Genomic DNA, 113,656 nt, shown 5'->3' with positions numbered 1-113,656 from the left:
TGGACCGGCACCCACGAGGCGCCGCAGCACACCAAGGACGACGACTTCTTCCAGGCCGGTGAGCTCTACCGCCTGATGTCCGAGGACGAGAAGGGCCGCCTGATCGCCAACATCGCCGGTGGCCTCTCCCAGGTCTCCCGCGAGGACATCATCGAGAAGAACCTCGCCCACTTCGCCGCCGCCGACGCCGACTACGGCAAGCGCGTCGAGGAGGCCGTCCGCGCCCTGCGCGAGGACTGATCCTCCGAACACCCAGACAGCGTACGGTGCCTGACGGGAGGTCAGCACTGTACGCGGTCCGGGACACCGGCCCGGATGAGGGGTGGTCGGTGAACCGGACAGCGTGAGGACCGCGGCGGCTCCGAGCCAGTGCGGTGGTAAGGACGCCCGGCCCCCTTCCTGACCTGAAGGAAGGGGAACCGCCGGTGCGCCCGTCGGTGCCGCCGCGGTCCCAACGCCCCCCTCCCCCACAACGCTTCGGCACTCGGGGAGGCTCACGGACTCCGCCCGGCGGCGCGAACGTCCTGTCGCGCCAGCCTCGCACCGTCGGGCGGGCATCACGTGCGCTGTGCGGTTTACGGTCCCGCACCGCGCGCACCAAGGCCGAGGCCTGACCCACGCACAGGGGTCAGGCCTCGGCCCTTTTCCGTTCCCGGGCCGCGGCCGCGGGCCGCCCGGCGAACAGGAGGGCCAGGGTGACCGCCAGCGAGGCCACCGCCAGCAGGCTCATCGCCGTGGCGGGCGAGGTGAGTTGGGCGAGGCCGCCGGCGAGCGCCGCGCTCAGCCCCTGGAAGGCCAGCATCCCGGAGGTGTGCAGCCCCAGCGCGTGGCCGCTCAGCTCCTCGGGGACCAGCTCCATGAGCCGCTCCTGGTAGAGCAGGCTCGCCCCGTAGCCGACGGCCGACAGCGTGATCGCGGCGATCGCGTACGGCGGCGCCGGGTCGAGCGCGAACAACAGGTACGGGACGGCCAGCAGCGCCTGGAGCGGTGCCGCCGCCCGGCCCCGGAGCCCCGCCGGCAGGAACCGGCCCACCGCGACGTCCCCGGCCAGCATCCCGAGCCCGGCACAGGCGAACAGCAGGCCCGCGCGCTCGGGGGCGTACGGCACGAAGAGCGACTCGCAGCCGACGATCAGGCCGTTGGGCACCCAGAGGGCCAGGTAGACGCGCCGCCGGGGCCCCGAGGCCCAGAGCCGGGCGTTCGTCCGCCAGGTCTCCGCGACCGAGACCCGCCCGCTCGCACGCGGCGCCCGCCGGGACAGGCCCCGCCCGGCGACCAGCGCCGCCACGAGATAGAGGACCGCCCCGGTCGCCAGGGTGCCGCGCGGCGCGAGCAGCGCCAGCAGCAGGCCGCCCGTGGCGAACCCGGCGATCTGACAGACACCGGTCGACATGTTGAAGACGGACCGCCCCAGCAGGAAGGCGTCCGGCGCCAGCACCTCGCGCAGCAGCCCGTAGCGCACACCCCCGCCCAGGGAGCCGACGAGCCCCTGGAGGAAGAGGATCGCGAAGACCGCCCCGACGGGCAGCCCGGGGACCGTCTGGGCCGCGGTGCCGGCCGCGAAGGCGAGCGAGACACCGGTGAGGGCCGCGCGGGGCGGCAGCCGGTCGGCGGCCGACAGCAGCATGGTCGCGCCGACCAGCTGGGCGAGCGCGGGACCGAACATGGCGAGCGCGGAGAGCAGCGGGGAGCCCGTCGCCCGGTAGACGAGCGTGGCGAGGCCCAGGCCCGACACGGTCTGGGCGGCGATCTGGGCGGCGCCGCTGAGGAAGAGCGGGGTGAATTCGGGGGTACGGAACAGATCCCGGTAGCCCGGCTGTCGCGGGGAGCGGAGGTCTGGGGGGCTCGGGGGGTTCGGGGGGTTAAGGGGGTTCAGGGGGTCGGGAAGGTTGAGGGGCTTCGAGGGGTTCGGAGACTTCGAAGAGCTCGGGGGCTTCGAAGAGCTCGGGGGCTTCGGCGGCTTCGGGGGCATGTCGGGAGTCTCGGGGTGGTGCCGGGCGGCCCGATAGTGTTTCGCGCGGCGGCGAAACGAGAGGGGGTGGGCCCATGGGCTGGTGGCAGCTCGGCACGGATTCCCTGGCCGGAGGACGGTTCGTCATCTCCCCGCTGGCCGAGACCGTCGCCTCGCTGAAGACCCTGCACGCCGCGGCCGGTGCCCACCCGGGCGAGCGCGCCTGGCTGGCCGGCCACCTCCCGGCGTACCGGGCCCGCCTCGCGGCGGAGCCGGTCGACGCCCTGCTCGTACGGTCCGCCCTGGGGCGCACGTGGAACGCCGACTTCCTGACGCCGACGCCGCTGGGCGAGGGCGAGCAGAGCTTCGAGGAGGAGGTCGAGGCGGTCCGGGAGGTCGAACCGGGCGACGCGGTCCCTCAGTTGGAGGTGTCCCTGGGTGGCCCCGTACCGGATCCGCTGCGTTCGGCGCGCGATCTGCCGCACCGGATGGCGGGGGTGCTGGAGTGGGTGTGGCGGGAGACGGTGCTGCCCGACTGGCCGCGCCGCCGTCGGGTCCTGGAGGCCGATGTGGTGGCCAGGACCGCGCGGTTGGGGCAGGGCGGCTGGGCGGCGGCACTCGACGAGCTGTGTCCCGGCAAGATGCGCTGGCTGGGCGACGGGCGTCTTCAGGTCAACCCGCGCGCGTATCCGCCGAGATGGGTCGACGGCGGCCGGCTGCTGTTCGTGCCGGTGACGCCGGCCGAGGGCTGGGTGTCCTGGGAGGGGACGGAGCGGTCGGCGATCGTGTACGCGTGCTCCGGCACCCTGGCCGACACGGCGGGACCGACCGTCCCCGAGGCCCTGGGCGCCCTGCTCGGCGGCGCCCGGGCCGGTGTCCTCGTACGGCTCGAAGCCCCCAAGTCGACCAGCCAGCTGGTGGCGCTGACCGGTCAGGGCCTCGGGTCGGTGGGGCGGCACCTGAAGGTGCTGCTGGACGCCGGGCTGGTACGGCGCCGGAGGGCGGGGCGGTCGGTGCTGTACGACTGGACGGAGGCGGGGGCGACCCTGGTCCGGGCGCAGGAGGGCCCCCGCCCCGGTGCTCGTCGGGGCGGGGGCCGTCTCACGACTCCCTGATCGGACCAGCTGCGGTCAGACCTCCAGGGCCTCGATGTCAGACCTTGAGGGCCTTGATCGCGGTGGGCGCGTGGCCGGGCTCGGTGGCCAGGTCCTCGAACTCGGTGACGTCGCTCATGTCGACCGTCTTGCTCATCGCGATGTTGGTGATGCGCTCCAGGATCGCCTCGACGACGACCGGCACCTGGAACTCGACGGCCAGCTTCTTGGCCTGCTCCAGCGCCTCGCCCAGCTGGTCCGGGTCGGTGACGCGGATCGCCTTGACGCCCAGGCCCTCGGCGACCTTGACGTGGTCGACGCCGTAGACGCCGATCTCCGGGGTGTTGATGTTCTCGAACTCGAGGTTGACCTCGAAGTTGATGCCGAGACCGCCCTGCGCCTGACGGATCAGGCCCAGGTAGGCGTTGTTCACGAGGACGTGGACGTAGGGGATCTTGTGCTGGGCGGCGACCGCCAGCTCCTCGATCATGAACTGGAAGTCGTAGTCGCCGGAGAGGGCGACGACCGGGGTCTCCGGGTCCGCGGTGGCGGCACCGATGGCGGCCGGGATGGTCCAGCCGAGCGGGCCGGCCTGGCCGCAGTTGATCCAGTGGCGCGGCTTGTAGACGTGCAGGAACTGCGCGGCCGCGATCTGGGAGAGGCCGATGGTGGTGACGTAGCGCGTGTCCTGGCCGAAGGCCTTGTTCATCTCCTCGTAGACGCGCTGCGGCTTCATCGGGATGTTGTCGAAGTGCGTACGGCGCTGCAGGGTGGCCTTGCGCTCCTGCGCGGAGGCGGCCCAGGCGGAGAAGTCCGGCAGCTTGCCCTCGGCCTTGAGCTCCTTGGCGAGCTCGATGAAGAGCTCCAGCGCGGCCTTGGCGTCGGAGGCGATGCCGTAGTCGGGGGCGAAGATCTTGCCGAGCTGGGTGGGCTCGATGTCGACGTGGACGAACTTGCGGCCCTTGGTGTAGGCGTCCAGGTTGTACCCGGTGTGGCGGTTGGCCCAGCGGTTGCCGATGCCGATGACGACGTCGGACTCCAGGAAGGTCGCGTTGCCGTAGCGGTGCGCGGTCTGGACGCCGACCATGCCGGCGGCCAGCTCGTGGTCGTCGGGGATGGTGCCCCAGCCCATGAGCGTGGAGATGACGGGGATGTTCGTCAGCTCGGCGAACTCGACCAGCAGGTCGGTGGCGTCGGCGTTGATGATGCCGCCACCGGCGACGATCAGCGGGCGCTCGGACTCCAGGAGGAAGCTCAGGGCCTTCGCGGCCTGGGCGCGGGTCGCGGCCGGCTTGTAGACCGGCAGCGGCTCGTAGGTCTCCGGGTCGAACTCGATCTCGGTCAGCTGGACGTCGATCGGCAGGTCGATGAGGACCGGGCCGGGACGGCCGGAGCGCATCAGGTGGAAGGCCTGCTGGAAGACGCCGGGGACCTGCGCGGCCTCCAGGACGGTCGTCGCGGCCTTGGTGACCGGCTTGGCGATCGTGGCGATGTCGACGGCCTGGAAGTCCTCCTTGTGGAGCTTCGAGACCGGCGCCTGGCCGGTGATGCAGAGGATCGGGATCGAGTCGGCGATCGCCGAGTACAGGCCGGTGATCATGTCGGTGCCGGCCGGGCCGGACGTACCGATGCAGACGCCGATGTTGCCGGCCTTGGCCCGGGTGTAGCCCTCGGCCATGTGGGACGCGCCCTCGACGTGACGGGCGAGGGTGTGGGCGATCCCGCCCACGTTCTTGAGCTCCCGGTAGAAGGGGTTGATGGCCGCGCCGGGCACACCGAACGCGTTGGTGACGCCTTCGCGCTTGAGGATCTCAACGGCCGCTGCGGCGGCGGTCATACGAGGCATGGGAGTGCTCCTGCTTCGGCCAGGAGGAGACAAGCGCGCCGGGCTCCGGCGGAGGCTTCAGCGTCTTGTTTCCATAATGCGGAAATACTGTTCTGCTATACGGAAGCAATGTAGGTGGGTCGGAGGAGGGGCGTCAAGAGACGATCTGCGGGGAGACCCTCCGAGGTGGCCGAAGTGGCTCCCCCGGACGGCCGGATTGGTGGACGATGGGTGCGCGAGCAGAGGGGGTTCGGTGTGGGTGAATCGGTACAGGTGCGCTGCCCGGAATGCCTCCGTACGCAGAGATACGCGCCACCCGTCTTCCCCTGCGCGTGCGGCACCCCGATCGCGCCCCCGGTGATCCACGGCGCGACCGCGCGGCCCGTCACACACCGCAACTGGTCCGAGGAATGGGTCACCGTCCTCTGCCCCACCTGCGCCCACCCCTCCGACTGGCCCCACCCCGAGCTGGGGTGCGCGTGCGGGGCGGTGCTGCGGGTGCCGGTGAGGGGGCCGGGGTACGCGGAGGGGGTCGAGGGCGTCGGCGCCGGTGGGGGCGCTCGGGGCGCCGACGGGAGCGACGGAGCGGGCGGCGAGGGCGGCGAGAGCGGCGGGCTTGGCGGGAGTGGGAGCGGCGGGGCCGACGTCGGCGGCGTGACCGACGGCCGGTCCGCCGACGGCCGGTCCGCCGACGGCCGGCCTGTCGACGGCAGTGCCTCGCCCGGCGCACACGCACCCACGCTCGGGGCCGGGTCGGGGTCGGGGTCGGGGTCCGCGCACGGGTCCAGCCCCGGGTCCGGGTCCGGGTCCGGAACCCATGACACCCCCGAGGCCGCGCATCGACCGACCACGTGGAGCGGCGCCCAGGCGGCCCAGGCTCCGACTCCGGCTCCGGCTCCGGCTCCGACCCCGGCCCCCGTCCCGCCCCCGGCCACCCCCGCCCATTCCCCCGTATCGGACGCCGACGGATACACCCACGCCGACGCCGACGCCGACGCCGACCGCGACGCCTATCCCACCTTCACCCAGCGCCACCCCTCTCCCCCGCACCCCGCCCTCCCGGGCGCCCAGGCCGCCGCGCTGCCCGTGCGGCCCGCGTTCCGGCCGGTGACGATCAGGACCGCGCGGGACGCGGTGGCGGCCTCCGCCGGGTATCTGCGCTGGCTGGGGTTCCGGGACGTCGTACAGCCGGAGGAGCGGTCGGCGGTGGCCGTGGACCTGCGGGGGCCCGGGCTCGTCGCGCAGGTGGACCCGAGCACCCGGCCGACGGGGCTGCGGGCCGTGGAGTGCCTCTGGCTGAACGGGCTGAGCAACGGGGCGACCAGCGTCTGCTTCTCCCTCGCGGGCTACACGCCCGAGGCCCACGAGCGCGCCGAGGGCCTCGGCATCCCGCTCTTCGTGCTCGATCTCACCGGGACCCCGCAGCCCGTCAACGCTCCCGCCGACACCCTCGTCGACACCGGAGCCGCCTAGCATTTCCGGCCATTCACGGGTGACGACCGGCCCTCCCCCGGGAACAACACCCTCGGGGGGTGAACACCATGACGACGGGGACGTGGTGGTTCTTCGGAGTGACGCTCGGTCAATTGGTTCTCGCGGTCGTCCTGTTGCGTACCCGCAGCAGGGGGCGGCCCGAACTACCGCCACAGGCACTGGCGTTGCTGCGCGGCGGGCCACGGGCGGCGGTCACCGTCGCGCTGGTCGCCCTGCACCAGCGCGGTGCCGTCGCGGCCGGGCGGCGGGGCACGATTCGCGCCAACGGCGGGGCGGGGCGGACCCGCGACCCGCTCCAGCTGGGCGTCCACCGCTCGCTGCAACGGGCTCTCGGCCTCCGCGTGTTGGCCACGCGCCCGAAGGCCCGCCAAGCGCTCGACGCGTTGCGCGCGGAGCTCGGGCGGACGGGTCTGCTCCGTCCGCCCGGCCGGCTGCGGGCGGCCCGGCTGCTGCTGGCCTGCGTGCCGGTCACCGTGGGCGTGGGCCTGCTCGCCACGGAGATCACCGGGCCGGCCGTGCTGCTGGGTGCCGTGCCGGTGCTCGCCGCCGCGCTGCTGCTCTGCGTCCCGCCGACCACCCGGGCCGCCCGCCGCCTCCTCGCGGGCCTGCGCGAGCGGCATCCGCTGCCCGCGCAGCGCCGCGAGGTCACGGACGGCAAGGACGTCCTGCTGTACGTGGCGCTGTACGGCGACCCCGCGCTGGCGCTCTTCCTGCCGCACTTCTCCCGTGACGGCGGCCTGCTCCGCCGGCGCGGCGACCGGGACGACGGCTACGCGACGGGCCGGGGCTGGAACCCGGAGAACGGTCCGACCTGCACGAGCGGCGCACCGGACTGACCGGGCCCCTCCGATCCGCCGCCACCCGGTTGACGCCTTCTTCACACCGGCGGGGCCATACTGACGTATGCGCATCCGAGCGGCCGCACCGGCCGAACTCCCCCTGCTCCAGGACATCGAACGCGCCGCGGGCGAGGCATTCCGCCCGCTGGGCATGGAGGACGTCGCCGACGACGAACCCCTCCCGCTGGACGTCCTGGAGGGCTACCGCAGCGCGGGCCGGGCCTGGGTCGCGGTGGACGCGGCCGACCGGCCGGTCGGGTACCTGCTGAGCGACACCGTGGACGGCGCCGCCCACATCGAACAGGTCTCGGTGCACCCGGACGCCGCCCGCCGGGGCGTCGGCCGGGCGCTGATCGAGCACCTGACGTCGGCCGCCCGGGAGCAGGGCCTCGCGGCACTGACCCTGACGACCTTCACCGAGGTCCCGTGGAACGCCCCGTACTACGCCCGGCTCGGCTTCCGCCGCCTGAAGGAGGGCGATCCGGCGCTCAGCGAGGGCCTGCGGGAGATCAGCCGCGCGGAGGCCGCGCACGGACTGGCCGCCTGGCCCCGGGTCTGCATGCGCCGCGAGATCACGGAGCCGCAGCCCCCGGGGCGGGCACACCCTGCGGAGCATCCCGTGGAACACCCCGCACAGCCCGGGGAACGGCCGCGCCTCGGAAGCCAGGCGCGCCCGCAGGAACAGGCCGGTCAGCCCACCCCGTAACGCTCCCGCAGCTCCACCTTCCGCACCTTCCCGCTCACCGTCATCGGGAACTCGCCCAGGATCTCCACGCGCCGGGGGATCTTGTAGTGCGCGAGGCGGTCGCGGCAGAAGGCGGTGAGCTCGTCCAGGGTGGGTGGGTCGGCGGGGTCGCGCGGGATGACGCAGGCCAGGATCTCCTCGCCGTAACGCGCGTCGGGGACACCGACGACCTGGACGTCCGCGATCTTCGGGTGCGCGTAGAGGAACTCCTCGATCTCGCGCGGGTACACGTTCTCCCCGCCCCGGATGATCATGTCCTTGATCCGGCCGACGATCTGGACGTAGCCGTCCTCGCGCAGCACGGCGAGGTCGCCGGTGTGCATCCAGCGGCCCGGGTCGATCGCCTCCGCGGTCTTCCCGGGCTCGTCCCAGTAGCCGAGCATGACGCTGTAGCCGCGGGTGCACAGTTCGCCGGCGGTGCCGCGCGGGACGGTGAGGCCGGTGCCGGGGTCGACGACCTTCACCTCGACGTGCGGCATGACCCGGCCGACCGTGCCGGTGCGCCGTTCCAGGTCGTCGTCGCGCCGGGTCTGGGTGGAGACGGGCGAGGTCTCCGTCATGCCGTAGCAGATGGACACCTCGGCCATGTTCATCTCGGCGACCACCCGCTTCATGACCTCCACGGGGCACGGCGAGCCCGCCATGATCCCGGTGCGGAGGGTGGAGAGGTCGTACGAGGCGAAGTCGGGCAGGCCCAGTTCGGCGATGAACATCGTCGGCACGCCGTACAGGGAGGTGCAGCGTTCGTCCTGTACCGCGCGGAGGGTGGCGGCCGGGTCGAAGGACGGGGCCGGGATCACCATGCAGGCGCCGTGGGAGGTGGCGGCGAGATTGCCCATGACCATGCCGAAGCAGTGATAAAAGGGCACCGGGATGCAGATCCGGTCCTGCTCCGAGTAGGCGATCATCTCGCCGACGAAGTACCCGTTGTTGAGGATGTTGTGGTGCGAGAGGGTGGCGCCCTTCGGGAAGCCCGTCGTCCCCGAGGTGTACTGGATGTTGACCGGTTCGTCGCAGGACAGCTCGGCCGGCCCGACGCCCTCCGGCGCGGTGCGCGCGAGGAACGCGTCCCAGCTCGCGTCGCCGAAGTGGACCACCTCGCGCAGCCGCGGGCAGGCCGGCCGCACTTCCTCGACCATGGCGCGGTAGTCGCTGGTCTTGTGCGCGAGGGAGGCGAACAGGAGGCTGATCCCGGCCTGGTCGAGGACATACCTCAACTCGTGCGAACGGTAGGCCGGGTTGATGTTGACCATGATGGCGCCGATGCGGGCGGTGGCGTACTGCACGAGCACCCACTCGGCGCAGTTGACCGCCCAGATGCCGACGCGGTCGCCCTTGCGGACCCCGCTGCCGAGGAGCGCGCCCGCCAGCCGGTCGACGTCGGCGCCGAACTCCGCGTACGTCCAGCGGCGCCCGCTCGGCACGTCGACGAGCGCCTCCCGATCGGGCCAGGCGGCGACGGCCCGGTCGAGGTTGGCGCCGATGGTGTCGCCGAGGAGGGGCGTGGGGTCGGCGCCGTGCGCGTACGAGAGCTCGGGGGAGGGTGCGGCGGGCGCGGTGGAGGAGGGGGCTGCGGGCGCGGAGACGGACCTGGTGGAGGAGGGCGCGGCAGACCCGGCCGAGTCGAAGGCAGGCCCGGCGGAGTCGGAGGTGGGGTGGCTCACGTGAGGTCCCCCTCGGCGTACTCCGTGCCGCCCTGGCCCTCGGCGGTCAGCCAGCGCAGTTCCACGCGGCGGATCTTGCCGGACACGGTCTTGGGCAGCTCGGCGAACTCGATGCGCCGGATGCGCTTGTAGGGCGCGAGGACCTCGCGGGAGTGCGCGAAGAGCGCCTTCGCCGTGTCGGCGTCCGGCTGCCAGCCCGCCGCGAGGACGACGTACGCCTTGGGGACGGCGAGCCGCAGCGGGTCGGGGGCGGGGACGACGGCGGCCTCGACGACGGCCTCGTGCTCCAGGAGCGCGCTTTCCAGCTCGAACGGGGAGATCTTGTAGTCGCTCGCCTTGAAGACGTCGTCGGCGCGCCCGACGTAGGTGATGTAGCCGTCGGCGTCGCGGGAGCCGATGTCGCCGGTGCGGTAGTAGCCGCCGGCCATCGCCTCGGCCGTACGCTCCGGGTCGCCGTGGTAGCCGGTCATCAGGCCCACCGGACGGGCGGAGAGGTCGAGACAGATCTCGCCCTCCTCGACGCCGGCGCGCCCGCTGACCGGGTCGACGAGGGTCACCCGGTAGCCGGGGCTCGGCCGGCCCATGGAGCCCTCCTTGAGGCGCTGCCCCGGGCTGTTGGAGACCTGCACGGCCGTCTCGGTCTGGCCGAAGCCGTCCCGGATGGTCACGCCCCAGGCGCGCCGCACGGTCTCGATGACCTCGGGGTTGAGCGGTTCGCCGGCGGCGACGACCTCACGGGGCGGGGTGACGAGCTGCCCGAGGTCGGCCTGGATGAGCATCCGCCAGACGGTGGGCGGGGCGCAGAAGCTGGTGATGCCGTGCCGGTCCATCTCGGCCATCAGGCGGGCCGGGTCGAAGCGGCTGTAGTTGTGGATGAAGACGGTCGCCTCGGCGTTCCAGGGGGCGAAGAGGTTGGACCAGGCGTGCTTGGCCCAGCCGGGCGAGGAGATGTTGAGGTGCACGTCGCCGGGCCGGAGACCGATCCAGTACATGGTCGCCAGGTGCCCGACGGGGTACGAGGTGTGGGTCTGCTCGACCAGCTTGGGGCGGGCGGTGGTGCCGGAGGTGAAGTAGAGCATGAGGGTGTCGTCGGCGAGGGTGACGCCGTCCGGGGCGAAGTCGGCGGACTCGCGGTAGGCGTGCTCGTAGCCGAGCCAGTTCACGCCGTCGCCGCCGACGGCGATCCGGGTGTAGTCGCCGGGCACGTCGTCGAACTTGGCGGTGTCCTCGGCGCGGACCAGCACATGGCGAGCACGGCCCCGGTCGACCCGGTCGCGCAGGTCGGCGGGGCCGAGCAGCGGGGTGGCGGGGATGACGACGGCGCGCAGCTTCATCGCGGCGAGCATGGTCTCCCACAGCTCGGCCTGGTTGCCGAGCATGACGATGATCCGGTCACCGGGGCGGACGCCCTGGGCGCGCAGCCAGTTGGCGACCTGGTTGGAGCGGGCGGACATCTCCGCGAAGCTCAGCCGCGTCTCGGTGCCGTCCTCCTCGACGATGTGGAGGGCGGTGCGGGTGTTGCCGGCGGCGATGACGTCGAACCATTCGAGCGCCCAGTTGAAACGGTCGGGCCGGGGCCACGCGAAGCCCTCGTACGCCGTCTCGTATTCCTCTCGATGCCGGAGCAGGAAGTCCCGGGCCTCCCGGAACCCCCGGGTCGCGTCCGTCTCGCTCGCTGCCGTCATGTGCCCTCCTCGTTGCGGGACCGGTCCCGGACATCGTGTAATCGGTGACCCAGGTCTCACTACCCCCGTTCGGGGGTAGTCGCGCGGATCGGAAGGGTGGGCCGGACGGATGGGCCGGACCGACCCGGACGGACGGCCCGCGTCGTCCCGGCCCGCCCGCCCGGCCAGACAGAAGGAGAGCGCACGGTGCCCGAACACGTCGAATCGGTGGAGCTGCGCGGTGCCCTGCTGCGGCTGCGCCGCACCACCGGTCTCCAGGTGGTGTTCGGGGGCCTGCTGCACGACGGGCGCGCGATGCGTATCGCGGAGCTGAACGGGGCGGTGACGCCGGCGCTGCGCGGGCTGACCATCTCGACCGGCTCGGGCCTGGGCGGGAAATGCCTGGCCCTGTCGCGGCCTTGCGCGGTGACGGACTACGCGTCGGCACGGCACATCACGCACGAGTACGACCTCCCCGTGTCGGCGGAGGGCCTGCGCTCCGTGATCGCGGTGCCTCTCGTCGTACGCCGCAAGGTGCGAGGGGTGCTGTACGGGGCGCTGCGCGACGCGCTGCCGATCGGCGAACGGGTCTTCGACGCGGCGGTCGCGGCGGCCCGGGACGTGGAGCAGGCCTTCGCCGTACGGGACGAGGTGCGGGAGCTGTACGCGCGGGCGGCGAGCCCCGGGCCCTCGTGGGAGGAGGTCCGGCAGGCGTACGGGGAGCTGCGCGAACTGGCGCCGAAGGTGGCCGACCCGGAGCTGCGCGCCCGTCTGCTCGCGGTGTGCGGGCGCCTGGAGACGGCCTCCGGCGCGTCCGAGGGCGCCCCAGGGTCAGCAGCGCCGGCGCCGCTGCTGACCCCGCGCGAGACGGACGTCCTGGCGGCGGTGGCCTCGGGGGCGACGAACGCGGCGGCGGCCCAGCGACTGGGGCTGCGCCCGGAGACGGTGAAGGGCTACCTGCGGGCGGCGATGCGGAAGCTGGGAGCGCACACGCGCCTGGAGGCGGTGGTAGCGGCGCGAAGGGCGGGGGCGCTGCCGTGACCGGCGGGGAGAGGACTCGGGCCGGGCGGGTGTGGCCTGAGTCGGGCAGCCGCATCACGTCGCCATGACCCGGCTACCCGGCTACCCGACTCAGGCGGCGGACGTCAGGACGACGTCGTACGGAACGCCTTCCCGCCCCATGACCCGCAGCGTGCGCTCGGCCTCGGCGGTGAGCGCGGCGCGCTGGTCGCGGGCGACCGCCCCGAACGGCTCGATCGTCAGCGTCGTCCGCTCCTTGCCCTCGTCGAGGCGCCACAGCCCGGCGAGGAACCCGTCGAGGAGGAAGACCCGGTGGGCCTGGTTGCCGGTCCAGGTGCGGCCCTTGAGGTCGGCGGGCACGACGCGGGTGCGGTCGGCGTGGGAGAGCAGGAGGTTGTCGAACTCGGGCAGGAAGCGCGGCGGCGCCGGGGTGTCCTCGTCGGGGCGGGGCGCCTCCGGGAGGTCGAACAGCTCGGCGCCCCGCTCGTCGCGGAAGACGAGCAGCCGCGACCGCAGCCGTTCGAAGACGGGGCGCAGCCGGGTGAGTCCGGACCAGGTCTGCATGTCCTGGACGGAGGCGGGCCCGAAGGCGCCGAGGTAGCGGAGCACGGTCTCGTCGAGGGTGCCGTCGTCGACGACGCTGTCGACGACACCGCCCTCGCCGAACCAGGCCCGGACGGTCGTGAGCGAGACCTGCCCGCTCCGCCGCCACAGCCCTCGGGGGGTGACCTGCACCATGAGCAGCAGGCAGCGGGCGGCGATGGTGATCGCCAGCGGGTCGGCGTCGGGCCACACCTCCAGCAGGTGGGAGCGCAGGTCCTTGGGCGTGCGGGGCTCCTCCTCGACGTAGGCGGTGGCGAGCTCGGTCAGCCGGTCGAGGTCGACACCGTCGAGCCCCTTGCGGAACATCCGCAGCTCCCGGTCGATGGCCCCGGCCTGGACGAGCCGGCGCAGGATGACGGCGTCGCGGGCGGTGTGGGTGTGGACGGTGGACCGGAGCGAGACGATCCGGGCCACCGCCCGGGACTCCATGACCTCGGACAACGCCTCGGGCCGGAAGCCGTCGAGGCGGGCGGCGAGGGCGTAGTACGGGGGCTTGGTGTTCTGGGCCTGAAGCCCGACGAGGTGGTGCACGGCCTGCTCGGCGGAGAGCGCGGACGGCGTGAGCAGCAGCTGGCGGTCGAGGGTGGCGCGGTTGAGCGCGCGGGTGCTGAGGACCGGGGACGTCGTCTTCGTGGCCATGGGAAACACGCTAGCGACGCTCTAGGCCAGATACGGTCCTAATTAAGCGGGATCCCAAGCGAAGCACCCCAGCAGGAGCCCCCACCACACCCGGAAGGCACCCGGCCACGCACACCCACCCAGGACATTCCCCCATATATCCTGCACGGGAAAACCACACGGGCTCCCCCACGAAAAGCCACCGGCCAAGCCCCCGCCAAGCCCCCGAACGCCCCCTGAAACCCCCAACAGGCCCCCGGGAAGACCGCCAGGAAGACCACCCGGGAGCCCCACCGACCCCACCCACCCCACGCCCCCCCACGCCCCCCACGCCCCCCACGCCCCCACAGGAGGTGAACGCGCATGTCCGACCGCCGCCCCCGCGCAGCCTGGCGCCGCCAGCCGGAACAACCGCCCGCAGCACTCGACTCGTCCCCAGCCGCCGCCTCTCCGCCACCCGCGGAGCAGCGACAGAGCGTCATACAGGCCACCCTCTACCGCGACGGCCGGCACGTCTCCTCCCCCACCACGCTGGCGGAAACCTTCCGCCAGCTGCGCGAGCACCCCGACGGGATGGCCTGGATCGGCCTGCACCGCCCGACGGAGAAGGAACTCCACTCGCTGGCAGCCGAGTTCGACCTGCACGAACTGGCCGTAGAGGACGCGTTGGAGGCCCATCAGCGCCCGAAACTGGAGCGGTACGGAGACACGCTCTTCGTGGTGCTGCGGGCCGCCCGCTACCTGGACGCGCAGGAGGAGGTGGACTTCGGCGAACTCCACGTCTTCGTCGGCCCCGACTTCGTGATCACCGTCCGGCACGGCGCCGCCCCGGACCTCTCGGCGGTCCGCCGCCGCATGGAGGAGGACCCCGACCTGCTGGCGCTCGGCCCGGAGGCGGTGCTGTACGCGATCCTGGACGCGGTGGTCGACGACTACGCCCCGGTGGTGTCCGGCATCCAGAACGACATCGACGAGATCGAGACCGAGGTCTTCGGCGGCGACCCCGCGGTGTCCCGCCGCATCTACGAACTCTCCCGGGAAATGGTCGAGTTCCAGCGCGCGACCCGCCCCCTGGTGGGCATGCTCCACGGCCTGATGGCCGGCTTCGCCAAGTACGGCACGGACGAGGAACTCCAGCGCTACCTCCGCGACGTGGCCGACCACGTCACCCACACCAGCGAACGCGTCGACGGCTTCCGCCAGGCCCTGACGGAAATCCTGACAGTCAACGCCACCCTGGTCACCCAACAACAGAACGCGGAGATGCGCGCCCTGGCAGAGGCAGGCTTCGAACAGAACGAGGAAATCAAGAAAATCTCGGCCTGGGCGGCCATCCTCTTCGCCCCCACCCTGGTCGGCACCATCTACGGCATGAACTTCGACAACATGCCGGAGCTCCACTGGGCAGGCGGGTATCCGTTCGCTGTGGTGCTGATGGCGGCGGTGTGCGTGAGTCTGTACGTGGTCTTCAAGAAGAAGGACTGGCTGTAGCAGAGCCCCAGTATCGCCTGATCAACTTCACAAACACGAGCATCTGGGAAAGGGCGTCCCGTACTCCTCGGGACAATCTGGGGAGAATGCGCAACGCCTGCTGCCCCCTGCTCGTGGTCACGCTGCAGGAGATCGCGGAGAACGACTTCAACCTCAACATCCCACGCTACGTAGACGCCGGTCCGCCGGAAGAGCCGCTGCTGGACGTCCGCGCGGCGCTGTTCGGCGGTGTCCCCCGACACGAGGTGGAGGCGGAGGAGCCGAGGTTCCATTCCTTCGACATCGACCATGGTGGTCCGACCGGCAGGACGACCTCAGGAGCCTGGAGCACCGCGGCTTCCCCGGAGTGATCGAACGATGGGTGGCGGCAGACGGCGAGTTCTCCCGGCACAGTGGCCCGGCGCGTGAACGGGTACTCGGAGTCCTCGGTGACGATCTCTGCTCACGCGTCACCGGACGCGTCGCCGCGCAGCGGCAGGGGCTGGTCGCGCTCTACCGTTCGTGGGGCGACCGGTACGAGACCTCGTTCGCGGACCTGGAGCAGCAGAGTCAGGCAGCGGCAGAACGGCTCCGATCCCGCCTCCGGGGGCTCGGCTACCGCTGACAGCCCATGCAGGTGCCGGGGCCGTCGAGGTCGCCGGAGCGGGCCGTGCCCGCACCGGCCGTGCCCCTTTGTCGTGTCCCGGGTGTCAGCTCGACAGGCGGGCGATGTGTGAGGGCGGCTTCTCCGGCGTGGGTGCACGAAGAGGCTCGTGTCCTGCCGTAGCTGTCGGCGCTGGCAGCCCTCGCGTCAGGCAAGCACGCACCGGCCATGACTGCTCCCGCCAGTCGGGGCTCACAGGAGTTCCACCACGCCCCTGGAGCCTTCCCGCCCCGGGCCCGAGTCGGCCGAACCAGCACTTTGCCGCTGGGCGTTCCGGCGCCGCAGGCCCAGGCTGACCAGGGCTCGGCCCACTGGCGGTCCGGTAGATTCAGCGATACGGCTGATCTTCAAGGGAGCGGCGACATGCCGCGCGTGCGACACGGGGGCAGTGGGTGCGGAGCGGACACGCGCAGGACCGTCGGCAGAAGGCCCTGCTGGAGTGCTGGCGCGCGATCGAGCTGTTCAGCCCGCCGACCATCCCGGCGCTGCCCCGCCGACGTCCCGCCGCCCGCTCCGGGCCGAGGGACGAGTACGTAACCGACCTGACGCCGGAGCCGGGCCGGCCACCGCTCCTGCCGTGGGCTTCGGACCATCCGGAGACGGGGGCACGGCGGGCACCGTACGGCCGCATGTGGCGGCACGAGGTCTACTGCGGGGTCTTCGACCTGGAACTGCTCCGCCAGGCGATGATCGCCGTACTGCCCGCGGGGACCGATCCCGACCCCGGCGTGCCGCAGACCGAGCTGGTGCTGTCGGGTCAGAGCGCGATGTTCGCGCTGGTCCTGGACGACGAGGGCCGACCGCTCGAAGACACGTCCGTGATCTCCGCGTGCGCCTGGGCTACCGGCCGCCTCTTCGATCCGGGGCCGTCCACACCGGGATGGCTGGACGGATTCGAGGAGCTCGACGAAGCATTCGGCGGGGCGATCGACGAGCTCACGGCCACCGTGATCCCTTACGGTCCCACCGCACCGGCCGCCGGAACAGCGTACGCGCCGTGGCCCGGCTCCGAGGGTACGGCGGGAGCGCCGGGCACGGCCGGCGGCGGCTGGCAACGGCTGCTCGCCGAGATCCTGGGCGGCGCCGCGGTCGGCGCGGTCGGGGCCCTGTTCGGCGAGGTCGCCGGAGCCGCCCTGCAGGGCGCGGCGGAACCCCTGGTCCGCCGTGCGGCGGACTGGGTCGCCGCCCGGCGTCCCGTCGAGGAGCAGGTGCGGTCCGGGTGGCCGGACGGCACCAGGGACGTCCCCGAGGGGTCGTCGGCCGACGGCCCTGACATGTCGACCGAGGCGGATCACGGGGCTGACGCCGGTGCCCGTGCACTCGGGTTCGCCGATCTCGTCGCCCTGACCGCGCAGATCGCCGACCTGTGCGGGGTACAGGACCACCTGCGCCCGCAGGTGGTCCGGGTGCGCAGCAGGCTGGTCCAACGGCCGCGGGACCCGCAGGCGAAGGTCGCCGCCGCCGCGCCGTTCTTGAACAGTCTGCTCCCCCCTGATCTGGCCCGGGTGTCCGCGGCCGTCGGGAAGGGTTTCGGCCCGGCGCTGGAGGCGTTCCTGACCGAGCTCGACGCCGTCGCCCTGGGGGCCCGGACGGATGTGCGCCGGGAGCGGGGGGTCGTCCTGGAAGGGGTGGCTCCGGACCTGGTTCCGGCCGGCCGCTGGCCCGCACCGGCGCGGTTCCCGCTCGCGCTGAGCCAGCAGTTCGCGGTCGACCGCATGCTCGCCGACCGAGCGGGAACCACGGGTGGGATGTTCTCCGTGAACGGCCCGCCGGGCACGGGCAAGACCACGATGCTGCGGGACCTGGTCGCCGCACTGGTCGTCGAGCGAGCGGCGGTGCTGGCCACGTTCGACCGGCCCGAGAAGGCGTTCACCGGTCCGGCCTGGCAGGGCAGGGACCGCCAGGGCGCCTACCCCCGCACCGTGTCGCGGCTCGACCCGCGGCTGACCGGGTTCGAGATCGTGGTCACCTCCTCCAACAACGGCGCCGTGGAGAACATCACCGCCGAACTGCCCGGCATGGGCGCGCTCGGCGAGCACTGGCACGGCGGCCCCGACCACTTCTCCGACCTCGCCTCCGCGCTCCTCGGCGGGCCGGCCTGGGGTCTGGTCGCGGCGGTGCTCGGCAACAAGACCAACCGCAAGGAGTTCGGACAGCGGTTCTGGTGGGGCCGGCTGCCCGAGAAGGAGACCCGGGCCCGTTCCGCCGCGGGACTGCCGCCGCTGCGCGGCATGCAGGAGATCCTGCGCGACTGGATCCCGCCGAAGCCCCCGCCCGGAGGCCGGCGTCCCGTCACCCCGGCGGACCCGGCCGCGGCCGCGGCGGCGGGGCCCGCCCAGCCCGTGCCGTCGTGGACCGACGCCGTCGCCGCGTTCCGTACCGCCCAGGCCGAGGTGGAGCGGCTGCGCGCCGGACGCGCCCGGCCGGCCGGGGCCCTGGCCGCCGTCGAGTCCCCGTCGGCCGGGCAGCGGATCGCGGACCGGGAAGCCGCCGTGTCCCGGGCCGACCAGCAGGTCGCCGCCGCCACGGCGGTCCTGGACCGGGCCGCCGCCGCCTCGGCCACCGCCCGGACGGCCACGGCGGTGGCCGAGGCCGGATACGGGACGGCCTCCGAGCATGTGCCGCGGGCCCGCCAGGAGCTGGCCACCGCCCGCGCGGACCTGTCGGCTGCCCGTGAACTGGTCGCGCACCACCGCGAGTACGTGGCCGCGCTGTCCGCCCGCCACGACGCGCCCCCGGCCGTCGAGCGGGGCCTGCGCGGCGGGCTGCGCCGCCTGCTGCGGAGCACGGCCGACCGGCAGGCCGCCGAACGGCAGCAGGAGCACACCCAGGCCGAGATCGCGTACCTGCTGGTCCAGCAGCGCACCGCGCTCGAGGACTCCCTGGAGCAGGTGGCCGCGGCCGTGCGCGCCGAGTCCCTGGCCGCCGACCGGCACACCCGGTCCGGCACCGTCGTCGACGAGGCCGCCGCCGGCCTCACCGCGGCCCACGACCACGAACGGGCCGCGAGCGCGCGGGAGACCGTGGCAGCCGACGCCCTCCGACACGCCCGGCACATCGCCGACGCCGCCCGCCGCGACCTGCGGGCCGCCGTGGCCGAACTCGACGGCTGCCACCGTGAACTGCGGGAGGCGGCCCGGACGCTGCCGTCCCTGCCGCTCGGCTGGTCGCACCTCGCCGAAGCCGACCAGGAACTCGGCTCGCCCTGGTCCGACGAGGCATGGTCCACCGCGCGCAGCGACCTGTTCCTGCGCGCCCTCGACCTGCACCGCGCCTTCGCCGCCGGGGCGGCGAAGAAGGTCCGCGGCAACCTCCAGGTCCTCATGGAACTGATGGCCGGCACCAACGGGCCCGTGCCCGACGAGGAGGTCGAGCACGCGTGGCGGACCCTCTTCCTCCTGGTGCCCGTCGTCTCGACCACGTTCTCCTCCATCGGCAGCATGTTCGCCCGCCTCGGCCGGGAGTCGATCGGCTGGGTCCTCGTCGACGAGGCCGGGCAGGCCACCCCGCAGGCCGCCGCCGGTGCACTGTGGCGCGCCCGCCGCGCCGTTCTGGTCGGCGATCCGCTCCAGCTCGAACCCGTCGTCACCATGCCCGCGGCCCTGCAGCGCCGGCTGCTGAACGCCTACGGAGTCGACGAGCACTGGCTGCCCTCGGCCACCTCGGCCCAGGCCGTCGCCGACCGGACCAACCGCTACGGCACCTACCTGCCGGCCCCGGACACCGACGACGAGCTCGTCTGGGTGGGCTCTCCGCTGCGCGTGCACCGCCGCTGCGAAGAGCCGATGTTCACGGTCAGCAACGAGGTCGCCTACGGCGGGCTCATGGTCTACGGCACCGCGCCCAAGGCGTTCCCTGACGCGGAACGGGACGGCCTGCTGCCCAGCCGCTGGCTCAACACCGACGACCCGAGCCGCCCGTCCGAGGCGCCTTGGGGCGAACGCGACCGTCGGGCCTTCGAGTTCGTCCTCGACCACTTGCACCGGCACGGCGTCACCGTCGACCGCGTGCGCGTCATCGCCCCCTTCCGGGCCCTCGTCGCCGAATGCCAGAAGATCTGCCGCGGTCGTGACGGCTGGACGTCCGAACTGATCGAGGAGCGCTGCGCCACCGTCCACCGGGCCCAGGGCAAGGAAGCCGACGTCGTCGTCCTCGTCCTCGGCGGCGGCCGGCCCGGCGCCCGCGAGTGGGCGGCCCGCACCCCGCACCTGCTCAACGTCGCCGCGAGCCGCGCCAAACGCCGCCTCTACGTCATCGGCGAGCGCAACCTGTGGGCCCCGCTGCCGCACTTCGACGTCCTCGCCTCCGAGCTGACGGAGTTCCATCACCTCCGCGACCACGCCACCTGGCCGCCGGACGGCGAGTAACCGCCGACGAAACGGCAGAGCAGAGGGCTACACAGGCGTCACGATACGACGCCGCAGGCCCGACTCAAGGCGCGAGCGACGGCAGGTGGTGGGCAGCGGTCGAAGGGTGGGCGGTGGCCTTTTTTGCCCTCGCGGAATACCCCAGGGGGGTATATGGTTGTGATCATCGTCCAGAGCGGACGACGCCACGGCGCAGCACCCCGGGGAGACACACCATGCAGAACCACACCGACCACACCGACCACGCAAGCCACGACGGTCACGGTGCCCACGGCGGTCACGAAGCCCACGGTGCCCACGGCGGTCACGGTGCCCACGGCGGAGGTCAGCCCGGTGGGCTGTCGGTCTCGGCGGGCGGGTACACGCTTGAGGTCGACTCCGCGATCCTGGCCGCCGGGCCGCGGCAGCACGTCGGGTTCCGGGTGATCGGCCCCGACGGGCGGCCGGTGACCGAGTTCGTCGCCGAGCACGAGAAGGACGTGCACTTCATCGCCGTCCGGCGGGACACGGCCGGGTTCCAGCATGTGCACCCGGTGCGGGACGAGAAGGGCGACTGGAGCACCGAGCTGGACCTGGAGCCCGGGGACTGGCGGTTCTTCACCGACATCCACCCGGTCGGGCACGACGGCTCCCTGACCCTGGGGATCGACGTCGCGGTCGCCGGAACGTACGACCCGCGACCGCTCCCCGAGGCCGCCCGCACCGCGCGGATCGGCGCGTACAGCGTCGCCCTCGACGGCGTGCTCGTACCCGGCGAGGCGAGCGAGCTGAAGCTCACCGTCAGCCTGGACGAGCGGCCCGTCACCGACCTGGAGCCCTACCTGGCCGCCTATGGACACCTCGTGGCCCTGCGCGTCGGCGACCTGGGCTACCTGCACGTCCACCCGGAGGGCCACCCCGGCGACGGCGTCACCGCGCCGGGGCCCGGGATCAGCTTCATGGCGGTCGCGCCCTCGGCCGGCACGTACCGCCTCTACCTGGACTTCCAGCACGGCGGCGTCGTCCGGACCGCCGAGTTCACCGTGCACACCACCGAGGCCGCGCCCGCGCACGGCGACCAGCACCACGGGCAGCACGGGCACCACGGACACGAAGGACACCACGCACACTGACCGCCCCCACACCCGGAAGAGCCGCACCCATGTCTCAGAAATCCGAGAAATCCCCCGCCTGTACGCGCGGGGCGCGGCCCCCGCCCCGGGGCCGCGCTCCCCCGCATGGACACGGAAGGAACCCGCCATGCGTCTGTTCGGCATCCGCGACTACCGCCATCTGTTCGGCGCCCAGGTCATCGCCCTGTTCGGGACCGGGCTGACCACGGTGGCCCTCGGGCTCCTCGCCTACGACCTCGCCGGTCCGCGCGCCGGCGCCGTGCTCAGCACGGCGCTGACCATCAAGATGCTCATGTACGTGGCCATCGCGCCCTTGGCCGCCGCGTACGTCGACCGGCTTCCCAGAAGAAGATTCCTGTTCCTCCTCGACGCGATCCGCGGCGCGGTGGTCCTGGCCCTGCCGCTGGTCACCGAGGTGTGGCACATCTACGTGCTGATCGGCCTGCTCCAGGCCGCCTCCGCGGCGTTCACCCCGACGTTCCAGGCCGTCATCCCCGACATCGTCGCCGACGAGGCCGACTACACGCGGGCCCTGTCCGCCTCCCAGGTCGCCTCCACCATGGAGAGCCTGCTCAGCCCCGTACTGGCCGCCGTCGCCCTGACGTTCCTGAGCTTCGACCGGCTGTTCCTGGGCACCTCCGCCGGCTTCCTCGTCTCCGCCGCGCTCGTCCTGTCGACCCGTATCCCCGACGCCCGCCCCAGCGGTCACACCAAGGCGTGGGACAAGGCGGCGTCCGGGATCAAGACCTTCCTCAGGACGCCACGGCTGCGCGGCGTCATGGCGCTGAACCTGGTGGTCGCGGCGGCCGGTTCGATCGTCGTCGTCAGCACCGTCAACCACGTCCGTGACGAACTCGGCGGCACGCAGTCGGACGTCGCCTGGATGCTCGCCGCCTCCGGCACCGGCACCCTCCTGGCCGCCCTCGCGCTGCCCCGCGTCCTCGACCTGATCCCCGCCCGCACCGTCATGACGACCGGCGCCGGCGTCCTCGCCGCCGGCACGGTCGCCGCCGTCGCCCTCACCGCGACCGGTCTGCTCACCTGGACCGGCACGGCGATCGTCTGGACCGTGATCGGCGTCGGCATGGCCCTGGTCATCACACCGACCGGCAAGGTCCTGCGCGCCTCCGTGGCCCGGAACGCGATCCCCGAGGCGTTCGCGGCCCAGTTCTCCCTGTCCCACCTGGCCTGGCTGATCACCTATCCCGTCGCGGGCTGGCTCGGCGCCACCGCCGGCTCCACCGTCACCTGGTCCGTCCTCGCGGCCCTCGCCGTGACGGGGGCGATCGGCGCCCTCCTCCTGTGGCCGCGCCACGACGGACGCGGAACCCCGACCGCCCTCACGGCAACCGCCCGGCACGCTCCCCGTACGGACCGGTCCACCCTGACCAAGGCCGCGTGAAGCACCCGGCGCGTTCCTCCGGCCGCGGGATCCCCCGGAGGTCGCGACGGGACGGGGAGCGGCCGAGGGCCCCGCGCGCCACGATTGGCCCCGCCCGACGCCGGGCGGGGCGAAATCGTGGCGCGCGGGGCCCTCGGAAGCGGGTACCGTCGTTGTCATGTTCTTCCAGACGCCGATTTACGAGTGAGAGCGTGACGGGCCCCCGCTGACGTCCCACGAGGTCGCCGCGCCCGTCCCCCACCGACGAATCCGTAGATCACCTTCACATCACCACCGGGAGAACCCGTGACCGACAGCAAGAACATCAACAACCCCGTGGGCCAGGGCGGCGGCCAGCGCAAGCGCCAGTCCCGCGCCGAGCGGCAGAACAACGGCCCGCACCGCAACCTGGACCGCCAGGGAGCGGCCGACCAGAAGGCGGAGCTGGTGCGCAAGATGCGCGAGAAGGTGCGCGCCGCCGAGGACACCGGGCCGGCGGGCGAGGACACCGCGACGCAGGGCTGACCCGACGCACGGTTGACCCGATACACGGTTGACCCGATGCAGATCTGACCCGACGCAGGGCTCACGCGACGCAGAGCTCACGCGACGACGCCCGCCCCGCTGTCACCAGGACGCGGGGCGGGCGTGTGCGTGCGAGGGGTCAGCCCAGGGGCAGGTCGAGGCGGGCCTCGACGCCGGCGGTGGAGCCGACGCGGAGGGTGGCCAGGGCCGGGTTGGCGTCGGAGTAGAGGGCGTCCTTGGCGTTGACGACCAGCATGATCCGGTGGTCGGCCGCCACGTCGTACGAGGCGGCCTGGAGGTCCCAGGACACGGTGGCGGACCGGCCGGGCTCGTCCGAGACGAGGGTGTACGGCTCGTGGGTGATGATGCGGGCGGTGCCGTCGGGGGCGAGGTCGAAGAGGTACGCCACCAGCGTCGCGGAGTTCCCGGCGGGAGTGACGGCCAGCCGGACGCGCGGGATGCCGCGCACCCGGCGGGCGCCGGCCGGGGAGGTCCAGGTGGCGAGGTAGGTGCGGTCGAACTTCCCGGTCACGTACGTCTTCGGGTTGCCCTTCCACTCCTGCTGGCCGGTCTTCAGGAGCTCGTCCACGGCCTTCGCCTCGGTCAGCTCGCCGGTGGTGAACGACACCTGCCAGCCGTCGGACGGGGCCGTGCCGAGGGCGCCGTCCTGTCCGGCCGTCGCCGCGCCCAGGTACAGCGTCTCGGTGCTCGTGGTCAGCTCGGCCCAGTCGTTGTGGGACTCGCGGACGGTCGGCTCGAACATCACCTGGCTCTTGACCGGCTCCCAGTCGGGCACCTGGTTGTTCGTGCCGAGGACGTGGTGGTCGAGCCAGGCGAGGGCCTCCTCCACGGGGACGTTGGGGCCGGGGACGGTCAGTCCGGTGCCCTCGGGGGCGGCGTGGTCGCCGATCCACAGGTTGAGGTGCTTGGGGACGGTCAGCCGCTCGAAGGCGGCCAGCAGGCCGTTGACCGGGAACAGGGTCTCGTGCCAGGTGTTCGAGTAGAACGTCGGGATGTTCCGCGCGTTGGTCTGGTCGATGTACGAGAGCGGCGAGCGCTCCGCCGCCCAGGCCCGTACGTCGTCCAGGTTGACGCCCGCGCGGAAGTCCGCGAGCAGCTGCCGGGTCGCCTCGTCGAACTTCCGCTCCTCCGGCCCGCCGGTGAACGCGACCAGCGCGTCGACCGCCGCCAGGTGCCGGGTGTCGTTGCCGAGCAGCGCGGCCTGCAGGTCGCCCCAGGTGCTCAGCGCCACCACGGCGTCGACGCGCCCCGCCGGGTCGTGGGCCGCGACGAGCTGGCTGATGCCGGAGCCGTACGACTCGCCGAGGAAGGCGACCCTGCTCGGCGCGAAGCGCTCCTGCACGTAGTCGATCACCGTGGAGCCGTCGGCCCAGTCGTTGGGCCCGGCGATGTCCACCGTGCCCTGGGACGTGAAGGGGGCGTCGATGAAGCCGCCGCCCGGGACGGGGAAGGTCTGGCCGATGCCGCGCGGGGTGTAGGCGAGGACGTGGTAGCCGCGCAGGGCGAGGCGCAGGTACAGGTACGCGAAGATCGTCCAGCCCAGCGGGGTCCAGCCGGAGGGCACGACGACCACCGGGCGGGGCTCGTCGCCGTTGAGCCTGATGCTGAACGCGGAGAGCCGGACGCCGTCGTCCGCGGTGATCCGCGGGAAGCCGATCGTGGCCTTCGCCTTGACCTGGTCGACGAGCTCCTGCAGCTCGGGCGGCAGCAGCACCGACTCGGCGGAACCGCTCAGCGTGGCGACCAGCGCTTCGGTTAACGCGGTGACGTCGGCCGAGACCTCGGTGCCCGAGGCCCAGATTCCCGAACTCGCGATCTGGGCCTGCTGGTTCGCCGTGAAGGGGGTGGGGGCGTCGTTCTGTTCGCCGTTCGGGCTCATCTGGTGCCGCCTTTCGTGGTGGACGGGGAAGGGGTGGCTCGGCGCCATGATCGCCACAGCGCCTGTACGCGCGTCGACACCCCGTGCCTCGTTCACCGGAACGGGTGATCTTGGGTCGAATCGCTTGACCTGCTTCCGCCTCGCTCGCCGTGCCGATCTCCGGGGCACGTCGCAGGATGGAGGGTGAGCTGACGACACCGGGGCGAGGAGCGGGGTGGATGGAGCGGGCGGGCGAGAGCGCGTGGCGGGTGGGGGCGGAGACGGGGGCCCGGGCGGGGAGGCGGGTCGGGGGTGCCGGGGAGCTGGGGGAAGCCGTTCTCGATGCCGTGTTCACCCAGTCGGCCGTGGGTCTGCACGTGCTCGACACCGAGCTGCGGGTCGTACGGGTCAACCCGGTGGCCATAGGGATGCGCGGGGTGCCCGAGGAGCAGGTCGTGGGGCGTTCGGCCGCCGACGCGTACGCGCTCCTTGGGGTGACCGTCGACGAGCGCGTGCTGCTCGACGTCCTGGTGACGGGCACGCCCGTACGGGACGCGCTGGTGCGGAGCCGGCCGCCCGCCGACCCCGGGCGCGAGCACGTCGTGTCCGTGTCGGTGTACCGGCTCCACGACGACGCGGGCCGGGTCGTCGGTCTGGTCGCCACCACGGTCGACGTGACCGAACGGGAGGGGGCCAACGCCCGGCTGCGGCTGCTGCACGAGGCGCGCGAGCGGATCGGGCGCACGCTGGACGTCGAACGGACCGCCCGCGAGCTGGTCGACGTCGCGCTCGACGGGGGTTTCGCGGACGTGGTGGTCGTGGCCCTGACCGATGCCGTCCTCCAGGGGCGCGACCCCGAACTCGCCGGTACGGAAGGCATGTTGATGCGCTGCGCCGCCGCAGCGGCCCGGGACGCGGGCCGGGCGGTGCCGGCGGCGGGGTCCGTGCTGCTGCCGGGTCTGTTCGGCGACCCGTTCCCGGTCGCGCCGGCGCCGGTGCCCGGCGAGGAGTCGGTACGGCTGGTGGCGCCGCTGGCCGTACGGGGGCAGGTCTTCGGGGCGGTGTCCTTCGAGCGGCTGCCGGGCGCCGAACCGTTCCTGCCCGCCGATCTCGACCTCGCGCACGGCATCATGACGCGCGCCGCGACGGCCCTGGAGAACGCGCTGCGGTTCACCCGCGAGCACGCTGTCATGACGGCCCTGCAGTCCTGGCCGCTGCGCCAGGAGCGGGAGACCCAGCGCGCCGCCGAGATCGCCCAGCGGCGCCGGGCCGGGGGCACCGGCGCCGGGTCCTGGTGCGACGCGCTGCCGCTCCCCGGCGCCCGGGTGGCGCTGGTGGTGGGGCAGGTCGAGCACCCGGGACCGAGCGCGGTCGCCACCATGAGCCGGCTGCGGACCGCCGTGCACAGCCTCACCACGCTCGACCTCGACCCGCACGAGCTCCTCGCCCGCCTGCACGCGACGGTCCTCCGGCTGGCCCGCGAGCAGGGCGACCCGCGCGGCGACCCGCACGGCACGGCCGAAGAGCCCACCGCGCACTGCACCTTCGCCGTGCACGACCCCGTCCACGGGCGGCTCGACATCGCGCGGGCCGGGGCCTCGCTCCTCACGATCGTCCGCCCGGACGGCTCGGTCGACACCGCGCCGCTCGCCGAGGGCCCGCTGCTCGGCGAGGAGGGGCCGCCGTTCGCCAGCGTCGGCCTGATCCTGCCCGAGGGCAGCACGATCTGCCTCGCCTCCCCCGCCGGCTCCCGGGACGAGGGCCCGACCGCCGCCGAGGTCGTCACGGCGCTCGCCGAGCCCCACCGCGCCCCGGAGGCGATGGCGGACGACGTCGCCCCGCTGCTCTCCCCCGACCGCGTCCTGCTGGTCGCCCGTACCCGGCGGCTGCCGGAGCGGGACGTCGCGGCCTGGCCGGTGCCCGCCGAGCTCCGGTCCGTGGGCCCCGCGCGACGGCAGGCCGAGCGGCGGGTACGGGAGTGGTGGCCGGACGCCGACACGTACCCCGTCGAGGTCGTCGTCAGCGAACTCGTCACCAACGCCGTCCGCTACGGCACCGCGCCGATCACCCTGCGCCTGATCCGCGGTGAGACGACGCTCGTGTGCGAGGTCGACGACGCCGCCCTGACCGCGCCCCACCTCCGGCACGCCAAGGCCGTGGACGAGGGCGGCCGCGGCCTGCACATCACCGCGGCGCTCGCCACCGGCTGGGGCGTGCGGTACCGGGAGGACGGCAAGACGGTGTGGGCCGAGCTGGACCTCGGGGAGACGGAGAGCGGGTAGCGGGACCCGGCCGCCGCCCCGAGCCGCCCGCCGCGCACCCCCTCGGCGGCGTCCCCGCCGTCCCGTGCCACCCTTGATGACCGCGCGTCGGAGAACCGTCGCAGGTCGCGGACGGGGTCACGGGGAGAGGTCATGGCGGAACGGATGCCGGTGGAGGAGTACCTGGAGGGGTATGCCGAGGTGCTGGCCGGTGTCTGTGCCACGGGCCGGCGGCTGACCCGTGAGGAGCTGGAGGCGCTGCGGGCGCGCGGGGAGCGGGCGGCGGAGGCCGGGCTGGGGCTGCGGTTCCTCGTCCGGGCCCATCTTGCCGCCGCGCGGCAGGTGCGGCCGGGCGGTGGACGGGCCGACGACGGTCGGCTGCTCGCCGCCGTCGAGCAGGCGGTCGACGCGTTCGCGGAGGGGCACGAGCGGGCGCAGACCCTGGCCGTACGGCAGGAGGAGGCCGCGCGGCGCGAGTTCATCGACGACCTGCTGTACGGGCGGAGCGATCTGGGGCGGCTCGCGGAGCGGGCCGAGCGGTTCGGGCTGCTGCTCTCGCACGCGCACGCGGTGGCCGTCGCCCAGGGGCCGGAGCCGTACGGCGACGGGTTCCCGGTCTCCCGGGCCGTCGAGTCCTCGCTGTTCGCCCGGTTCGGCGACCGGCGCATCCTGCTGACCACGAAGGACGGGCGGCTGATCTGCGTCGCGCCCGCCGACGAGCCCGATGTGCTCGGTCACTTCGCCAAGCAGGCGTACGCGGCGACCGACGGCGGCGGCCTGGTCGCCGTCGGGCGGGCGCATCCGGGGCCGGGCGGGGTCGTCCACTCGTACGAGGAGGCCCTCAACGCCCTGGACCTGGCCGCGCGCATGGGGCTCGAAGGGCCGGTGCTGCACGCCGCGGACCTGCTGGTCTATCCGGTCCTGACGCGCGACCGGCAGGCCATGGCCGACCTCGTGAGCACCGTGCTCGGCCCCGTACGGCAGGCCCGGGGCGGCGCCCGGCCGCTCCTGGACACCCTGACCGCCTACTTCGACAGCGGCTGCGTCACCACCGAGGCGGCCCGCCGTCTGTCCTTGAGCGTGCGGGCCGTCACGTACCGGCTCGACCGGATCCACCGTCTGACGGGGGTCGACCCCGCCGACCCCACGCAGCGGTACACACTCCAGACCGCCGTCATCGGCGCCCGCCTGCTGGGCTGGCCGGAACGGGAGCTGTGAGGCGGCATCAAGAACGCGTAAAGATTGCCGGAGTCCGGCAATGCGTCCTCCCCCGGATCGATGAAACGATTCATCTGACGGCAGACAGCGCACCGCGGCCGAAGGGGGCAGGGGCATGGCATGGTTTCTCGGTCTCGGCATCGGCGGTCTCGTGCTGCTCGTCCTGAGCCTGCTCCTCGACGGAGTGCTGGAGAGCGTCCTCGACGGCTTCGGCGGGGCCCTGGAGGGACTCGGCGGAGGGCTCGACGGGTTCCTGTCGTTGCCGGCGATCGCCGGTTTCGTGTCGGCGCTCGGGTTCACGGGGGCGATCGTCCTCGGGACCACCGGCCTGGGGGCCGCCGGCGCCACGGGGGCGGGGGCCGTCGCGGGGGCCGGTGTGGCCTGGGGCGTGGGCCGGTTCAGCCGGGCGCTGATGCGCGACGGCGGCGCGACCGCGCCGAAGGGCGAGGACCTCACCGGGAGTTCCGGTTCCGTCGTCACCGCCATTCCGGCCGGCGGCTACGGCGAGGTGCTGCTCCGGCTCGCCGGACAGCCGGTGAAGTACGCCGCGAAGGCCGACGCGCCCGTCGCGCGCGGAGCCGAGGTCTGGGTCGAGGGCGTGCTCTCGTCCACGTCGGTCACGGTCCGCCCGGTCGAACGCTGACGGCTGCCGCGTACGGCGCCGTCCCCATTCCCGCCTCGCTGCTCCTCTCTCCTCCCGCTCCCTCCCCCGCCTGTTCTGTTCCGTTCCGCTCGAAGGGGGTCTCTCGTCATGAGCCCTGTCCTCTTGGCCGTCGTGGGCATCGTCGTCCTGCTCGTCCTGCTCGGTCTCGTCGTCATCACCCGGTACAAGGTCGCCGGTCCCAGCGAGGCGTTCATCGTCACGGGCCGCCGCGGCAAGAAGTCCACCGATCCGGACACCGGGCAGGTGTTCACCGACAACAGCGGCCAGAAGGTCGTGGTCGGCGGTGGCGTCTTCGTCATCCCGTTCGTGCAGCAGAAGTTCAGCCTCGACCTGTCCAGCCGGCACATCCCCATCGCCGTGCGCGGCGCCGTCACCCTGCGCGGCGTCAAGGCCAACCTGGACGGGGTCGCCATCGTCAAGGTCGGCGGCACCGAGGACTCCATCCGCGCCGCGGCCCAGCGTTTCCTGATGCAGCAGGACGGCATCGTCGGCTTCACCCAGGAGGTGCTGTCCGGCGCGCTGCGCTCGATCGTCGGCCGCATGTCGGTCGAGGACATCATCCGCGACCGGGCCGCGTTCGCCGGGCAGGTCGCCGAGGAGGCGGAGGCGAGCCTGTCCGGGCAGGGCCTGGTGCTCGACGCCTTCCAGATCCAGGACATCACCACCGAGGGCTCCTACCTGGAGGACCTCGGCAGGCCGGAGGCCGCCCGCGCCAAGCAGGAGGCCGACATCGCCGAGGCGAGCGCCCGGCGGGCGGCCGAGCAGGCCCGGCTCAAGGCGGAGGAGGAGATCGCGGTCGCGCAGCGCACGCTGTACCTGCGGCAGGCCGAGATCAAGGCCGAGACCGACGCGGCGGCGGCCCAGGCCAACGCCGCGGGTCCGCTGGCCGAGGCGGCCCGGCAGCAGCAGATCCTGAGCGAGCAGGAGAAGGTCGCCGAGCGGCAGGCCGCCCTGACGGACCGGCAGCTCGACACCCAGGTCCGCAAGCCCGCCGACGCCAAGCGGTACGAGGCGGAGCAGCAGGCCGAGGCGCAGCGGGTGGCCCGGGTCAAGCAGGCGGAGGCCGAGCGGCTGGCCGCGATCGCGGCGGCCGAGGCGGAGGCCGCGCGGTCCCGGCTGACCGGTGAGGGCGAGAAGCAGCGCCGTCAGGCGCTGGCGGAGGCCGAGGCCATCGAGGGCGTCAAGCGCGGCGAGGCGGAGCGCGCCCGCCGTGCCGCCATCGCCGACGCCGTCCGCCTGGAGGGCGACGCGGAGGCCGCGGCCATCGCGGCGAAGGGCGCGGCCCAGGCCGAGGCGATGCAGAAGCAGGCGGAGGCGTTCGACCGGTACGGGGACGCGGCGATGCTCCAGATGATGGTGGAGGCGCTGCCGCAGATCGTCGCCAAGGCGTCCGAGCCGCTGTCCGCCGTGGACAAGCTGACCGTCATCTCGACCGACGGCGCCGGCAGTCTGACCCGTACCGTGACGGACAACGTCGCCCAGGGCATGGAGCTGCTGTCCTCGACCACCGGCGTCGACCTCGCCGCGCTCCTCCAGGGCATCACGGGGCAGAAGCCGGCCAAGGCCACGGCTCAGGCCGCGGCGGTGCCGGCCCCGGCATCGGCCGGTGACGGGGTCATCGAGATCTCCGGGTAGGCCGGGGGCGGCGTTCGCGCGGGCGGCGGGCGGCGGGTGGCGGTCGCGCCGGCGGCGGGGTCAGCCCGTCGTCCGCGCGACCGCCCGCCGGTGCCTGAGGTTGATCGCGGCGGCCTTCGCGACGATCGCGGGGTTCAGGAAGCGCAGCGGGCCGATCAGGCGGGAGGCGAAGAGGTACATGTGCCGGGCCATCGCCTCGTCCCGGGCCGCCGCCGAGAAGACCAGGCGTTCCACGGGATTGAACGGCCGGGACGAGGCGAAGTCGACGGCGAGCTGCTGGTGGCCGCGGAGCCGGCGCTGGTGGCCGCGGGCGTAGGACTCCACGGCCTTGTCGAGGGCGTCGAAGGCACCCCCGGCCCTTCCCCCGCCCGTCAGGGCGGGGGCGATCGCGTCCGTCAGCCAGCGCGCCGACTGGAGGGCCCAGCCGCATCCCACGCCCCACAGGGGGTCGCCGGTGAGGGCGGCGTCGCCGATGAGCGCGACGCCCGGAGCGGCCGGCCTGCGGCTGTGCAGCGGGTAGTTCACGGTGCCGATGATCTTCGAGACGCGCTCGGCGGAGTCGATCGGCGGCGCCTCGGGAAGGGCGCGGACGAAGGAGAGGAAGCTGCCCTCCAGGTCCTCCCGGAAGGCGGACAGCCGCTTCTTGTCCGGAAGGACGGCGAGGACGGTCACCCCGTCGTCGTTGGGGAAGGCGTACGCCATGTCGGGTTCCAGGAACCACGTCTGGCCGATCCCGCCCTCCAGCGGCAGGTTGCGGAAGTGCGCGAGGTAGCCGAAGCGGCCGTTCTCGTGCTGCCGGGCGGGCATCCCGGCGAACTTCGCCACGGCCGAGTCCTTGCCGTCGGCGCCGATCACCAGACGGGCCCGGAGCTCGCGCTCGCCGTCGGGGGTCGACGCGCGCACCCCCGCGGTGCGCCCGTCCTCCCGCAGCAGCCCGGTCACCTGGTACCCGAGGAGCAGGTCGACGCCGGGGGTCTCGGCCGCGCGGGCCCTGATCATCGGGTCGAGGACGCTGCGCCGGACGTTGTACGCGTACGGCAGCTCGGGCCCGCCGGGCGCGGCCCGGGGCTCGATCCATCCCCAACGGGTGTACCAGCGGGCCTCGTTGCGGACGGCGCCGGCCTTCTCCAGGGCGGGGACGAGGCCGAGCTCGTCCAGGACGGGGAAGGCGTTGGCGGTGATCGAGTGGGTGCAGAGCACCTTGTACGCCGCGGGGTCCGAGCGGCGTTCCAGCAGGGCGACCCGGGCGCCGCGGCGGGCGAGCAGGACGGCGGCGGCGCTGCCGGCGAGGCTGGCACCGCTGATGACGACGTCGTAGGCGGGTCCCGTGCTCTCAGGGCTGGTCATGCGCTGATCGCTCCCTTCGGGGTGTGGTGCCGTTCATGGGAGTGGCACAGCGCCACGACTGTCAGGCACATGACCAACTATAGGGAGCGGGCGCCTGGGGCGGGCGGCTGGTCAGCGCACACGGAAGGCGCGCCGGTCGCCGCGACCCCGGGGCGGGTGCCCGGCGCCACGACGGCCGGCGCGCCATGCGTCAGCGGTTCAGCGGTTCAGCGGTTCAGCGGTTCAGCGGTTCAGCGGTTCAGCGGTTCAGCCGATCGTCCACTGCTGGCGTGAACTCCCCGTGTCCGCCTGCTGGGTGACCGGTGAGCCGTCGGACGTGGTGGCCGTGGTCAGGAGCAGGCCGCTGCCGAGCGAGGCGAGCGTGTACGTGCCGTTCGCGAGGCGGGTGGCGGTCCAGCGCTGGTTGGGGCCGCCGTGGCAGGTCCACTGGATGACCTTGGCGCCCGCGCCCGCGGAGCCGCTCTCGACGTCGGCGCACTTGCCGGAGTGCCCGTTCCTCAGCTCGTAACTCCCGTCGGTCTGGCGGGTGAAGGTCCAGTTCTGGTTGGCGGCGCCGTTCGCGGTCCAGGTGATGAGCTGGGTGCCGTTCGCGGTGCTGCGGTCCGGGTCGTCGAGGGCCTTGCCGCCGGTGGTGACGGTGCGCACCCCGTCGAGGGAGCCGCCGCCCGGGACCTGGCCGGTCGGGGTGAGCGTCAGGGTCTGTTCGCCGGCCGTGCGGCCGGCGCCGACCGTGCTGCCGGTGGTGTCGGTCCAGGCGCGGACGGGCGTGGTCTCGGCGGTGCGGCCGGTGGCGCCCGACAGGCCGACGACGAGCCCGCTGTAGCGGTTGACCAGCTTGTACGTGCCGGTGGGCGCGTTGTCCGTGGCGCCGGCACCGCGGATGACGAACCACTCCTGGCCGGTGGTGGAGCCGCCGGGGCCGGCCGGGGTGACGGTGGGCTTCGTGCCCCAGGCGCGGCCCGTCGGGGCGGTGGCGGGGACGCCGAGGAGTTGCCCGGTGGCGGCGTTGGCGATCCGGTAGGAGCCGTCGCCCTTGGCGGTGAAGGTCCAGGATTCGAGCGCGGAGCCCGTGGCGGCGGCCACGGAGGTGGTCGTGGAGCCGCCCTGGACCTGGGCGAGGACCCGTCCGGCGGCGCTGCCGATCCGGTACGTCCTGGTGGTGTCGACAGGGGCGGCGGGGGCGCTCGTACCGATGCTCAGGTTGACGTACTCGCCGCTCGCGCCGCCGGAGCAGCCGAAGGAGCAGTACGCGCGGAAGTCCTTGCCGACGGTCCCGGAGCTCGTCCGGCTGCCGCTGTCGAGGAACCAGCGGTACCAGGACGCCGTCCGGTACCCGCCGGTGTCGCCGAGCCGGAACCACTTCTGGGTGGTCAGGTCGTCGGTGGCGTACAGCTCCTGCGGGGCGTTGCCGCTCTGGTCGACGCCCTGCGGCTCGCCGATGTAGAGCCCGAGGTAGGCGTTGTACGTGATGTCCATGACGAACAGCGGGGAGGTGGCGGGCGTCTGGCCCGCGGCGACCTGCTGGGCGACCGTGCCGCCGGTGGACGGGCTGTACTCCTTGGCCGTCGGCACGTATCCGGTGGTGCTGCCCGCGCCGACCGGGACCATGGTGCTCTCGCGCCCGCCGACGCCGGCCTCGGTCCAGGCGCCGCCGTACCACTTCTTCCAGGAGTCCGGCGCCATCTTGCCGGCGATGGGCGCCCGGGCCACGTGCCCGTAGAAGGCGCGCCAGCTGCCGCCCTTGTCCACGATCCGGGAGCCGTAGAAGACGTAGAAGTAGCCGGACGCGGTGTCGACGAAGAGCCGCGGGTCGCCGGTGCCGTAGTGGTAGGTCTGCTGAGGGAAGGCCGTGGTGTCGCCGCGCTTGGTGCTGTACGGCGAGGTGATGACGTGGTCCTTGACGGTCCAGGTCTTCCCCTGGTCCTTGGAGACGGCGTAGTCGATGCCGTCGTAGTGGAGGCCGTCGCCGAAGGGCTGCGGGGTGAACTCGTTGTGCACGAGCCCGTACCAGTCGCCGGTGTCGGGGTCGACCCACAGGCCGGTGAGGTCGCAGTAGTTGCGGTGGGCGTAGCCGCTGCCGGCGGGGGCCTGGGTGGATTCGACGCCGGTGGGGCTGTTGTTGCAGCGCCAGGTGGTGTCGTTGTTGCGGTCGTTGGCGTTGGCGGGGTTCACCGCGTCGCTGAGGGTGCCGGAGCGGTTGGCGGTGTCGAAGTCGGTGCCGGTGTAGAAGGTCCAGCTGCGCCCGTCGTTCGCGCCGTAGAGCGCGTGGGCCTGCTGGTAGTAGAAGGTGCCGTCCTTGTCGAGGTACGGGCTCGCCGGGGTGTCGTCCGGGCGGTTCCACGAGCCCTTCGCGCCGACGGTGACGGTGTACGTGGCCGCCGACGGGGCCGCCTGGGCCGCCGGGCTCGCCGGGGCGGCCGAGGCGGCCGGGGTCGCCGCGAGCGAGCTGCCGGCGGCGACGGCCAGGGCCGCCGCCGCGAGCACGCTCACGAGTCTGCTGCGCGGAGCTTTCACGAGTACTCCTCGGGTGAAGGGGTCAGGTCGGTGACGCGACTCGCGGTGCTGAAGCCGGGATGTTATCGATGCCAAATCGGGGAAACGGCGGGTCGTTCTCCGCTGCCCTCGACAACGACGGTGCCGCACAAGGCTGTTCGGCCTCCCGGCGCTGGCCGAACTATGGCAGAGACTGTTATCGATGCCAACCGTCGGCACCGACCCTGGGTGCCCCGAGCCCGGGGCGCTACGATCGGCGGCGGACGGCGGGAGGGGAACGATGGGCAGACGGAGCACCGTGGAAGGCGCGCGCCAGCCGGGGATGGCGGACGTGGCACGGGTCGCCGGAGTCTCGGCGCAGACGGTCTCGCGGGCGCTCGCCGGGCACCCCAACGTGCAGGAGCGGACCCGGGCGAAGGTGCTGGCCGCCGTCGAACAGCTCGGCTACCGGCGCAACAACGCCGCCCGCGCGCTCTCCTCGGGGCGCAGCCGCACCCTCGGCGTGGTGACCCTGCAGACCAACTTCTACTCCCGGGCCGCCGTCACGACGGGCATCGAGAACGCGGCCCGCGCGGCGGGGTACGCCGTCAGCACCGCCACCACGACCTCGCTCGACACCTTCGCCATCGAGAACGCGCTGTCCCGGCTGGCCGAGCAGGGCGTCGAGGGGATCATCCTCTCGGTGCCGCTGATCCACAGCAGCCCCCGGATCGAGCAGCTCACCCGCGGCACCCCCACCCTCACCACCGACGGCTCGCGCACCGACGCCACGGCCGTCGTCGCCCTCGACCAGGCCGAGGCCGCGCGGATGGCCACCCGGCACCTGCTGGACCTCGGGCACGAGACGGTCTGGCACATCGCGGGTCCCGGCGAGTGGCTGGAGGCGGGCCTGCGCCGGGACGGCTGGCGGTCCGCCCTCCAGGACGCGGGGCGCTCCGTACCGCCGCCGCTCGAAGGCGACTGGACGCCCGGCTCGGGCTACCGCAACGGGCTCGTGCTCGCCCGGATCCCCGACGTCACGGCGGTGTTCGTGGCCAGCGACGAGATGGCCTTCGGCGTGGTCCGCGCCCTGCACGAGGCGGGCCGCCGGGTGCCGGACGACGTCTCGGTGATCGGCTTCGACGACATCGAGCTCGCCGAGTACTGCTCGCCGTCGCTGACCACCGTCGCCCAGCCCTTCGAGGAGATCGGCGCCCAGGCCGTCACCCACCTCCTCGGCCGCATCGCCGCCCCCGGCTCCGTCCCCGAGCCGCGCTCCATCGAACCCCGGCTCGTCGTGCGCGCCAGCACGGCGCCGCCGCCCCATCGGACGACCGGAAGCACGTGATGACGGAAGCACCGGAGCCGGGCCTGCGCAGGCAGCCGCGGCAGGCACGCAGCCGGGCGCGGGTCGAGGCCATCCTCGCCGCGGCCGACCGGATCCTCTCCCAGGAGGGGTACGAGGCCCTGACCATGCGCCGGATCGCCGAGGAGTCGGGCGCGCCGGTCGGCAGCATCTACCAGTTCTACTCCGACAAGAGCGCCGTCGTGGACGCGCTCGGGCGGCGCTACCTGGAGGGCTTCGAGCGGGCCATCGACGAGCTGGTCGAGCGGGCGCTGGCGGACGAGCTGCCGGACCTGGTCGGCACGATGGTCGACGTGTACGCCGACCTGTTCCGCGCCCAGCCGGGCGGCATGGCGCTGTGGGCCGGGCGGCACCTCAGCCCCGAGCTCGCGCGGGCCGACGAGGCGAGCAACACGCTGGTCGCCGCCGGCCTCCAGCGCATCGTGGAGCACCTGACGGGGGCCCCCGGCGGGGAGCCGGCCCGGCGTGCGACCCACATGGTGGTGTGGGCGGCCAACGCCGTGCTGCACGAGGTGTTCAAGGGCGAGGGCGAGCCGGACCGCGAGACCGTGGACGAACTGAAGCGGATGCTGGACTTCTACTGGGAGGACCTGCGCAGACGCCTGACGGAGGCGGCCCGGTCCTGAGCGAGGACGCCCTGCGGGAGGACGGCCCCGAGGCGGCCCGGCCCTGAGGGGCCCGGTCCTGGGGGAAGCCGGGCCTCCGTCGCGCGCGCATCCATAGAACATGAACAGGAGTTCATGTTATGTTGCGGCCCGCCGCGCACCCATGCGGCCGAACGTGTGCGACCCCGCATCAGTGCGATGAAGGCAGGTGCCCGTGACTCCCAGCTCCACCGACCCCACCCGACTCCCCTCGTTCCCGGCGGACTTCGTCTGGGGTGCGTCGACCGCCGCGTACCAGATCGAGGGCGCGGCGGACGAGGACGGAAAGGGTGCCTCGATCTGGGACACCTTCGTCCGCCGCCCCGGCGCGGTCCGCGACGGGCACACCGGCGAGGTGGCCTGCGACCACTACCACCGGTTCGGCGAGGACGTCGGGCTGATGCGCCGGCTCGGCCTCGACGCGTACCGCTTCTCGCTCTCCTGGCCGCGCGTCCTGCCGACCGGCGCCGGCAAGGTGGAGCCGCGCGGCCTCGACTTCTACGACCGGCTGGTCGACACCCTGCTCGACGCCGGGATCGAGCCCACCCCGACCCTGTTCCACTGGGACCTGCCCCAGGCCCTGGAGGACGAGGGCGGCTGGCTGAACCGCGACACGGCCCACCGCTTCGGGGAGTACGCGGCCGTGGTCGCCGAACGGTTCGGCGACCGGGTCAAGCGGTGGATCACCCTCAACGAGCCCTTCGTGCACATGTCGTTCGGCTACGCCTTCGGCGTCCACGCCCCCGGCCGCACCCTCATGCTGGACGCCCTGCCGGTCGCCCACCACCAGCTCCTCGGCCACGGACTCGCGGCCGCCGCGCTGCGGGCCGCCGTCCCGGACGCGCAGGTGCTGGTCGCCAACAACTGCACCCCGGTCAGGCTGCGTTCCGACGCCCGCTCGGAGGCGGACGCGGCAGCCGCCGAGGCGTACGACAACCTGCACAACCGCCTCTTCAACGACCCGGTCCTGGCCGGCACCTACCCCGACCTCTCGGCGTACGGCATGCCCGACCCGACCTGGGGCGGCCTGGTGCGCGACGGCGACCTCGCCACGATCGCCGCCCCGCTCGACGGCCTCGGCGTCAACTACTACAACCCGAGCTGGATCACCGCCCCCGTCGACCCGTCGCTGGGCCTGCCCTTCGACCTCGCCGAGCCCGAAGAGGCGTACGAGCGGACCTCGTTCGGCTGGCCGGTCGTCCCCGACGGGCTCACCGAGCTGCTCACCGGCCTGAAGGCCCGCTACGGCGCCGCCCTGCCCCCGGTGTGGATCACCGAGAACGGCTGCTCGCAGCCGGCCGGGACGGACGACCGGGCGCGCGTCGACTACCTCGCCGGACACCTCGCCGCGATCGCCGGGGCCATGGAGCAAGGGGTCGACGTGCGCGGCTACTTCACCTGGTCCCTGCTGGACAACTTCGAGTGGGCCGAGGGCTACCACCAGCGCTTCGGCCTGGTCGAGGTCGACTTCGCCACCCAACTCCGCACGCCGCGCGCGAGTTTCGAGTGGTACCGCGCCCTGATCGCCGCCCAGCGGGCATGAGCGAGGGAGCCGGGATGGCCGACACGGAGGGCCCGAGAGGCCCGAGCGGAACGAGGGCCTCAGAGGCCGTGGGGGCCACTGAGGCCGCGAAGACCAGAGGGGACGCGGCGGTGGGCGCGGACCCGGCGGCCGGGGGCGGCGGCGCGGCCCTCCTCGGGGAGCCCACCGTCCCCGTCCGGGCCGGCTGGACGGTGGGCCTCTCGCTGGCCACCCTCGCCGTCTTCATGGCCTTCATGACCCCGATCCAGATCCTGCTGCCGCTCCAGCTGGAGCGGATCGACCCGCAGGACAAGAACACCGCGCTCTCGCTCGTGACGGGCCTCGGCGCGCTCGTCGCGGTCCTCGTCAACCCGCTCGCGGGCGCCTGGTCGGACCGGACCACGAGCCGGTTCGGCCGGCGCCGCCCCTGGACGCTCGGCGGCGCGGTCGCCGGGGCGGCGGGGCTCGTGTTCACCGCGAGCCAGCACACCGTCGCCGGGGTCGCCGTCGGCTGGTGCCTGGCGCAGGCGGGCCTGAACGCGATGCTGGCCGGGGTCACCACCCCGATCGCCGACCGCGTGCCGCTCGCCCAGCGCGCGCAGGTCTCGGGCTGGACCGGCCTCATGCAGTCCATCGGCCTCGTCCTCGGCGCGCTGATCACCACCCTGCTCGTCACGGGCGTCGGGCCCGGGTACGTCACCCTCGCGGTGCTGACCGTCGCCCTGGCCCTCCCGTTCGTGCTGCGCCACGGCGAACCGGCGCTGCCCCGGGAGCTGCGCCCCGCCTTCGACGCCCGCGCGTTCGCACGGTCCTTCTGGGTCAGCCCCCGGCGGTACCCGGACTTCGGGTGGGCCTGGCTGAGCCGCTTCCTGATCAACCTCGGCAACGCCCTCGGCACGCTCTACCTGTTCTACTTCCTCGCCGACGCCGTCCACTACGCCGATCCCGGCACCGGCGTGCTGATCCTCACCGGGGTCTACACGCTCAGCGCCGCGGCCACCGCCATCCCCGTCGGCGCGTTCTCCGACCGGGTCGGGCGCCGCAAGGGCTTCGTCGTGGTGTGCTCGGTGGTCATGACCGCCGCCGCGCTGCTGCTCGCCCTGCTGCACACCTGGCCGTCCGCCCTGGTGGCGGCGGCGGTCCTGGGTGCCGGGTACGGGATCTACCTCGCCGTCGACCAGGCCCTGGTGACCCAGGTGCTGCCACGGGCCGCCGACCGCGCCAAGGACCTCGGCGTCATCAACATCGCCAACTCGGGCCCCCAGGTCCTCGCGCCCGCGCTCGCCGCACCGGTCATCGCGCACCTCGGCGGCTACACGGGCCTGTACGTCGCCGCGGCCCTGGTCATCCTCCTCGGCGGTCTCCTCGTCACCCGGATCCGCGGGGTGGCCTGACGCCGGGCCCCGGGGCGGCCGCAGGGGGGAGCTCGCCTCCTACGGGCCGCCCTGGCCGCGGGCCCGGACGGCCGGGTCCGCGGCGGCCGGCCCGCTCCAGTACGCGGCGAGCGCTCCCTCCTTGTACGGTGCCGGGCTCACGCTCAGGTCGCCGGCGAAGGGCCGGTCGAGGACGAAGACCAGCAGCAGGCTGAAGCCGACGAGACCGGCCACGGCGGAGACGAAGAGCAGCTGGATGCGCAGGCGGCGCATGCCGTACAGGAAGGTGAGGGGGACCAGGACGAGCGCGCCGCCGAAGGCCAGGACCTGGAGCAGCGGCGGGAGTTCCTGCTCCGCCATGGTCAGGCGGGCCCGGCGCTGCCCGGCGACGTCGTTGAGGCGGCCGACGGCCTCCTCGTAGAAGACCTCCTCGCGGGCGGTCTTCGGCTCGTACGCCTGGAGCGCGTCGAAGACGGCCTGCAGCTTCTCGCCGGTGGCGCCGTAACTCGGCTGCCCCGCGCGCATCTTGGGCCACTGGTCCTCCACGACCGCGTGGACGTAGCCGCTGAGCGCGGCGTCGACGTCGGCGCGGACCGGGGCCGGGAAGGCGGCGGCGTCCCGGGCGATGAGCGCGACGTCGGTGGCCTCGGTCGCGACGATGGTCTGCGTGTTGTCCAGCTGCGTCCAGAGCGTGACGATGACGAAGGCGAGGATGATCCCGTAGATCGCGCCGAACATCCCCAGCGTCACGCCCACCATGTCGTTGTGCTCGCCCTCGGCCAGCGACGGGTACCGGCGGCGGGCCAGCACGCTGCCGGCGACGGCCAGGACGATGGTCCCGCCGACGGTGACCAGGGTGAGGGTGAGGGTGCTGAAATGGTTGAGCAGCCAGAGCGACATGAGCGGGAAGTCTAGGCTTCGCCCATCGGCCGAAGACGCCTGGAAGGGTCCCGGGGCCGCTTTCCACACCATCGAGTGAGAAGGTGCCGCAGTGCCGTCGTACAGCATGGGACAGGCCGCGAAACTGCTCGGTGTGAGTGCGGAGACCGTGCGCCGCTGGGCGGACGGCGGGCGGCTCCCCTTCGCGCGGGACGCGGCGGGCGCCCGGGCCGTCGAGGGCGCCGATCTGGCCCGCTTCGCCGTGGCGCGCGGCGCCGGACCGCACGCGGTGCCCGAGGACGACGTGCCGACGTCGGTGCGGAACGCGTTCGTGGGGATCGTGACGGCGGTACGGGTCGACGACGTGGCCGCGCGGGTCGAGGTGCAGTCCGGCCCGCACCGGCTCGTGTCGCTGGTGACGCGGGAGGCGGTCGAGGAGCTGGGGCTCGCCGTCGGGATCACCGTCACCGCGCGGGTGAAGTCGACCAGCGTGCACGTCGGCCTGCCCTGACCCGGCCCCGCCCGCCGGCCGCCTCAGCGGCACAACAGGGCGGCGCGCAGGTCGAGTTTGTGGTCGAGCCGGGACAGGTCGCGGCCGGTGAGGGCCTCGACGCGCTCGATGCGGTAGTGGACCGTGTTCACGTGCAGGTGCAGGGCCTCGGCGGTCCTGGCCCAGGAGCAGTTGTGCGCGAGGAAGACCTCCAGGGTCTCCAGGAGCGTCGCGTGCGAGGCCCGGCCGGGCCCGAGGAGCGGGCCGAGGACCGTCGTGCTGTACACCTCCCGTACGGCGGCGGGGATGCCGGCCACCAGGGTGTCCAGGCCCCGCAGGTCGTCGAGGCCGGCGACGCGCTGCGCCGAGGGCGCGCCGGCGCGGGCGGCGGCCAGCGCGTGACGGGCCTGCGCGAGCGCCGCGTTCAGCTCGCCCGGACCGGTGACGGGCTCGCCGACCCCGGCGTGCAGGGCGGCCCCGGGCCGGCAGGCGTGCACCAGCGGCCACACCGCGTCGAGCACCGCCCGCAGCTCCGCCCCGGCGTCCACGTCGTGCGCGAGGACCGCCACCGCCTCGCCGCCGGGACACCCGGCGACGACGGCGGCGAAGGCGCCGGAGGGAAGGTGGCTCAGCGCCTCCGCGAGAGCGGCGGCGGCCTCGCCGGCCCCGTCCCCTCCGCCCGCCCCGGCGCGCTCCGTCCGCGCGCTCCGGGCGGGGAGCCGGCCGGGCCCGGCGGCCGGCGCCAGGCTCGCCACGACCACCGTGTGGGCGTGCCCGTCGGCGAGGCCGCAGGCGGTGAGGGCGCCCCGGACCCGGGTCGCGTCGGGGTACGCGGCGCCCACGGCGGCGACGAGTTCGGCCGAGGCCGTCGCGCGCGTCGCGCGCCGGCGGTCCTCGCGGCGGCGGTGACGGCCGAGGAGCTCGGCGATCTCCTGGAGGACCCGGGGCGGGACCTGCCCCTCCTCGGGCAGGTGCAGGTGCCAGGCGTCGAAGGCGGTGTCGGCGTCGCCCTCGACGCGGACGGTGGTGCCGCGCGTCCCGCGCAGGAGCTCGACGGCCTGCCCGGGCGGCAGCGGCGCGGCGCCGCCGGTGCGGGCGACGGTACGGCCGCTGGCGGTGAGCAGGTGGCAGTCGGGGGTGCCGAGGTGGGCGAAGGCGCGGTCGGTCAACTCGGCCGCGGAGGCGCCGTGTTCGAGGGCGCGGTCGAGGTCGGCGCGGACGTTCTCGGGCAGCGCGTAGAGGTCGGTGGGGCGGCGGCTCAGCTCGCCCCACTGGCGCAGGTAGACGGCCTCGGTGACCGCCCGGAAGCTGGTGTGCGCGGGGACGGCGAGCAGGGCGACGCGGTGCCGGCGGCAGGCGTCGACGACCTCCTCCGGCACCCCGCCGTGGGTCTCCTCCCCGGCGAGCAGGGCCACCGCGCCCGCCGAGCTGAGCGCCGACACGAAGCGGTCGGCCTTGGACGGGTCGCCCTCGCGGCTCCACCAGACCAGTCCGCTGAGCACGATCTCGCCGGCCTCCAGGAACCGCGCCGGGTCCTCCAGGTCGGTGGCCGTCACCCCGCCGACCTCCTGGCCGAGCAGGGCCCGGTCCCCCCAGACCAGGGAGAGGTCGAGACGGTCGAGGCGGAGAAGATGGTCGACCTGCATGCGGAACTCCTTGCCCCCTGAGGAATGTGCGCCGGTGAACGCGCGTCTCCACCTCACATGCGCAAGGTGAATACGAGACGATCCATCGTAGATGCCATGCCAGGCGGCGAGAACGCCTCTCGTCCGAACGCACAGGCCCCGGCGGCCCGGCCTGGAGCTTCCCGGAAAGCCCGAGGAGCCCCTTGGCCTTTCCTCCGACTGCCCTCTCATTCGCGATGGAGGGTTCTCCATGCTTGTTGCAGATGAGAGCGGAACGGCCCTACGGTGTCGCACATGCAGTCCTGCCGGGAGTGGAAGTCGGCCGCACCTGACGCCTGAGCCCTCAAGCAGTACTTCCCTCCGTCCCGAAGGAGTTCCGACTCATGTCCCTGCCCCGCACGCTCACCGGACGCCGTACCGCCGCCGCCGTCGTCACGGCCGCGCTGCTCGTCCCGCTCGCCGCCTGCTCCAGCGACACCGACGGCGGCAAGGACAAGGGGAAGGCCGCCGGCACGTCCGCCGCCCCCGAGACCAAGCTCACCGTGCTGGCCGCGGCCTCGCTCACCGACGTCTTCAAGACCGCGGGCGCCGCCTACGAGAAGTCCCACCCGGGCACCACGATCACCTTCTCCTTCGCCGGCTCGCAGGAGCTCGTCGCGCAGGTCGCCCAGGGCGCGCCCGCCGACGCCCTGGTCACCGCCGACACGAAGTCGATGGACAAGGCCAAGGCCGACACCGGCACCCCGACCGTGATCGCCAAGAACCGTCTGGTGATCGCCACCGTCGAGGGCAACCCGCACAAGGTCGACGAGCTCAAGGACCTGGCCGACCCGAAGCTGAAGGTCGTCCTCGCCGCCCCCGAGGTCCCCGCCGGCAAGTACAGCAAGAAGATCCTGGACGCCCAGAAGATCACCGTGAAGCCGGTGTCCCAGGAGCCCAACGTCCGCGCCGTCCTCAGCAAGGTGGAGCTCGGCGAGGCCGACGCCGGCCTCGTCTACAAGACGGACGCCGAGAGCGCGAAGGACAAGGTCGACGCCGTCGACATCCCCGACGCCCAGAACGCCGTCGCCGCGTACCCGGCCGCCACCCTCAAGGACTCGAAGCACGCCGAGGCCGCCGCCGCGTTCGTCGCGTGGCTGAGCACCCCCGAGGCCCAGAAGATCCTCCAGGACGCCGGCTTCCAGAAGCCCTGACCGGCCACCGGCCACCGGCCCCGCGCGAAGGAGTGGCTCTCGCCGCGCGGGGAGCACCGGTCGGGAAGGGCCCTGCGCGCCGTCCGCGGTGTTCGGCGCGCGGGGCCTTTCCCACGCGCCCCGGGGAACCCCCTAGCTCTCGGCGAAGACCACCACCGCGTCCCGCTCCCCGAAGACGAGCGGGGCCGTGCGGGACGGGTTGAGGAAGATGCCGTAGGTGGGGGGTTCTTCCGCGTGCCGGGCGAGGCGGTAGCCGATGGCGGTCTCGCCGCGGCGGCGGGCGGCCTCGACGACGGTGGCGAAGTTCGCTTCGGCGCCGAGGACCACGTAGTCGCAGGCGGGCTTGAGGTAGATCTCCGAGCCCTCCGGGTCGAAGAGGTCGGCGAAGACCGCGTACAGCTCCCGGTTCTCGGTGAGTTGGGTGAGCAGGAGGCTGATCACCTTGGTGCTGACGATGAAGTCGTCGGCCTTGGTGACCTGGGCGACCTCGCGGTTGGCGTCGTCGTGCATCTCCGTGACGATCGAGTACGGGTCGCCGAGGCTCACCTCGATGTCCCGCAGGTGCAGCAGGGTGACGAGGGTGCGGTCGTCGGCCCGGCCGGGGGCGATGGTGTCGTCGGAGAGCACCACGATGTGCTGGTAGCCGCCCAGGTCGAGGGATTCGAGGGAGGACCTGCGGGTCGGCTCGCAGCGCTTGAACCCGACGGTGAGGTGGGCCAGTTGCCCGTGCAGGGCGGCCTCCGGGCGGCGGGGGGCGGCGATGTCGAGGGTCGAGCCGGGTTCGACGAAGCTGTCGAGGAGGGCGACCAGTTTCGCCGTGCGGGAGTTCTCGCCGATGAGGAGGGTCCGGTCGAGGTGGGGCGGCTGGACGGGCGCCGTCGTGATCGCCGCCTCGACGACCGGCGCCGGGGTGCCGGCCAGGCGGATCAGGAGGTCGTCCTCGGCGACCATGAGCAGCTGGTCGCCGGGGGCGATGACGGTGTCCGTCGGCGGGTTGACCAGGACCTGGCCGTCGTTCCTGTGCAGCCCGGCCGGCACGCCGCGGGCGAAGGCGCCCAGCGCCTGCCCGTAGGTGGCGCCGACCAGGGAGGGTTCGTCGCGGAAGTAGAACTCGTTGCCGACGAAGCTGAGCAGTTCGTTGAAGACGGTCGACAGGCCGGTCTGGCGGTGCGCCTGGGCGATGAGGCGGACGGCGATGTCCTCGGCGTCGATCACCAGGGCCGTCCCGCCGGCCGCGAGGCGGGCGGCGGCGAGGTTCTCCGAGTCGTGGACGGCCGCCACGACATGGGGGCGGACGGGCTTCCAGGTACGGCTGTTGAGCAGCAGCAGCACCTTGATGACGTCGACGTCGCGGTCGTCGCCGGACGGCGGCAGCACCATGATGGACTTGGCCGTGTCGGGGCTGACGAGCTCCAGGTCGGCGCGGACGAGCGGGTTGCCGGAGCGGCACACGACCCGGGTGCGTCCCGGTTCGGGGATGCGTTCGCGGATCGCGTCCTCCATGGCGACCTTGTCCCGGTCCGCGAGGATCACCACGCAGGAGCGGCGTTCGCTCTGGTTGGCCTCGACGAGCTCGGCGACCACCGTGAAGACCTGCTCCGACCAGCCGAGCACGATGGTGTGGCCGCGCTCCATGAGCTGCGAACGGCCCTTGCGGAGCTGGTTGATCCGCTGGTTCAGGCCGGTGGTGAGGACGCCGATGAGGGCGCTGACGATGAAGATGCCGCCGATCGTCACGGCCAGCATCAGGCCGAGGAAGACCGGGCCGCCGGTGTCCCCACCCATGGTGCCGGGGTCCAGGGTGCGCAGGAGGCTCATCCAGGCGACGCCCGCCCAGCCGCCGTTGTCCTCGGCGTCGGTGTCGGTGAACAGGACGACCAGGGTGGAGGCCACTCCGATGAGCAGCAGCGAGGCGAGGGCCAGCCAGCTGATCAGGGCGGGGGTGCCGCGGTCCATCGTGCCGTCGAACCAGTACCGGAACCGGGCCCGAAGCCGTTCGCGCACCACTCGTCGTCCCTCCCCCGTGTTCCCGGGAGAGGTCCGGGAATGACAAAGGCAAGGAAGTCGCGGACCCCTCGCCGCCCTCAAGATACCGCGCGCAGGGGGGCTCGCGGCAAGGCCCGGCATGAGGCCGGGGTCGGGGCCGGGTGCGGCTGAGGTTCCGTCAGACGACGGTCTCCGCCCGTGCGTCGAGGATCCCCAGGAGCCTGGTGACCTCGTGGGTCATCGCCGTCCGGCCCGCGCCGAGGTAGCGGCGGGTGTCGGCCAGGGCACGGTCCGCGTCGAGGACTTCGCGGGCGGCGCGGGTGAAGACCCGGTTCAGGTGGGTGGCGATGTTGACCTTGGTCATGCCGTGGGCGACGGCGGTGGCCAGGTCCTCGTCGCCGACGCCGGAGGAGCCGTGCAGCACCAGCGGGACGGGCAGCCGGGCGCGCAGGGCCGCGATGAGGCCGAAGTCGAGGGCGGCGTCGCGGGTGGCCATGGCGTGCGAGGTGCCGACGGCGACGGCGAGGGCGTCCACGCCGGTGGCGGCGACGAAGTCGGCGGCCTCGGCCGGGTCGGTGCGGGCGCCCGGGGCGTGCACGCCGTCCTTGCCGCCGACCTCGCCGAGTTCGGCCTCGACCCATACGCCGGAGGCGTGGCACCGGGCCCGTACCCGCGCGGTGGCGCGGAGGTTCTCCTCGTACGGCAGGGTGGAGGCGTCGTACATGACGGAGGAGAAGCCGAGCGCGACGGCCTCCTCGACGAGTCCGGCGGAGGTCGCGTGGTCGAGGTGGACGGCGACGGGGACGGCGGCGGCGCGGGCGACGGCCAGGGTCGCGGTGCCGATCGCGGCGAGGGCGCCGTGGTAGCGGGCGGTGTTCTCGCTGACCTGGAGGATCACCGGGCTGCCGGCGGCTTCCGCGCCGGCGACGATGGCCTGGGCGTGTTCGAGCTGGATGACGTTGAAGGCGCCGACGCCGCGACCGGCGGCCGCGGCCGGTCCGACGATGTCGCCCGTTCCTACGAGGGGCATGACGGTTCTGCTCCTTGGTCGGCTGATGCGGGTGCGGTGCGGTGCCGTGCGTCCCCGCCGCCGGAAGGGGGTCGGCGGCGGGGCGGCGGGGGACCGGCCGGGCGGGGTCAGGGGACCGCCCGGCCGGGGGTCAGGAGTCGGCCAGCACGATGGAGCGGGTGAGGCCCTCGGGCCGGTCGGGGTCGAGGCCGCGGCGGGTGGCGAGGGTGACGGCCAGGCGCTGGGCGCGGATGAGGTCGGCGAGCGGGTCGGCGTCGGAGACCGAGGCGTACGCGCCGGTCGGGGCGATCTGGTCGAGGAGTCCGGCGGGCGGCGCGCCGAAGAACCAGACGGTGCTGGTGCGGCCGGTGACGCTGATCGGTCCGTGCCGGTACTCCATCGCCGCGTACGACTCGGTCCAGGCCCCGGCGGCCTCGCGCAGCTTGAGCGCGGCCTCGTTGGCGATGCCGATGGTCCAGCCGGTGCCGAGGAAGGTGAACTGCGCGGATTCCACGGCGGCTTCGGGCAGCGGGTCGGCGACGGCACGTTCGGCCTGCTCGACGAGGTCGTCCGGTACGAGGCCGAGGGCGGCGCGCAGCAGGACGAGGGCGGTGGTGGCGAAGCGGGTCTGCACGACGGACCGCTCGTCGGCGAAGGACAGGTCGACGACGGTGCCGGCGGCCCGCACGACGGGGGTGTCGAGGTCGCCGGTGAGGGCGACGGTCGGGGTGCCCTCGGGGACCCGGGCCAGGGCGGCGAGGACCTCGGTCGTGGTCCCGGAGCGGGTGATGGCGACCACCCGGTCGTAGGAGCGGTGCGCCGGGTACTCGGAGGCGGCGAAGGCGTCGGTCTCGCCGAGGCCGGCGGCTTCGCGCAGCACGGCGTAGGCCTGGGCGATGTAGAGGGAGGTGCCGCAGCCGACGACGGCGACGCGCTCGCCGTCGGTGGGCAGGCCGGCGGGCTTGGTCTCCAGTGCGCGGCGCCAGCAGGCGGGCTGGCTGGCTATCTCCGTGTCGACATGACTCATGGCGGCGCCTCCCCGAACCAATGATGATTGAAGTTGGCTCCTTTATAGAGTCTGCGCGCAACTTTGAGCAAGCATGTGCAGAGAATGCTCATGTGGCGGGGAAGGGGCGCTACGCTCGGCCCCCGAGGTCACGAGGCGAGGAGAACGGGCATGAGCACGCACGAGCGCTGGACGCGGCTGCTCGACGCGCTGGGCGAGAAGGGCAGCATCGAGGTCGGCGAGGCGGCCGAACTGCTCGGCGTCTCCCCCGCCACGGTCCGTCGCGACCTGGAGGAGCTCGCCCGCCAGCAGTTGCTCACCCGCACCCGCGGCGGCGCCGTGCTCAGCGGCGTCACCTACGACCTCCCGCTGCGCTACAAGACCGCCCGCAAGGCCGACGAGAAGCAGCGCATCGCGCGCGCCGCCGCCGCCCTCGTCCCGCCGGGCGCGATCGTCGGGCTCAACGGCGGCACGACCACCTCGGAGGTCGCCCGCGAACTGGCCACCCGGGGCGACCTCGCGTCGCACTCCGGCGGCCCGGCGCTGACCATCGTCACCAACGCCGTCAACATCGCCAACGAGCTCGCCGTCCGCCCATACGTCAAGACGGTCGTGACCGGCGGGGTCGCCCGCCCGCAGTCCTACGAGCTGACCGGCCCGCTCGCGGCGGCGACGCTCCAGGGCCTCTCCCTGGACTACGCGATCCTCGGCATCGACGCGGTCGACCCCGACTTCGGCGCCTCCACGCACGACGAGGGCGAGGCCAGCGCCAACCGTTCCATGGCGGAGCGGGCGGCCACCCTCATCGTCGTGACCGACTCCACCAAGCTGGGCAGGCGGGCCTTCGCCCGCGTCTGCGCCATCTCCGACATCGACATCCTCGTCACCGACCACGACGCCCCCGACCCCGTCGTCGAGGCGCTGTCCGAGCAGGGCGTCGACGTCCGGCGGGTCTAGGCTCCCCCCGCCGCCGACCCCTGACAAGGCCGCGGACCGTCCCGGCTACGGCCCGAGGAGGGCCAGCGAGCCCCAGAGCGCCACGGTGGCGGCCGTCAGCGCGGCGGGGACGGTGAGGACGCCGAGGAGGGTGAACTCCTTCAACCGCACGTCGTGGCCGCGCTCGTGGGCGATCCGGCGCCACAGCAGGGTGGCGAGGGAACCGGCGTACGTCAGGTTGGGGCCGATGTTCACGCCGAGCAGGACGGCGAGGACGGCGCCCGGCCCGGCGGGGGCCGCGAGCGGGGCGAGCACGAGCACCGCCGGCAGGTTGTTGATCAGGTTGGCGAGCAGCGCGGCGAGAGCGGCGGTGCCGAGCAGCGCGGGCAGCGAGGTGCCGTCCGGCAGGACGGTGCCGAGGGCGTGGCCGAGCCCGTTGTCGACGACGGCGCGGACGACGACGCCGAGGGCCAGCACGAAGGCGAGGAAGGGCAGCGCGGCGGACCGCACGAGCGCGACCGGCCCGGTGTGGCCCCGCAGCAGGGCGCGCACCGCGAGCACCGTCGCGCCGGCCGCCGCCGCCCAGGCCGGGTCGACGCCGACCGCCGAGGCGACACCGAAGCCGACGAGGGTCGCGGCCACGGTCAGCAGCGGGAACAACGGGAGCTCGACGGGGCCGTCCGCACCCGCCGCGTCCTCCCCCGCCCGGTCCGGCCCGGCGGCGAGGTCGGCGGCGAAGAAGCGCCGGGAGACCACGTACTCGACGCCGATGGCGGCCAGCCACGGCAGCAGCATCAGCAGCGCGAAGCGGCTGAAGGTCAGGCCGGTGGCGGCGAAGGCCAGCAGGTTGGTGAGGTTCGAGACCGGCAGCAGCAGGGAGGCCGTGTTCGACAGATGGGCGCTCGCGTAGGCGTGCGGGCGGGCGGAGGTGCCCATGCGGACCGCCGTGGCGAAGACGACCGGGGTGAGCAGGACGACGGTGGCGTCCAGGCTCAGCACGGCGGTGATCAGCGAGGACAGCACGAAGACGGCACCGAGCAGCCGCTGCGGCCGGCGGCGCGCCCAGCGGGCCATCCAGCTGCCGCAGGCGTGGAAGAGCCCCTCGTCGTCGCAGAGCTTCGCCAGCACCAGGACGGCCGCGAGGAAGCCGATCACCGGCCCCAGCCGGGCCGCCTCCTCGCGGACGTGGTCGAGGGGCACGGCGCCCACGACGACCAGGAGGAGGGCGGCGGGCACCGCGAAGACCGCCTCCGACCACCCGAAGGGGCGGCCGACGGCGCAGACCAGCACCACGACGAGGGCGGCGACCGAAAGGGACTCGAACAGCATGCGGTCGATCATCCGGTACGGCGGGCAGCGGCCCTCGGACGGGTCCCGCCCGCCGCCCACGGGCCCCCTTTGCCACCCGATGCGCCCGATACGTACGATTCGTAGCCGTACTGTCCCCTCCCACCCCTCCCCCTCTCTCCTGAAGGCATCCGCATGAGCACCCCCACCGCCGGTCCCACCGGTCCCCTTCCCGCCGACGCCTTCGCCGCGCTGATGCGGGAGGTCATGTCCGGCGCCGACCGCTTCGGGCACCGGCAGCACGTCGAGCTGGCCTGGCGGGCGGTACGGGCGTACGGCACCACCGCGGCCGTGGACCTGGTCGGCGCGGGCATCGACCGCACCGCGACCGCCGCGGGCGCGCCGCAGAAGTTCCACGTGACGATGACCCGCGCCTGGGTCGAGCTGGTGGGCGTGCGGCTGGCCGCCGAAGGAGAGGCGGAGGCCGCCGACGGCTTCGACGGCTTCGCCGCCCGCCACCCCGAGCTGTTCGACGCCGCGCTGCTCCACCGCCACTACCGGCCGGAGACCCTCGCGGACGACACCGCCAGGACCTCGTGGGTCGCGCCGGACCTGGCGCCGCTGTCCGGCGGCCCCACCGCGTAACGGGCGGCCGGGCTGGGCCGGCCGGGCCTGTCCCCGTCCCCGTGCGGGGTGTCCGGCGGAGTTGCGGACGGCGCCGGGCGGGGCGGCCTGGGGATAGTGCGGGCATGAGACGCACCACCCTCCGCGCGGCCCTGTGCGCCGCGCTCCTCGCCGTCGTGTCCCAGACCTCCGCCGTCGCGCCGGCCACCGCCCTGGAGCCCGGGGGCCACGGTGACCGGCCGTGCGTGCGGACCCAGCGGCCGCTCGACGCGCAGGCCCGGCGGGTCCTCGACATCACCCGCGAGGCGAAGGCCGAGCTGCGGCTGAACTCCGTGGAGGTGAAGGTCACCCTCGACGGACGCGAGGTCCTCACCGACGCGCTCGGCGAGTCGATGACCGGCGTGCCGGCCCGACCGGACATGCACTTCCGGGCCGGCTCGGTCGCCTTCGCGCACATCGGCACGGCCCTGCTCCAGCTGGTCCAGGAGCACAAGGTGAGCCTGGACGACACCGTGGAACGCTGGCTGCCCGACGTGCCCAAGGCACGGCGGATCACCCTGCGGATGCTCGCGAACAACACCTCCGGCCTGCACGACTACGTCACCGACCCGGCGTTCCTGAAGGAACTGGTCCCACACCCGTTCCGCCAGTGGACCCCGGAGCAGCTGCTCGCCTACCCGTACAGCCACTCCTTCTGGTACGAGCCGGGCACCAGCTGGAGCTACTCGCACGCCAACTACGTGCTGCTCGTCCAGGCGCTGGAGAAGATCACCGGCATGCCGATCCAGGACTTCGTGCGGCAGCGGGTCACCGGGCCGCTGGGGCTGCGCGACACCCGGGCCGGCTTCACCCCCGACATCCCGTCACCGGTGCTGCACGCCTTCACCTCGGACCGCGGCCTGTACGAGGAGTCGACGTTCTGGAACCCGTCGTGGACGACGGCACCCGGCGCGGTCATCACCACCCACATCTGCGACCTGGCCCGGTCCGCCGAGGGCATCGGCAGCGGCGAACTCCTCTCGCCCCGCGCGTACCGCACCCTGCTGAACCCGGGGACGGTCGGCCTCGGCGGCGGCACCGCCCGCTGCCCGGCCACGATCTGTCTGAAGCAGACCCCGGCCGAGCACTTCGGCCTCGGCGTGATCGTCGTCAACGGGTGGATCCTGCAGAACCCGTCGTTCTCGGGATACGCGGCGATCCAGGCGTACCTGCCGTCCAAGCGGCTCGCGCTCGCGGTGTCCGCGACGAAGACCGCGACCACGCCCGACGGCAACCAGGCCGAGGTCGTCGCCGCCCGCATCGCGGCCGCGCTCGCCCCGGGGATCCCGCTGGCGATCGGCTGACGCCTCCCGCGCGCGGGCGGCCGGAGCGGATCAGAGCGGCGTCGCCGTGTGGAGGATCGCGTACAGCGTGACCGCCGAGTTCGCCGACGAGACGGCGGACGCGGCGGTCCCCACGGCCGCGCCCCAGGTCGCCATCCCCGTCGCCGTGTCCATCCGCGGCCAGGCCCGGGCGACCGGCGCCGGGGCGAGCAGCGCGGCCACCCGGCGCGGTACGGGGCCGGCGGTGGCGAAGCCCGCGAGGGTCGGCGCCGGTGTCCCCGCCGACACCAGCGCCGACTTGCCGATGGCGCGGGCCACCACCCGGCGGCTGCCGACCCGTACGGCGGCCTCCTCGTCGGCCCACCGTTCGGCGGTGTAGCCGACGGCCGTGCACAGCGGGCGCAGGAACGGGTTGGCCCGCGCGGCCACCCGGACGAGCAGGAGGAAGCGGTGGTGACGGGCCTCCAGGTGGGCCCGCTCATGCGCGAAGAGCGCCCGGCGCTCCCGTGACGTCAGCCGGGCCAGCATCCCCCGGCTGACGACCACCCGGTCCCGGCGCCCGCCCGGCAGGGCGTACGCGTACGGCACGTCGTCCGGCAGCACCGCGACGGCGCGGGCGGGCAGCGGGGCGAGGGCCTGTTCCGCCCGCCGCCGCACCCGCCGGTGCCGCCACAGCGTCCAGCCGCAGGCGCCGAGGACGGCGAGGAGCGCCGGGATGGCGAGCCGGCCGGCCACCTCGTCGTACGGCACCGCCGCCCGCACCTCCGGATCGGACCAGGCGTCGGGCAGCGGGTTGCCCGGCAGTTGGGCGGTGCCGACGACCATCAGGAGCGCCAGGCACAGGGTGCTGCACAGCGCGAGGACGGCGGCGACGGCGGTCAGCATCCGGGTCGCGGTCCGCGGGTGCAGGTGCTGTTCGGCGAGCCGCGCGACCGGCCAGGCGGTCAGCGGGAGGACGAGCGGCAGGAAGACGAAGACCCCCATGGCGTCAGTCCTCCCCGTCCTCCCCGGCCTGCGCCAGGAGGTCCCGCACCAGCTGCTCCTCGGCCGAGGACAGGCCCGTCACGAAGCGGGCGAGCACCGCCTCGCGGTCGGACTCGCCGTCCAGGACCCGGCGCATCCGCAGCGCGGCGAGACCGGCCTCGTCGGCGACCGCCGTCCACTCGAACGACCGGCCCGCCCGCTCCCGGGCGACGGCGCCCTTCGCGTGCAGACGCGTCAGGATCGTGATCACGGTGGTGTACGCGAGGTCGCCGCCGAGCCGCTCCTGCACCCAGCCCGCGGTGACCGGCCCGTCGGCGGCCCGCAGCGCGGTCAGCACCAGCGTCTCCAGTTCGCCCTGTCCACGCCGTCTCGGCACACCCGCCATCCCGCCCACCTCCGCCTCACCGCTCCCTGCCCCGGCCGTCCATCGTACTGACGCGACACCCGGCGTCCCACCGGTGTTGGCCGGGAGGACGCCGCGGGGCCGGCGGACCGGCGCGGGCGGCGCCCCTCACCCGTTCGGCCGATCCCGCGTGGTCGTGCCCGTGGATCGCCACGAGGCTCGGGGACACGTCGGGGTCTTCGGGGCACGGACCGGACCGGCGTCCGTTCCCGGCCGAGGAGGTCCCGTGTGCCCGGTGCGCCGATATCCGCCGATCGCCGACCACGGGCTCGTCGGCGACCTCCAGACCGCGGCCCTGGTCTCCTCCGACGGAGTGGTCGACTGGTTCTGCGCGCCGCGCTTCGACGCGCCGAGCGTGTTCGCCGCGCTGCTCGACCACGACCGCGGCGGGTACTTCGCCGTGACCGTCGACGCCCCCGACGTCACCACGCGGCAGCTGTACTTCGCCGACACGGCGATCCTCGTGACCCGCTTCCTGACCGCCGACGGGGTCGGCGAGGTCGCCGACTTCATGCCGCTGGACCGGCCGGAGACGGCGACGGCCCGGCACCGGCTGATCCGGGTGCTGCGGGTGGTGCGCGGCCGGGTGCGGTTCTCAGTGGAGTGCCGGCCGCGGTTCGACTACGGGCGGGCGGAGCACGAGCTGAGCCTCGACGGCCCGGGCACGGCCACCTTCACGGGCGGCGGGCTCCGGGCGGTGCTCCAGGGCGCGGGCCGGGTCGAGCTGCGCCCCGACGGGCGGGACGTGCGCGCGGAGGTGGAGCTGGCGCAGGGGCAGGCGGCGGCGGTCGTGCTGACCGTGGACGAGGCGGGCGGCGCGGCCCCGCCGCCGGTCGACCGGGCCTCGCTGACGGAGGAGTTCCGGCGGACCCGCGACTTCTGGCACCGCTGGATCCGGCGCAGCCGCTACCGGGGCCGGTGGCAGGCGGCCGTCAACCGGTCGGCGATCACGCTCAAGCTGCTCACGTACGCGCCGACGGGCGCCCCGGTCGCGGCGGTCACCATGGGCCTGCCCGAGCGGATCGGCGGCGAACGCAACTGGGACTACCGCTACACGTGGGTGCGGGACGGCTCGCTGTCGGTGCACGCGCTGCTCGGGCTGGGTTTCGAGGAGGAGGCGGACGCGTTCCGGCTGTGGCTCGGCGCGCGGCTGAGCGAGCAGCGGACGGTGACCGGCGAGCCCTTGCAGATCATGTACCGGGTCGACGGCGATCCGTACCTCACCGAGGAGACCCTCGGGCACCTGGAGGGCTACCGCGGCTCCGCGCCGGTGCGCCGGGGCAACGGGGCGGCCGGCCAGCTCCAGCTCGACATCTACGGCGAGGCGGTCTTCGGCCTGGCCCGCGAGGGCGGGTCCGCCGCGCGGCGGATCGGCTGGGACGGCTGGGTCGCCGTGTCGGGGGTGCTGGACTGGCTGGCCGGCCACTGGGACCGGCCCGACGAGGGCATCTGGGAGACCCGTGGCGGGCGGCAGGACTTCACGTACAGCCGGGTGATGTGCTGGACCGCCTTCGACCGGGGCATCCGGCTGGCCACCCGGTTCGCCCGGCCGGCCGACCTGGCCGGGTGGACGGCGGCCCGCGACACGATCCTGCGCCAGGTGATGGAGCGGGGCTGGAGCACGGACCGGCGGGCCTTCGTGCAGCACTACGGGAGCGAGGTCCTCGACGCCTCGCTGCTGCTGATGCCGGCGGTCGGGTTCATCGCGCCGTCGGACCCGCGCTGGCTGTCGACGCTCGACGCGATGGGCGCCGAGCTCGTCACCGACAGCCTCGTCTACCGGTACGACCCGGCCGCGTCGCCCGACGGGCTGCGCGGCGGCGAGGGCACCTTCTCGCTGTGCAGCTTCCTGTACGTGGGGGCGCTCGCACGGGCCGGGCGGCTCGACGAGGCGCGGTACTCCTTCGACAAGATGCTGACCTACGCGAACCACGTCGGGCTCTTCTCGGAGGAGATCGGCCCGGCGGGCGAGCAACTGGGCAACTTCCCGCAGGCGTTCACGCACCTCGCGCTGATCTCGGCGGCCATTGCCCTGGACGAGGAGCTCGACGCGGACCGGGACCGGCGCGCCGACGGGTGACGCGGACCCCGTCCGCGCGGGCCGAAGCGCACGGTGGCCAGCATGGATGCGGCCCGTCGTTCAAGGCCGATCAGGGGAGGTCAAGGTCACAGCGGATCACCCTGCGCTCCTTTGTGGAGCTGACCTAGCATCCGAGCATGACTGTGCTGCCTGACGACGGCCTCTCGCTGGCCGCCGAATTCCCCGCAGCGACCCATGCGCAGTGGCAGCGCCTCGTGGCGGGCGTACTGAGCAGGTCGGGCAAGGACGTTCCGGACACCGAGGCCGAGGACGTCCTGTCCACCGCGCTCGAGGACGGCCTGCGGGTCCGCCCCCTGTACACGGCCCGAGGACCGGCCGACGGCCCCGCAGAGGCGCCGGCCGACGGCGCCGCGACCCCGTCCGCGCCGGACACCGGACTGCCCGGGTTCGCCCCCTTCGTCCGGGCCGGGCGCGCCGAGGGCAACACGGCGAACGGCTGGGACGTGCGCCAGCGCCACACCGTGGCCGACCCCGACGCCCTCCTCACCGACCTGGAGAACGGCGTCACCTCGCTGTGGCTGGCCGTGGGTCCCGACGGCATCCCGGCCGGCGAGCTCGACCGGGTCCTCAAGGACGTGTACCTCGACCTGGCCCCGGTCGTCCTGGACGCCGGGGCGGAGACCCCGACGGCCGCGGCCGAGCTGCTCGACGTCTACACCCGGCGGGGCATCGCGCCCGAGGCCGCCCTCGGCAACCTGGGCGCCGACCCGCTGGGCACCGAGGCCCGCACCGGCGCCGCGTACGACGGCGACGGCTTCCCCGCCACGGTCGCCCTCACCCGGCTGTGCGCCGAGTCCTACCCGGGGCTGCGCGCGCTGACCGTGGACGCCCTGCCGTACCACGAGGCCGGCGGCTCCGCCGCGCAGGAGCTGGGCGCCTCGCTCGCCACCGGTGTCGCCTATCTGCGGGCGCTCACCGCGGGCGGTCTGACGGTGGAGCAGGCCCTCGGGCAGCTGGAGTTCCGCTACGCGGCCACCGCCGACCAGTTCCTGACGATCGCCAAGCTGCGCGCCGCGCGCCGGCTGTGGGCGCGGGTCGCGGAGGCCTGCGGGGCCCCGGCGGCCGGGGCGCAGCGGCAGCACGCGGTGACCTCGTCGGTGATGATGGCGGGCCGCGACCCGTGGGTGAACATGCTGCGGACGACGCTCGCCACCCTGGCGGCGGGGGTCGGCGGCGCCGAGTCGGTCACGGTCCACCCCTTCGACCACGCCCTCGGTCTGCCGGACGCCTTCGCCCGCCGGATCGCGCGCAACACGTCGACGATCCTCATCGAGGAGTCGCACCTGGCCCGGGTGATCGACCCGGCCGGCGGTTCCTGGTACGTGGAGACGCTGACCGACGAACTCGCGCACGCCGCCTGGGAGTTCTTCCAGGGCATCGAGCGGGACGGCGGTCAGGCGGCGGTGCTGCGCTCGGGCCGGATCGGCCGCGACCTGGCCGCCACCTGGGCCGGGCGTTCCCGGGCGCTGGCCGAGCGCCGCGAACCCGTCACCGGGGTCAGCGAGTTCCCGCACCTCGGCGAGAAGCCCGTGGTGCGCGCCCCGGCGCCCGCCGGGCCGTCCGGCGGTCTGCCGCGGGTGCGGCGCGACGAGGCGTTCGAGGCTCTGCGGGCCCGGTCCGACGCCCACCTCGCGGCGACCGGCGCCCGCCCGAAGGTGTTCCTGGCCGCGCTGGGGCCCGCCGCCGCGCACACCGCCCGGCTCACCTTCGCCGCGAACCTGTTCCAGGCGGGCGGCATCGAGCCCGTCACGGAGGGTTCCTTCGCGGACAGCGGCGCCGCCGAGGTCTGCCTGTGCTCCAGCGACGCCCTGTACGCGGAGCGGGCCGAGGCCACCGCCGCCGAGCTGCGCGCGGCCGGGGCCGGGCACGTGTCCCTGGCCGGCCGGCCCGGCGCGTACGCCGGTGTCGACACGTACGTCTTCGCGGGGTGCGACGCGGTCGCCGTGCTCTCCGCCACCCTCGACCGCATGGGAGTGTCCTCCTGATGGGAATCCCCGACTTCACCGGGATCGGCCTGGGATCCCCTTCGCCCGCCGGCAGCGCCGAGGAGTGGCGCGCCGCCCTCAAGCGGGCCTCGGGCGGCGACGACCTGCTGTGGGAGACGCCCGAGGGCATCGGCGTGAAGCCGCTGTACACCGGGCGTGACCTGGCGGACGTCGACTTCCTCGGCACGTACCCGGGTGTCGCGCCGTACCTGCGCGGCCCCTACCCGACGATGTACGTCAACCAGCCGTGGACCATCCGGCAGTACGCGGGCTTCTCCACCGCCGAGGAGTCCAACGCCTTCTACCGGCGCAACCTGGCGGCCGGCCAGAAGGGCCTGTCGGTCGCCTTCGACCTGCCGACGCACCGCGGCTACGACAGCGACCACCCGCGGGTGACCGGCGACGTCGGCATGGCGGGCGTGGCCATCGACTCGATCTACGACATGCGCCAGCTCTTCGACGGCATCCCGCTGGACCGGATGTCGGTGTCGATGACGATGAACGGCGCGGTGCTGCCCGTGCTCGCGCTGTACATCGTGGCGGCCGAGGAGCAGGGGGTGCCGGCCGAGAAGCTGACGGGGACCATCCAGAACGACATCCTCAAGGAGTTCATGGTCCGCAACACCTACATCTACCCGCCGAAGCCGTCGATGCGGATCATCTCCGACATCTTCGCCTTCACCTCGCGGAACATGCCCCGCTACAACTCCATCTCCATCTCCGGCTACCACATCCAGGAGGCGGGCGCGACGGCCGACCTGGAGCTGGCGTACACGCTGGCCGACGGCGTCGAGTACCTGCGGGCCGGCCGGGAGGCGGGGCTGGACGTGGACGCGTTCGCGCCGCGGCTGTCGTTCTTCTGGGCGATCGGCATGAACTTCTTCATGGAGGTCGCCAAGCTGCGCGCGGCCCGGCTGCTGTGGGCGAAGCTGGTGAAGGAGTTCGACCCGAAGAACGCCAAGTCGCTGTCGCTGCGGACCCATTCGCAGACCTCCGGCTGGTCGCTGACGGCGCAGGACGTCTTCAACAACGTCACCCGCACCTGCGTGGAGGCGATGGCGGCCACCCAGGGGCACACCCAGTCGCTGCACACCAACGCCCTCGACGAGGCGCTGGCGCTGCCGACGGACTTCTCGGCGCGCATCGCCCGCAACACGCAGCTGCTGCTCCAGCAGGAGTCGGGCACCACCCGGGTCATCGACCCGTGGGGCGGCAGCGCGTACGTGGAGCGGCTCACCCACGACCTGGCGCGCCGGGCCTGGCAGCACATCCAGGAGGTCGAGGCGGCCGGCGGCATGGCGCAGGCCATCGACGCGGGCATCCCGAAGCTGCGCGTCGAGGAGGCCGCGGCCCGTACCCAGGCGCGGATCGACTCGGGCCGGCAGCCGGTGATCGGCGTGAACAAGTACCGGGTGGACGGCGACGAGCAGATCGAGGTCCTGAAGGTCGACAACTCCTCGGTGCGGGGCCTGCAGATCGAGAAGCTGCGCCGGCTGCGCGAGGAGCGCGACGAGCGGGCCTGCCGGGACGCGCTCGACGACCTCACCCGGGCCGCCGGCGGCGAGGGCAACCTGCTGGAGCTCGCGGTCCGCGCGGCGCGCGCGAAGGCGACGGTCGGCGAGATCTCGGACGCCCTGGAGAAGGTGTACGGACGGCACGCGGGCCAGATCCGTACGATCTCCGGTGTGTACCGCAACGAAGCGGGCGAGTCCCCGTCCGTGGACGGCACCCGGGCCCTGGTCGACGCCTTCGAGGAGGCCGAGGGCCGCCGTCCGCGCATCCTGGTGGCGAAGATGGGCCAGGACGGCCACGACCGCGGCCAGAAGGTGATCGCGACGGCCTTCGCCGACCTGGGCTTCGACGTGGACGTCGGCCCGCTGTTCCAGACCCCCGCGGAGGTCGCCCGGCAGGCCGTCGAGGCGGACGTGCACATCGTGGGCGTCTCGTCGCTGGCGGCGGGCCACCTCACGCTCGTGCCCGCGCTGCGGGAGGAGCTGGCCGCGGAGGGCCGCGAGGACATCATGATCGTGGTCGGCGGGGTCATCCCGCCCCAGGACGTGCCGGTCCTCCTGGAGATGGGCGCCGCGGCGGTCTTCCCGCCCGGCACCGTGATCCCCGACGCGGCGGCGGACCTGGTGCGGCGCCTGTCGGCGGAGCTCGGGCACGCCCCGGGGCACGGCCTCTGATCCCGTGGCGATCGACATCGACACGTACGCGAAGGGCGTACGGGACGGCAGGCGCGCCCTCGTGGCGCGCGCCATCACCCTCGTGGAGTCCACCCGGCCCGACCACCGGGTGCTCGCCCAGGAGCTGCTGACCCGGCTGCTGCCGCACAGCGGCCGGGCGCGGCGGATCGGGATCAGCGGGGTGCCGGGGGTGGGCAAGTCCACCTTCATCGACGCGTTCGGCACGATGCTGACGGGCCTCGGGCACCGGGTCGCGGTGCTCGCCGTGGACCCGTCGTCGACCCGTACCGGGGGCTCGATCCTCGGCGACAAGACGCGGATGGAACGGCTCGCGGTGGACCCGGCGGCGTTCGTCCGGCCCTCGCCGAGCGCGGGGACGCTGGGCGGGGTGGCCAAGGCGACCCGCGAGTCGATCGTGGTGATGGAGGCCGCCGGGTACGACGTGGTCCTGGTGGAGACGGTCGGGGTCGGGCAGTCGGAGACGGCCGTCGCGAACATGGTCGACTCGTTCCTGCTGCTCACCCTCGCGCGCACCGGCGACCAGTTGCAGGGCATCAAGAAGGGTGTCCTGGAGCTGGCGGACGTCGTGGCCGTGAACAAGGCGGACGGCCCGCACACCACGGACGCCCGCGCGGCGGCACGCGAGCTGTCGGGGGCGCTGCGGCTCATGCACGGCGCGGACGCGGTGTGGGCGCCGCCGGTACTCAGTTGCAGCGCCCGCGAGTCGACCGGTCTGGACACCGTGTGGGACCGGCTCGAACAGCACCGGACCCTCCTCGACGCCACCGGCCGGCTGACCGCCCGGCGCCGGGAGCAGCAGGTCGACTGGGCCTGGACGATGGTCCGCGAGGAGCTCCTCGGCCGGCTGCACGCCGATCCCGCGGTGCGGGCCCTCGCGCCGGAGGTGGAGCGGCTGGTCCGGGACGGCGAGCTGACGGCGACGCTGGCGGCGGAGCGGATCCTGGGCGCGTTCGGGGACGGCGCGCGCGGCTGACCCGGTGCGCTCCCCCGCGCGCGTGGCTGCCCCCGTGCGCTCGTCCGCGCGCGGGGCTGACCCGGTGCGCTCCCCCACGCGCGCGGGCGGACATCCCGCCTCGCCCGGCCTAACATACGGGGAGGTTTTCACGGGGGAAGGAGCACGGCGTGAACTGGATCTGGGTGGTCCTCATCCTGTTCTGGACGGGTGGGTTCGCGTGGGCGGCCGACAACGTCAGGACGGCGCTGAAGCACCGGCACGAGCGCAAGATGGAGGTCCTGGAGGCGGCCAAGCAGGAACGGCTCGCCCTGGAGGCCGCGCACAGGACGCCGGAGCCGGTGTGCGGCTGCACGCACCACCTGGCCAAGCACGACAAGCAGGGCCGGTGCCATGAGCGCGTCGAGGTGCCGACCGCCTGGGACGAGCACAAGAAGCCGGTGCGGTACGAGGCGGGGCAGTGCAACTGCCAGCAGTACGTCGGGCCGCAGCCGCTGTCGCGGATCTACGCGGACGAGCTGACCGACCTGGACTGAGCGCCGCCTCCCGGCGGACGGGGCGGCCGAGCCCCGTTTGCGGTACTCCGCGGCCCCCGTGACGCTGGGGGTGAGAGGAGAACACCCAGATGAACAAGGACCCGCTGTACTCGCAGAACCTGACCAAGGCCGTCTGGCGGAAGAGCAGCCGCAGCGCGACCGACGGCTGTGTCGAGGTGACCCGGCTGGGCGCCGGGGCCGTCGCGCTGCGCGACTCGCAGCATCCCGACGGCGGGGACCTGCGGTTCACCGCCGCCGAGTGGGCGGCCTTCTGCGCCGGCGTGCGCGCCGGGGAGTTCCGCTAGCGGACGGGCGGTCCGGGCGGCGGTCCGGGCCGCCGACCGGCCGCTTCGCGGGGTGTCGCGCCCAGCCGCCGTCTGCGGTTCACCCGGTCAACCCCCGCGCGCCACACGGTCCTCACCCGCGGTCTGGACCATCCCCGCCATGACCACCGCTTCTCGTCTGCCCCGCGGCGCGGCCGTCGCGCTCGCCGCCACCGCCGCCGTCCTCCTCGCCCCGGCGACCCCGGCGTCCGCCGCGTCCAACGCCGTCCCCTCGTACGAGGTGAAGATCAACCTCACGGTGGCGGCGCTGGACGCCTCCCACACCCCGAGTGCCGCCGTGCGGTCGGCCTTCGGCATCACCGGCTCGGCCAAGGCCCGCTCGTACAGCTACTACGACACGACCGCCCTGGGCCTGGACGCCGAGGGCTGGAGCGTGCGGCTGCGGCACAAGGACGGCTCGTCGTTCGAGGAGACGTACAAGAAGCGCTTCCCCGTGACGGGCGGCGACATCGACGCGGCGCTGAACACCGCGAACGCGGCCGGGTTCGACAGCTCCGACACCAACTACAAGGCCGAGGTCGACTGGGGCTACGCCAAGCAGACCCTCAGCTTCAGCAACGAGAAGAGCCACAGCGCCAAGGGCTACGCGGGCACCACGCTGCCGGCCGACGCGACCGGCCGCGGCTGGCTCGTCAACGACGTGCCGGGGAAGCTGGCCGACTGGGGCACCACGGGCTGGGGCAAGAGCGCCCTCCAGACCTCCCGGACCCACGGCCCCGTCAGCTCCCAGGTGTACGGGGGAAGCTGGGGCGCCTCGGACGACGCGAGCATCGAGGTGCTGCCGGTGGTCGGCGCGGGCGGGACCGGCACGGAGTACGTGATCGAGCTGTCGTTCAAGACCGACTCGTACGCGGACGCCGCGACCCTGCACCAGGACGCCATCGCCGTCGCCGACTCCCACGGCTGGCTGTACCGCGGCGACATCCTGAAGACGCAGCTGATCCTCGACCGCTACTGACCCATCCTCACCTCCCTTTTCCTGAGCAGGAGTTCCCATGAATCCGCGCCGTCTTCGCCGGCCGGCCGCCGCCGTACTGCCGCTGTCCGCCGCCCTCGCCCTGACCGCGGTCGCCTGGCCCGCCGAGGGCACGCCGGCCCCGCACGGCTCCCCCGCCCGGGTGGTCTCCGCCTCGGTCCTGCCCGACATCCCGCTGGCGGGCTTCAGCAACCGCCTGCTGCCGGGCAGCGTCGCCGACGACCGCGGGGTCGACCTGGGCGGCATCGGCAGCGACCTGTACCCGGCCGGGCGGCGCGGTGAGTACTGGACCGTCACCGACCGGGGGCCCAACGGCCAGATAGCCGTCGGCAAGGAGAAGCGGCGCACCTTCCCCGTGCCCGGATTCGACCCGGCCATCGTGAAGATCCGTACCGTCGGCGACCGCGTCGAGGTCCTGAAGGCCATCCCGCTGACCACGTCCTCGGGTGCCCCGGTGACCGGTCTGCCGAACCAGCCCGGCCGCGACGAGGCCCCGTACACCTACGACGCGAAGACCCCGCTGCGCTACGACCCGAACGGCCTGGACACCGAGGGCCTGGTGCGGGACCGGGACGGCAGCTTCTGGCTGGTGGACGAGTACGGCCCGTCCCTCGTGCACGTCTCCGCGCGCGGCCGGGTGCTCGCCCGGCACGTGCCGAAGGGGCTCGGTCTGACCGGCGCCGACTACCCGGTGATCGAGTCGCTGCCGGCGATCTACCTCCAGCGCAAGATCAACCGCGGTTTCGAGGGGCTCGCGCTCCTCCCCGACGGCGACCTGGTGATGGCGCTGCAGAGCCCGCTGCTCAACCCCGACAAGGACAGCGGCGAGAACTCCCGCACCACCCGGCTGCTGCGCTTCTCGCCGCGCAAGGCGAAGGTCACCGCCGAGTACGCGTACCGCTTCGACCCGGTCGGCGTGGTCGAGCCGGGCCAGACCAAGACCTCCGAGCTGAAGATCTCCGCGCTCGTCGCGCTGGGCGGCGACCGCCTGCTCGTCGAGGAGCGCACCGACAAGGCGGCCCGGCTCTACGAGATCCGGCTGCGGCGCGGCGCGGACATCCTGGGCTCCGCGTGGGACACGGCCGGCACCAGCCCGGCCCTGGAGCAGCTCGACGACCCGGCGGCGGCGGGCGTCCCGGTGCCGGCCAAGCGCCTGGTGGTGGACCTGGGCACGGTCGAGGGCGTCCCCGGCAAGATCGAGGGCGTCGCGGTCGAGGGCGACCGGACCCTGGTGCTGCTCAACGACAACGACTTCGGCATGACGGACGGCCCCGGCGCCTTCGACGCGGCCGGGCGTCTGGTCGACAGCGGCATCGAGACCCGGCTGGTGAAGGTGCGGCTGGACCGCCCGCTGCGCTGACGCCGGCCACGCTCCCCTACCCGGAAGGCCCGCCCCTCTCCCCCGGTTCGCCGGCGGGGAGGGGCGGGCCGGGTCTAGCGGCTCGCGAGCTGCCTGGCGGCGGGCGCCGGGACGGCGGGCGCGTCGCAGGCGCAGTCGGGCTTGACGGCGTAGCGGGTGAAGCCGGGGAGTTCCTCGGCCCTGCGCAGCCCGCCCTTGTGGAGGGTCACTCCGTACACGTTCGGTCCGTCGGTGCGCCAGCAGACCAGGGGGGTGCGGTAGACGTCGCCCTCGGGGGTGGTGAACACGGCGACGTAGCCGTCGGCGGGCAGCATCCGGTCACGCTTCCTTCGGTACGGCGCGGAAGAGGCGCCCGTAGTCGGTGACCCGCGCGGCGGCCCCGGCGGCGCCGGCCAGGTGCAGGGCGTGCCACAGGACGGCCTGGTTGGCGGTGAGGACGGGGAAGCCGAGCTCGTCCTCCAGACCGCGGACGGTGCCGACGGCGCGGATGCCGTTGCCGGCGACGAGGACGGCCTCGGGGCGGGCGCCGGCGACGGTGCCGCGGATCCACTCCGACAGGTTCCGCGGGGTGATGGCGGTCTGCTCGGAGGGCAGGCCGACGGGTCCGTGGTGGACCACGGTGAAGCCCTGGGCCTCGAAGTACTCCTGGCCCTGGGTGGAGAGCTTGTCGTCGAACCAGGGCGGGTTGACGATCGCGATCCGCCGGGCGCCGAGGGCGCGGAAGCCGGCGACGGCCGCCCGGGCGGTGCCGGTGAGCGGGATGCCGCGGGTGAGGGGCGCGAGGCGCTCGTAGAGGGCGTTCTCGCCGTCAACGCCAAGGACGTACGAGGAGCTGGTGAAGCCGAGCACGAGTGCGTGCAGCGGCGAGTCGGCCAGGAGCTTGACGGCGTTGTCGACGGCCGGGGGCTCGACGAACGCCGTGATGGGGTCCTGGGGGATCTTCTCCGCGACCATGTGCCCGCCCGGGAGCATCCCGCCGAAGTCGATGCGCGAGGCGTGGATCGTCACCGACTCCGGGGCGACCGCCTGGAGTTCGGCCTCCGGGCCGATGTCGGCCGAGGGGACGACGACGCCGATGCGGGTGGCGGCGTCCCAGCCGTCGTGCGGCGAGGTGGTGGCGCTGCTCATGCTCTCGGGTCCTTATCTGCCGGCGGCGGGGTCGGTGGCGGTGTCGGCCTCGGCGGCGAGCGAGCCGCCCTTGACCGTGCCGACGCCCTCGCCGCTCAGGAAGTTGGGGTGCTTGGCGCGCATGGTGGAGATCACGAAGTCGTACGGGACGTCGTCGAAGGAGCCGTGGTCCTTGAGGAACTCCATGGAGCCCTTGCCTCCCTGGCCCGCGTACGGGTGGTAGAGGGAGTCGCCGGTGCCGTCGAACTCGAGGGCCTCCATGCCGTAGAGGCGGCAGAGCAGCTTGTTGAAGACGGGGGTGGCCTTGACCCAGCGGCCGTCCAGGTAGACCTGGGTGAGGCCGTGGAAGAAGACGTCGCCGCCGATGTGGGCGATCAGCCGGGGGCTGGCGAGGTGGTTGCGGACGTCGCCGTAGACCAGCTTGGAGGGGATGCCCAGGGCGCGGACGGCGGCGGCGTAGACGACCGACTTGTGCAGGCAGAAGCCCTGGCCGGCGGCGAGGACGCTGGAGGCCTTGAGGCCCCGAGGGCTGAGGTCGGTGTCGTAGACCTCGTAGTCGAGGCCGTCCCGGACGGCGTAGTAGAGCTTCACGGCGTTCTCGCGCCGGTCGGCGGCACGGTCCTTGACGACGGAGTCCACGAAGTTCTGGACCTCGTCGGACTCGTGGTCGAGGAAGTCCGTGGGCCGGGTCAGTGCGTGCAGTTCGTCGAGGGCGATGCTCATGACGGGAGAGCTCCTAGCTCAGAGTCCGAGGAGGGCGGCCATGCGGTTGCGCTGGATCTCGCTGCTGCCCGAGTAGATGGTTCCGGCGACGGAGTTGCGCAGGTCGCGCTCGATGCCGTACGAGGTGAGGACGCCGCGGCCGCCGTGGATCTGGACGGCGTCCAGGGCGGTCTTCACGTTGGCCTCGGAGACGACGATCTTCGTGGAGGCCAGGTCGAGGGAGATGTCCTCGCCGCGTTCGGCCTTGGCGCCGGTGTCGGCGAGCCACTTGGCGGCGGTCTCGACGGCGATCCGCATGTCGACGATCTTGTGGCTGATGGCCTGGTAGCCGGCGATGGGCTGCCCGAACTGGGTGCGCTCGGTGGCGAACCGGATGACGGTGTCGAGCCGGTGGCGCATCTCGCCGAGGGACAGGGAGAAGGCGTAGAGGATCTCGCGCTTCATCACGTAGTCCAGGACGAGGAAGCCGGCGCCCTCGGCGCCGACCCGGTTGGTCACCGGGACCCGCAGCCGGTCGAAGCCGAGCCGGCCGAGGGGGGAGGTGCGCAGGCCCAGCTTGTCGAGGGGCTCGCCGATCTCCAGGCCGGGGGTGTCGCGTTCGACGAGCAGGCAGGTCAGGCCGAAGGGGCCGGGCTTGCCGGTGCGCACGTACAGCAGGAAGAGGTCGGCGACGGGGGCGTTGGTGATGAACATCTTGCCGCCGTCGACGACGTAGTGGTCGTCCTCGCGGACGGCGACGGTGCTGATGTTCATGGCGTCGGAGCCGCCGGACTCCTCGGTGATGGCGTGTGCGGTGACGGCCTCGCCGGAGAGGATGCGGGGCAGGTACCGGGCCTTCAGCTCGGCGGAGCCGAACTTCTCCAGCGGGGTGGCGAGGGAGACGATCTGCGTCGAGGTGGAGAAGGCGATGCCGGCGTCGCGGCAGTGGTAGCCGAGCCCTTCGAGGGCCCGCATGGTCTCGGTGAAGCTGCGTCCGCTGCCGCCGTGCTCCTCCTTGAAGGGGGTGCGCAGGATGCCGCTGTCCTTGATCGCCTGCCACTTGGCGCGGGAGAAGACGCCGCCTGCGTCCAGCTCCGCGAGGTCGGCGTTCAGGACGTCGGCATAGGGGGCGACGAGATCGGTGAGCGGGCCGTCCCGGTCGGTCGGGGGCGGCAGTACATCGGCGGTCACGGTCTTCCTTCCTGGGTGCGGGCGGGGCGGGTGCCCCGGCCGGGCCGTGTCGCGCCGACGGCCCGGCCGGGAACGCGGTCGGCCTAGTACTGGGAGAAGCCGTCCTCGGAGAGTCTGTGCTGCTCCGCGCCGGTCAGCGGCGGGTTGAAGACCGAGATGAGGTGCAGGTCCTCGTGCTCGGAGGCTATGAGGTAGTGCGGGTCGTGCTCGTCGAGGACGTAGATGGTGCCAGGGTTGATCTTGAAGACGGTGCCGTCCTTGTGCACGACCGCGCCGGAGCCGGCCACGCAGTAGCAGGCCTCCAGGTGGTTGCGGTACTGGAGGGCGGAGTTGGTGCCCTTGCGGACCAGCGTCTTGCAGACGGTGAAGCCCATCTTGTCGGCGTCGGTCAGCAGCCGGTGGCTGGTGCCGTTGCCCCACTCGACCGGGGTGACGTCCTCGAGCGTGCGCGTGAACATGGCGTGACTCCTCTGCGGAATGTGCGGAAACCTGGCGGATGCCTGAGGGGGGGCCGTTCAGAGTGCGGTGTTGTCCGTGATCGTCTTGGTGATGGCGTCGATCGTGCGGAAGTTGTCCGGCCCGATCTCGATGTCGTCGATGGGGACGCCGTAGGTGTTGGCGATGTGCTGGATGAGCTTCACGAGGCCCAGCGAGTCGACGACGCCCGACTCGATCAGCTCGTAGTCGCCGGGCAGGTCCTCGGCGGTGATGTCCTCGCCCTTGAGGTACTGCGTGAGCAGGTGGGCGCGGATCTCTCCGGCGATGTCACGGGTGGGGGCGCTCATGCGCTGATCTCCTCCTTGATCTTGTTGCGGTCCGGCTTGCCGGTCGAGGTGCGCGGCAGGGGGATCTCGCTGATGCGGACGCTGGACGGAATGGCGTGGCGGGGCAGGTTGGCTCCCGCGTACGAGCGGATCGTGAGGGAGTTGAGGCCGGCGCCGGGCCGCTTGGTGAGGCGGGCGTGCAGCTTCACTCCGGCTTCCGGGTCGGGGAGGGCGACGACGGCCGCCTCCTCGACGTCGGGGTGCTGGGCGAGGACGGACTCGACCTCCTGGAGGTTGGTGCGCACGCCGCGCACCTTGACCTGCCAGTCGGAGCGGCCTTCGAGCTGGTAGAGGCCGTCGGCGTTGCGGGTGACGAGGTCCCCGGTGCGGTAGAAGACCCGGCCCTCGCGGACGACGAACACGTCCGGGTTCAGGGATTCCTGGAGGTAGCCGCTGGTCTGGAAGGGGGTCCGGACGACGAGTTCGCCGCTGCCGGGGCCGGTGAGGGTCCGCCCCTCGTCGTCGAGGACCGCGGCCTCGACGCCGGGCAGCGGCCGGCCGATGGGGATCTTCCCGTGCGGGATGCGCGGGTCGACGGGGTGCAGGAAGCTGTCGTTGGTCTCGGTGCAGCCGTACACGTTGTGGAACCGCGCGAGAGGAAACGATTCTGCTGCGCGTTCCAGGAGGTCCTGCGGTACGGCGTCCCCGGTGAGGACGACCTCGCGCACCCGCTCGAAGCCCCCCTCCCCCTGGGTGAGGAGGCGGTAGAGCAGCGGCACGCCCTGGACGAAGGTGACCGTGCCGTCCGCGACGAGGCTCCGCAGGTACGGGGCGTCGGCGGCCTTCTCGCGGTCGACCAGGACGACCCGCGCCCCGGCGCCGAGGAAGGTCCACACGTCGAGCAGGGCCAGGTCGAAGTTGAGCGGGGCGTAGGACAGCGAGCCGTCCGCGGCGGTGATGCCGAACTCCTCGACGGCCCACGCGGCGAAGGCGTCGAAGGCCCCGGTCCCGATCGGCACCAGTTTGGGGGTGCCGGTGGAGCCGGAGGTGGTCAGGAGCAGCCGGGCCTCGTCGGCGGCGGGCCGGGCGAAGCCGTCCGCCGCGGCGGCGTCCTCCTCCTGGTGCCGGACCGTCAGGGTGCCGTCGGCGCCGGCCGAGAGCCGGGCCGAGACCCGCGCCTGACGGCAGATCCGGTCGAGGGCGTCCTCGCCGAGCTCGGGTGAGGGCGCCAGGACGACCAGGGGCCGTCCGAAGGCGGCGAGCATCAGGGCGACGGTCGCCGGGTCCTTGCGGGCCGGCACGCACACCGGCCGGTCGGCCGGGAGGTCCGCCGCCGCGAGCCGCTCCGACAGGAGCGTCACCAGGGCGGCGAGTTCGCCGTAGGTCACCCGCTCGTCGTCGAGTACGAGTGCCGTCAAGGAAGGCTGCCGCTCGGCGTGCGCGGCGATGTTCTGAGCAAGGCTGGGCGATGGCACGTTTCCCCCGCATGGTCTGGAAAAGACTGGGCCAAGCACCGTCCGATCCGTCCGGTCTGCGTTCGCGTGAACGTCCCCCGTTCGAACCGATCTGCGCCGAGATCAGGATCTACCGAGTTTCCATGCACGGTCAAGCATATACCGAGCGGTCGCGTTGTGACCTAGGTCACCGCTTGTGCATGCAACTAATACTCTAAGTCAAGATCGTTAAACCGGTGCTGCAGGCATGTGAACGCAAAAAGGCCGCGCCCTTCCGTCTCCGGCGGATGGAGACGGTGGGAGGCGACGGCCGGCGATCGGGGAAGCGGTCGGGGAGAAGAAGGGAGAGGCGAGCGGGGGAAGCGGAGAGAGGGGACGGAGGCGGGCCCGGGGGGACGGGGGTGCGCTGGGGGCGGGGGGGTTACGCCGGGCGGGAGCTGCGCAGGGAGGCCACCGTGGCCGCGAGCGCGGGGTCGGCGCCCTGTGAGTTGAGCGCACCGGAGAGGACTTCCGCGTAGGTCGCGCGGGCGGCCACGTAACGGGTGCGGCCCTCGTCGGTGATCACCGCGTAGACGCCGCGCTTGTCGGACGGACAGAGGTCCTTGAACGCGTAACCAGCACCTTTGAGCCGCTCGACGAGGCGGGTGACCGAGGACTGCCCGAGCCCGATCTTGTCGGCGAGCTCCTGCATGCGCAGCTCGCTGGTGGGCGAGGAGGACAGGTTCTCGAGCGCCCGGTACTCCGAGAGGCCGATGCCGTGCCGGCGCTGGAGCGCGTTGGCGAGCTCCCGCTCGACCCGCGCGTGGAGGGTGAGCACGCGGTCCCAGACGGCCTGGTCCGAGGTGGGTGCGGGGGACGTGGTCGTGGCGTTGTTCATGTACCTCTCCTCAAAAGGGGGTTTGACAACAGGTTATATGACCATGCAAGATCCTAGCTAACTCCGTGCCGTACTTAGGAGCTTCATGATCCTAAGGAACTTGCACGCACAAACAACAATGGAGGCATCGTGTCCGCCGAGCAGACACAGAAGAACCAGAACATCGGCTGGGCCTGGCTGCTGTTCTCGTCGCTGTTCGAGATCACCTTCGCCCTCTCCACCGAGGCCACCCACGCCTTCACCCGCCTCGGTCCCTCGCTCCTCACGGCCGCGGCGGCCTCGTGCGGCATCTACACGCTCTCCCAGGCCCTCAAGTACATCGACGTCGGCGTCGGCTACACCGTCTGGGCCGGTATCGGGGGCGTCGGCACCGTCATCTTCGGCACCCTGATCTACGACGAGCCGATGACGATCTGGAAGGTCCTCGCCTTCGTCCTGATCATCGGCGGCGGCACCACCCTGCGCATCACGGACAAGATCGCCGCGGACAAGAAGGTCGCGGCGGAGCTCGTCGCCGAAGAGCGCGCCAAGGCCACGGTCTGACCCGCACCGCCCTCCCCGCCCGCCCCACCTCCTTCCAGTAGAGAGAGCCGCTCCCATGACCTGGGTCTACCTCGGCATCGCCATCGTCTTCGAGATCCTCTTCGCGCTCGGCACCAACGCCACACAGGGCTTCACCAAGCTGTGGCCCAGCGTGCTGACCCTGCTGGCCGCGGCCGGCGGCATCTACACGCTGTCCCACGCCCTGCTGGAGCTGGACGTGTCGGTCGGCTACACGATCTGGACCGGCATCGGCGGCGTCGGCACCGTCGTCTTCGGCGCGATCATCTTCAAGGAGAAGATCACCCTCGCCCGGCTGCTGTCCTTCGCGTCGATCATCGGCGGCGCCATCATCCTGCGCGTGACCTCGGTCTGAGCCCCCTCATGACCACCGCAGCCAAGGACCACCTGACCAAGCAGGTGGCAGAAGCAGTCCGGATCAGCCGCGAGCACGTCGCCTCCGGCGGCATCCCCTTCTCGGGCATCGTGGTCCGCCACGACGGCCGGGTCCTGGGAACCGGCTTCAACCGCGTCCGCGAGGAGCGCGACGCCTCCGCCCACGCGGAGGTGGTCGCCCTGCGCAACGCCACCAAGCAGCACGGCGCGTTCGCCGTGCACGGGGCGACCCTGATCGCCTCGGGAGAGCCCTGCGCCCTCTGCTACCAGGTCGCCCTGTACTTCGGCGTCGAGCACATCGTCTACGCCGCCGACCGCAGGACCGCCGCCCAGTACGGCTTCGACTACTCCGGCTCGTACGCCATCTACCGCACCGACCCGACCTCGTGGGGCGTCCGGACCACCCACCTCCCGGTCGAGGGACACGAGGTGCCGTTCCAGGAGTACCTGGCCAACCGAGGGAGCAACCCCGCGTGAGCACCGAGACCGACGGGACGCCGGCGGCGGCCCCGCGCGCCGAGAAGGTACGGATCCAGGTCTGGTCCGACTACGTGTGCCCCTTCTGCATGCTGGCCGAGGGCCCGCTGGAGGAGGCCGTCGAGGGCCTCGACGTCGAGATCGAGTGGAAGCCCTTCGAGCTCCGCGCCGAGCCCAAGCCGACCCTCCGCCCGGAGGACCCGTACCTCCCCGAGATCTGGAAGCGCGCCGTCTACCCGATGGCCCGCCGCCTGGGCGTGGACATCACCCTGCCCACCGTCTCGCCGCAGCCGTACACCCGACTGGCCTTCGAGGGCTGGCAGTTCGCCGTCGAGCACGGTCTCGGCGACGCCTACAACCAGCGCATGTTCCGGGCCTTCTTCCAGGAGAGCCTGGACCTCGGCCGGCTCGACGTCCTCGTCGGCCTCGCCGAGGAGATCGGCCTCGACGGCCCCGCGTACCGCAAGGCCCTGGAGGACGGCACGTACTACGAGCGCCACCAGGACGCGCTGCGGGACGCCGAGGCGAACCGCGTCCAGGCCGTCCCCACGATCCTCGTCGGCGACACCCGCCTGGAGGGCGTGCCCAGCACCGCGCAGATCCGCAAGGCCGTCCTGGACGAGCGGGCCCGGCTGGCCGAGTCGGTCACGCTCGACGGCGTGGTCTGTCGCGCCGACGGCACGGGCTGCGCGTAACGCGTTCCGCCCTCGACCAGGACCCTCCACGAAGACCCTCCACGAAGAACAGCAGCCCAGAACAGCAGCCCAGAACAGCAGCCCAGAACAGCAGCTCAGAACAGCAGTCCAGAACAACGGCCCGGGCAGCAGTCCGGGCAGCAGTCCAGAGAGACAGGCACGGCACCGCACAGCACTACGCACCACAAAGGGGACCCTTCATGACCACCTCCTCGCGCCTTCGTGCGCCGGCATTCGACCCGACTCTCCTCGCACTCGGCGAGGAGGTGTCAGAAGCCCTGGCCCACGGCAGACCCGTCGTGGCCCTCGAATCCTCCGTCCTCTCCGGCTTCCCCCACCCCGACAACCTGGAGCTGGCCCGGGAGATGGACGCCGGGATCCGCGCCCAGGGCGCCGTACCGGCGCGGATCGCGCTGCTCGGCGGGAAGCTGCGGGTCGGCCTGGACGACGCGCTGCTCCAGGAGTTCTGCGCGTACGGGAAGGTGCCGAAGGTCTCCACCCGTGACATCGGCGTCACCCTCGCGGCCGGCGGGCCCGGCGGCACCACCGTCTCCTCGTCGCTGCTCGCCGCCGAACTGGCCGGGATCCGCGTCTTCGCCGTCGCCGGCATCGGCGGCGTCCACCGCGACGCCCCCGCCAGCTTCGACATCTCCACCGACCTCGTCCAGTTCACCCGCGCGCGGACCGCCGTGGTGTGCGCCGGGGCGAAGTCGATGCTGCACCCCCAGTGGACCCTGGAGTGGCTGGAGACCGCGGGCATCCCCGTCATCGGCTACCGCTGCGACGACTTCCCCGCCTACCTCTCGGTCTCCAGCGGCGTGCGCAACCCGCACCGCCTCGACGACCTCGCCGACGTCGCCCGGGCCACCTGGGCCCACTGGCGCGCCGGCAACGACACCAGCGTCCTCGTCACCCACCCCATCGCCGAGGACGACGGCATCCCCTCCCAGGAGATCGCCGACGCGCTCGCCGCGGCGACCGAGCGCGCCGCCGCCGAGGGGATCACGGGCCCCGCCGTCACCCCGTACCTGCTCAAGGCCATCGCCGAGGCCACCGAGGGCCGCACCGCCGACGCCAACGTGTCGGTGCTGAAGTCGACCACCGTGCTCGCGGCCGAGTTCGCGGTCCACCTCGCCAAGGAGGAGCAGCGGTGAGCGCCGTCCTCTTCGACCTGGACGGCACCCTGCTCGACACGCCGTCCGCCATCGCCGACACCCTCCGCGCCACCCTCGCCGAGCGGGGCCGCAGCGCCTCCGACGCGCGGCTGCGGGCGACGATCGGCCGGCCGCTGGCCGCCTCCTTCGCGGAGCTGACGGACCTGCCCGAGGACCACCCCGAGGTGCACGCCTCGGTCGACCTCTTCCGGCGCCTGTTCCGCGAGCAGGCCGTGCCGCGCGCCCGCGAGCTCGTCTTCCCCGGGGTCCGCGCCCTCCTTGAGGAGCTGCGCGACGGCGGCCACCAGATCGCCATCGTGACCAGCAAGATCCGGCCGAGCGCCGAGGAACTCCTCAAGCCCGCCGGGCTGTACGACCTGTTCCACGCGGTGGTCTGCCACGGCATGGCCGAGCGCGGCAAGCCGCACCCGGACCTGGCGCTGCTGGCCGCCCGGCGGCTCGGCCGCGGCCCGGAGGCGTGCGTGGTGGTCGGGGACGCCGTCGACGACATGCGGATGGCCCGTTCGGCGGGGATGCGCGCGGTGGGCGTCACCTACGGCGTGGCCGCCGAGGAGGCCCTGGCCGACGCCGGGGCGCACACCGTCGTCCGCTCCGTCGGCGCCCTCGCCGACGTGCTCGGCACGCTGACCGCAGCGCCGCTGCCCGCACCGCACCTGTAGCCCGAACCAGCGACCCGTAGAGACCAGGGGACATGACAGCCACACTCACCTCCACCCAGCGGAGCGTCACGGGCAGCCTGCTGACCATCTCCGCCGCACAGTTCCTGATCGCGCTGGACTTCTCGGTCATCTTCGTCGCCATGCCCAGCATGAGCGCCGACCTGGACCTGTCCGGCTCCGCCATGCAGTGGGTCGTCAGCGCCTACAGCGTGTTCTTCGCGGGCTTCCTGATCCTCGGCGGCCGGATCGCCGACCGGATCGGCCCGCGCACCCTGTTCATCGGCGCGCTCGCCCTCTTCGGGGTGGCCTCGCTCGCCGGCGGCCTCGCGGCCGGCGCGGCCGTGCTGCTGCTGGCCCGCGCCGCGCAGGGCATCGCCGCCGCCGCGCTCCAGCCGTCGATCCTCGCCCTGCTCAACACCAGTTTCGAGGCGGGCCGCGAGCGGACCCGGGCGATGGCCGTGTGGGGCACCGTCGGCGCCAGCGGACTGGCCGCCGGGGTCGTCGTGGGCGGTCTGCTCACCACGGTGTCCTGGCGGTGGACCTTCTTCGTCAACCTGCCCTTCGCGCTGATCTGCGTGCTCGCCGCGCCGCGCTTCCTCGGCCAGGCGGACGTGCGCACGGCGAAGCCGCTGAACGTCCTCAGCGCCGTGCTGTGCACGGCGACCGTGCTGGCCTCGGTGTTCGGCCTGACCTTCGCCGCGGGCGACGGCTGGGGCGCGCCGTCGACGCTGATCTCCTTCGGCGCCGCGGTGGTCGGCCTGGCGGTCTTCGTGGTGCGGGAGCGCAGCAGTTCGGTGCCGCTGATCGAGCGGTCGCTGCGCGGCACCCGGACCCTGCTCGTCGGCTGCGGCGCGACGGCGCTGTACATGGCGAGCGTCGCGGGCGTCGAATTCTACATGGTGACCCTGTTCCTCCAGGAGAACCGGGACATGGCGCCGCTCGCCGCCGGAATCGCCTTCCTGCCGCTGGCCGTCTGCATCACGCTCGGCAACATGATCGCCGGCCGGATCATCCCGAAGGTGGGGGTCGGGGTCAGCGCCCCGGTCGCCTTCCTGGTCGGCGCGGCCGGTCTGGTGCTGCTCGCCCTGGGCGTGCACACCACCTCGTACTGGACCGGCCTGCTGCCGGGTCTGATCGTCTCGGGCCTGGGCCACGGCATGATCTACACGTCGATGTTCGTCGGCGGCACGCGGGACGTGGACGACGCCAACCAGGGTGTGGCCGGCGCGCTCATGACGACCAGTCAGTACGCGGGCGGGGCGCTCGGCGTGGCCGTCCTGGTCATCCTGCTCGGCGACGGACCGGCGGACTCCCGCTTCCTGCCCGGCTTCCTGCTGGCCGCGGCCATCGCCGCCGTCGGCGCCCTGTGGACCTGGCGGGGCTTCGCCGGCCTGCGCGGGAAGGAGACCGCGGCATGACCCGCCTGGGCATCCTCGTCATCCACAACGACCCCGTGCCGGAGACCGAGATCTGGCGGACGGCCCCGGACGGCACCAGCGTCCACACGGCCCGCTTCGAGTGCCCGCGGCTCGACGACGCCGAGTACACCGGCAGCACGGCGCGGCTGCTCGCCGACGCGCCCGACGTGGTCCGCTCGCTGGACTTCCTCGGCCGGCTCGGCGTCGACCGGATCGCGTTCTGCTTCGGCTCGCCCAGCTTCTTCGGCGGCGAGGGCTTCGACGCCGAGTTCGCCGAGGCCGCCCTCGCGCACTCCCACGGCACGCCGGTCTACACCTCGGGGCAGGCGCTGACCGAGGCGCTGGCCGCGGTGGGCGTGCGGCGCCCGCTGGTGGTGATGCCGCCGTGGTTCACGCCGCCGACGCACCGCGCGGCGGAGGCGTACCTGACGGCGCACGGCGTCGAGGAGGTGTTCGTCCACCCCTTCGATCTTGGCCCGGAGTGGGCGCACGTCGAGCCGTACAACGCCTTCGACGAGGGCGCCCGTTGGGCGATCGACCCGGACGAGGTGCTGCGCCAGGCCACCGCCGCCTTCGAGGCCACCGGCGGCCGGGCGGACGGGGTCCTCGTGCCCGGCAGCGGCTTCCGCAGCCAGTCGCTGGTGCCGCTCCTGGAGAAGGTGCTGGACGTCCCGGTCGTCACCGCCAACCAGTCCGTGCTGTGGTCCGGGCTGCGCGCGGCGGGCGAGCGGGGGGACGAGCGGCACGGCCGCCTGTTCCGCTCGTACTAGGTCGTGTCCGGAAAGTAGCGCCGTCTGCCCGCAGGGCAGGGCTCGCGGCGTCTGGTGCGTGCGAGCGCAAGGCGCCGGGATGCCCTCGTAGCGGAGCTACTTGGGCATTCCGGCAACGCCGCGATCGTGCGTGCCAGACGCCGCGAGCCAGGCGGGACTCTCCGGACACGACCTAGCACCTCCGCCCCGCAGAGCCTGCCGGCTCCCCCGAGCTCCGTGCCCCGGCGCGCCGTCCCCCGCCGCCGGGGCACGGTCATGCCCGCGTCCTGGCGGCCGCCCTCGAAGCACTAGAGGGTGTCCGCGGCCCCGGCTTCGGCCCCGGATGCGGCGGCGGCCTTCGCCGCCGTGACGAAGGCGTGGATGCGGTCGTGGTCCTTGACGCCGGGGGCGGACTCGACGCCGCTGGAGACGTCGACGCCCCAGGGCCGGGCCTGCCGGATCGCCTCGGCGACGTTGTCGGGGGCGAGGCCGCCGGCGAGCAGCCACGGGCCCTCGGGGCGGGCGGCGTCGAGGAGGGAGAGGTCCCAGCGGGCACCGGATCCGGCGCGGGGCGAGTCGAGGAGCAGCACCTCCTCGCCGTAGGCGCCGACCCGGGTGTCGGGCTTCTCGTTCAGCGAGGTGGCCCGCCACAGGCGCGGGAAGGTGCGGGCGGCCTCGTCGAAGTCGGCCCGGGCGTAGGCGGGGCCGTGCAGCTGGAGGGCGTCGACGCCGAGCTCGCGCGCCGCGCGGGCGGCGTCGCCGGCGGCCGTGTCGTTGACGACGAGGACGGACCGTACGTGGGAGGGCACGTGGGCGGCGAGACGCACGGCGACGTCCCAGTCGAGGCCGCGGACGCTGGTCCCGCTGATCACCAGGCCGATCGCCTCGGCCCCGGCCTCGGCGGCCACGTCGATGTCGGCGGTCGTGGCGAGCCCGCACACCTTGACGAACACTGCTGCTCCTTGCCTGCGGTCTCTCCCGGGCCGGTCCGGGACCCCCCCGGACCGCCCGTCTCGCGCCGAGCCTACTGCCTACGCGTCCTCCGGTTCCTGGACCATCTCGTCGGCGGCGTACGGGTGCACGTAGCGGTCCTCGCCGAAGGGGGTGAACCAGGTGCCGAAGCCGAGGACCGTCGGCTCGGCCGGGGTGTCGCCCGCGTCGTCGAAGAGCCACTCGAAGTCCTGGTCCTCGTAGACGCCGTTGGAGAAGCACTCCAGCGCCGCGGTGACCTCGTCGTCCAGGAGGCCGTACAGGTCGAGGGTGACGTGCGCCTGCTCCAGGAGGAACTTCAGCACGAGCTCCTCGGCCAGGCAGCCGAGCCGTTCGAAGCCGCCGTCGGTGAAGCGGGTGGTGAGGGCGACGGCCGTGACGAGGAACCGACGGGCGAACAGCTCGTCGTAGCGGGCGGCGTAGCGCACCGGGAGCTGGTCCAGGTGCCAGAGGTGGCCCTCGCAGTCGGCGACGTTGGTGTCCTCCTCGGCGAGCGCCTGCACGTCGTCGTACAGCTCGTCGATGAGCACCTCGGCGCCGTAGACCAGGGCGCCGGCGGCCAGTTCGGCGGCGCCGGGGCCGACCCCGAACTCGTCGACGGGGTCGACGACCCCGAACGCGGCCGGGGGGAAGGACCGCAGCCGTGCGGCCATGCCCCGGATCTCGGCCTCCGGGTCGTGCGTCTCCTCGGCCGGTTCGAAGGGCTCGTCGGCCTTCCGGGCGTGCTGGGCGCGCCGGACCTGCGGGTCGCTGGGCGGGGCGTCGGGCCCGTCGGCGGCCTCCAGGCTCTCCCGGGCGAGATCGGTGTGCAGCTTGACCTCGCTGCTCTCCACCACCCAGTCGGCCAGCACCTCGGACCGTTCCAGGACCTCCTGGGTCACGGAGCCGACGGCGTCCTCCGCGACCTCCAGCGAGGGAGCCTCGACGAACACGTTCAGGATCGCGCCGCCGGGATGGACCCCGACGACGACGTCGAGGACGCCGACCTCGACCCCGTCGGGCCCCTCGACCCCGGCCACGGAGTCGAAGCCCCGCTCCAGCAGCGTCCCGGCCCCGATCCTGCGCAGCTCGTCCAGCTCGGGAGCACCGTCGGGTATGCACGTTTCCACGGTTACGACGTACGTCACGACGGCAAGCGTGCCAGCTCCCCGCGCGCGGATCGAGGTGATCGCGCAATCTCGTCGGACGAATCGGCGCCTCTCAGGCGCACGATCCGGCGGGCGCTCGGGCGCCACTCGGGCAGCACTCGGGCACCACTCGGGCGCCACTTAGGCGCACGATTCGCGTCAAACCGGCGTCAGGGGTACGTCAGGGGAGCTCCCGGGCGCCGGGGGCGGGCGTAGCTTCGACGCACTGCCCCGGCGCGAACGCCGCCGGAGCGCACGCCCGTTCCCTGGAGGAACCATGCCCCACGTCCAGTGCGGTGAGCTGTACGGCGATGATCCCGAGCCTTCCGAACAGGTGCCGGCCGGACGGCTCTGCGTCCCCGTCCGGCCGGTCGCCCACGGCTGCGCCCCCCCGCCTGTTCCGCACCCCCGTCGGGGCCCGTACGGCGGTGGCGTTCACGACGCCCGCCCGGCTCCGTGCCGTCCTCGGCGCCGACCAGCCGTGGACGCCGCTCGCCGAGCCCGCGCTGCGGGCGCTGGTGCGGCCGCTGGGCATCGACGCCCTGACCGTCGACCCGACGCTGACGGCCCCGGCCCCGGTCCCGGGCCCCGTCCCGGGCTCCGTCCCTGGCCGGGGCGCCGGCGCTCCGGTCGCCGGCCCCGTCCGCCCGCTGACCGCGTCCGCGCGCTGAAGGGCGGCCCGAGATGACCGTGACGCCGCTGCCTCCGGTCGCCGCCCCCGCGGCCGACCTGTCCGTGTGGCCCGCCGGCACCGAGGAGCGGCCCCATGGGCGCCTGGCCGTCGGCGGGGTGCCGCTGGACGAGCTCGCCGAGAGCCACGGCACCCCCCTCTACGTCCTCGACGAGGCCGAGGTGCGCGAGCGCTGCCGCACCTATCGTGACGCGTTCCCCGAGGCCGACGTCCACTACGCGGCCAAGGCGTTCCTGTGCCGGGCCCTGGCCCACTGGGTCGAGGAGGAGGGGCTCGGCCTGGACGTGTGCTCCGCCGGGGAGCTGGAACTCGCCGTCACGACCGGCTTCCCGCCCGAGCGGATCCTGCTGCACGGCAACGCCAAGTCGCCGGAGGACCTGCGGACCGCGCTGCGGCTCGGCGTGGGCCGGATCGTCATCGACAGCCCCGCCGAGATCGCCCGGATCGCCGCCGCCGTCGGCCCCGGCGAGCGGCAGCGGGTGATGCTGCGGGTGACGCCCGGGATCAGCGCGGGCGGCCACGCCAAGATCCGTACCGGCTCCGACGACCAGAAGTTCGGGCTCTCGCTGCGGGACGGGCACGCCCAGCACGCGATCACCCGGGTCCTCGGCCAGCCCCGGCTGCGGCTCACCGGGCTGCACTGCCACCTCGGCTCGCAGATCACCGACGTCAAGCCGTACCTGGTCGCGGTCCGCCGCATGGTGGGCCTGATGGCCCGCACCCGGGACGCGCACGGGGTGGTGCTGTCCGAGCTGGACCTCGGCGGCGGGCACGGCATCGCGTACCGGCCGGGCGACCCCGTGCTCGACCTGACCGCCCTCGCCCGCAGGGTGCGGGCCGAACTGGCCGAGAGCTGCGCGGGCGCGGGACTGCCCGTGCCCCGGCTCATCGTCGAACCGGGGCGGGCGGTGACCGGCCCGGCCGGAGTGGTCGTCTACCGGGTCCTGGCGGTCAAGGCGACCCCCGAGCGCTGCTTCGTCGCCGTGGACGGGGGCATGAGCGACAACCCCCGCCCGGCGCTGTACGGGGTGCGGTACGCGCCCCGGCTGATCGGACGCCGGTCGGAGGCCGAGGTGCGGCGGGCGACGGTCGTGGGGCGCCACTGCGAGGCCGGGGACGTCCTGGCCGAGGACGTCCCGCTGCCCTCGGACGTGCACCCGGGCGACCTGCTCGCGGTGCCGGTGGCCGGCGCGTACCACCTGTCGATGGCCTCCACGTACAACCTGGTCGGCCGTCCGCCCGTGGTGGCCGTCGCCGCGGGGACGAGCCGGCTGCTCGTACGCCGTGAGACGCAGGCCGACCTCCAGGCCCGCGACGTGGGCCTGTAGGACCCCGTGGGGCTCGCCGCCCGGCCCTAGGCGGAGGTCCAGACCGTGCCGCGGGCCTCGTACTCCAGCATCGTCTCCAGACCGGTGGCGGTGTCGGAGCCGAGCTCGCGGTGGACCAGCCACAGGGCGAGCTCCAGGCCGGAGGTGACGCCGCCCGCGGTGACGAGGTCGCCGTCGTCGACGACCCGGGCGTTCTTGACCAGGCCGCCCTGGCCCTCCAGGTCGGCCTTGGCCTTGTGGTGGGTGGTGCAGGGGCGCCCCCGGGTCAGGCCGGCCGCCGACAGGAGCATGACGCCGGTGCAGAGCGCGGCGACGGTGAGTCCCGGGCGGGCGGCCGCCGCGAGGGCCCGGGGCAGGGTGCCCCGGTCGATCTCGGCCCAGACGCCCGGGCTGTCCCGGCGCGCGTACCCGCCGCCGGGGACGAGAAGGATGTCGGCCTCCTCGGGCGCCCAGGGCCGGATGCCGCGGACGGACGTCCCGTAGGCGGCGGTGACGGAGCGCGCGCCCGCGGCCGAGACGTAACGGACCTCCACCGGACGGGTGGTGAAGAAGCCCGCGCCGGACAGGACCTCGTAGGGCGCGGCGAAGTCGAGCTCCTCGACGCCGTCGAAGAGGGGGATGTGCACGCGCAGCGGCCGGTTCGCGGCGGGGCCGGGCGCGGCGCCGGTGCCGGGGCCGGGCGCGGCGCTCGCCGCACCGGCCGTGGCCGCGAGGGCGCCCGTGGCGCCGAGGGCGGTGGTGGCGCGGAGTAACTGCCTGCGGTTCATGGGAAGCTCCTGGACTGCTGTGACGGGTGGGGTGGATGAGATCGATGGGATGAGAGCAGCCCGAGTGTTCTGTGGGATCTGTGGGCTCTGTGTGCTCCGTGTGTTCCCGGGAGGGGGTCGGTCGGCGCCGCCCCGGGGTTCCGGCGAATCCGTGGGAACCCCGGGGCGGCGCCCGCCGACTTCTCCCCCGCCCGTGAGGCAGGGCAGGGCGGGGCAGGGCTGAGAGGCAGGGCATGGGCGGACTGGACATACGCATGCGTGAGGTCGGCTGCCGCCATGGGCGTACGGAGGCCGTCGCCGACGTCGACCTGGTGATCGCGGCGGGTGAGCGGGTGGCCCTGACCGGGACCAACGGCTCCGGGAAGACGACGCTGCTGCGCGCGGTCCTCGGACTGCACCCGCACACCACCGGCACCATCGAGGTCGGCGGGCGCACGGCCCGCTCGGCGGCCGAGTGGGCGGCGCGCCGCCGGGCCTGCGCGTGGATCCCGCAGAAACCGGCGGCGGGGCGTTTCCCGTTGCGCGGCGACGAGCTCCTGGCCAGCGGCGGCGCACCCGCCGAGGCGGCCGAGGCGGCCGGTCGGCTCGGTGTCGGCGGCCTGACGGACCGGCCCGTACACACCTTGTCCGGCGGCCAGTTGCAGCGCATGTACCTCGCCAGGGCGCTCGGCTGCGTGGCGGCCGGCGCGCAGGTGCTGCTCGCCGACGAGCCGACCGCCGCGCTGGACTTCGCGGGGCAGGAGGAGGCCGCCGACGTGCTGGCGGCGCTGCCGGTGACGCTCGTGGTGGTCACCCACGACCGGGCGCTCGCCGCGCGCTGCGACCGGGTCCTGGAGATGGCCGCGGGGCGACTGCGGGAGGTGCGGTGAGCGCGCTCGCGACCGCCGATCTGGGGGCGCTGCTCGACCTGGTGCCGGTGCGGCGGGCGGGGTTCGCGCTGCTGCTCGCCGCCGTGGGCCTGCCGGTGGTCGGGGTGGTGATCGTCGGGCTCGACATCATGCCGGTGCGGTTCGCGATGATGCACGTGGCCCTGCTGGGCATCGCGGTCGGTCTGCTGACGGGGCTCGATCCGATGCTGTGCGCGCTGGTCGCCTGCGCGCTCTCGGGCGCGGGCGTCGCGCCGCTGGCCCGTACCCCGGACGGACTCTCGGGCGCGATGGGCCTGTTGATGAGTCTGGCCATCGCGGGCGCGCTGCTCGTCCTCGCCGTCTCGGGCGTCAACGCCTCCGGGGCGTTCGCCCTGTTGTGGGGCTCGATCCTGTCGGTCGGCACGGCGGACCTCGTCGTCCTGGCCGTGCTCGCCGTGACCGTGCCGGCGCTGTTGTGGTGGCGGCGGCGCGAGGTGGCGCTGCTGCTGTACGACCGGGAGCTCGCCCAGTGTTCGGGGGTGCCGGTGCGGCTGCTCACCACGGTGCTCCTGGTCCTCGTCGCGGTGGCGGTCGCCGGGGCGATCAAGCTCACCGGCGCCCTGCTCGTCGACGCCCTCACCCTGCTGCCCGCGCTGGCCGCGCGGCGCCTGGGCCGCTCGCTGCGGTCGATCGTGCTGTGGGCGGTCGGCATCGGCGTCGGCGTCAATCTGACGGGCTTCCTGCTGGCCCTGTGGCTGGACTGGCCGCCCGGCCCGGTCCTGGTCCTCACGGCGGGGTTCGTCGTCCTCGCCGTCCATCTCGTCCCCGAACGGAGAATCCGCCCATGGCGCGCTTCCGCGTCCGCACCACCCTCCTCCCCCGCCTCCCCCACACCCCCCGCCTCGCTCCCCTCCTTCCCCTCCTCGCACTGAGCACCGCCCTCCTCCTGACCTCGGCCTGCGGGACCGCGGACCCGGCCCCGGGGGCGGCCGACGACCACGCGACGCCCGGAGGGAACGGCAAGCCGGTGGTCGTGGCGACGACGACCTGGGAAGGTGCCTTCGCGAAGGCGGCGGGCGCGGAGGACGTGACCGTGATCGTGCCGCGGTCGGTCCATCACGCCCCCGACTACGACCCGAAGCCCTCCGACCTGGCGGCCGTCGCCGGGGCGGACTTCGTGCTGTACGCGCCGTTCGAGCCGTACGCCGCGAAGATCAAGGAGGCGGCCGGTTCCAAGGCCCGGCTCGTCGAGGTGAACCTCGACAACGAGCCCGGCAAGGCAGCCGCCGAAGTCGCCCGCCTGGGCGCCCTGTTCGGCACGAAGGAGACGGCGGCGCACTGGAAGACGGGCCTCGACGCGGAGGTGGCGAAGCTGCGCGGCGAGCTGCGCGCGGCCTGGCCGGGCGGCCGCAGCCCCGCGGTCGTCACGCAGGTCTTCACCGGCTGGGCGGCCGGCCTCGCGGGCGCCACGACGGTCGGCACGTACGGCCCCGAGCCCGTCACCCCGGCCCAGCTCGCGGCCCTGTCCGCGAAGAAGCCCGCGCTCGTCCTCGACAACGCCCACATGTCGACGGGCACGGTCCTGCCCGACTCGGGCGCCCGGCAGGTGGAGATCGCCAACTACCCGGCCGAGGACCTGGACCTGCTCGCCGTGTACCGGGGCGCGGCGACGGAACTGAGGAAGGCGATGGGCGGCGCGGCGGCCGGCTGACCGCTCGACCGCGTGAGGGAGGGCGGGGGCCTCGGCCCCCGCCCTCCCTCACGTCCGCCCCCGCTGCCTCCCCCTCCCTCCTTCCCTCACGCCTCCGCGGGTACGGGGGTGAGTGCGGCCCGTCGGCGCAGTTCGCCCCGGTCGGGCTTGCCCGCCGCCGTGAGCGGAAGGGCGTCGAGCAGGAGGAGCAGCTCGGGGTGCTTGTGGCGGTCGAGTCCGCGGGCGGTCAGATGCGTACCCAGATCCGGGAGCGCCGGGCCCGCGCCGGGCCCCCTGGGCACGACGCAGGCGGCGAGCCGCTCCCCCATGAGCGGGTCGGGGACCCCGACGCACACCACGTCACGGACCCGGGGATGGGCGGCGAGTTCGCGTTCCACCTCGGCGGGGCTGATGTTGGCCCCGCCTCGGATGACGACGTCCTTGAGCCGTCCGACGACGTGGAGCAGGCCGTCGGCGTCGAGGTAGCCGAGGTCGCCGGTGCGGACCCAGCCCTCGGGGGTGCGGTAACGGGCGTCGAGCTCGGGGGCGGCGACGTAGCAGAGCGGGGTCATCGGGCCGCGCGACACGATCTCCCCGATCCGGCCGCCGGGCAGCGGCCGGTGGGTGTCGGGGTCGGCGATGCGGATGTCGGCGACCCGGGGGTCGGGCCTGCCGACGACGATGCCGACGGAGGCCCCGGCGGGACGAGCCGGTCTCTCGGCCGTGGCCCTCCCCCCGATCTCCTCCATGGCTTCCGTCGCCTCCACTGCCTCCGCCGTCTCCGTCACCTCCGTCGCCTCCGTCGCCTCCGTCGCCTCCGTCCTCTGCGTTCCCTCCATCCCCGTATGGCAGTTGACGCCGTCCGCCGACCCGTACAGGTTGACGACGGGGCAGCCGAAGGCCGCGGTGGCGGCCGTGGCGGTGGCCTCGTCGAGCGGGGCGCCGCCGAGGACGACGGCGAGGGGGGCCGGGAGCGTCCCGGCCGTCCCGGCCGGCTCCAGGTGTTCGAGCATCATCCGGATCATGGTGGGGACGCCGAGGACGTGGGTCGGGGCGTGGGCGCGGACCGCCGCGAGGGCCGCCTCGGGCGTGAAGTGGTCGAGCAGCACCAGGGTGCCGCCGTGCCGGGCGAGGGTGACGGCCGTCCCGCTGGAGCCGAAGGCGGAGGCCAGGGGGACGAGGAAGAGGCAGCGCGGCGGGGTGGCGTCGGGCAGGAGGGAGGCGAGGAAGTTGCCTCGGCCGCCGGCGAGGGCGTTGTGCGAGTAGGCGACCATCTTCGGCGCGGCCTCGGAGCCGGAGGAGACCAGGATCCGGACGGCGCCGTCGGGGTCAGGGCGGGCGGGGACGAAGCCGGTGGGGTCGGTACGGAGCAACCCGGCCAGCGGAATCGTTCCTTCTGGTGCGGTGCCCGGCCCGGCGGAGATCACGTGCCGCAGGGCGGGCAACGCGGGCGCGAGCGCGAGCAGGTCGGCCGCGCGGGTCCGCCCCCGGTGCTCGGTGGCGGCGATGACGGCGACGGCCTCGGCCCGCCGCAGCAGCCCCTCGGCCTCCGGGGCCGCCCGGCCGACCGGGAACGGCAGGGCGACGGCGCCCAGGGCGGCGAGCGCGAGATCGGCGACGACCGCGGCGCGCCCGTCGGGGAGCTGGACCCCGACCACGTCCCCGGAGCCGACACCGAGCAGCCGCAGCCCCTCGGCGAGACATCGGACCTTGCGGTCGAGCGCCGTGTAACAGAGCGCCCCTTTGGCGTCGATCACGGCGGTCCGGTGCGGGTCGGCGATCTGCCGGGCCCGGAACAGGCTGTACAGGTCGAGGTCGGGACAGAGCCCTTCCACCGCCCAGGAGCGACGGAGCCGGGCGGGCAGCAGATCGTGCAGGACGACGGTCACGCGAAGCTCCAGGGGTCGGGAACGGCGGGCGCCCCGTGCCGGTCACGGCCGATCGGGCCGGGCGGGCGCGGGTCGAGGACGGCGGTGCGGGGGGACACGAGGGTGGTGAGGGCGGTGGCGGGTACAGGGGCAGGTGCCGGGGCGGGTGCAGGAGCGGTGGTGGTGCCGCCGGACACGGTGTCGCCGCCTACGGCGTCCGCGAACGTGGTCCCGGCAGCCATGGCGCCACCCCCTATGGCGTCGGCGCCCGTGTCGCCACTTCCCATGGCGTCGCCGCCCATGGAGCCACTCCCTATGCCGTCGCTCCCCATGGCGTCCCGCCCCACCGGCAACGCCCCCAGGTCGGTGACGACCCGGACGGCGGTGAGGCCGTGGGTGCGGAGCAGGGCCAGGGCCTCCGTGGTCGGCAGGGTGTGGAGGGGGTACGTGGCGGCTGCGGCGGCGGAGGTGTCGGTGGGGGCGATCCGGCCGTCGGCGGTCGGGAGGGTGTCGCGGAAGCCGGCCGGTCCGCGCGGGGCGGCGCCCCGGGCGGCTCGGCGCAGGGCGGGGGCCAGGAGGGTGTCGGCCGCGCCGAGCAGCGAGGACTCCACCCGCACGCCGAGGCCGGTCCGTTCGCGCAGCAGGAGTCCGGCGAGGACGGCCTCGGTGCCGTGCAGGCCGCCGAGGAGGTCGAGCAGGGTCATCAGGGACGGCACGGGCGGTTCGCCGTCCGGGTGGACGGCCTCGCCGACGCCGGTGCGGGCCTGGACCATGAAGTCGGTGCCCATGGGGGCGTCGGGCAGCCGCCCGGCCCAGCCTCCGGTGTAGGCGTACACGAGCGAGGGATTGGCGACGCTCAGGTCCGCCGCTTCGAGGCCGAGTTCGGCGGCCTTGCCGGGGGCCCAGTTGTGCAGGAACACGTCCGCTTCGGCGGCGAGCGCGCGCAGTGCGTCCCGGTCGCCCGGGGACTTGATGTCGAGCTCGACGGCTTCCTTGCCCCGGTTGAGGGCGAGCCAGCGGGCGGAGACGCCGGAGCAGGCGGGCGGCATGCCGCGCAGCGGGTCGCCGCCGGGCGGCTCGATCCGCAGGACGCGGGCCCCGAGGAGGCCGAGGAGGTGGGCGGCGAGGGGTGCCTGGATCCGGCGCCCGGCTTCCAGGACGGTCAGCCCTTCCAGCGGCCGGCCCGCGGACGCCGCGGCGGCACCGGAGCGAGGCGCGGCGCGGCCACCCGGCCCGAGGGGCCGCAACGTCCACGGGTCGGGCCGGGCGCCCGCCTCTTCCCGGGCGCGTTCGGCGAGCGTCCGCAGCCGGCACACCTCGGCGCCCGAGCGGGCGGCGGCCTCCCGGATGCGCCGCATGCCGTGGGCGAGGGCGGTCGCGTGCAGGGCGGGCGGCAGGGGTGCGCAGGCGGTGGCGTAACGGAACTGGAAGGGGCGCCATCCGGCCCGTATCGCGTCGGCGGGCGCGTCGAGGTCCCGCCAGAACGCGGCCCAGGCGCCGGGGTCCAGGGTCTCCAGCTCGAAGAGGGTTCCTTCGCGGGAGGTGAACGGCGGTCCTCCGGGGGCGAGTTCGACGGCTTCGGGTTCGTCGGCGCCGGCGGCGGCGAGGTACTGGGAGACGAGGAGGAGTCCCGTGCGGTCGGCGGCCGTGTCCACCTGGCCGACGGGTGCGCTGCCGCGGGCCCGGCCGATCAGGGCGGCGAGCAGCCCCTGGACGGTGAGGACGCCGGTGGCGGTGGCGAGGAGGTCGACACCCAGGCCGCGCGGGGTGCCGTGGCGGCGTCCGTGGACGCCCATCACGCCGGTCGCGGCCTGCGCGGTGGCCTCGTCCTCGACACCGGAGCCGGGCGTGCCCCAACGGGCGCGGGCGCGCACGGCGGGGAACCCGCCGCCCCCGAGGACGAACCGCGCCTCGCCGGTGCGGGCCCCGTCGGCGGACCGTCCGTCCACCTCGGACGCCGGCTCCCCCGTACTCGCCCCCAGGCGGCGCAGGTGGTCGTCGACCACCCAGGTGAGCGCGGTGGGTCCGGCGGACCGGAGCCGCAGTCCGTCGAGGGGCCGGGCGGGTCCCGGTTTCGTCGTCGCTGACGCCATGCTGCTCGTCTCCTCGCGCGTCTCGGGGGCGGGGCAGGGGTGGGGATGGAGGTGGAGGTGGGGGCGGGAACCGGTGGGCGGAGGGGGCCGACCACCTCCACGGGCAGACAGTCGGACGCGTGTTCTGCCGAGTTCCCGGTGAGAGGGGAGAGTGGTGACGGAGCCGACGGCCGCCGACGAGGTGGAGCGACTGCGGGAGCGGGTCGCCGTGTTCGTGCGGGAGCGGGTGTTCCCGCACGAGGCGCGGCTGGACGCGGGTGGTCCGGAGGCCGCCCGGATCAGGGCGCGGCTGCGGGAGGAGGCTCGGGAGGCGGGCCTGTGGGCGTTGCCGCTGCCGACCGAACTGGGCGGCGGGGGCCTGTCCTTGGAGGCTTACGCGACGTTGGCGGAGGCGGAGGGGGCGAGCGACCACGGCCCGGCCGTTCTGGGTTCGGCCCCGCTCCTGGACGTGACGATGCTGGCCCGGCACTGCTCGCCCCGGGTGCGGGCCGCCCACCTGCCGCGGCTCGTCTCGGGGGAGCTCCGCGCCTGTTACGCGATGACGGAGCCCGACACGCCCGGTACGGAGCCGGCCCTGACCGCGACGCGGGCCGAGCGGCTGCCGGGTGGCGGGTGGTGCGTGAGCGGGCGCAAGTGGTTCGTGTCGAACGCCCTGGACGCGGATCTGGTGACGGTCCTGGCCCGGACGAGCGGCGAGCCCGGCGACCGGTCGGGCCTCTCGCTCCTCCTGGTGCCCACCGCCTCCCCCGGTTTCCGTGTGGTGCGCGAACTGCCGGTGTTCGGCGCGACCGGACAGTACGAGATCGCCCTGGACGGGGTGCGGGTCGACGAGGAGCAGCTGGTGGGCCCGCCGGGCGGGGCCCTCTCCGTGGCGGGCGAGCGTCTGCAACTGGGGCGCACCTTGCGGGCGTTGCGGTGGCTCGGTCAGGCCGGGAGGGCCTTCGACCTGCTCTGCGGGCGGGCCGTCGCCCGGCAGGGCGCCCGGGGCCCGCTGGCGGACCACCAGCTCGTCCAGCGGCACGTGTTCGAGGCGTTGCTGGCCCTGCGCTCGACGCGGCCGCTGGTGTACGAGGCGATGGCCCTGGTCGCGGCGGGCCGCGACGCCGCCGTGGAGGTGGGGCTGGCGAAGACGGCGGCGGCCCGCACCCTGCAGGACGTGGCGGACCGGGCCGTGCAGGTCTTCGGCGCGGCGGGCCTGGGCCCGGACACCGCGCTGCCGGCCCTGCTCCGCACCGGCCGTACGGCCCGTGTCCTCGACGGCCCGGACGAGCTGCACATCACGTCGGTGGCGCGCAGGGTGTTGCGTGACCTGGGAACTTCCGAGGGTGCTCGTCCGTTCCGGAGGGCGACCTGACCACTGAAAGAAGAGTGAGCACGACGATGGCCATGGTGGGCCTGTTCTGGATCGCCGAGGGCGACGTGTACGTGGGCGCGAAGCCGTCCGGGCACGCGCCCGGAGTGCGCCTGACCCCGGAGGCGGTGGTGGGCCTCGGTGACGGGCAGTCCCGGCTGCACCTGTGGGAGGAGATAAGGGACCTGACGGTGTCGGGGGTTCCGCTGAGGACGCTGATGCGGCAGGTCGGCGCGGTCAAGGACCTGGCGCTCGGCACGGTGCTGGAGCTGGCCATGGCCGGCGGCTCGGGCCTGGGGGGCGAGGCCCCGCCGCTGATGACGGTCGGGGTGGAGACGGCGGACGGCGTCCATGAGCTGATGACGTACGTGGCCGCCGCCCGGGGTTACTCCGAGACCGAGGCCGATCTCTCCCGCAGCCTCCTGGCCCGTCTGACGGAGGGTGAGGCTACCTTGGAGACGACGCTGGCGACGATGGCGCGGTGGGGCCGCGCGTGGGAGGGCGGGACGCCCCGCCGCGCGGAGCGCGAGGAGCTGCTGCGGGAGTGGCTGGGCGGTTAGACCCGGCTCCGACGGGGGTCGGCTCCCTCGGGCGCGGACGCGCCCGGCGGGCGGAGGTCCGTCGACGGGCCCGGCGGACGGAGGCGTCCCGCCGGGACGGTCCAGGCGATGTCGTCGACGGCGGTGTCCGCCTCCGTGAGGACGACGGTGAGGACCCGTTCCCACGTGCCGTCCGTGGCCCATCGGATCAGCCGCCGGTGCGCGGTCTGGAAGGACCCGAGCTCGTCGGGCAGGTGCCGCCAGGGCGCGCGGGTGCGGTACTTCCAGGCGATGGCCTCCAGGGTGCGGCGGTGGTCGGCCCACGGCCGCCCGTGGGCCGGGTCGGCCGGCATCAGCGGCTCGATCCGGTCCCACATCGCATCGGTGATCACACGCCGGAAGGACACGCCCGCTCAACCGTCCGGCCCGCCCGGGGGACACGCCCCGCCCGGGACCGTGCCCCGGACGCACCGACGAACGACAGCGCCCCCACCCGGAAGGTGGGGGCGCTGTCGGTGGCAGGGGTGACAGGAGTCGAACCTGCGGCATCCGGTTTTGGAGACCGGCGCTCTGGCCATCTGAGCTACACCCCTCTGCGGGCCCCAGCATGCCATCCCCCGGGCCCGGCACGCCAACTCGTTTCCCCGCGCGCTCCGGCACCGCCGGGTACGGGGCTCCTCAGACCCGGGTCAGGTCCACGTCGCCGCGGAGGGCGGCGAGGCCCAGGGCGAGGAAGAAGTCGCCCCAGACGAGTTCGTGCCAGACGGCGGTGCGTTCGGCCGAGTCGTAGCAGCCGTCCAGGAGCATGCCGCCCGGGCGGGTGCCGTCGGAGGGGGTGAGGTGGGCGTGGACGAGGCGGTGCAGGATCGCGTCCGAGCGGGCCGAGCAGGCGGTGGTCCAGGGGGCGTCGGGGACCAGGGCGAGTTTGCGGAGGGCCACGGCGGCGATGGCGGCGGCGGAGGTGTCGAGGGGGCCGTCGGGGTGGCGGGCGTCGGCGGGCGGGATGAGCGGGCCGGTGAGGAACTCGCCGGTGCGGAGGAGTTGTTCGGCCGCCTCGGCCAGGGTCGCGGTGCCGGGGCGGTGGTCGGGGGCGGGACCGGTCGCCGACCGGTCCGCGCCGACGCCGAGGAGGCCGTCGGCCACCGCGAGGAGGAGCCAGGCCTCGCCCCGGGTCCAGCCGGCGGCCGGTTCGGGTGCCGCGGTCCAGGTGGCGGACGTCTCGTCGTAGCGCCAGGAGGGCTGGGGGCGCCGTCCGTCGCCGGGCAGGCACAGGTCGAGGTGCCGGCGCAGGTGCGCGTCGGCCGCCCGCCGGCCCTCGGGTCCGGCGGCGGCGAGCAGGGGTACGAGGCCGGGCACTCCGTCCGCCCTGGCCCGCAGCCGCTCGCCGCCGAGCGCCGCGCCCCAGGGGACGAGGCCGTGACGCGGGTCCCACGCGTCGAGGACGCTCCGGGCCGCGCGGGCCCGCAGCGCGTCGGCGCCCTTGTCCTCGAAGGCCAGCGCGGTCCCGTACCAGAGGATGAGCCCGCGGGTCGCGGTGTCGGAGCCGGCCCAGGGCGCGAGGCGGGCCGTGCACGCGGAGGCGGCGAGGACGTCCGACGGGGAGACCCCGGCCCGGTGCCGGGCACGCAGCCACAGCAGCCCGGCCCAGAAGCCGCCGGTCCAGGAGCCGCGGCCGGTCGTCGTCCAGCGCCCGTCGCCGGGCTCCGCGTACAAGGGGAAGCGGGAGCCGACCTGTCGGGCGGTCCGGCCGACCCGGTGGAGGACGACGGCGAGGGCCGGCTCGGCCCAGTCCGGGACGCTCACGCGACGCACTCCCTCGTACGGCGGTCCCGCAGCGCCCAGGTGAGGGCGACGGCCCCGGCGGCGCCGAACTCGGCGGCGACCAGGAGCCAGCCCTGGTCGTACCGGCCGCTCGCGGCGAGCGTCCCGAACAGCGGTGGGCCGACGGCGAATCCGGTGAAGAAGCCCGCGGCGACGAGCGCCGAGTCCTGTCCGGCGCGCCCGGGGGCGGAGCGCTGGAGGACCAGCACCATGGAGACGGCGTTGCCGGCGACGGCGAACCCGCCCACGGCGACCGCCCCCGCCCACACCAGCGGCGGGGCGTGCGCGGCGAGGGCAAGCAGCGCGGCGGCGGCCACCGCTCCGGCGGCGAGCCCGCCGGGCAGCCACGGGGCGCGGCCGGGCACGGCGGCGCGGGACCAGCCGACGCGGCCCGCGATGCCGGCGAGGCCGAGGACGGCGACCAGGGCGCCGGCCACGGCCGGGCCCATGCCGAGCGGCCCGGCGCCGTACAGCGCGAGGTAGGTGTTGACGGACGCGATGCCCGCGCCGAGGAAGACGGAGAAGGCGGCGAGCCAGCCGACCGTGCGCCGGTCCCCCGCCGCCGGTCCGCCGGGTGGTGTGGGTGCGGGTGACATGTGCGGCGGCACCATGTGCCAGGCCCACGCGGCGGCGAGCAGCGCCACCGCGGCCGCCGCCCACACCGCGCCCCGCCAGCCGAGCACGCCCGCGGCGGAGGCGAGGGGCAGGCCCGCGACGAACGCGCCCACCTGCACCCCGGACTGCTTGGTGCCGGTGACCGCGCCCCTGCGGGCGGGCGGGACGGCCGCCAGGATCGCCTTGTTGGTCGCCGGGTTGGCCAGGGCCTGGGGTAGGCCGCCGAGGGCGACCGCGGCCAGCAGGAAGCCCGGTCCGGGCGCGGCGCCGATCAGGGCCAGGGCGAGCGCCGACAGCCCGAGGAGGGTGACGAGCGCGCGCCGGGGGCCGATGCGGTCGACGATCCGGCCGCCGAGCGGCGACAGGACGGCGGCCGTGCCGAAGCCGACGGTGGTGGTCAGACCGAGCAGGGTCTCGGAGACGCCGAGCCGCTCCACCAGGCGCGGCCCGAGCGCGCCGAGCAGGAACAGCTGCATCATCGAGAACGCCATGGCCGTCGTGAGCAGCGCGGTCAGCCCGCGCGCCGGGCGCCCGTCGTTCAACCGTCAGCCCTCCCCCGTGCCGCGCCCGGTGCCTCCGGGACGGTTCCGTGAGGAGGAGTCGGCCGGGGCGGCCGGGGAGTTCCCGGGCCCTCTTGTGGGACGGACCACATGTCGCGTAGGCATGTCGTCCACGGTTCGTGGGGGCGGGCAGGCCACCGGGGAGGGGTGCGAGGATGGGCACGCCATGACACCGGGCCGATTAGCGCGTGCGGTACGGGCCGCCCTGTTCGCGGCCGTCTGCGTGCTGCTCGCGGCCACCGGCCACATCCTGATGTCGGGCCGTCCGGTGGGCGGTTGGGTGCTGGCCGCGGCCTTCGCGGCGACGGCGGCGGCCGCCTGGGCCGTGGGCGCCCGCGAGCGGGGCCTGTGCGCGGTGACGGCGGCGGCCGTGGCGGTGCAGTCGGCGCTGCACTCGGTGTTCTCCTGGGCGCAGTCCGGCGGCGCGGCGGCACACGCGGGCATGGGCATGGACATGGGTGAGGCGTCCGGGCACGCGGGGCATCCGGTCATGGAGCGGCTGCCGGCCGCGGCCGGCGCCCACGACATGGCGTCGACGGTGTCCTCGCTCGGCGACCTGGCCGATCCGTCCGTCCCGGCCCATCTGTCGGGCTTCTCGCTCTCCTCGTCCTCCGGCATGCTCGCGGCGCACCTGCTGGCCGCGTTGCTCAGCGGTCTGTGGCTCGCACACGGGGAGCGCGGGGCGTTCCGGCTGCTGCGGGCGCTGCCCGCCGGACTGTTCCGGCCGCTCGGTCTGCTCCTCGCCGTCGTGCCCGTCCCCGTGGACCGGCCGCGTTTCCGCCCCGTACGCCCGGCTGACGAGCGGGCGCCCCGGCGGCTTCATCTCGCCCACTCCCTCGTCTCGCGGGGTCCACCGCCGGCAGGCGCTGTCATCTGATCCGACAGCTGGTTCCCCGAGCCTGCCGGCCCTCACACGGCCGCCGCTCGGGCCTCGGCCGTGCCCTCCGGCAGGCCGTACCCTCCGCCTTCCTTCAAGGACCCAAGGACCTGTGGCGATGACCCCTGCCCTCAGCCAGGACCCCACCCCCGATCCCACCTTCGATCCCACCCCCGATCCCACCCGAGACCCCTCCCGCGACCGCCCCCCGACACAGCCCGGCACGCGGACCCGGCCTCACCCCCGTACCCACCACTCCGCCGAGTCCGACGCCGCCACCACCCTGCTGGCCCTCGCCGCCCGGGACGGAGACCCCACGAAAGCCGACCAGTTCGTCCGCGCGCTCCACCGCGACGTCTGGCGCTACGTGGCCTACCTCAGCGCCGACCGCCAAGCGGCCGACGACCTCACCCAGGAGGTGTTCCTCAGAGCCCTCGCCGCCCTGCCCCGCTTCGAAGGCCGCTCCTCCGCCCGCACCTGGCTGCTCTCGATAGCACGACGCACCGTCGTCGACAGCCTCCGCCACGCCGCCGCCCGACCCCGACTCTCCGACCGCGACGACTGGCAGACCGCCGCCGAACACGCACAACCCCGCGACCTGCCCGGCTTCGAGGACGGCATCGCCCTCACCGACCTCCTGTCCACCATCCCCGACGAACGCCGCAACGCCTTCGTCCTCACCCAACTCCTCGGCCTGCCCTACGCAGAAGCCGCCGAAGCCATCGGCTGCCCCGTCGGCACCGTCCGCTCACGCGTGGCACGAGCCCGGGCCGCACTGCTCGCCCTGCTGCGGCACGACGAGGGGGTGACGGGCAACTCGCCCGTTCTCGCGGTCGCCTGACGTCGAGTCAATCGGTCGGCCGGTCGCGTCGGTTGTCATCGGCGCGTCGGCCGCGCCCACCGGCTCCTCTTGAGCCGGTGGGTGTCAGCCCGCGATCAGGATCCCTCCCGCCACGAGCGCCGCCACCCCCACGAGGAGCGCCCCGACGCCGAACACGATCTCGCCGACGCGGGAGCGGTGTTCGGCGGCGAGGTCCGTGGTGAAGGCGACCGGGTCGTCGGGCCGGTAGTGGATGGTGAGCTCCCGGCCGTGCGCCTTGGCGGGGTCGCGCAGCCCATGGGTGCGGTAGGCGGTGACGGCGGTGCCGTCGCGGGTGGTGAAGGCGACGACCGGGGTGTGGCTGGTGACGGTGTCGCCGTCCTCGTCGACGGTGACGTCCTTCAGCACGGCGATGACGCGGCCGGGTACCGGGCCGCCGGAGGCGAGGCTTTCGACGCGCAGGCGCGTGTCGCGGACGGCCCCGGGCAGGTAGGTCGCGCCCAGCAGGGTCCAGGGCGCTCCGAAGCCGATCAGGGCCCACGGCCAGCCCCAGTCGACCGAGGCGACGACGACCAGTCCGACGTAGATCAGGAAGACGGCGAAGTTGGGCCAGCCGATTCCCAGCCGGCCCTCGTCCGGGTCGGTGGTGAAGCGGTAGGCGTGCGGTCGGCCCGGGGGGTAGCGGATGCCGATCTCCCGGCCCGTCCAGGCCGTGCTGATCCGGTCTCCGTGCTCGCCGTCGTTGGTGACGGTGAACTCCTGCCCGGTGGAGGGGTCGCGGAAGGTGACGACCACGGCGATCCCCTCGCGCCCGGAGCTCCCGTGCCGCGGCTCTCCGACCCGCTCGATCCGGCCCATGACGCGGACCGCCCGCTGGCCGGCGGTGACCCCGGCCAGTGACCGCCCGTAGCCGACCAGCGCGACGGTGCCGAGAACGCCGCACCACAACGCCAGAAATCCGTGCCAGCCCATCTGTGCTCCTCCTGGTCCCACTGGTCCAAGCTGTCGGCTCGCCGGGTCAGCGCGCCGGGATGCGCCGCACGATCTCGCCGTCGCCGTTCGCCTCCAGCGAGGCGGCTCCGTCGGTGCCGGTCACGCCGACCCTGAGGGTGAGGGAGCCGGTCAGGCTCTCGGCGGTGAGCTGCCAGGTCCGTGGGGAGCGGACGCCGAGGGTGGTCCTGGCCTCCCGGACGAGGGCGGGGATGCGCGGGTAGGGCAGGGCGTCCAGGTCGAAGCCGGGGGCCTGCGAGCCCGTGGGGGTGAAGACGACCGTCAGGAGGCGGTCCTGCACGACGACGGTGAGGGCCTGGCGCTTCTTCTCGCCCTTGGTGAGCGAGTCGACCGCGTGGCGCAGCCGGCCCTCGTCGAACATGGACTGTCCGGGGCCGAGGGCGACGGTGCCGGAGGCCGCCGAGACGATCGTGGTGGTCGGGGTGTCGGGGTCGGCGGGCCCGGCGGCCGAGGGGGGCCGTGCGGTGGTGTCGTCGGGGCCGAAGAGTTCGGCCCGGAAGAGGTAGACCACGCCGGCCGCGGCGAGCAGCAGGGCGAGGAGCGTGAGGTAGCCGGCGAAGGTGCTGCCGCCGGTCGGTTCGCCCGCGAGGACCGGGCCGGGCGCCGAGTCGATGCGGGCCCCGGCCGCGCGGTCCTCCCACTCCGGTGTCGGCCGCTTCACGAGCTTCACGGCCCACGGCTGGTGCGGCGGGTACTGGACGACGACGATGCCGCGCGGTTTGTAGTCGGGCAGGTCGACGAGGTTGATGTACTGCGTGGACTCGACGCGGTACGCCGGCCCGTCGTCCGGGGCGACGGTGAGGTCGAAGCGGACGGACGCGTCGCTGCCCTCTCCGCTGGTGGCGCGCAGGCTCTCGATCATCGCGAGCGCGGTGCGGGGGACGACGGCCGCCTCGCGCCGGCGCGCGGGCGCGCCGGCGGCGAGGAGCAGCAGTCCGTAGGCCACGGGGACGGCCAGGCCGCCGACCAGCAGGGGGACGCGTTCGAGGATGGTGCCGACGACGAGTGCGGCGAGCGAGCTCCCGATCACGGCGCCGGTGAGGATTCCGCGGGCGAGGTGGAGGGTGGTGCTGCGCCTCGGCGGTGCGCTCGGGGTGGCCGGCGTGATCGTCATAGGGGGATTGTGTCGGGCCGGGCCTCGGTCCGGTAGGCGTCCGGGCGTCCTTCTGCCGCTCAACGGCGGTTCGTGGGGTGGGTGTTGTCACCGGCGCGGCGTCGGGCGGGGGTCCGGGCCGCGGTGGGGTGGTGACGCTCCGCTCATGACCGGAATGGCCGGTTCTCGGCGACGTGACGACCGCCTCGCCGGGGACCCCTTGAAGGACGGGATGACCGTCGGGTTAGCATATGAGCACTGCCTAGCTCGATCGAGAGATGCTTTCTGTGACTGTCAACGAGGACTCGTTCACAAACTGGAAGAACCGCGAGGAGATCGCGGAGTCCATGATTCCGATCATCGGGAGGCTGCACCGGGAGCAGGACGTCACCGTCCTCCTGCACAGCCGCTCCCTGGTGAACAAGTCGGTGGTGAGCATTCTCAAGACCCACCGATTCGCCCGCCAGATCGACGGCGAGGAGCTCTCGGTCACCGAGACGATGCCGTTCCTCGAGGCGCTCACCACCCTCGACCTGGGCCCGTCCCAGATCGACATCGGCATGCTGGCCGCGGAGTACAAGGCCGACGACCGCGGTCTGTCGGTGGCGGAGTTCACCGCCGACGCCGTCGCCGGTGCCATCGGCGCCAACAAGATCGCGCGCAGCGACGGCCGTGACGTCGTCCTGTACGGCTTCGGCCGCATCGGCCGCCTGGTCGCCCGCCTGCTCATCGAGAAGGCCGGCTCCGGCAACGGTCTGCGCCTGCGTGCCATCGTCGTCCGAGGCGGCGGCGACCGGGCCGCCGAGGACATCGTGAAGCGCGCCTCGCTGCTGCGCCGGGACTCGATCCACGGCCAGTTCCAGGGCACCATCACCGTCGACGAGGCGAACAGCACGATCGTCGCCAACGGCAACTCGATCCGCGTCATCTACGCCAACGACCCCTCCGAGGTCGACTACACGGCGTACGGCATCGAGAACGCCATCCTGATCGACAACACCGGCAAGTGGCGCGACCGCGAGGGTCTGTCCAAGCACCTGCGCCCCGGCATCGACAAGGTCGTGCTGACGGCTCCGGGCAAGGGCGACGTCCCGAACATCGTGCACGGCGTCAACCACGACACGATCAAGCCGGACGAGCAGGTCATCTCCTGCGCGTCCTGCACCACCAACGCGATCGTCCCGCCGCTGAAGGCGATGGACGACGAGTACGGTGTGCTGCGCGGTCACGTGGAGACCGTCCACTCGTTCACGAACGACCAGAACCTGCTGGACAACTACCACAAGGCCGACCGTCGTGGCCGGTCCGCGCCGCTGAACATGGTGATCACCGAGACCGGTGCCGCCTCGGCCGTCGCCAAGGCGCTGCCGGAGCTGAAGGCCCCGATCACCGGCAGCTCGATCCGCGTCCCCGTCCCGGACGTCTCGATCGCCATCCTCAGCCTGCGCCTGGGCCGCGAGACCACCCGCGAGGAGGTCCTGGAGTACCTCCGCGACGTCTCGCTGCACTCGCCGCTGAAGCGCCAGATCGACTTCACCACGGCGCCCGACGCGGTCTCGATGGACTTCGTGGGCTCGCGCCACTCGTCGATCGTGGACGCCGGCGCGACCAAGGTCGACGGCGACAACGCGATCCTGTACCTCTGGTACGACAACGAGTTCGGCTACTCCTGCCAGGTCATCCGGGTCGTCCAGCACGTCTCGGGCGTCGAGTACCCGACCTTCCCGGCTCCGGCGGTCTGATCCGGCGGGCCGTACGGCACTGCATCGCGTGAACGGCGGTGGGGCTCCTGCCCCACCGCCGTTCCGCGTTCCGCGTCACGGGGCGTGCGCCGGCCAGCGCCGGTGCAGGGCGTCGATGTGGAAGGCGTGGCTGTGCGGGCCGGCCGCTCCCGCCAGGTGCGGGTGGTCGGCCGGCAGCTCGGGGTGGAGGTGCGCCAGGGCGACCGGGTCCGTACGGGGCCACAGGCGGGCCGCGGCCAGCGCGGCGGCCAGGGCGAGCCCTCCCAGGACCGCCGCCGTCGGCGCGGGGCCCGCGCGGGTGGTGAGGAGCCCGGCCAGCGGGTAGGCGAGCAGCCAGCAGGCGTGCGAGAGCGAGAACTGGGCGGCGAACGCGGCGGGCAGGTCGCCCGAGGCGGCCGAGCGGCGCAGCAGCCGCCCGCTGGGGGTGAGGACGGCGGAGGTGGCCGCGCCGACCAGCAGGTAGCCGGCGAGCAGCCCGGGCCAGGGCCAGGCGCCGGGCGGGGCGGCGAGGACGAGCGCGAGCGGTCCGAGGACGCCGGGCAGGGCGAAGGCGCCGGTCAGCATGAGCCGGCGTTCGTCGAGCCGGTCGAGGAGGCGGGGCAGCAGCAGCGCGACGCCCATGGAGCCCGCCCCGTACGCGCCGAGCGCGAGCGGCACGTCGGCGGCGGGCCGCCCGAGGGTGTCGCGGACGAGGACGACGGTGCCGACCAGGACCAGGGCGCCCGCCGCGGCCACGGCCAGGTCGAGGGCGAGCAGGGCGCGCAGTCGTGGGGTGGCGAGGAAGAGCCGGGCTCCGGAGCCGGCGCCCGGGCGGCGCCCCTTCCGGTCCGGGTCGGGCGCGGGCGGGCGCGGCAGGGCGACGGAGAGCACGAGCAGCCCGGAGGCGAGGAAGCCCGCCGCGGTGCCGCTGAAGAGCCAGGGGTACGGGACGAGGGCGAGGAGCGCGGCGGCGAGGACCGGTGAGACGAGGCTCTCCAGGTCGTAGGCGAGCCGGGAGAGCGACAGGGCCTCGGTGTAGGCGCGCTCCTCGGGCAGGACGTCGGGGACGGTCGCCTGGAAGACCGGCGTGAAGGTGGCGGACGCGGCCTGGAGCAGCAGGATCAGGCCGTAGATCTGCCAGACCTGGTCGACGAAGGGCAGGGCGAGCGCGGCGCAGGCCCGGACGAGGTCGGCGCAGACGAGCAGGGCGCGCCGGGGCACCCGGGCCGCGAGGGCCGCGGCGAACGGGGCGACGGCGACGTAGGCGCACATCTTGAGGGCGAGGGCGGTGCCGAGGACCTGGGCGGCGTCGGCGCCGGCGAGGTCGTAGGCGAGCAGGCCGAGGGCGACGGTGGCGAGGCCGGTGCCCAGGAGGGCGACGACCTGGGCGGCGAAGAGTCGCCGGTAGGTGCGGTGGCGCAGTACGGAGACCACCGGGAGCGCGGAGGGCGCGGACGGCACGGGCGGCACGTATCCACCGTAACCGACACGTGCGCGATTGCGCACATGTTGACGCCATACGACCGGCCGGCCGCCCCGGCGAGCGCCGGGCGCCGGGCGCTCGCCGGGTCAGTCGTGCCAGGGCTCTCCGCTCACCTCGTGGTCGGCGCGGCTGACCGCCTCGACGACCAGTCGCTTGAGGTGCCCGTCCGGCATCGCGTACACGACCCGCCGCCCGTCCCTGCGGGACTGGACGAGACCGCCGATCCGCAGCTTGGCGAGGTGCTGGCTGACCGCGGGCCGGGAGGCCCCGCACGCCTCGGTCAGGGCGCTCACGTCGGCCTCGCCCTTGGTGAGCAGCCAGACGAGCTGGAGGCGGGTGGGGTCGGCGAGGAGGGCGAAGACGGCGGCCGCGGCGGCGAGTTCGGGCGGGCCCGGGCTCCGCTCGTGGGTTTGACGTTCCGGCATGTCCTCATCGTAGGCAGGGGCGGGAACCACCCGCCCCGCTGGTACGTTCTACAGGCCAGTAGAAACAACCGACGTCTGGAGTGCTTGCACATGGCCCTGTGGGACCGCATCAAGGAGTCCGCATCGACGATGCAGACCCAGCTGGTGGCGAAGAAGAACGACCTCAAGAGCGGCGCGTTCCGCGACGCGAGCATGGCGATGTGCGCGCTGGTCGCCGCCGCGGACGGTTCGATCGACCCGTCGGAGCGGCGCCGCGTCGCCCAGCTGATCGCCTCCAACGAGGTGCTGCAGAACTTCGACGCGACGGATCTGCAGCGCCGCTTCGACGCCAACCTCGACAAGCTGGCCGCCGACTTCGACTTCGGCAAGGTCAGCGTGCTCCAGGAGATCGCCAAGGCGAAGAAGAAGCCGGCCGAGGCCCGCGCGGTCGTGCAGATCGGCATCGTCATCGGCGGCGCCGACGGCGACTTCGACAAGACGGAGCAGGCCGTGGTCCGCGAGGCCTGCTTCGCGCTCGATCTGCCGCCGCACGAGTTCGACCTGTAGCGGTCGCGTCTGCGCACGCGCGGAGAAGGAGAGGTGCCACGGCGCACCGCCGCCCTCGGGGCCCGGTCGGGGGTGTGGGTCCGGGGAGGGGGCGGTGTGCCGTGACACCGTTCAGGGGGTGGGCCGGCCCGCGACGCCCGTGTCGAGGGCGGGGAGCACGGCCGGGTCCTCGCGGTGGCCGGGATCGACCGCGCAGGCGAGGGCGGTGGCCTGACGGAGCGTCTCCGTGAGGTTCTCCCAGTCGAGCGCGGGGCGGTCGTCGACGCGCGCGGAGACGAGCGAGGCGTTCCAGCGCATCCGGGGGACGCCGGGCAGCGGGCGCAGCCCCGGGGCCTCGCGCGGGGAGGTGGCGAGCGCCATCGGGAGCATCGCGCAGCCGAGCCCGGACTGGGCGGCGGCACGGACTCCGGCCATGGAGCCGAGTTCGTGGATCTCGGGCGGCCCGTCGGAGCGGAGCCGGAGGAATTCGGGCAGCCAGCGCTGCGAGGGACAGTCGGGGTCCGCGATGACCACCTGGCGGCCGGCCGAGGCGCGTCCCCGGGCCCGCGAGACGCCGGTGACGGGCACGAACTCGACCTCCTGGACCCGTACTTCGGTGAGGTCGTCGGGACGTTCGACGCGCGGCTGGTCGGGCAGTCCGGCGGGCAGCGCGGTGGGATCCTCGGCCTCGACCACGGTCAGGACGAGGGCGCCGTCGATCGATCCGGCGCGGAAGGCGTCGTGGATCTCGGCGGTGCCCATGACCCGAAGGGCCAACTGGACGCCGGAGAGCAGGCGTCGGCCGATGTGGGTCACCCGGGCGAGCTGCTGTCCGTACGCGAGGGCGGGGACGATGCCGACGGTCATCCGCGGCGGGTTGGCCGCGGGGCGGCGCAGGGCGGTCTCCATCTCGCCGACGAGGGTGAGGATCTGACGCGCGTACTCGGTCAGGACGGTACCGGCGCGGGTCAGGCGCACGCCGCTGGGCAGTCGTTCGAAGACAGGCTCCCCCACCTGTCGTTCCAGCGCGCGCATCTGCGCGGTGACGCTGGACTGCGAGTACCCGAGGCGGCGGGCCGCCTGGGTGAAGGACCCGGTCAGGGTCACCTCGCGAAAGGTTCTCAGGGTTCTTGCGTCGATGTCCACGTGAATAACCCCCTTGCCGCACCCCGGCGGCAGCTGGACTCGGATGGCCGGTCACGCCACCCGTTCGATCGCCCCAGTCGGTCTGTCACACCACAGGGGTGCCGGCACGCTGTGTCGCGCGCCGGCACCCCTGGTCGGCCGCGAAGACTCTACTCGGCCAGCTGGGCCGGGACCAACGGAAAGTCCAACTCCGGTTGCGCAACGTGATTGAAGAAGTTGGACAGCACGTTGAGCGCCACATGTCCGACAATTTCGGCCAGTTCGGCGTCGGAGACACCGGCGGCGCGGGCGTCGGTGAGGGCGGCGTCGCTCACCCGGCCGCCGCTCTCCATGATCGCTCCGGTGATCCGCAGCACCTGGTCCATGTGCGGGTCGCCGGCGTCGGTGCCGCGGCGGGTGGCGAGCAGGTCCTGCTCGCTCAGGCCGACCTTGCCGCCGCGCATGGTGTGCGCGGAGACGCAGTAGGTGCAGTCGTTGCGCTGGGCGATGTAGAGCGCCAGCTGCTCACGCTGCCGCGCGTTGAAGCTGCCGCCGACCAGCGACTCGCGCAGGGCGAGGTAACCACGAAGGGCGGCCGGGCCGTTGGCGAGGGCGGCGTAGAGGTTGGGCAGCTTGCCGAGCTGCTTGAGGGTGCCTTCGAGCAGCTCGCGCTGCTCCTCGTTGGCGGTGTCGACGGTCAGTTGGGGCAGGCGGGGCATGGAGCTCTCCTTGAGCCGGACCAAGATGGAACTGATCGGTACCATCCTGACGGTACCGATCGGTTCCATCTGACGCAACGGGAGGCGTTCGGTCCGGTACGGGGATCCCGGCACAACGGAACCGAGTGGTACCGTCTGGTATGGCCACGAACGCTAAAGAACGGCTCCTCAGCGCGGCGGAGCGGCTCTTCTACGAGGAGGGCATCCGGGCCGTCGGCATCGAGCGGATCCTCTCCGAGTCCGGGGTGGGCCGCGCCTCCTTCTACCGGCACTTCCCCAGCAAGGACGACGTGGTCGTCGAGGTGCTGCGGCGGCGCGACGGCATGTGGCGGGCCTGGCTCGACGGCCGGATCGAAGCCTCCGGCCGCGATCCGGAGGAACTGGCACTCGCCCTCTTCGACGGACTCGCCGAGCGCTTCGCCTCGGCCGACTTCCGCGGCTGCGCCTTCATCAACACGATGGTCGAGACGGCCGACCCCGAGAGCCCGGCCCACCACGTGGCCGCCGAGCACAAGGAACGGGTCATCGCCCGCCTCGACGGACTGCTCGCCGAGGGCGGCTACCGCGAGCACGAGACCCTCGCCCGCCAGCTCGCCCTCCTCGGCGACGGCGCGATCGTCACGGCCCTGCGCGAAGGCACCACCGAAGCCGCGGTCCGCGCCCGCGCGATCGCCACGGTCCTCCTCCACACCGCCGCACGCGAGCCGGCGACGGACGCGCCCTAGATCACGCCCTAGATCACGCCCTAGGTCACGCCCGGAACCCAGCGCCCCCGCCGGCCCGCGGGGCAGGGCCCGCGAGCCAGGGCGCGACGGCCACGGCTCGACGGGCCAGGGCTCGCGAGCGCGGCCACGACGGCGAGGACTCCCGGCGTCCGGTGCGTCCGTGCGTGCGAGCGCCCGGCGACGCCACCCTCGCGCGTGCCGCCCTCGCGCGCGCGCTCCGCCCGCGAGCCGGGCGGGACCGCCCCGACACGGCCCGGCCCTCGGCGGACCGCACGACGAGAGGGGGCGGCACACCCCACCGGGTGCGCCGCCCCCTGACCGTGCCTAGGCCACCACCCCGCCGCCCGGCCGCAGCGCGCCCCGGCGGACCTTGCCCGAGCGGGTGCGGGGCAGCCGCGGCACCAGGTCCACGCCCTTCGGCACGAACACCGGGGCCAGTCGCTTCGCCGCGAGGGCGATCAGCTCCCGCTCCAGGAGCTCGGGCGGATAGGCGTTCCGGGCCTCGACCACGGCGTACGGGGCGAGGCCGCCGGACTCGTCCCGGCAGGGGATCACGGCCGCGTCCGCGACCGCCGGGTGCGAGCGCAGGACCGCCTCGATCTCCATCGGGGAGACCCGGTGCCCGTACGACTTGAACACCTCGTCCATCCGCCCGAGCAGCCGGATCGACCCGTCGGCGAGGCGCTCGCCCCGGTCCCCCGTCCGGTACAGGCCGTCCGCGAAGACGGCCGCGGTACGGGGGTCGGGACCGGCCGTGCCGCCGCCCGTGCCCGCGTGGTCCACGTATCCCCGCATCAGCCCCGGCGGGCGCTCCGTCAGGTCCACGCACACCTCCCCCGACTCCCCCGCCAGGCCGGTCTCCGGGTCGCGCAGCACGATGCGGTAGCCCGGCAGCGGGTGGCCCAGCGGGGACAGCGGGGCCGGGGTGTCGGGGGCGCGGCCGATGAGGGCGGTGGCCTCCGTCTGGCCGTAGCCGTCCCTGACCCGTACCCCCCAGGCCGACTCGATCCGGTCCGTCACCTCCGCCGTCAGCGGCTCCCCCGCCGCCGTCGCCTCCCGCAGCCGGGGCGCGCCCCGGCCGTCCGTCACGTACGGGAGCATCGCCCGCCAGGCGCTCGGCGGGGCGCAGAGGCTGCTGATCCGCTGGGTGGTGAGGACGCCGGGCAGCACGGACGGCGGGAGTCCGCCGTCCGGGGGCGCGACGACGGTGGCCCCGGCCGTCCAGGGGACGAAGAAGCTGGACCAGGAGTGCTTGGCCCAGCCGGGCGCGGACAGGTTGAGGTGCCGGTCGCCGGGGTGCAGGCCGCTCCAGTACAGGCTGGAGAGGTGCCCGACACCGTACCCGGCGTGGGAGTGCTCGACCAGTTTCGGGAGCGAGGTGGTCCCGGAGGTGAAGTAGCAGAAGGACGGATCGGCCGAGCGGGACGGGCCGGCCGGGAGGAAGGGGCGGCGCCGGCCGGCGTCGCGCGTGTCGGGGTACGCGGTCCAGCCGGGCAGTCCCGCCGTCCCCGGCGCCATCCGCAGGCCAGGCACCGGCAACTCGCCCATCAGGTAGACGAGTTCCGGTGCGCAGACGACGTGCCGGATGCCGCCGCGCGCGATCCGGTCGGCGGCCTCGTCGCGGGTGAGGTCCTGGTAGCCGGGGACGACGACCGCGCCCAGCTTGATGCAGCCCAGGAGCGTCTCCCACAGTTCCGTACGGGTGCCGAGCAGGATCAGCACCCGGTCGCCGCGCAGCACCCCCGCCTCCGCCAGGGAGACGGCCACCTCGTCGGAGCGGGCCGCGAGTTCGGCGAAGGTGACGCGGTCGGCGACCGGTACGGAGCCGTCCGGGGCCGGCCGGCCGAGGATCTCCAGGGCGGTGCGCTCGTTGCCCTCGGCGACGACGTCGAACCACTCCAGGGCCCAGTTGAAGTGCGGGGCGCGGGGCCAGCGGAAGGCGGCCGAGGCCGCCTCGTGGTCGCCGCGCAGCCGCAGCAGCAGGTCCCGGGCGGCCCGGTACTCCTCGTGGGCCGCCGTCGCCCGGTGCTCGGCGTACGCGGCGCCGTGCCCCGTCGTGACGCTCATTCCGCCGCTCCCATCAGCGCCGACGCGATCGCGTCGGCGTCCTTGGTGAAGGAGCCCCACGGGCCGGGACGCCCGCTGCCCACCTGGGTGAACCAGCGGGTGTGCTCGCTCGGGATGCCCAGCACGTGGGTGGCCCGGTCCGGCTCCCCGTCCGCGCCGATCGGGTGGAACGGCGCGTCCGTGCAGTCCATGCCGCCGGTGTCGAACTCCGACGTGCCGCCCTCGGGCCGCTCGACCGCGTTGACGAAGGACCGGATCCGCCCGTCGGCCAGCAGGCCGCGGATCAGCGGATCGCGGTCCGCGGCGACGTCGGTGGTGGGGACCCGCGCGTCGACGAGGACGTCGAGCGGGGTCCACGAGTTCTCCACCCGGTCCGACTCGACCGTGAACCGTCCCTCGACGGGGTCGGTGCCGAACCGGGCGCCGGGGCCCACCGGTTCGAGCACGCCGGCCGCGAGGAGCGCGAGGAACTGCTCGGACCGCAGCTGTGGCGGCCCGGTCGACACGAGCGAGGCGACCGGCCCGAACGCGGCGAGGAACCAGCGGTGCGACTCCGGGGTGAGCCCGCCGAAGTCGACGACCCCGCGGAGGGTCTGCCGCACGTCCCGCAGGACGTCCGCCGCCGCCTTCATCGGGCCGTCCGCGTTGCCGAGCCTGGCGTCGCCGAGGTCGGCGCGCAGCCACTCGGTGAGCACCTTGTGGAACTCCGCCGGCGAACCGAACCTGCGGTCGCCGAACGGGCGGGCCAGCTCGTCGAGTCCGGTCAGCGGCAGCGGGTCGACCCGGTAGCCGGCGGCGAGCCGCTGGAGCACCGGGAGCTCCGGCGTCAGGGCCAGCGCCTCCTCCGCCCGCTCGGTGAACTCCCGGGCCGCGTCGGGCCCGTGGACCTGCCGGATGCGGGTGGCGAGCAGCACCGTGTTCACCTCGGCGAGCAGCCACGGCAGCACGGACCGCTCGAAGTCGAGCGGCGCGTGCTCGGCGCGCAGCCGCGTCATCCGCTCGGGGGTGAAGAGCACCGGGCGGTAGCGGTGGCCGGGTTCCTTCTGGTTGAGGCCCCGGGTCAGCACCGGCACCCCGCCGCGCGAACCGGCGTGGATCCGCGGCTCCTTGCCGCTCGGCAGGTAGCGCAGCCCGTCGCCGCCCTCCGTGAACGTGCCGCCGCGCCCCAGGGTGAGCTCGGCCAGCACGTCGTAGAAGGTGAGCCCCATGCCGATGACGCCGACGCGGGCGCCCGCCGGGATGTCGGCCAGCTCGCCCTCGTCGGCGGCGCCGCCGGGCACGTACCGGACGGGGCGGGCGGGCGTCGAGTGGGCGCGGGCGAAGCCGGTCCACTCGCGCTGCCGCGCGTCGGGTTCGTTGACCGGGTGCCCGGTGGTGAGGACCAGCCGGTCGACGGTGAGGACGTCGCCGCGGTCGAGCCGCAGCCGGTGCGTCCCCTCGCCGACGGCGCCGAAGGCGCCGGTGCCCTCGGCCGCCTCCACCCGGTCCGCGCAGATCACCCGGGCCGGGACCCGGTGCACGGTCAGGCACGGCGGCAGGGTCGCCTCGACGCGCTCCATCACGTACGCGAGGTAGCGCCCGTAGACCCGGCGCGGCGCGTAGCCCTCCGGTTCCGCGTGCTCGGGGTCGTCCTCCGCCCACCACTCGGCGAGGCTGGGGCCCGCGCCGGGCCGGTGCGGGCCGGCGTCGGTCGGGCCGGAGAACATGGTGACCTCCTGCGCCGGGGTGTTCATCAGGAACCACGGCGACTGGTCGGTGCGCCAGATCCGGCCCGCCCCCGTCTCGTGCGGGTCGATCGCGTACACCTCGATCCGGCGGCCCGGCGGGTGCTCGGCGCAGTGGGCGGCGAGCCGTTCCAGTACGGACAGGCCGCGCGGTCCCATGCCCGCGAAGGCCACCCGTAACGGCGGGCGGACGGGGTCCGCGAGGCAGCGCTGGACCGGCGGCGGGGCGGGCTCGGGCGGCGGGTCGGTCTCGGCCGCCAGGTCGTGCTCGCGGGCGACCCGGCCGAGCATCCCGGAGAGCTGACGCGAGGTCATCGGGGTGGTCCTCCGGCTGGTGGTGAGCAGCGGCAGGGCGCCCAGGTCGGTCCACTGGAGCCGGCCGTCCGCGGCGACGGCCGAGCGGGCCTCGCCCCGGTTGTCCGGGTGCAGACAGAACGGGACGTCGAGCAGGCCCCGGTCGAAGGCCTTCAGGAGCGCGACGCCGAGGTCGTCGGAGAGCGCGAGGACGGCGCCGACCAGGGCGCGGGCCTCGGCCAGGATCTCCTCCGCGTCCGCGCCGCCCGCGGCCGGCGGACCGGCGGCGTGCGGCCGGGCGCGGGCCGCGCGGGCCGCGTCGGCGGCGACCCTGAGCGCGGTCAGGTTCTCCTCGACGGTGGGGATGCGGTGCGCCTCGGTCTCGGTCTTGACGATGAGGCGCTGTGCCCCGCCGCGTACGGCGAGTTCGGCGCTGCGGCGCAGCAGCAGCCGGGCGCCGGGCACGGTCCGCGGGTAGACGCCCATGTACGTGTAGAGCACGACGTGCCGGTCCACGGTGGGCGGCAGGAGTTCGTCGGCGAGCCGCCGCAGCGCGGCGAGCGCGCCCGCGTCCTGGGCGGCGTGGGTCTGCTGGGCGTAGGAGAGGGAGACGCTGGTGGCGCCGTTCGCCGCGAAGAACAGGCACTCCAGGACGGAGACGGCGACGAGCAGGGACGGCGGGCAGAGCTGGCCGAGGAGGCAGCCGCCGAAGGACTCCAGGTGGGCGCGGCGGCCCTGGTTGCGGCTCTCCTCGGTGAGGAACTGCACGGAGTCGCGCCAGGCGGAAACGGACTCGGCGAGCGGGGTGCGCCCGTAGGGCAGGCAGTACGAGACGGGGCCGCCCTCGCTCGCGGCGAGCCCGGCGGCGGTCATGGTGCGGAAGATGGCCATCGGGTCGGCGGAGCCGTGCCGGACCTGGACCGGAGTGCGGCGGCCGGCCGCGGAGGCGACCCGGGCGGTGGTTCTGGGCCCGTGGCTGACCAGCGGGAACCCGTTGAGGGGCTGGCCGGTGCGCAGGGCGGCGGTGGCGGCGGCGTGGTCGCCGACGCGGGTGTAGCTGTCGATGGTCAGGGTGGCCACGGTCCGCTCGGGGAGGTCGGCGACGGCGGTGACGCCGGCGGCCATGGCCTCGGGGGCGACCATGCCCATACGGGGCTGGACGACGAGTTCTCCGGCCTGGGCGGCCTCTTGGACGAACGCGCCGAGATCGGGCTGCGCGGCAAGGGTCACGCCGCGGCCCGCCCGGTACACGCGCCTCTCGGCAGGGCGGCCGGCACCGCGGCCGTCCTGCCGGACTCGCCGAGCCGCCGCAACAGGGCGGTGGGGGCGGTGCCGTCGGCGTACACCTCGTCGTATCCGGCGTCGAGGAGTTCGGCGGTGCGCTGTTCGGCGCCCTCGGGCGAGATGCCGAGGAGACCGCCGATGACCATCGGGATGTCCTGGGTGCGCCGGTCCGCGCGCAGGGCGCGCGCGGCGCGCAGGCCGTCCTGGTGGCCGTGTCCGTTGACGGAGGACAGGACGACGAGGTCGGGGTTGGTCATCCGGGCGGTGTCGACGAGCAGCCGCTCGGGCACGCACGGTCCGAGGTTCAGCACGGAGTGCCCGTGCTCCTCCAGGAACAGCTGGAGGTGGACGAGGTTCCAGGTGTGCGCGTCGGACGATCCGGTGGTGAGCAGGACCCGGCGCGGACTGTCGCTGTCCGGACTGTACGAGGGGTGCATGGTGGCTCCAATGACGGTGCGGATGCGGAGTGGTGCGGGGTGCGCGGGGGCGCGGGGCTCGCACGGCTTACGCGGCTTGTGCGCTCGTGCGCTCGTGCGGAATGGTTCGTACGGCTCGGGCGGCTCGTGCTGCCCCGTACGGCTCGTACGGCTCGCGCGACTCGTGCGGGTTCGCGCCGCCGTACGGCTCGTACGGCCCGCGCGGCCCTCGCGGCTCTCTCGGTGCGGGGTCGCCGTACGCCTCGCGCGGCTCGTTCGGGCGGGCGGAGGCGTGGCGGGAGGGCCCCCGGGCGACCCGGCCGGACGGCCGGGCCCCCGGGACGTGCGGCCCGGTGCCGGGCGCGCGGGGCCGGGCGCCGCGTCGGGCCGCCGCGACGGGCGGCGGTGCCGGACGCGGGGCCGGGCCCCTGTGTCAGGCCGCGTCGGCGGGCGCGCCCGCGCCCACGCCGGTGGTGATCTCGCCGGGCAGCGGGGTCCGCGCGGACGCCGGGCGGGCGCGGACCGCGAGGACGGTGCAGCCGGTCTCGCTGGACATCTGGTGCCGGGTGCCCGGCTCCTCGATCACCAGGTCGCCGCGGTGGAAGCGGCGCCCGTCGCTGTGGTCGAGGGTGCCGTCGAGGACCAGCATCAGCTCGTGGCCCAGGTGCTCGTGGAAGTCGCCGTGGGCGCCGGCCGGGAAGCGGAGCAGGAGGGACGCGGAGTCCTCCTCGCCGGCGTGGCCGGGGCCCCACAGGACGACGAACTCGACGCCCTCGCGGCCGGGTTCGGTCCAGGGCACCCAGGGCAGGTCGGTCTGCTCGAAGCCGTTGCGCAGGACATCGCGGAAGACGGTGACGTCAGGCACGGGCGGTGACCTCCGAGGCGGCGCGCTGGGCGACGATGGACGGGATGCCGTCGGGGCCCCAGGGCTGGGGGCCGTTGACGATGGGCGCGCCGATGAGCGAGCCGAACTCCCGCCAGGCGCCGTCGTAGTTGCGGATGTCGCGCAGGCCGAGCAGCTCGTGCAGGACGAACCAGCTGTGGGCGGAGCGCCAGCCGACCCGGCAGTAGACGACGGTGGGACGGTCGGTGGGCAGGGCGCCGTAGGCGGCGCGCAGCTCCTCGTCGTCGCGGAAGGTGCCGTCGGGGTGGATGGCGGTGTGCCAGGGCAGGTGCTCGGCGGAGAGCGCGTGACCGCAGCGGACGCCGACGTCCTCGGGGACCCCGGGCGGGGTGTTGCTCTGCCCGAGGTACTCCTCCAGGGAGCGGACGTCGAGCAGGGTGCGGCGCCCGATGTGGTCGAGCACGTCGTCGCGGCGGGCCCGGATGGACTCGTCGGCTCCCGCCGGCACCGGGTAGTCGGTGCGCGGCCGGTCGGGCGCCTCGGTGGTGAGGGCGCCGCCGATGGCCTCCCAGCGGGCGCGCCCGCCGTCGAGGACCCGCAGCTCGCGGTGGCCGTAGAGGCGGAACTGCCAGTAGCCGGCGGTGGCCCACCAGTTGTTGTTGCCGCTGTAGAAGACGACGGTGTCGTCGGGGCCGATGCCGTGCCGGCCGAGGAGCTCCGCGAAGGCGTCCGGGCCGATGACGTCCCGGCGTACCGGGTCCTGGAGGTCGCCGGTCCAGTCGAGGCGCACGGCGCCGGGGATGCGGCCCGGCCGGCCGCCGCCGTCGTTGCCGCCGTCGGTGATCTCGACCAGGACGGGGCCGTCGTTCCGCCCGAGGCGGGTCTGGAGGTCTTCGGCGCTGACGAGGAGGGTGTCTCGGGTCATCGGGCTCACCACCAGTACGTCGGGTATTTGGCGATCACACCGGCCTTGGAGGCGATCAGGCCGACGAGGACGAGCAGGACGCTGCCGATGGTGAGGAGCACGAGGAAGCTCACCGGCGCCGGGTGCTGGAGGACCGCGAGGACGGCGGTGGCCGCGGCGGGCGCGTGGACGGCCCGCAGCAGCAGCATGAGGCCGACGCTGAGGCCGGCGGCGACGGACGCGACCCACAGGTTGTGCCCGAAGACGGCGACGGCGACGAGGCCGAGGACGCCGGAGCCGACCTGCCCGAGGAGCACGTTGCGGGGCTGGGCGGGCGGCAGCGCGGGCGTGCTGCAGATGATCATCGCGGTGGCGGCGAGCGGAGCGATCATCAGGAGGTGGCCGGTGGCCTCGCCGAGGGCCACGAGGACCAGCAGCGAGACGACGGTGGCGACGGTGCCGAGGACGGTGGCCTTGGCCCCCGGGAACGGCGGCGCGCCGCTGCCCGTCCTGGGCGGGGTGGCGTTCTGGGTCTGGGTCATCGTTCGACTCCTCAGCGGTGCGTGCCGGTGAAGTAACACTCGGCCTGGCGGGTGACGACCCGGCCGATGCGGTGGCCCATCTCGATGCCGGGCTCGTTGTCGAAGCTCCAGTGCATGCCGCCGTACACCCGGGAGATGCCGGCCTGACGGGCGGCCTCGCTGAAGGTGGGCCAGGTGAGGACGGTGTCGGTGTGCGGGGTGAGACCGGGCTCGACGGTGGACGTGCCGGCCTTGAAGCGGTACGAGTCGCCGAAGGCGTCGGTGCCGGTGAAGCGGCGCAGGAACTCGGCGGCGGCGCCGGAGAAGGTGCTGTGCCCGGAGACGGTGGCCGGGAACGGCGGCACCGCCACGTACGCCTGCCAGTCGAGGCCGTCCATGGTGACGGTGCCCTGGCCGGGGCCGCCCCAGGCCTGGACGCGCTGGCCGCGGCGGTCGTACGGGATGAGGGTGGAGGGCCGCGCGAAGTCGTACTGGGCCTTGACCGCCCAGGAGCCGATCGCGGCGTCGCACTCGGCCATGTTGAGGCCGAAGAACAGCTTGGCGTCCTCGTCGACGCCGTGGCCGTCACGGGCGGAGACGAAACGGCCCCACATCTGCTGGGCGCCGGGCGGCGTGACGTCGTCGTTGAGCCAGAACTCGGCTATGCACTTCTGCTCGTCCGTCAGGTTAGCGCTGATGTCGAGGAGTTCCTCGATCGCGGCGGTCATCCGGACCGAGGGGTACGCGGGCGGCGCGGCGACCGTGAACTGGTCGGGGCGGCTGAGCGCGAAGGGCTTCATGACGGCGAACTGCGGGGTCAGGTAGCGCTGCGTCTTGCCGCCGACGATCAGCGGGCTCCAGTGCTCGGGGGAGACCACGGTCGACGGGTCGAAGGCGCCGGCGGTCTGCGGCGGGTTCTTCGGCTGGTAGCCGGTGGTGTCGGTGTACGCGGGGGTGCCGAGCTGGTTGGCGCCGTCGGCGTGCCGGTAGGCGAGGACGGCCTGCGCGGTGCGGCGGCCGATCCACGCGGGGCTCTTGGGGGCCGGGTCGGTGCGCGCCGGGTCGTAGCCGAGGCTGGTCAGCATCGAGTCGATGGCGACCTTGTACTCGGGGTAGAGGTCGAGCAGGGCCAGGTGCGCGGCGTAGCTGACGGCCTCGTTCTTGTTGTCCAGGGTGCGCTCGGCGCGGGGGCGGCGCAGGGAGCCGCCGTAGCGGGTGCCGACGGCGACGCGGTCGTAGCAGGCCCAGGCGTCGTAGATGCAGTTGTGGATGATCGCGAGGGCGCGGGCGTTGACGGTGGCGGGGCCGAAGCGGTTGCCGGCGGCCTGGTAGCGGCCGAGGATCGCGTCCATGGCGGCCTGGTTCCAGCGGACCACGACGCTGGGCTCGGCGCCGGCGCCGGGCGCCCGGCGGCCGGTGCGGGTCTCCGCCTCGAACTGTGTGACGGGGGCCGCCGCCCAGGCCGTACTGGTCCCCGACGCGAGCGCGAAGGCGCCCGCGGCGGCGGCGGAGGCGGTGAGCACCCGGCGCCGGGTCAGCGGCGTGCGGGCCGCGGGGGTGGTCGGGGTGGAGACGGGTCGCTGAGACATCCCTGGATTCCTTCGCGTGTGGTGCGGGGCGGGAGCGGATCAATCGGTCAAACACAGTTCGAACAGAGCTCAGGCTGGCGAGATCTGATCGCCTGGGGCAACGGCCTATCGGCTTCTTCCATCGGAGGCATGCAAGGAGTCGATGGGTGTCGCCGTGGCCCCGGGGAGTGGCTAGCGTGGGTCGGCACCGGGCGCCGTCGGCCCCGTCGGTGCGCGGCCGACCGCGCGACCGCAGGACCGATGCGCCACGCCGCCGAGCGGACGGGTACGCCGTACCGCCGGGGAGTGGCACCGGGTCCCGTCCTCAGGGCGGGGCGCATCGTCGCGTGTCGTGCCCGTTGGCCGGTTCGCGACCCCGAGTACCGGTGGCTCCCGAGGCTCCGGCAGGCCCTCTCCCCCCTGCCCCGGCCCCGGCACCCGCACCGTGCAGCCCGCACCACCGACCCGGTCGCCCGGGTCCACCCCGGTCATCCCGGCCACCCCGGCCGCCCTCCGTCCCGGAGGGGCGTCGTGGGCCGCCGGCCGCCGGACGCTCCCCACAGGACACGCGGCCCCGGCCCGCCTCCGGGCCGTCGGCGCCGTGCGTCCGCCCCGACCTCACCGATCCCGCACCGATCCGTCTGGAGTGGCCGCGCATGACCGTTTCCTCGCAGCTGACCCCGTCCACCCGCACCCCCGCCGGCCCGACCGGCACCCCCCGTACGACTCCCCCGACCTCGCCCGCCGCCCTCTTCGACCGGTTCGCGCCGCGCCTGCACCGGTACGGCCTGGTGCTGCTGCGGGCCGGTCTCGGCGGGGTCTTCGTCTGGTTCGGGGTCCTGAAGGTGATCGGGCTGAGCCCGGCGGCGCAGCTCGTCGTCGACGTGATGCCGTTCGACACGGGCGGCTGGTTCGTGCCCGCGCTCGGCTGGGTCGAGATCGTCCTCGGCCTGTGGCTGATCGCCGGGCGGGCGCAGGCCGCGCTGCTGCCGGTGCTCGGCGGGCACCTGCTCGGCACCTTCGCCGTGCTGCTCGTCACCCCGCAGCTGGCCTTCGACCACGCCAATCCGCTGCTGTTGACGCTGGTGGGCGAGTTCGTGGTGAAGAACGTGGTGCTGTTCGCGGCGGCGGTGGTCCTCACCACCCGGCCGCGGCGCGCCGTCTGAGGGTCCAGGCCCCCTGGCCACTGGCGTCATGGCACTGAGTGTGTTTTGCTGAGGGTACTCAGTGCCAAAGTGCCACAAGCATTGCTAGGGGAGCTCCAGACCATGGCCAAGGACTTCGACCTGTATCGCCCGTCGGAGGAGCACGACATGCTCCGGGAGACGGTCCGTGCGCTGGCGGAGGCGAAGATCGCGCCGTTCGCCGCGGCGGT

98 protein-coding genes, 1 tRNA gene and 1 pseudogene (1 of these 100 cut by a window edge) are annotated in these 113,656 nt (G+C 73.9%); 54 read left to right on the top strand and 46 right to left on the bottom strand.

Translation table 11 applies throughout. The features are described from left to right. Positions 1-240, top strand: the end of a protein-coding gene (locus AB0Q96_RS09840) for a catalase (protein ID WP_365323507.1). 1,218 nt of this gene lie to the left of the window's left edge; 240 of the gene's 1,458 nt are visible here — the last part of the coding sequence; its start codon lies off the left edge, out of view; its stop codon occupies positions 238-240. Between the two features lie 388 nt (positions 241-628). On the opposite strand, the gene AB0Q96_RS09835 is transcribed toward AB0Q96_RS09840, so the two are convergent. Beyond that, the gene (locus AB0Q96_RS09835) at positions 629-1,801 is read right to left on the bottom strand and encodes an MFS transporter (protein ID WP_365324038.1); all 1,173 of its coding nucleotides are present in this window, start codon (positions 1,799-1,801) and stop codon (positions 629-631) included. A gap of 245 nt (positions 1,802-2,046) precedes the next feature. Between AB0Q96_RS09835 and AB0Q96_RS09830 the strand changes: the two genes are divergently transcribed. Beyond that, positions 2,047-3,066: an ArsR family transcriptional regulator gene (locus tag AB0Q96_RS09830; RefSeq protein ID WP_365323505.1), complete on the top strand. Its 1,020-nt coding sequence runs from the start codon at positions 2,047-2,049 to the stop codon at positions 3,064-3,066. Positions 3,067-3,103: 37 nt separating this feature from the next. On the opposite strand, the gene gcl is transcribed toward AB0Q96_RS09830, so the two are convergent. Then, complete coding sequence (gene gcl, locus AB0Q96_RS09825) at positions 3,104-4,891, bottom strand: glyoxylate carboligase (RefSeq protein WP_365323503.1); 1,788 nt, start codon at positions 4,889-4,891, stop codon at positions 3,104-3,106. Between the two features lie 234 nt (positions 4,892-5,125). On the opposite strand from gcl, the gene AB0Q96_RS09820 reads away from it, so the two are divergent. The 3 genes from AB0Q96_RS09820 to AB0Q96_RS09810 all read left to right on the top strand — a co-directional run bounded on the left by AB0Q96_RS09820 (position 5,126) and on the right by AB0Q96_RS09810 (position 7,909). Beyond that, positions 5,126-6,343, top strand: coding sequence for a hypothetical protein (locus AB0Q96_RS09820; RefSeq protein WP_365323502.1), 1,218 nt, complete (start codon positions 5,126-5,128; stop codon positions 6,341-6,343). 68 nt (positions 6,344-6,411) lie between these two features. Beyond that, positions 6,412-7,200, top strand: coding sequence for a TIGR04222 domain-containing membrane protein (locus AB0Q96_RS09815; RefSeq protein ID WP_365323500.1), 789 nt, complete (start codon positions 6,412-6,414; stop codon positions 7,198-7,200). 67 nt (positions 7,201-7,267) lie between these two features. Next, complete coding sequence (locus tag AB0Q96_RS09810; protein ID WP_365323498.1) at positions 7,268-7,909, top strand: GNAT family N-acetyltransferase; 642 nt, start codon at positions 7,268-7,270, stop codon at positions 7,907-7,909. Here AB0Q96_RS09810 and AB0Q96_RS09805 read toward each other — a convergent pair. Both AB0Q96_RS09805 and AB0Q96_RS09800 read right to left on the bottom strand, forming a co-directional pair. Further along, on the bottom strand, positions 7,894-9,432 hold the full coding sequence (locus tag AB0Q96_RS09805; protein ID WP_365324036.1) for an AMP-binding protein: 1,539 nt from the start codon (positions 9,430-9,432) through the stop codon (positions 7,894-7,896). The genes AB0Q96_RS09810 and AB0Q96_RS09805 overlap by 16 nt on opposite strands. Before the next feature lie 176 nt (positions 9,433-9,608). Next, positions 9,609-11,297, bottom strand: a complete 1,689-nt coding sequence (locus AB0Q96_RS09800; RefSeq protein ID WP_365323496.1) for an AMP-binding protein — start codon at positions 11,295-11,297, stop codon at positions 9,609-9,611. Positions 11,298-11,483: 186 nt separating this feature from the next. Between AB0Q96_RS09800 and AB0Q96_RS09795 the strand changes: the two genes are divergently transcribed. Further along, entirely contained in the window at positions 11,484-12,317 is an 834-nt protein-coding gene (locus tag AB0Q96_RS09795) for a LuxR C-terminal-related transcriptional regulator (protein WP_365323494.1), read from the top strand. A 90-nt stretch (positions 12,318-12,407) separates the two neighbouring features. On the opposite strand, the gene AB0Q96_RS09790 is transcribed toward AB0Q96_RS09795, so the two are convergent. Then, positions 12,408-13,538: a winged helix DNA-binding domain-containing protein gene (locus AB0Q96_RS09790; RefSeq protein ID WP_365323492.1), complete on the bottom strand. Its 1,131-nt coding sequence runs from the start codon at positions 13,536-13,538 to the stop codon at positions 12,408-12,410. Between the two features lie 342 nt (positions 13,539-13,880). Between AB0Q96_RS09790 and AB0Q96_RS09785 the strand changes: the two genes are divergently transcribed. From AB0Q96_RS09785 to AB0Q96_RS09760, 6 genes are all read left to right on the top strand, one after another. After that, on the top strand, positions 13,881-15,008 hold the full coding sequence (locus AB0Q96_RS09785; RefSeq protein WP_365323490.1) for a magnesium and cobalt transport protein CorA: 1,128 nt from the start codon (positions 13,881-13,883) through the stop codon (positions 15,006-15,008). An 86-nt stretch (positions 15,009-15,094) separates the two neighbouring features. Further along, entirely contained in the window at positions 15,095-15,358 is a 264-nt protein-coding gene (locus AB0Q96_RS09780) for a hypothetical protein (protein WP_365323488.1), read from the top strand. A gap of 685 nt (positions 15,359-16,043) precedes the next feature. Next, on the top strand, positions 16,044-20,018 hold the full coding sequence (locus AB0Q96_RS09775) for an AAA domain-containing protein (RefSeq protein WP_365323486.1): 3,975 nt from the start codon (positions 16,044-16,046) through the stop codon (positions 20,016-20,018). Between the two features lie 215 nt (positions 20,019-20,233). Then, positions 20,234-21,130, top strand: a complete 897-nt coding sequence (locus tag AB0Q96_RS09770) for a hypothetical protein (RefSeq protein WP_365323484.1) — start codon at positions 20,234-20,236, stop codon at positions 21,128-21,130. 127 nt (positions 21,131-21,257) lie between these two features. After that, positions 21,258-22,532 carry an MFS transporter gene (locus AB0Q96_RS09765; protein ID WP_365323483.1) on the top strand — a complete coding sequence of 425 codons (1,275 nt, stop codon included), beginning with the start codon at positions 21,258-21,260 and terminating at the stop codon, positions 22,530-22,532. Positions 22,533-22,817: 285 nt separating this feature from the next. Continuing rightward, positions 22,818-23,036, top strand: a complete 219-nt coding sequence (locus AB0Q96_RS09760; protein ID WP_365323481.1) for a DUF6243 family protein — start codon at positions 22,818-22,820, stop codon at positions 23,034-23,036. A 139-nt stretch (positions 23,037-23,175) separates the two neighbouring features. Here the strand turns inward: AB0Q96_RS09760 and AB0Q96_RS09755 are convergent, their stop codons facing one another. Continuing rightward, entirely contained in the window at positions 23,176-24,936 is a 1,761-nt protein-coding gene (locus AB0Q96_RS09755; RefSeq protein WP_365323479.1) for a CocE/NonD family hydrolase, read from the bottom strand. A 176-nt stretch (positions 24,937-25,112) separates the two neighbouring features. Here AB0Q96_RS09755 and AB0Q96_RS09750 point away from each other — a divergent pair, with 176 nt between their 5' ends. The 4 genes from AB0Q96_RS09750 to AB0Q96_RS09735 all read left to right on the top strand — a co-directional run bounded on the left by AB0Q96_RS09750 (position 25,113) and on the right by AB0Q96_RS09735 (position 30,693). Continuing rightward, positions 25,113-27,197: a SpoIIE family protein phosphatase gene (locus AB0Q96_RS09750; protein ID WP_365323477.1), complete on the top strand. Its 2,085-nt coding sequence runs from the start codon at positions 25,113-25,115 to the stop codon at positions 27,195-27,197. A 132-nt stretch (positions 27,198-27,329) separates the two neighbouring features. Further along, positions 27,330-28,394, top strand: a complete 1,065-nt coding sequence (locus AB0Q96_RS09745) for a helix-turn-helix domain-containing protein (protein WP_365323475.1) — start codon at positions 27,330-27,332, stop codon at positions 28,392-28,394. A gap of 115 nt (positions 28,395-28,509) precedes the next feature. Next, the gene (locus AB0Q96_RS09740) at positions 28,510-29,037 is read left to right on the top strand and encodes a hypothetical protein (protein ID WP_365323473.1); all 528 of its coding nucleotides are present in this window, start codon (positions 28,510-28,512) and stop codon (positions 29,035-29,037) included. A 108-nt stretch (positions 29,038-29,145) separates the two neighbouring features. Beyond that, positions 29,146-30,693 (top strand): SPFH domain-containing protein, encoded by a 1,548-nt coding sequence (locus tag AB0Q96_RS09735; protein ID WP_365323471.1) that lies wholly within the window; start codon positions 29,146-29,148, stop codon positions 30,691-30,693. A gap of 60 nt (positions 30,694-30,753) precedes the next feature. On the opposite strand, the gene AB0Q96_RS09730 is transcribed toward AB0Q96_RS09735, so the two are convergent. Both AB0Q96_RS09730 and AB0Q96_RS09725 read right to left on the bottom strand, forming a co-directional pair. Further along, positions 30,754-32,040, bottom strand: coding sequence for an NAD(P)/FAD-dependent oxidoreductase (locus tag AB0Q96_RS09730; protein WP_365323469.1), 1,287 nt, complete (start codon positions 32,038-32,040; stop codon positions 30,754-30,756). A gap of 246 nt (positions 32,041-32,286) precedes the next feature. Continuing rightward, positions 32,287-34,554 carry an RICIN domain-containing protein gene (locus tag AB0Q96_RS09725; RefSeq protein ID WP_365323467.1) on the bottom strand — a complete coding sequence of 756 codons (2,268 nt, stop codon included), beginning with the start codon at positions 34,552-34,554 and terminating at the stop codon, positions 32,287-32,289. 259 nt (positions 34,555-34,813) lie between these two features. Here AB0Q96_RS09725 and AB0Q96_RS09720 point away from each other — a divergent pair, with 259 nt between their 5' ends. The 4 genes from AB0Q96_RS09720 (at position 34,814) to AB0Q96_RS09705 (ending at position 39,438) form a co-directional block, all read left to right on the top strand. After that, on the top strand, positions 34,814-35,860 hold the full coding sequence (locus AB0Q96_RS09720) for a LacI family DNA-binding transcriptional regulator (RefSeq protein ID WP_365323465.1): 1,047 nt from the start codon (positions 34,814-34,816) through the stop codon (positions 35,858-35,860). Beyond that, on the top strand, positions 35,860-36,504 hold the full coding sequence (locus AB0Q96_RS09715; protein WP_365323463.1) for a TetR/AcrR family transcriptional regulator: 645 nt from the start codon (positions 35,860-35,862) through the stop codon (positions 36,502-36,504). The genes AB0Q96_RS09720 and AB0Q96_RS09715 overlap by 1 nt, the downstream gene beginning before the upstream one ends. A 187-nt stretch (positions 36,505-36,691) precedes the next feature. Next, the gene (locus AB0Q96_RS09710) at positions 36,692-38,065 is read left to right on the top strand and encodes a GH1 family beta-glucosidase (RefSeq protein WP_365323461.1); all 1,374 of its coding nucleotides are present in this window, start codon (positions 36,692-36,694) and stop codon (positions 38,063-38,065) included. A gap of 68 nt (positions 38,066-38,133) precedes the next feature. After that, positions 38,134-39,438, top strand: coding sequence for an MFS transporter (locus AB0Q96_RS09705; protein ID WP_365323459.1), 1,305 nt, complete (start codon positions 38,134-38,136; stop codon positions 39,436-39,438). 39 nt (positions 39,439-39,477) lie between these two features. On the opposite strand, the gene AB0Q96_RS09700 is transcribed toward AB0Q96_RS09705, so the two are convergent. Then, on the bottom strand, positions 39,478-40,317 hold the full coding sequence (locus AB0Q96_RS09700; RefSeq protein WP_365323457.1) for a DUF4239 domain-containing protein: 840 nt from the start codon (positions 40,315-40,317) through the stop codon (positions 39,478-39,480). A 91-nt stretch (positions 40,318-40,408) separates the two neighbouring features. Here AB0Q96_RS09700 and AB0Q96_RS09695 point away from each other — a divergent pair, with 91 nt between their 5' ends. Further along, positions 40,409-40,807 carry a helix-turn-helix transcriptional regulator gene (locus AB0Q96_RS09695; protein WP_365323455.1) on the top strand — a complete coding sequence of 133 codons (399 nt, stop codon included), beginning with the start codon at positions 40,409-40,411 and terminating at the stop codon, positions 40,805-40,807. Between the two features lie 23 nt (positions 40,808-40,830). Here the strand turns inward: AB0Q96_RS09695 and AB0Q96_RS09690 are convergent, their stop codons facing one another. After that, a complete protein-coding gene (locus AB0Q96_RS09690) occupies positions 40,831-42,432 on the bottom strand; it encodes a PucR family transcriptional regulator (protein WP_365323453.1) in 1,602 nt (533 codons plus the stop codon). Positions 42,433-42,794: 362 nt separating this feature from the next. On the opposite strand from AB0Q96_RS09690, the gene modA reads away from it, so the two are divergent. Continuing rightward, the gene (gene modA / locus AB0Q96_RS09685; RefSeq protein ID WP_365323451.1) at positions 42,795-43,604 is read left to right on the top strand and encodes a molybdate ABC transporter substrate-binding protein; all 810 of its coding nucleotides are present in this window, start codon (positions 42,795-42,797) and stop codon (positions 43,602-43,604) included. A gap of 132 nt (positions 43,605-43,736) precedes the next feature. On the opposite strand, the gene AB0Q96_RS09680 is transcribed toward modA, so the two are convergent. From AB0Q96_RS09680 to AB0Q96_RS09670, 3 genes are all read right to left on the bottom strand, one after another. Then, the gene (locus AB0Q96_RS09680; protein WP_365323449.1) at positions 43,737-45,608 is read right to left on the bottom strand and encodes a potassium transporter TrkA; all 1,872 of its coding nucleotides are present in this window, start codon (positions 45,606-45,608) and stop codon (positions 43,737-43,739) included. 160 nt (positions 45,609-45,768) lie between these two features. Beyond that, positions 45,769-46,620: a class II fructose-bisphosphate aldolase gene (locus AB0Q96_RS09675; protein WP_365323447.1), complete on the bottom strand. Its 852-nt coding sequence runs from the start codon at positions 46,618-46,620 to the stop codon at positions 45,769-45,771. 130 nt (positions 46,621-46,750) lie between these two features. Then, positions 46,751-47,626 (bottom strand): sugar isomerase, encoded by an 876-nt coding sequence (locus AB0Q96_RS09670; protein WP_365323445.1) that lies wholly within the window; start codon positions 47,624-47,626, stop codon positions 46,751-46,753. Between the two features lie 150 nt (positions 47,627-47,776). Here AB0Q96_RS09670 and AB0Q96_RS09665 point away from each other — a divergent pair, with 150 nt between their 5' ends. After that, complete coding sequence (locus tag AB0Q96_RS09665; RefSeq protein WP_365323443.1) at positions 47,777-48,562, top strand: DeoR/GlpR family DNA-binding transcription regulator; 786 nt, start codon at positions 47,777-47,779, stop codon at positions 48,560-48,562. Between the two features lie 45 nt (positions 48,563-48,607). On the opposite strand, the gene AB0Q96_RS09660 is transcribed toward AB0Q96_RS09665, so the two are convergent. Beyond that, on the bottom strand, positions 48,608-49,870 hold the full coding sequence (locus AB0Q96_RS09660) for an SLC13 family permease (RefSeq protein WP_365323441.1): 1,263 nt from the start codon (positions 49,868-49,870) through the stop codon (positions 48,608-48,610). A gap of 153 nt (positions 49,871-50,023) precedes the next feature. On the opposite strand from AB0Q96_RS09660, the gene AB0Q96_RS09655 reads away from it, so the two are divergent. Both AB0Q96_RS09655 and AB0Q96_RS09650 read left to right on the top strand, forming a co-directional pair. After that, a complete protein-coding gene (locus tag AB0Q96_RS09655) occupies positions 50,024-50,473 on the top strand; it encodes a hypothetical protein (RefSeq protein WP_365323440.1) in 450 nt (149 codons plus the stop codon). Between the two features lie 104 nt (positions 50,474-50,577). Next, positions 50,578-51,795: a serine hydrolase domain-containing protein gene (locus tag AB0Q96_RS09650; protein WP_365323438.1), complete on the top strand. Its 1,218-nt coding sequence runs from the start codon at positions 50,578-50,580 to the stop codon at positions 51,793-51,795. 30 nt (positions 51,796-51,825) lie between these two features. Here AB0Q96_RS09650 and AB0Q96_RS09645 read toward each other — a convergent pair whose 3' ends face one another. Further along, positions 51,826-52,758 carry a M56 family metallopeptidase gene (locus AB0Q96_RS09645; protein WP_365323436.1) on the bottom strand — a complete coding sequence of 311 codons (933 nt, stop codon included), beginning with the start codon at positions 52,756-52,758 and terminating at the stop codon, positions 51,826-51,828. 4 nt (positions 52,759-52,762) lie between these two features. Then, positions 52,763-53,143, bottom strand: a complete 381-nt coding sequence (locus tag AB0Q96_RS09640; RefSeq protein WP_365323434.1) for a BlaI/MecI/CopY family transcriptional regulator — start codon at positions 53,141-53,143, stop codon at positions 52,763-52,765. A 253-nt stretch (positions 53,144-53,396) separates the two neighbouring features. Between AB0Q96_RS09640 and AB0Q96_RS09635 the strand changes: the two genes are divergently transcribed. The 8 genes from AB0Q96_RS09635 (at position 53,397) to AB0Q96_RS09600 (ending at position 63,622) form a co-directional block, all read left to right on the top strand. Continuing rightward, positions 53,397-55,241, top strand: a complete 1,845-nt coding sequence (locus AB0Q96_RS09635; RefSeq protein ID WP_365323432.1) for a glycoside hydrolase family 15 protein — start codon at positions 53,397-53,399, stop codon at positions 55,239-55,241. Positions 55,242-55,378: 137 nt separating this feature from the next. Beyond that, positions 55,379-57,247 (top strand): methylmalonyl-CoA mutase family protein, encoded by a 1,869-nt coding sequence (locus AB0Q96_RS09630; RefSeq protein ID WP_365323430.1) that lies wholly within the window; start codon positions 55,379-55,381, stop codon positions 57,245-57,247. Then, positions 57,247-59,433 (top strand): methylmalonyl-CoA mutase, encoded by a 2,187-nt coding sequence (gene scpA / locus AB0Q96_RS09625; RefSeq protein WP_365323428.1) that lies wholly within the window; start codon positions 57,247-57,249, stop codon positions 59,431-59,433. The genes AB0Q96_RS09630 and scpA overlap by 1 nt, the downstream gene beginning before the upstream one ends. A gap of 4 nt (positions 59,434-59,437) precedes the next feature. Then, positions 59,438-60,427, top strand: coding sequence for a methylmalonyl Co-A mutase-associated GTPase MeaB (meaB, locus tag AB0Q96_RS09620; RefSeq protein WP_365323426.1), 990 nt, complete (start codon positions 59,438-59,440; stop codon positions 60,425-60,427). Between the two features lie 149 nt (positions 60,428-60,576). Beyond that, a complete protein-coding gene (locus tag AB0Q96_RS09615) occupies positions 60,577-60,942 on the top strand; it encodes a hypothetical protein (protein WP_365323424.1) in 366 nt (121 codons plus the stop codon). A gap of 89 nt (positions 60,943-61,031) precedes the next feature. Then, positions 61,032-61,247 carry a DUF397 domain-containing protein gene (locus tag AB0Q96_RS09610; RefSeq protein WP_365323422.1) on the top strand — a complete coding sequence of 72 codons (216 nt, stop codon included), beginning with the start codon at positions 61,032-61,034 and terminating at the stop codon, positions 61,245-61,247. A 139-nt stretch (positions 61,248-61,386) separates the two neighbouring features. Continuing rightward, positions 61,387-62,244, top strand: coding sequence for a hypothetical protein (locus tag AB0Q96_RS09605; RefSeq protein ID WP_365323421.1), 858 nt, complete (start codon positions 61,387-61,389; stop codon positions 62,242-62,244). A gap of 37 nt (positions 62,245-62,281) precedes the next feature. Then, entirely contained in the window at positions 62,282-63,622 is a 1,341-nt protein-coding gene (locus AB0Q96_RS09600; RefSeq protein WP_365323419.1) for an esterase-like activity of phytase family protein, read from the top strand. A 74-nt stretch (positions 63,623-63,696) separates the two neighbouring features. Here the strand turns inward: AB0Q96_RS09600 and AB0Q96_RS09595 are convergent, their stop codons facing one another. From AB0Q96_RS09595 to AB0Q96_RS09560, 8 genes are all read right to left on the bottom strand, one after another. After that, a complete protein-coding gene (locus tag AB0Q96_RS09595) occupies positions 63,697-63,936 on the bottom strand; it encodes a DUF6253 family protein (protein ID WP_365323417.1) in 240 nt (79 codons plus the stop codon). A gap of 4 nt (positions 63,937-63,940) precedes the next feature. Then, positions 63,941-64,750 (bottom strand): maleate cis-trans isomerase, encoded by an 810-nt coding sequence (locus AB0Q96_RS09590; RefSeq protein ID WP_365323415.1) that lies wholly within the window; start codon positions 64,748-64,750, stop codon positions 63,941-63,943. Between the two features lie 12 nt (positions 64,751-64,762). Beyond that, a complete protein-coding gene (locus AB0Q96_RS09585; RefSeq protein ID WP_365323413.1) occupies positions 64,763-65,473 on the bottom strand; it encodes a transglutaminase-like domain-containing protein in 711 nt (236 codons plus the stop codon). Positions 65,474-65,491: 18 nt separating this feature from the next. After that, on the bottom strand, positions 65,492-66,643 hold the full coding sequence (locus tag AB0Q96_RS09580) for an acyl-CoA dehydrogenase family protein (RefSeq protein ID WP_365323411.1): 1,152 nt from the start codon (positions 66,641-66,643) through the stop codon (positions 65,492-65,494). Positions 66,644-66,726: 83 nt separating this feature from the next. Continuing rightward, positions 66,727-67,101 carry an ectoine synthase gene (locus AB0Q96_RS09575; RefSeq protein ID WP_329425482.1) on the bottom strand — a complete coding sequence of 125 codons (375 nt, stop codon included), beginning with the start codon at positions 67,099-67,101 and terminating at the stop codon, positions 66,727-66,729. Between the two features lie 57 nt (positions 67,102-67,158). Beyond that, the gene (locus AB0Q96_RS09570) at positions 67,159-67,428 is read right to left on the bottom strand and encodes a phosphopantetheine-binding protein (protein ID WP_329425480.1); all 270 of its coding nucleotides are present in this window, start codon (positions 67,426-67,428) and stop codon (positions 67,159-67,161) included. After that, entirely contained in the window at positions 67,425-68,882 is a 1,458-nt protein-coding gene (locus AB0Q96_RS09565; protein WP_365323408.1) for an AMP-binding protein, read from the bottom strand. Before AB0Q96_RS09565 ends, AB0Q96_RS09570 begins: the two co-directional genes overlap by 4 nt. 400 nt (positions 68,883-69,282) lie before the next feature. After that, complete coding sequence (locus tag AB0Q96_RS09560; RefSeq protein ID WP_365323406.1) at positions 69,283-69,738, bottom strand: MarR family transcriptional regulator; 456 nt, start codon at positions 69,736-69,738, stop codon at positions 69,283-69,285. 129 nt (positions 69,739-69,867) lie between these two features. Between AB0Q96_RS09560 and AB0Q96_RS09555 the strand changes: the two genes are divergently transcribed. The 8 genes from AB0Q96_RS09555 to AB0Q96_RS09520 all read left to right on the top strand — a co-directional run bounded on the left by AB0Q96_RS09555 (position 69,868) and on the right by AB0Q96_RS09520 (position 75,868). Further along, a complete protein-coding gene (locus tag AB0Q96_RS09555) occupies positions 69,868-70,281 on the top strand; it encodes a multidrug efflux SMR transporter (RefSeq protein ID WP_365323404.1) in 414 nt (137 codons plus the stop codon). A gap of 55 nt (positions 70,282-70,336) precedes the next feature. Further along, positions 70,337-70,654 carry a multidrug efflux SMR transporter gene (locus AB0Q96_RS09550; protein ID WP_046908007.1) on the top strand — a complete coding sequence of 106 codons (318 nt, stop codon included), beginning with the start codon at positions 70,337-70,339 and terminating at the stop codon, positions 70,652-70,654. 8 nt (positions 70,655-70,662) lie between these two features. After that, complete coding sequence (locus AB0Q96_RS09545; RefSeq protein WP_365323402.1) at positions 70,663-71,151, top strand: nucleoside deaminase; 489 nt, start codon at positions 70,663-70,665, stop codon at positions 71,149-71,151. Then, positions 71,148-71,846: a DsbA family protein gene (locus tag AB0Q96_RS09540; protein WP_365323400.1), complete on the top strand. Its 699-nt coding sequence runs from the start codon at positions 71,148-71,150 to the stop codon at positions 71,844-71,846. Before AB0Q96_RS09545 ends, AB0Q96_RS09540 begins: the two co-directional genes overlap by 4 nt. Positions 71,847-72,046: 200 nt before the next feature. Next, on the top strand, positions 72,047-73,000 hold the full coding sequence (locus AB0Q96_RS09535; RefSeq protein ID WP_365323398.1) for a pseudouridine-5'-phosphate glycosidase: 954 nt from the start codon (positions 72,047-72,049) through the stop codon (positions 72,998-73,000). Beyond that, positions 72,997-73,680, top strand: a complete 684-nt coding sequence (locus tag AB0Q96_RS09530) for an HAD family hydrolase (protein WP_365323396.1) — start codon at positions 72,997-72,999, stop codon at positions 73,678-73,680. The genes AB0Q96_RS09535 and AB0Q96_RS09530 overlap by 4 nt, the downstream gene beginning before the upstream one ends. A gap of 32 nt (positions 73,681-73,712) precedes the next feature. Then, a complete protein-coding gene (locus AB0Q96_RS09525; RefSeq protein ID WP_365323394.1) occupies positions 73,713-75,098 on the top strand; it encodes an MFS transporter in 1,386 nt (461 codons plus the stop codon). Next, positions 75,095-75,868 carry a hypothetical protein gene (locus tag AB0Q96_RS09520; RefSeq protein WP_365323392.1) on the top strand — a complete coding sequence of 258 codons (774 nt, stop codon included), beginning with the start codon at positions 75,095-75,097 and terminating at the stop codon, positions 75,866-75,868. The genes AB0Q96_RS09525 and AB0Q96_RS09520 overlap by 4 nt, the downstream gene beginning before the upstream one ends. Before the next feature lie 287 nt (positions 75,869-76,155). On the opposite strand, the gene AB0Q96_RS09515 is transcribed toward AB0Q96_RS09520, so the two are convergent. Together AB0Q96_RS09515 and AB0Q96_RS09510 are read right to left on the bottom strand one after the other, a co-directional pair. Then, positions 76,156-76,800, bottom strand: a complete 645-nt coding sequence (locus AB0Q96_RS09515) for a phosphoribosylanthranilate isomerase (RefSeq protein ID WP_365323391.1) — start codon at positions 76,798-76,800, stop codon at positions 76,156-76,158. Positions 76,801-76,878: 78 nt separating this feature from the next. Then, positions 76,879-77,964, bottom strand: coding sequence for a hypothetical protein (locus AB0Q96_RS09510; RefSeq protein ID WP_365323390.1), 1,086 nt, complete (start codon positions 77,962-77,964; stop codon positions 76,879-76,881). A gap of 428 nt (positions 77,965-78,392) precedes the next feature. On the opposite strand from AB0Q96_RS09510, the gene AB0Q96_RS09505 reads away from it, so the two are divergent. Continuing rightward, positions 78,393-78,635 carry an SAV_915 family protein gene (locus AB0Q96_RS09505; RefSeq protein ID WP_365323388.1) on the top strand — a complete coding sequence of 81 codons (243 nt, stop codon included), beginning with the start codon at positions 78,393-78,395 and terminating at the stop codon, positions 78,633-78,635. Positions 78,636-78,648: 13 nt separating this feature from the next. Beyond that, complete coding sequence (lysA, locus tag AB0Q96_RS09500) at positions 78,649-79,983, top strand: diaminopimelate decarboxylase (protein WP_365323386.1); 1,335 nt, start codon at positions 78,649-78,651, stop codon at positions 79,981-79,983. Positions 79,984-80,009: 26 nt separating this feature from the next. Here lysA and AB0Q96_RS09495 read toward each other — a convergent pair whose 3' ends face one another. Beyond that, the gene (locus AB0Q96_RS09495) at positions 80,010-80,750 is read right to left on the bottom strand and encodes a DJ-1/PfpI family protein (RefSeq protein ID WP_365323384.1); all 741 of its coding nucleotides are present in this window, start codon (positions 80,748-80,750) and stop codon (positions 80,010-80,012) included. A 233-nt stretch (positions 80,751-80,983) separates the two neighbouring features. On the opposite strand from AB0Q96_RS09495, the gene AB0Q96_RS09490 reads away from it, so the two are divergent. From AB0Q96_RS09490 to AB0Q96_RS09480, 3 genes are read left to right on the top strand one after another with little or no spacing between them, the layout of a single operon-like run. Continuing rightward, positions 80,984-81,619: an ATP-binding cassette domain-containing protein gene (locus tag AB0Q96_RS09490; RefSeq protein WP_365323382.1), complete on the top strand. Its 636-nt coding sequence runs from the start codon at positions 80,984-80,986 to the stop codon at positions 81,617-81,619. Then, complete coding sequence (locus AB0Q96_RS09485; RefSeq protein WP_365323380.1) at positions 81,616-82,530, top strand: metal ABC transporter permease; 915 nt, start codon at positions 81,616-81,618, stop codon at positions 82,528-82,530. Before AB0Q96_RS09490 ends, AB0Q96_RS09485 begins: the two co-directional genes overlap by 4 nt. Then, positions 82,443-83,309 (top strand): zinc ABC transporter substrate-binding protein, encoded by an 867-nt coding sequence (locus tag AB0Q96_RS09480; protein WP_365323378.1) that lies wholly within the window; start codon positions 82,443-82,445, stop codon positions 83,307-83,309. The genes AB0Q96_RS09485 and AB0Q96_RS09480 overlap by 88 nt, the downstream gene beginning before the upstream one ends. An 86-nt stretch (positions 83,310-83,395) precedes the next feature. Here the strand turns inward: AB0Q96_RS09480 and AB0Q96_RS09475 are convergent, their stop codons facing one another. After that, on the bottom strand, positions 83,396-85,177 hold the full coding sequence (locus AB0Q96_RS09475) for a fatty acid--CoA ligase family protein (protein ID WP_365323376.1): 1,782 nt from the start codon (positions 85,175-85,177) through the stop codon (positions 83,396-83,398). Beyond that, entirely contained in the window at positions 85,174-87,249 is a 2,076-nt protein-coding gene (locus AB0Q96_RS09470; protein WP_365323374.1) for a CoA transferase, read from the bottom strand. Before AB0Q96_RS09470 ends, AB0Q96_RS09475 begins: the two co-directional genes overlap by 4 nt. 154 nt (positions 87,250-87,403) lie before the next feature. Between AB0Q96_RS09470 and AB0Q96_RS09465 the strand changes: the two genes are divergently transcribed. Together AB0Q96_RS09465 and AB0Q96_RS09460 are read left to right on the top strand one after the other, a co-directional pair. Next, positions 87,404-88,603 (top strand): acyl-CoA dehydrogenase family protein, encoded by a 1,200-nt coding sequence (locus AB0Q96_RS09465; RefSeq protein WP_365323372.1) that lies wholly within the window; start codon positions 87,404-87,406, stop codon positions 88,601-88,603. 14 nt (positions 88,604-88,617) lie between these two features. Then, positions 88,618-89,160 (top strand): hypothetical protein, encoded by a 543-nt coding sequence (locus AB0Q96_RS09460; protein ID WP_365323370.1) that lies wholly within the window; start codon positions 88,618-88,620, stop codon positions 89,158-89,160. Between the two features lie 61 nt (positions 89,161-89,221). On the opposite strand, the pseudogene AB0Q96_RS09455 reads toward AB0Q96_RS09460, so the two are convergent. The 4 genes and pseudogenes from AB0Q96_RS09455 to AB0Q96_RS09440 form a co-directional block, all read right to left on the bottom strand. Continuing rightward, positions 89,222-89,546, bottom strand: a pseudogene (locus AB0Q96_RS09455) (transposase); the annotation flags it as partial. A 109-nt stretch (positions 89,547-89,655) separates the two neighbouring features. Further along, positions 89,656-89,732 (bottom strand) — tRNA-Trp (locus AB0Q96_RS09450). An 85-nt stretch (positions 89,733-89,817) separates the two neighbouring features. Continuing rightward, the gene (locus tag AB0Q96_RS09445) at positions 89,818-90,942 is read right to left on the bottom strand and encodes a sugar ABC transporter permease (RefSeq protein ID WP_365323368.1); all 1,125 of its coding nucleotides are present in this window, start codon (positions 90,940-90,942) and stop codon (positions 89,818-89,820) included. Continuing rightward, positions 90,939-92,117 carry an MFS transporter gene (locus AB0Q96_RS09440; RefSeq protein WP_365323366.1) on the bottom strand — a complete coding sequence of 393 codons (1,179 nt, stop codon included), beginning with the start codon at positions 92,115-92,117 and terminating at the stop codon, positions 90,939-90,941. The genes AB0Q96_RS09445 and AB0Q96_RS09440 overlap by 4 nt, the downstream gene beginning before the upstream one ends. A 184-nt stretch (positions 92,118-92,301) precedes the next feature. Here AB0Q96_RS09440 and AB0Q96_RS09435 point away from each other — a divergent pair, with 184 nt between their 5' ends. Together AB0Q96_RS09435 and AB0Q96_RS09430 are read left to right on the top strand one after the other, a co-directional pair. Further along, positions 92,302-93,012, top strand: coding sequence for a hypothetical protein (locus AB0Q96_RS09435; protein WP_365323364.1), 711 nt, complete (start codon positions 92,302-92,304; stop codon positions 93,010-93,012). 118 nt (positions 93,013-93,130) lie between these two features. Continuing rightward, a complete protein-coding gene (locus AB0Q96_RS09430) occupies positions 93,131-93,853 on the top strand; it encodes a sigma-70 family RNA polymerase sigma factor (protein WP_365323362.1) in 723 nt (240 codons plus the stop codon). An 84-nt stretch (positions 93,854-93,937) separates the two neighbouring features. Here the strand turns inward: AB0Q96_RS09430 and AB0Q96_RS09425 are convergent, their stop codons facing one another. Beyond that, the gene (locus tag AB0Q96_RS09425; RefSeq protein WP_365323360.1) at positions 93,938-94,804 is read right to left on the bottom strand and encodes a DUF3592 domain-containing protein; all 867 of its coding nucleotides are present in this window, start codon (positions 94,802-94,804) and stop codon (positions 93,938-93,940) included. A gap of 46 nt (positions 94,805-94,850) precedes the next feature. Further along, positions 94,851-95,957 (bottom strand): hypothetical protein, encoded by a 1,107-nt coding sequence (locus tag AB0Q96_RS09420; RefSeq protein WP_365323358.1) that lies wholly within the window; start codon positions 95,955-95,957, stop codon positions 94,851-94,853. 266 nt (positions 95,958-96,223) lie between these two features. On the opposite strand from AB0Q96_RS09420, the gene AB0Q96_RS09415 reads away from it, so the two are divergent. Beyond that, positions 96,224-97,678: a glyceraldehyde-3-phosphate dehydrogenase gene (locus AB0Q96_RS09415; protein ID WP_365324034.1), complete on the top strand. Its 1,455-nt coding sequence runs from the start codon at positions 96,224-96,226 to the stop codon at positions 97,676-97,678. A gap of 75 nt (positions 97,679-97,753) precedes the next feature. Here AB0Q96_RS09415 and AB0Q96_RS09410 read toward each other — a convergent pair whose 3' ends face one another. Beyond that, positions 97,754-99,091 (bottom strand): MFS transporter, encoded by a 1,338-nt coding sequence (locus AB0Q96_RS09410; RefSeq protein ID WP_365324032.1) that lies wholly within the window; start codon positions 99,089-99,091, stop codon positions 97,754-97,756. 135 nt (positions 99,092-99,226) lie between these two features. After that, entirely contained in the window at positions 99,227-99,565 is a 339-nt protein-coding gene (locus AB0Q96_RS09405; RefSeq protein WP_365323356.1) for a metalloregulator ArsR/SmtB family transcription factor, read from the bottom strand. Positions 99,566-99,655: 90 nt separating this feature from the next. On the opposite strand from AB0Q96_RS09405, the gene AB0Q96_RS09400 reads away from it, so the two are divergent. Next, positions 99,656-100,111, top strand: coding sequence for a TerB family tellurite resistance protein (locus tag AB0Q96_RS09400; protein WP_329425426.1), 456 nt, complete (start codon positions 99,656-99,658; stop codon positions 100,109-100,111). 111 nt (positions 100,112-100,222) lie between these two features. Here AB0Q96_RS09400 and AB0Q96_RS09395 read toward each other — a convergent pair whose 3' ends face one another. Both AB0Q96_RS09395 and AB0Q96_RS09390 read right to left on the bottom strand, forming a co-directional pair. Next, on the bottom strand, positions 100,223-101,236 hold the full coding sequence (locus tag AB0Q96_RS09395; protein ID WP_365323354.1) for a LysR family transcriptional regulator: 1,014 nt from the start codon (positions 101,234-101,236) through the stop codon (positions 100,223-100,225). Between the two features lie 149 nt (positions 101,237-101,385). Further along, a complete protein-coding gene (locus tag AB0Q96_RS09390; protein WP_365323352.1) occupies positions 101,386-101,934 on the bottom strand; it encodes a carboxymuconolactone decarboxylase family protein in 549 nt (182 codons plus the stop codon). A 140-nt stretch (positions 101,935-102,074) separates the two neighbouring features. Between AB0Q96_RS09390 and AB0Q96_RS09385 the strand changes: the two genes are divergently transcribed. Then, a complete protein-coding gene (locus tag AB0Q96_RS09385; protein WP_365323350.1) occupies positions 102,075-102,659 on the top strand; it encodes a TetR/AcrR family transcriptional regulator in 585 nt (194 codons plus the stop codon). A gap of 324 nt (positions 102,660-102,983) precedes the next feature. Here AB0Q96_RS09385 and AB0Q96_RS09380 read toward each other — a convergent pair whose 3' ends face one another. The 7 genes from AB0Q96_RS09380 to AB0Q96_RS09350 form a co-directional block, all read right to left on the bottom strand. Then, positions 102,984-104,726: an AMP-binding protein gene (locus AB0Q96_RS09380; protein ID WP_365323348.1), complete on the bottom strand. Its 1,743-nt coding sequence runs from the start codon at positions 104,724-104,726 to the stop codon at positions 102,984-102,986. Continuing rightward, positions 104,723-107,974 carry an FAD/NAD(P)-binding protein gene (locus tag AB0Q96_RS09375; protein WP_365323346.1) on the bottom strand — a complete coding sequence of 1,084 codons (3,252 nt, stop codon included), beginning with the start codon at positions 107,972-107,974 and terminating at the stop codon, positions 104,723-104,725. Before AB0Q96_RS09375 ends, AB0Q96_RS09380 begins: the two co-directional genes overlap by 4 nt. After that, a complete protein-coding gene (locus tag AB0Q96_RS09370) occupies positions 107,971-108,465 on the bottom strand; it encodes a cobalamin-dependent protein (RefSeq protein WP_365323344.1) in 495 nt (164 codons plus the stop codon). Before AB0Q96_RS09370 ends, AB0Q96_RS09375 begins: the two co-directional genes overlap by 4 nt. A 412-nt stretch (positions 108,466-108,877) precedes the next feature. Beyond that, the gene (locus tag AB0Q96_RS09365; protein ID WP_365323342.1) at positions 108,878-109,309 is read right to left on the bottom strand and encodes a cupin domain-containing protein; all 432 of its coding nucleotides are present in this window, start codon (positions 109,307-109,309) and stop codon (positions 108,878-108,880) included. Continuing rightward, positions 109,302-110,213 (bottom strand): sulfurtransferase, encoded by a 912-nt coding sequence (locus AB0Q96_RS09360; RefSeq protein ID WP_365323340.1) that lies wholly within the window; start codon positions 110,211-110,213, stop codon positions 109,302-109,304. Before AB0Q96_RS09360 ends, AB0Q96_RS09365 begins: the two co-directional genes overlap by 8 nt. Positions 110,214-110,218: 5 nt before the next feature. Further along, complete coding sequence (locus AB0Q96_RS09355; protein ID WP_365323338.1) at positions 110,219-110,734, bottom strand: HPP family protein; 516 nt, start codon at positions 110,732-110,734, stop codon at positions 110,219-110,221. An 11-nt stretch (positions 110,735-110,745) separates the two neighbouring features. Then, positions 110,746-112,302: a vanadium-dependent haloperoxidase gene (locus AB0Q96_RS09350; protein WP_365323337.1), complete on the bottom strand. Its 1,557-nt coding sequence runs from the start codon at positions 112,300-112,302 to the stop codon at positions 110,746-110,748. A gap of 635 nt (positions 112,303-112,937) precedes the next feature. Between AB0Q96_RS09350 and AB0Q96_RS09345 the strand changes: the two genes are divergently transcribed. Next, on the top strand, positions 112,938-113,447 hold the full coding sequence (locus AB0Q96_RS09345) for a hypothetical protein (protein ID WP_365323335.1): 510 nt from the start codon (positions 112,938-112,940) through the stop codon (positions 113,445-113,447). Positions 113,448-113,656: the final 209 nt, after the last annotated feature.

Origin of the sequence: Streptomyces sp. NPDC093111 (assembly GCF_040683955.1) — a bacterium.
Lineage (GTDB): Bacteria > Actinomycetota > Actinomycetes > Streptomycetales > Streptomycetaceae > Streptomyces.
This window is presented reverse-complemented; position numbering and strand designations above follow the sequence as displayed.

Excerpts from the sequence above, each read along its gene's own strand:
- AB0Q96_RS09630 (WP_365323430.1), top strand. The coding sequence starts at position 55,379 with ATGACTGTGCTGCCTGACGACGGCCTCTCGCTGGCCGCCGAATTCCCC.
- AB0Q96_RS09575 (WP_329425482.1), bottom strand. The coding sequence starts at position 67,101 with ATGTTCACGCGCACGCTCGAGGACGTCACCCCGGTCGAGTGGGGCAAC.
- AB0Q96_RS09405 (WP_365323356.1), bottom strand. The coding sequence starts at position 99,565 with ATGCCGGAACGTCAAACCCACGAGCGGAGCCCGGGCCCGCCCGAACTC.
- gcl (WP_365323503.1), bottom strand. The coding sequence starts at position 4,891 with ATGCCTCGTATGACCGCCGCCGCAGCGGCCGTTGAGATCCTCAAGCGC.
- AB0Q96_RS09720 (WP_365323465.1), top strand. The coding sequence starts at position 34,814 with ATGGGCAGACGGAGCACCGTGGAAGGCGCGCGCCAGCCGGGGATGGCG.
- AB0Q96_RS09470 (WP_365323374.1), bottom strand. The coding sequence starts at position 87,249 with ATGGCGTCAGCGACGACGAAACCGGGACCCGCCCGGCCCCTCGACGGA.
- AB0Q96_RS09595 (WP_365323417.1), bottom strand. The coding sequence starts at position 63,936 with ATGCTGCCCGCCGACGGCTACGTCGCCGTGTTCACCACCCCCGAGGGC.
- AB0Q96_RS09780 (WP_365323488.1), top strand. The coding sequence starts at position 15,095 with ATGCGCAACGCCTGCTGCCCCCTGCTCGTGGTCACGCTGCAGGAGATC.
- AB0Q96_RS09755 (WP_365323479.1), bottom strand. The coding sequence starts at position 24,936 with ATGAGCCCGAACGGCGAACAGAACGACGCCCCCACCCCCTTCACGGCG.
- AB0Q96_RS09665 (WP_365323443.1), top strand. The coding sequence starts at position 47,777 with ATGAGCACGCACGAGCGCTGGACGCGGCTGCTCGACGCGCTGGGCGAG.
- AB0Q96_RS09735 (WP_365323471.1), top strand. The coding sequence starts at position 29,146 with ATGAGCCCTGTCCTCTTGGCCGTCGTGGGCATCGTCGTCCTGCTCGTC.
- AB0Q96_RS09570 (WP_329425480.1), bottom strand. The coding sequence starts at position 67,428 with ATGAGCGCCCCCACCCGTGACATCGCCGGAGAGATCCGCGCCCACCTG.
- AB0Q96_RS09360 (WP_365323340.1), bottom strand. The coding sequence starts at position 110,213 with ATGACCCGAGACACCCTCCTCGTCAGCGCCGAAGACCTCCAGACCCGC.
- AB0Q96_RS09605 (WP_365323421.1), top strand. The coding sequence starts at position 61,387 with ATGACCACCGCTTCTCGTCTGCCCCGCGGCGCGGCCGTCGCGCTCGCC.
- AB0Q96_RS09790 (WP_365323492.1), bottom strand. The coding sequence starts at position 13,538 with ATGGCCACGAAGACGACGTCCCCGGTCCTCAGCACCCGCGCGCTCAAC.
- lysA (WP_365323386.1), top strand. The coding sequence starts at position 78,649 with ATGACCGTGACGCCGCTGCCTCCGGTCGCCGCCCCCGCGGCCGACCTG.
- AB0Q96_RS09715 (WP_365323463.1), top strand. The coding sequence starts at position 35,860 with ATGACGGAAGCACCGGAGCCGGGCCTGCGCAGGCAGCCGCGGCAGGCA.
- AB0Q96_RS09675 (WP_365323447.1), bottom strand. The coding sequence starts at position 46,620 with ATGCCCCTCGTAGGAACGGGCGACATCGTCGGACCGGCCGCGGCCGCC.
- AB0Q96_RS09730 (WP_365323469.1), bottom strand. The coding sequence starts at position 32,040 with ATGACCAGCCCTGAGAGCACGGGACCCGCCTACGACGTCGTCATCAGC.
- AB0Q96_RS09560 (WP_365323406.1), bottom strand. The coding sequence starts at position 69,738 with ATGAACAACGCCACGACCACGTCCCCCGCACCCACCTCGGACCAGGCC.
- AB0Q96_RS09545 (WP_365323402.1), top strand. The coding sequence starts at position 70,663 with ATGACCACCGCAGCCAAGGACCACCTGACCAAGCAGGTGGCAGAAGCA.
- AB0Q96_RS09425 (WP_365323360.1), bottom strand. The coding sequence starts at position 94,804 with ATGGGCTGGCACGGATTTCTGGCGTTGTGGTGCGGCGTTCTCGGCACC.
- AB0Q96_RS09700 (WP_365323457.1), bottom strand. The coding sequence starts at position 40,317 with ATGTCGCTCTGGCTGCTCAACCATTTCAGCACCCTCACCCTCACCCTG.
- modA (WP_365323451.1), top strand. The coding sequence starts at position 42,795 with ATGTCCCTGCCCCGCACGCTCACCGGACGCCGTACCGCCGCCGCCGTC.
- AB0Q96_RS09785 (WP_365323490.1), top strand. The coding sequence starts at position 13,881 with ATGTCCGACCGCCGCCCCCGCGCAGCCTGGCGCCGCCAGCCGGAACAA.
- AB0Q96_RS09550 (WP_046908007.1), top strand. The coding sequence starts at position 70,337 with ATGACCTGGGTCTACCTCGGCATCGCCATCGTCTTCGAGATCCTCTTC.
- AB0Q96_RS09660 (WP_365323441.1), bottom strand. The coding sequence starts at position 49,870 with ATGCTGTTCGAGTCCCTTTCGGTCGCCGCCCTCGTCGTGGTGCTGGTC.
- AB0Q96_RS09600 (WP_365323419.1), top strand. The coding sequence starts at position 62,282 with ATGAATCCGCGCCGTCTTCGCCGGCCGGCCGCCGCCGTACTGCCGCTG.
- AB0Q96_RS09525 (WP_365323394.1), top strand. The coding sequence starts at position 73,713 with ATGACAGCCACACTCACCTCCACCCAGCGGAGCGTCACGGGCAGCCTG.
- scpA (WP_365323428.1), top strand. The coding sequence starts at position 57,247 with ATGGGAATCCCCGACTTCACCGGGATCGGCCTGGGATCCCCTTCGCCC.
- AB0Q96_RS09355 (WP_365323338.1), bottom strand. The coding sequence starts at position 110,734 with ATGACCCAGACCCAGAACGCCACCCCGCCCAGGACGGGCAGCGGCGCG.
- AB0Q96_RS09590 (WP_365323415.1), bottom strand. The coding sequence starts at position 64,750 with ATGAGCAGCGCCACCACCTCGCCGCACGACGGCTGGGACGCCGCCACC.
- AB0Q96_RS09435 (WP_365323364.1), top strand. The coding sequence starts at position 92,302 with ATGACACCGGGCCGATTAGCGCGTGCGGTACGGGCCGCCCTGTTCGCG.
- AB0Q96_RS09585 (WP_365323413.1), bottom strand. The coding sequence starts at position 65,473 with ATGAGCATCGCCCTCGACGAACTGCACGCACTGACCCGGCCCACGGAC.
- AB0Q96_RS09350 (WP_365323337.1), bottom strand. The coding sequence starts at position 112,302 with ATGTCTCAGCGACCCGTCTCCACCCCGACCACCCCCGCGGCCCGCACG.
- AB0Q96_RS09420 (WP_365323358.1), bottom strand. The coding sequence starts at position 95,957 with ATGACGATCACGCCGGCCACCCCGAGCGCACCGCCGAGGCGCAGCACC.
- AB0Q96_RS09750 (WP_365323477.1), top strand. The coding sequence starts at position 25,113 with ATGGAGGGTGAGCTGACGACACCGGGGCGAGGAGCGGGGTGGATGGAG.
- AB0Q96_RS09650 (WP_365323438.1), top strand. The coding sequence starts at position 50,578 with ATGAGACGCACCACCCTCCGCGCGGCCCTGTGCGCCGCGCTCCTCGCC.
- AB0Q96_RS09670 (WP_365323445.1), bottom strand. The coding sequence starts at position 47,626 with ATGAGTCATGTCGACACGGAGATAGCCAGCCAGCCCGCCTGCTGGCGC.
- AB0Q96_RS09815 (WP_365323500.1), top strand. The coding sequence starts at position 6,412 with ATGACGACGGGGACGTGGTGGTTCTTCGGAGTGACGCTCGGTCAATTG.
- AB0Q96_RS09400 (WP_329425426.1), top strand. The coding sequence starts at position 99,656 with ATGGCCCTGTGGGACCGCATCAAGGAGTCCGCATCGACGATGCAGACC.
- AB0Q96_RS09640 (WP_365323434.1), bottom strand. The coding sequence starts at position 53,143 with ATGGCGGGTGTGCCGAGACGGCGTGGACAGGGCGAACTGGAGACGCTG.
- AB0Q96_RS09740 (WP_365323473.1), top strand. The coding sequence starts at position 28,510 with ATGGCATGGTTTCTCGGTCTCGGCATCGGCGGTCTCGTGCTGCTCGTC.
- AB0Q96_RS09645 (WP_365323436.1), bottom strand. The coding sequence starts at position 52,758 with ATGGGGGTCTTCGTCTTCCTGCCGCTCGTCCTCCCGCTGACCGCCTGG.
- AB0Q96_RS09535 (WP_365323398.1), top strand. The coding sequence starts at position 72,047 with ATGACCACCTCCTCGCGCCTTCGTGCGCCGGCATTCGACCCGACTCTC.
- AB0Q96_RS09770 (WP_365323484.1), top strand. The coding sequence starts at position 20,234 with ATGCAGAACCACACCGACCACACCGACCACGCAAGCCACGACGGTCAC.
- AB0Q96_RS09690 (WP_365323453.1), bottom strand. The coding sequence starts at position 42,432 with ATGCAGGTCGACCATCTTCTCCGCCTCGACCGTCTCGACCTCTCCCTG.
- AB0Q96_RS09610 (WP_365323422.1), top strand. The coding sequence starts at position 61,032 with ATGAACAAGGACCCGCTGTACTCGCAGAACCTGACCAAGGCCGTCTGG.
- AB0Q96_RS09520 (WP_365323392.1), top strand. The coding sequence starts at position 75,095 with ATGACCCGCCTGGGCATCCTCGTCATCCACAACGACCCCGTGCCGGAG.
- AB0Q96_RS09800 (WP_365323496.1), bottom strand. The coding sequence starts at position 11,297 with ATGACGGCAGCGAGCGAGACGGACGCGACCCGGGGGTTCCGGGAGGCC.
- AB0Q96_RS09430 (WP_365323362.1), top strand. The coding sequence starts at position 93,131 with ATGACCCCTGCCCTCAGCCAGGACCCCACCCCCGATCCCACCTTCGAT.
- AB0Q96_RS09495 (WP_365323384.1), bottom strand. The coding sequence starts at position 80,750 with ATGAACCGCAGGCAGTTACTCCGCGCCACCACCGCCCTCGGCGCCACG.
- AB0Q96_RS09480 (WP_365323378.1), top strand. The coding sequence starts at position 82,443 with ATGGCGCGCTTCCGCGTCCGCACCACCCTCCTCCCCCGCCTCCCCCAC.
- AB0Q96_RS09390 (WP_365323352.1), bottom strand. The coding sequence starts at position 101,934 with ATGCCCCGCCTGCCCCAACTGACCGTCGACACCGCCAACGAGGAGCAG.
- AB0Q96_RS09345 (WP_365323335.1), top strand. The coding sequence starts at position 112,938 with ATGACCGTTTCCTCGCAGCTGACCCCGTCCACCCGCACCCCCGCCGGC.
- AB0Q96_RS09490 (WP_365323382.1), top strand. The coding sequence starts at position 80,984 with ATGGGCGGACTGGACATACGCATGCGTGAGGTCGGCTGCCGCCATGGG.
- AB0Q96_RS09830 (WP_365323505.1), top strand. The coding sequence starts at position 2,047 with ATGGGCTGGTGGCAGCTCGGCACGGATTCCCTGGCCGGAGGACGGTTC.
- AB0Q96_RS09385 (WP_365323350.1), top strand. The coding sequence starts at position 102,075 with ATGGCCACGAACGCTAAAGAACGGCTCCTCAGCGCGGCGGAGCGGCTC.
- AB0Q96_RS09765 (WP_365323483.1), top strand. The coding sequence starts at position 21,258 with ATGCGTCTGTTCGGCATCCGCGACTACCGCCATCTGTTCGGCGCCCAG.
- AB0Q96_RS09380 (WP_365323348.1), bottom strand. The coding sequence starts at position 104,726 with ATGAGCGTCACGACGGGGCACGGCGCCGCGTACGCCGAGCACCGGGCG.
- AB0Q96_RS09370 (WP_365323344.1), bottom strand. The coding sequence starts at position 108,465 with ATGCACCCCTCGTACAGTCCGGACAGCGACAGTCCGCGCCGGGTCCTG.
- AB0Q96_RS09810 (WP_365323498.1), top strand. The coding sequence starts at position 7,268 with ATGCGCATCCGAGCGGCCGCACCGGCCGAACTCCCCCTGCTCCAGGAC.
- AB0Q96_RS09655 (WP_365323440.1), top strand. The coding sequence starts at position 50,024 with ATGAGCACCCCCACCGCCGGTCCCACCGGTCCCCTTCCCGCCGACGCC.
- AB0Q96_RS09745 (WP_365323475.1), top strand. The coding sequence starts at position 27,330 with ATGGCGGAACGGATGCCGGTGGAGGAGTACCTGGAGGGGTATGCCGAG.